This window comes from Bacillus sp. AFS015802 (assembly GCF_002561455.1).
Taxonomy (GTDB): domain Bacteria; phylum Bacillota; class Bacilli; order Bacillales; family Bacillaceae_B; genus Rossellomorea.
This window is the reverse complement of record NZ_NTUP01000070.1, coordinates 1-115,343: the sequence shown is the minus strand read 5'-3', so window position 1 is coordinate 115,343 and position 115,343 is coordinate 1. Positions and strand designations below refer to the sequence as shown.

The window sequence follows — 115,343 nt, the reverse complement described above, 5'->3', positions numbered from 1 at the left end:
GATCGAATAGTTTCTTTACTCCGGGATGTTCCCCGTCCGTCGTTCCATAGACAAGAAGGGCTTCTTTATATTTGTCAGGTTCGTAGATATCCTCCACATCGATAATCCCGTATGTTTCTCCTTCATAGACAAGCCGGCTCCTTTTCCCTATCTGCACAAAACCAGCCTGCTCCCTGTCGATGGGCAGAGTGATGGGAATGCTCCATACACATCCGCTCTCAAGCCGTAATGATTCCACCACGGTCTGATAATCCCTTTTGGTCAAGAATCCTTCTAAGGGACTGTAAGCACCGATTGCAATCAGTTCCAGATCACTCAATGCGATTTCGTCCAATGGTATTTCCTGCTGAATATCCTCATAGGATTCTTGAGGCAAGTAAGATTGAATAAGCACTCCTCCGTGTGGCTGTAAACTCATGTAAAATATCCTCCTTAACATATTTAAATAATCGGAATTAAAATCAAATTCCACCTCCATCTTCATGGACAGACCGTCTTTCCTCGTTAATGACCCTCATCAGGGACAGCGCACCTACTGTGGAAATAATGACGCTAATCGGTACGACAATTGAGTACAGATCACTATCGATCAACAGTTTGACCAAAAAGTATGAAATACTGAGTGAAATCAATGGGGAGACCACCCAGATTTTGACGATTTTTTTGACGATTTTCTTTTGCAGCATGTGCTTGCCGTTTTTAGCTACACCCAAACCAATGATGGATGAGGACGTAACCTGTGTCAGAGGGATCGGCAATCCATACAGAGAGCTCAAGATGACGAGGAAGGCTCCTGTTGAGGAAATGACAATTCCTTCTGCCTTTGAGTATTGCGTAATTTTCTTGCCGTTTGTTTCGACTACTTTCTTTCCCAGTAAAACAGCTCCGAGTGCAACAAATGCACCACCAATCAAGATTCCACGCGAAGGTGATATCAGCCCTGCCCCGACCAAAGGACCAACGGCATTGGCAACATTATTCATCCCTGCTGAGAAAGCTTCAAAGAATCCAGCGATGATCAACAGATAAGCAAGCCACTGTTTATCAAAATGAAACCCCCGCTTTTCAAGCTGGACCAAACCTAATCCGGCAAGGCAGGTCACGAAAAAGGCGATGACAGGGACGATAACCCAGAAAGACATGATCGTAATAAGTGATTTTACATACAGAACCTGATAGGCTACCCCGACTCCTACCACGGCTCCTACCGTGACCTCACTCGTAGACAGCGGAATCCCGATCACATTCGCCAGAAATAGTGAAATCGTTGCAGATAACAAAATAATGAGTACAATTTTGATCGACAAAAGATTTTGCGGGATGATCCCTGAACTGATTGTCTTGACAACTTCTCCACCACCGAGAACCGCACCGCTCAAAACACCTGCAGCACAAATCCACAATGCAGTCCTGATATTCCTGATCGCTCCCGCTCCGTATGCAACCCCCATTGATGCTGCCGCTCCACTGGCACCAATGTTCATGGCGAAGAACAAGCTGATGATAAGGGCAGAGATTTCAAGCAAAGCTTATCCCCCGTCCCCATGCAGGCCGCATTCTGTCTTCCCTTTTCCTTTCCATCTTCCGGAGCGGAGATCATTGATGTCGAGGGACGGTGAGGTACAATGGAAACAGCCTATACTCGGATAACCCTGATCGTGAAGGGTGTTATATGATAGATTATGTTTATGGACGTATCGCCAAATCTCCTTCCAGGTCCAGTGAATCAACGGACATATCTTGACAGATTGAAATTTTTCATCTTTATTAATGAATTCAATGTGTTGCCTTGTAGGGGATTGTTCTCTCCTTAATCCAGATATCCAGGCATTTCCCTCCGATAATGTTTCTTTAAGCGGATCCAGCTTACGTATTTGACAGCATTGGTTCGGGTTGGTTTCCCATAATTTATCCCCATAGGCTTCAGCCTGCTCCTCAAGGGTCAGTACAGGCTTTTTCATATGGATGGTCAACCCTGGATAAGTCTCCTTCACTTTCTCAATGATTTCATACGTTTCTTTGAAATGAACCCCTGTATCAAGGAACACGATGGTCGCCTGCGGCTGTACCTTGGATATGAGATCGATGAGCACAATGCCTTCAATCCCGAAACTGCACGCATATACCACACTTTCACCATAATGATCATATGTCCATTTCAGAACGTTCAACGCCCCTTTGTAGACCGGATCCACTTCAAAGTCCAAGGTTGGCTTTTTCCAAGTCCGATACGTTAACATAGGACACTCCTTTCCCTGATGCTTATCCAAAGAAAAAGAGGCGGTAACAGAAAATACAGGGAATCCCTATATTTTTGCTACGCGCCTCTAGTTTGTCTAGTCAGCTTATTTGATTCGTACTTTTTCATTTTTCTCTAATTGAATGACTTTGCCGTCTTGAACGACAATGGTGATCGAACCATAATTCATGGATTCAAGCATGGACTGGATTTTCTCTGCCACTGCCTCAAACTGTGCCTGTTGACCTTTTTCTCTTGTCACACGATTCCCCCAATTTTCGTCTTATCCAGTTCATTCAAAAAGAAAAAACAACCTTCCATTTTGGAAAGTTGTTCAGGTAAGGATACCTTATCTTCCAAAATGGATAAACATTTTGCTGGAATTAGCACCTTACAATACGTAGGTTGCTGGGCTTCACAGGGCCAGATCCCTCCACCACTCTGGATAAGAGTTATTAATTTTAATATTCTAAATAATATCACATTCCCGAAAGAAGTCAACCCGACTTTTTCGATCGGATTTATGTCTTTTGACTTATTTTTCTTTCAACGTCCGATCTCTTTATGTTTATTCGATGGAAATTGGATTTAAAACACTATTTTGAGAAAGCACGATTTCGTTCACAGCTGACTATTTCCTCAATGATCCATTAGCTCAAAAACGACTTTCCCCACTATCACATTTTTTTCAATCTGATTGACTGCAGTGATATTAAAATGAAGAAGGTTATCCTGTTTATCCAGCATTTCTGCCCGTAAGGTAATCACATCATTCAACATGACCATCCCTTTAAACCGTACGGAGTAATCCTTGATAAAACCTTCTGCATAATGGGGACTGAACAGTTTTGATACATTGCCCATCGTCCACATACCGTGGGCGATGATTCCTGGCAGACCCAACTTCTGTGCTTCATCATCGATCGTGTGAATAGGATTATAATCCCCCGATGCCCCGGCATATTTGATCAAGTCGATCCTCGATACCGGGTCTAACTCGACAGGAGGAAGTGAAACTCCTGCATGAAGTGACCGTAGTGTTGTTGTCATTTACTCAACCTCTTTCTAACAGCTTCTGTAATAATGACAATGGCTTCGGAAGTGAAAATCCTTTTGCCCTCGACATCTTCACCCACATCTTCTATAACAAGGAACCCCAGTGTCCCTCCTGAACCGTTTCGCTCATAATAATCTTTAATTTCCGTGTAACAGTGGATGGTTTCACCAACACTCAAAGGCCTTTCATACTGAAACGACTGTTCACCGTGAATCAATCCCACGTTTGGTAAATGAAAGCCTTCGATTGTACCGTACTCCAACACTCTTGGAAAAGTGGGAGGAGCGATGTTTCCACCAAATCTCGAGCGCTTCCCGGCATCTTTATCCATATAGATGGGATGGGGGTCACCAATGGCTTCTGCAAACTTACGAACGGCACCTCTTTCCACACAGTTCTCAACGGGAGCCGAACGTTTTCCGATAAATGACTGAAACATATCTTTCACCCCTTTTAGTCTTTCGGCCCTCCTGCTACATAAAGGACCTGTCCATTGACGAATGAAGACTTTTCATCTGCAAAAAAGGCCACTGCGTTCGCAATATCTTCAGGCAGTCCGCTTCTTCCCACAGGGATTCCCTTCAGGCTCGCCTCTACCAATTGCTCAAATGTAATCCCTATTCGTTTCGCCGTCTCTTTCGTCATCTCGGTTTCGATGAATCCGGGTGCTACCGCATTGGTCGTGATTCCAAATGGTCCGAGCTCAATGGCAAGGGTTTTCGTAAGCCCCTGAAGACCCGCTTTTGCTGTAGCATAATTGGCCTGGCCACGGTTCCCGAGTGCAGAAGTGGAAGAAATATTGATGATCCGACCATACTTTTGTTTCACCATATACTTCTGTGCTGCCTTCGCTACATTAAATGAACCCTTCAAATGTACATCCATGACGGTCTGCCAATCATTCTCGGTCATTTTAAATAGCAGATTATCCCTGATGACGCCTGCATTATTGACGACAATGTCAAGGGAACCAAAAGATTCATACACTTCCTTCATCGCATTATCCACTTCCTGTGATTCTACGACATTGGCCACTTTTGTATACAATTCATACTGCTTAAGTTCATCACCCGCTTCATTCAACGCCTCTTCATTCACGTCGATGATGGCCACCTTTGCTCCTTCTTCAGCCAGGAGCCCCGCGATCGCTCTGCCGATCCCTCTGCTTCCACCCGTCACCATTGCCACTTTTCCTCTGAATCGTTCTCCCATTCCTTTTGCCTCCTTGTAAAATTATACAAATTGCCCCAGTTTCACATGCCCTTTTAATAAATTTCTTGAAATGATCAGTTTTTGGATTTCATCGGTTCCATCATATATGCGCCATAACCTTGCCTCACGATACCAGCGCTCTATGGGAAGTTCCCTTGTGTAGCCCATCCCCCCGTGAATTTGCAGGACACGGTCGACCACCCGATTTCCCATATTGGATCCGTAGAGTTTTGCCATGGATGCTACATGGCGGTTGTCTTCTCCCTGATCGAGAGTGAAGGCTGCATTTAACACGAGCCAGCGGGCAGCTTCAATCTCCACGGCAGAGTCGGCAATCTGCCATTGAATTGCCTGCCGGTCGGCGATAGGTTTTCCAAAGGTCTCCCGTTCTTTCGAATAGTCGATGGCCATTTGAAGAAGGCGTTCTGCTGCGCCCACCGCCTGGGCACCTACGATCCATCGTGCGAATCCGATCCATTCCAAGCCCAGATCATAGCCCCCATCGATTTCACCAAGGATGTTCTCTTCAGGAACCCTTACATCGTCAAAAATAAGGCTCGCCGGTCCCCATTCACCCATCGTATGGATATATTCGGATTTCCAGCCCATACTTCGATCGGCAATGAAGCAGGTGACGCCTTCTCTCCCGGTACGACGATGTTTTTCTTTATCCGTGACGGCCATGACCATGACAAAATCTGCTTCGTTTCCACCCGTAATGAACGTTTTCTCTCCATTTAAGATCCATTCGTTTCCGTCTTTCACGGCTGTGGTCCGGATATTACGGGTATCAGATCCCGCTCCTGGTTCAGTCATGGCAAAACACGATTTCTTTTCTCCATTAATAGTGGGGATCAAGTAGTTTTTCTTCTGTTCCTCGTTGGCGTAATAAAGTATGTTATCGGCATAGCCTCCAAAGGAGAATGGAACAAAGGTCTTGGAGATTTCCATATAGACGATCGCCATCATCATTTGACCGAGATCTGCCCCTCCGTATTCCTCCGGAGTATTGATGCCCCAGAATCCGGCATCCTTCGCCTTCATTTGCAGCTCTTTCCTTTTTTCTGGAGAGAGGCTCGGCTTTCCCTCCCTTTCATTTCGGAGCACTTCATTTTCTAAAGGGATCAATTCTTTCTCTACAAATCGGCGGATGGTCTTCTGGATCATCCTTTGTTCATCTGATAAGCGTAAGTTCATCATTCTTCCCCCTTTTATTATAAAATCATGGTTGCAGGATCACTTTTCCCACTGTTTGTCTTCCCTGCATGAGGGAATGAACCTTACCCGCTTCTTCCAATGGAAATACGTGTCCGACTGTGACCTTTAAATCACCGCTCGCCACATAATGAAAGATCTCATGCAATGTTTTCTGGGTCAATTCGGAATCCCTCATCAAAGGAGGAAGAAAAAATCCGGTAACCGACTGATTCCTTGCCATTAGAGAGGATGGATAGAATCTGCTTTGCTCGCCGCTCGCGACACCGTAAATGATGAGCCTTCCAAAGTCGGCGAGGCATTTTAACGTTTTGTAAAAGACGTCACCACCTGCCATCTCCAATGCAAGATCCACACCTTTTCCTCTTGTCGCATCCAATACTTTTTTCTCCCATTCTTCCTCTGTATAGTTGACCAGTACATCTGCCCCCATATCTTCTGCAAGGCGTAGTTTTTCTTCTGTGCTGGCAGTGGCAATCACTTTACCGGCACCGAATCGTTTTGCGAGCTGAACGGCAAGGAGCCCTACACCACCTGCCGCAGCATGAATCAGGACCGTCTCACCCCGCTCGAGTCTCCCAAGCGTTTTCAAAATATGATACGCACTCAATCCCTGTACAGGGATTGCGGCCGCTTCCTTGAAGTCCAAGCCATAGGGAAGGGGGATGATGGATCGTTCATCTGTCACGGCATATTCTGCATACCCACCTGAATCCATCATCGCTACAACCCGATCTCCTTTTTTGACCTTTGTCACACCATCGCCAACTTCGGTTACAATCCCGGCTACTTCTGCACCAGGAATGTATGGAAGAGGTGTTTTAACCACGTATTGTCCTTCGCGCCGGGCCGTATCCGCATAATTGACAGCAGAGGCATGCACTTTAATCAATACTTCTCTCCCTCGGGGTGAAGGGATGTCAATGTCCACATTCTTCAACACATCGGGACCACCGAACTCCTTGAATTGGACCGCTTTCATCGATACTCCTCCTAATTCCCCGAAAAGGATGGGGATCTTTTTTCTTTAAACGCTGAAACTCCTTCTGCATGATCTTCCGTTGAAATCATCAACGTTTGAGTGATTCTTTCCTGTTCCAGTATTTCATCCAGGGTCGTGGTGAATGAACGATCAATCATTTTTTTCATCATTCCGTAGGCTTTGCTCGGACCCGAAGATAATGTAGCAGCCAGCTCATCTGTTTTTTCTTCCAAACTATCAGCCGCCACCAGTCTATTAATCACCCCTAATTCATACATTCTCCTGGCTGACACAGGTTCTCCAGTAAAGAAGAACTCCTTTGCAAGATGAGGACCGATCAACCGTGGGAGAAAATACGAACCCCCTCCATCAGAAATGAGCCCTACTTTAGAAAAGCTCAGTGCAAATTGACTGGTTTCTGTGGCAATGATTAAATCACAGGCCAGTGCTAAATTAAATCCGGCACCTGCGGCGAAACCATGGACGGCGGCAATGACCGGCTTCTCTATTGTTTTGATGGCTTTGATACATGAATTCAGAATTCCGATATGTTCATAGACTTGGGCAGACGTTGCTCTTCCCATCGTTTTCACGTCGCCACCGGCAGAGAATGACCTTCCCGCTCCGCGGATCACGATCGCCCTGATCTCTTGATCCCGTCCAGCCTCTTCCAACGCTTCTATCAATCCCGTAAGCATGAACTCATCAAAAGAATTCAAGCTGTCTGGTCGATTTAAGGTTACATTCAACACCCGGTCATTCTTTTCGACTAATAGTGATTGCATCCTATTCATCCCCTTATATTTTTTCCCTGAAATCAAATGCTGCCTGATTACCCAGGGTAATTAAAGACGCGGCAAACCGATCGAACCCCGAAAAACGGGCATCATTTGTCTGCCCCATCTTAAAACGGTAATAAATTTGCTGCACAATAACCGCGAGCTTAAAGTAGGCAAAAGACAAGTAGAAATGAATGTGGTTCACGTCCCTGCCGCTTTTATTAGCATAATCTTCGATAAACTCTCTTCTGCTGTAAAAACCGTCCATGATGGTAACCGGAGGCTTTCCGAGGCCGTATTTCAACAATTCAGGGTCATCTTGCTGGATCCAATACCCCATAGCGACTCCCAAATCTGCAAGGGGATCTCCGACGGTCGCCATCTCCCAATCGAATAATCCCACCATGGATGTCAGGTCTTCAGAAAACATACTATTGTTTAATTTAAAGTCATAATGAATGATCGTGGACTCAGCATTTTCCGGAACGTTTTTGATCAGCCACTGTGTCAGATGATCTACTTCACGAATCTCGCTTGTCTTGGAACGTTCATAGCGATTGATCCACCCGTGAACCTGTCTCTCCATAAAGTGTTCGGGTCTGCTGATTTCGTGTAATGAGGTTTTGGTATGATCAATGGAATGAAGCTCAACCAATCTTGAAACCATTTCTTCCGAGATTCTCTTGCATACATCAGGTGTCACATCCAGATGTGGGGGAAATGATGTATCGAATACTTCCCCCCTTTTTCGTTCCATGATGAAGAAGGGGCTTCCGACTATCCCTTCATCTTCAGAGAATACATAGGGTTTTGGTGTAACGTCGAATAAAGGGTGGATCTCTGAAAGGATCCTGAATTCCCTTTTCATATCATGTGCCTTTGGTGCGACGGGCCCTAATGGGGGGCGCCTCAAAACCCCTTCCCATTTTCCCATTGAAAGCAAATACGTTAGATTTGAGTGACCTGCAGAAAACTGTTTAATACTCAACTTTTCTTGTTGCAGATCAGGGAAATGCTCAACCAGGAAGTCATGTAATTTGCTTTCATTTAATTCTTCTCCTTTTCTGACTGAAACCGTTTCATTTTCCATCCGCACGGTCATTTTACCCCTCCTAGATTCAAGAATATTCAGTTTTCTCAAAACGTAAATGAGTGTTTAACTGGTTTTTTAACAGGTCAGGGATTGCTTTGCTGCGTTGTTCCTGAAAGTCAAAATACACAATGACCGCGTTTCCCCTTGCGATCAGTTGATGAGTTTCCGCACACAGGATATCATGGTCTAACTGAAAACTCTTGGATCCGATTTTGGAAACATAGGTGGTGATCACAAGTTCTTGATTGAAATAACCCTGTGATACGAAGTCACATTTGGTGGAAGCCAGGATAAACCGCCAATCCTTCACGTCCATATCGAATCCGATGGTTTGAAAGAATTTAATTCGCGCTTCCTCTAAATAGACAAAGTAAGTGGTATTGTTGATATGCCCCAGTGCATCTGTTTCGCAGAACCTGCTCTTTACGGTGATAGAATCCATATATCCGCCTTCTTTCATCATAAATACTAACCAGTCGGTATGTTAAGAGAAGAGGATAGCACTAACCGCTTCTCCCCTCTATTCTGTTTCAATTCCTTTTAAGACCATATCGACAAATGTTCCTGCTATTTCTTTATCCGTTTTCGCCCCACCAGGCTTATACCATTGATAGCTCCAGTTCATCATGCCGAGTATTCCAAAGGCTACAACGGAAACGTCAAAGTCGCTTCGGAAATCTCCGGACTCTCTTCCTTCTTTCAGGAGCTTTTCAATATTATAGCGGTACATATCCCGTTTGGGTTCGATTTGGTCCAAGCTTTCATCGCTTAAGTGTCTCATCTCCCTGAAAAAGACTTTGGCACTGGCTCCCTGTTCTTTGATGTCCACGATGGAAAGATGAATGATGTCAAAAAGTTTCTCACGGAAAGATTTACTGTCATCTTCCAGGATTCTTTCCTGCTTGGACAATAAGCCATCTATATATCTCACATGAATTTCCTTTAAAAGCTCTTCTTTACTCGAAAAATAATAGTAGAATGTTCCTTTTGTTACCCCGATGGATTCGACGATATCCTGAATGGACGTGACGGTAAAGCCTTTTTGATCGAATAAACGTACTGCTTGTTCTGTCATTTTTTCTTTCATATGAAGTCCCCTCAATCTGCAAATATCACCTGAATTATATCACATTTTCCCGGAGGGCCCTCCTTAAAATCTTGCCTACACTCGTCTTTGGAAGTTCATCCCGGAATTCAATGATCCTTGGGACTTTGAATGAAGATATATTCTCCTGACAGAACCTGATCAATTCCTGTTCTGACACCTTTTCCCCAGCCTTTAAGACAATCACGGCTTTCACGGTTTCTCCCCGATAGGAGTCAGGGACCCCGATCACAACCGCTTCCTGTACTAAGGGATGTTCATAAATCACTTCTTCCACTTCCCGGGGATACACGTTATATCCTGAAGCAATGATCATATCTTTCTTTCGATCCACGATCGATACATACCCTTCATCATCCATCCGGGCAATATCCCCTGTGTATAGCCATCCATCACGAAGGGCGTGGGCGGTTTCTTCAGGTAAATTCCAGTATCCCTTCATGACTTGGGGACCTTTGATGATCAGCTCTCCAATATCTCCTGGAGGTACTTCCTTCATACCCGTCGCTAAGTCCACTACCTTATAATCTGTAGACGGGAGGCCGATTCCCACAGTCCCGGGCTTTCTTTCTGCGAAGGCGGGATTACAGTGGGTCGTCGGGGAGGCTTCGGATAAACCATACCCTTCCAATATCTTTGCCCCTGTTTTCTTCTCGAACTGGTTTAATAGTTCAACAGGCATGGGGGCACTGCCGCTGTTACAAAGCTTGATTGAATGAATTCCATACTCTTCAGCAGAGGGGTGATTCGTAATCGCCACATACATGGTCGGAACTCCAGGGAACAAAGTGGGTTTCTCTCTTTTAATGGTTAATAATACTTCTGAGAGCTCAAACCGTGGCAGCAGGATCATTTCATTTGCAGAATAGATGGAAAGATTCATGCATGAATTCATTCCAAATACATGAAAGAAGGGAATCACACTCAAACTTCTTTCTTTCCCTGTCTGAATGCTTTCTTTAAAAAAGAGCTGACTTTGCATGACATTTGAAAGGATATTGCTATGTGTGAGCATCACACCCTTGGACACGCCTGTTGTTCCACCTGTATATTGAAGGACGGCCACATCTTCTGGGTGTATTGATATGTCAGAATTGCTTCCATCTCCCACCTTTAGAAACTCTTCAAATGTATAGTCAGAGAAAGGATTTTCCCCTTGAAAACTGACGACAATGATCGTTTTCACCTTTGTTTCCTTTTGAATGGATTGAATCATTGGATAAAAGCGGTCCAATACAACGATAGTCTCCGCCCCGGAGTCATTTAGTAAATGTATGAGTTCCCTTTCCACAGACATTGGATTCACCTGCGTAACAATCCCGCCAATGGTAAGGATCCCATAATAAGAAATGACATAATGGGGACAGTTAGGGAGCATGATGGCCACCCGATCTCCTTTCTTCGCCCCGATATGCTGGAGGGACGAGGAAAACAATGTAACGGCATCTTGAAGGTCACTATATGTCATGCGCTTCTGATAGAAACTAATACATGGGTAATCAGGGTAACTTGACACGGTTTGTTGAAGCATTTGGGGTATTGAGAAATCAATTGCTGGGATATCAGTGTCGAACGATTCAGGATAATGAACGTGCCAGGATTTAGATGTCACAAAATCATTCCTTCCGTTTTGATTATTCAGCTGCCACTGTATGGTTCTAATAGATCAATCCACCACCATCAACAGATAACGTGGAACCGGTGATAAAGGAGGCATCATCCGATGCCAGGAACAAGATCGCTGATGCCACTTCATACGGGTTTCCAATCCTCCTGAGGGCATTCGATCGAGAAATCACCGACCATTTCCTTTCATCCTGTTTCCACCCCTCAATGATGTTTGTATCGATGACTCCAGGAGCTACAGCATTTACCCGTATACGATCTTTTCCGTACTCCAATGCGGCATTTTGCGTCAACAATACCACTCCGCCTTTTGCCGCATTATAAGCTGATACGTATTTTCTCCCCTTTAAACCCAGAAGACTCGAAACGTTCACGATGACCCCGCCCTTTTTCATCAGTTCCGGTACGCTATATTTCATGCCAAGGAATATGCTCTTTAAGTTGGTATCAAGGACATCATCCCATTCCGTTTCTTCCAAATCGACACTCCTGACTTCCGACTGCCCGATTCCGGCATTGTTAACGAGGATATCCAAACTTCCGAAATGCTCGACCGTTTTATGTACGAGCTCTTGCATGCTTTCACTGTCTCTGACATTCGTCCTTACATACAATGCATGGCCATTCTTTTCCCTGATGAGTCTTACCGTTTCCTCCCCCCTCGATTCATCCAGATCTGCCACGACGACTGACGCCCCTTCTTCAGAAAATCTTAAAGCGGTCGCACGTCCTATTCCACCGCCTCCTCCAGTGATGATTGAAACCCTTCCCGATAGCCTCATATTCAATCACTCTCTCTTCCTAGCTCTCTACCGGAGAGGCTTTTTGATATTTTTTCAGTTCTAATTTTGCGAGTTGGGCACGATGTACTTCATCAGGACCGTCGGCAAGACGTAATGTACGGGCATTCGCCCATTGTGCGGCCATTGAATGATCCCCTGATACCCCGGCAGCCCCAAATCCCTGAATGGCCCGGTCTATCACTCGTAACGCCATGGAAGGGGCCACTACCTTTATCATCGCGATTTCCTGTTTGGCCATTTTATTCCCGAGGGTATCCATCATGTAAGCGGCTTTCATGGTCAGAAGGCGTGCCTGCTCGATTTCAATACGTGAATCAGCGATCCATTCCATGACGACCCCCTGACTTGAGAGCGTCTTTCCGAATGCTTCCCTGTTTTGAACACGCTTACATAAATCTTCAAGTGCCCTTTCCGCTGCACCGATCAAACGCATGCAATGATGGATCCTGCCTGGTCCTAATCGGCCTTGCGCAATGGCAAAACCTTTCCCTTCCGCCCAGATCATATTTTCCACAGGCACCCGCACATCGGTAAAGGTGATTTCCCCGTGACCATGAGGAGCATGATCGTATCCAAAGACAGGCAGCATCCGTTCGATTTTCACACCCTCCGCGTCCAAAGGGACGATGATCATCGATTGCTGGTCATGTCGTCTTGCATCAGGGTCTGTTTTCCCCATTAAGATGGAGAAGCTGCACCTGGGATCCCCAGCGCCGGAAGACCACCATTTCCTGGCATTGATGACGTATTCATCCCCGTCCCGAACGATGCTTGCCTTGATATTTGTGGCATCTGATGAAGCGACTTCCGGCTCCGTCATCGAGAAACAGGAGCGGATCTCACCATTTAGGAGGGGGATCAGGTAACGCTCCTTTTGGGCAGGGGTGCCATAACGCTCCAACACTTCCATATTGCCTGTATCCGGTGCGTTGCAGTTGAATACTTCCGGACCGATCAATGACCTGCCCATGATTTCGCAAAGCGGTGCATATTCCACATTACTTAATCCAGCCCCATACTCACTATCCGGTAGAAATAAATTCCATAACCCTTGTTTCCTTGCTTCGGTTTTTAATTCTTCCATGATGGGCGGAACTGAACTCCAGCGGCTGTTTTGCCTGTTTAATTGCTGTTCGTAAAGTGATTCATTCGGGTATACGAACTCTTCCATGAAACGGGAGAGTTTATTTTGATATTCTTGTACTTTTGGAGAATAGGAGAACTCCATGACATCCACCCTTCCTTATTAAAAATAATCTGATTACATCGCTGATGAGCCGCCATCCACTACAAGAACCGAACCCGTTACAAAATCAGATGCACGGGAAGCAAGGAAAAGAGCCGCTCCCTTTAGATCATCTTCGCTGCCGAATCGATTTAACGGCGTGCCTTCTAAAATGGCTTCTCCTGCGTGGGAGAGGATTCCCTTCGACATCTTTGTCGGAAAGAAGCCTGGTGCGATTGCGTTAACATGGATTCCACGTGATCCCCATTTCACGGCAAGGTCCTTGGTGAAATTGATGACCGCTGCTTTACTTGTGCTATAGCCGATGGCATCCATATACCTTGGGTCCGTTCCTTGAAGCCCTGCTACAGAAGCGATGTTGATGATTTTTCCTGACTGTTGTTCTAACATCAGCTTTCCAACGGTTTGTGACATAATAAAGGTTCCATTCACATTTACGTTCATGACTTTATGCCACGCCTCAAGGGGCATTTCTTCTGCAGGTGCCCCCCACGAAGCTCCGCTGTTATTCACCAGGATGTCTATGCGGCCAAACACTTTTTCGGTTTCATCCACAACCTTCGCGACGTCTTCCGGATCCGTGACATCACACTGAAATGAAAGAGCTTGAACGCCCAAACCCTCTAAATCCTTTTTGACTTCATCACATGCTTCTACATTTCTCGAACAGACAACAACATTTGCCCCTGCTTCCGCAAAACCGGTCGCGATCTGCTTTCCAAGACCCCTGCCGCCACCAGTCACCAGTGCCACCTTACCGGATAAATCAAACAATTCTTTTACATGCATTTTCCTGCCTCCCTATGTCATACAGTCATTCACACACCAAAGATACTAACCGGTCGGTATGTTACTTCTATAGTAAATAATATAGTCTGAATTTTCAATCATAAACTCTTAAAAAGAAAAAATTATCCATTTAAAAAACCGGCTCATTGGAGGATGAGCCGGCCTGACATTTAAGCTTCAGCTTCAATCATTTCTTTATTATAGGTCTCCGTATCCAGTTCTCCCGTTACCTTACTCGTGATGATACCCGAAGTCATTGCACCACTCACATTAACGGCTGTCCTGCCCATGTCGATTAACGGTTCGATTGAAATCAAAAGACCCGCTAACGCCACCGGAAGATCCATGGCAGAGAGGACGAGGATAGCGGCAAAGGTAGCACCACCGCCAACTCCGGCAACACCGAAGGAACTGATGGCAACGACGACAATGAGCGTGAAAATAAATGAAGGAGTAAATGGATTGATGCCAACCGTCGGTGCGATCATGACGGCAAGCATGGCCGGGTACACACCGGCACATCCATTTTGCCTGATGGATAATCCGAAAGATCCCGAAAAGTTGGCAATCCCTTCTGATACACCCAGTTTATTCTTCTGGGTTTGAATGTTAAGTGGGAGTGTCCCGGCACTAGACCTGGACGTAAAGGCAAAAGCCAATACGGGAAGTACTTTTTTCACGTATGTGACCGGATTCAGTCCCGTAAGCGTCAATAGTATCAAATGGATCAAGAACATGATGATAAGGGCGATATAGGACGCACCTACAAATTCACCCAGTTTCATGATGGCATCGAAATCACTCAGAGCGACTGTTTTCGCCATGATGGCAAGCACACCGAATGGCGTCAACCTCAATACGAGAGTCACGATTCTCATCACGACTGCATAGATGGACTCCACGATTTTTTTGAAGAAATCCGCCGCATCTGGTTCCTTACGCTGAACCCCTAAATAGGCGACACCGATGAAGGCTGCAAAGATCACAACAGCTATGGTCGACGTGGCTCTTTCTCCGGTCAAATCAAGGAAAGGATTCTGAGGCAGGAGCTCCAGGATTTTCTGAGGGTAGCTTTGACCTTCTAAAGCCGCTGCCCGCTCCTCCAGTTGAATACCTCTTGCTGCTTCTGCATTTCCTTGATCGATTTGGATGGCTTCCAAATCGAATGCCGCGGTTGTTGCGATTCCCACTGCAGCCGCCACAGCAGTCGTACCGACAAGCAATCCGATGATCAATACAGAAATTTTCCCTAGATTAGAAGATCGTTTCAATTTTGTAAAAGCCGATAATATCGACACAAACACGAGGGGCATGACAATCATTTGAAGCAGCTTAATATAACCCGTTCCGACAATATTGAACCATTCAATCGATTGGGTGACATTTTCATCTCCTGCCTCATACACCCACTGTAAACCGAGACCAAAAACAATTCCCAGTCCGAGCGCGGCAAACACCCGTTTTGAAAACGAAACATTTTTTCTTTGCATATGAAATAGTACACCAATGAGAACAAGAAACACCAAAATGTTCAACAAAACAAACCAGACATTCATTCAAAACCCTCCCTCTTATCGTTGATGGTGATACAAGTTAGACCGGGGTCTACTGTATAGTATGATTGGGGAGGGCAAGATATGTTGCTTTGTCCGATAAAAGTTCATCTACATCGATTGTAAAAGACTATCCTGGACCGATTGAAAAAGCGAACGAGTTTGTTCTGGTCGTTTCGAAATCGCTGAGACGACCGCTACACCATCTGCACCTGCTTCCATTACCTCATGGACATTCCCGGAATGGATCCCACCAATCCCGACCAAGGGGAGATGGATTCCCTTTGCCCTTATGGATTCAATCACCTTGGGTCCTTTAACGATTCTACAATCAATCTTTGTTGTCGTATAAAACATCGGGCCGACCCCCAGATAATCCGCACCTGACTCTAATGCGAGCCTGGCTTCCTCAACATTATGGGCTGACACGCCAAGAAATTTATGCCCGATTTTTTCACGGACTCCCTCAACGGATTCGTCTTCTTGCCCTATATGTACACCATCTGCGTCCAATAACAAGGCTAGCTCCACATCGTCATTGATGATGAAGGGAACACTGTACTTTTGGCATAAATGCTGGAGTTCAAGGGCCAGCTCCATCATGGGCTTTCCTTTCAAACAAGAACCCCCCTTCTCACGAAATTGATACATGGTAATTCCGCCTGAGAGTGCCTCTTCCAATACTCGGGCAGGGGATCTTTCACAATTTTGACTGCCCATCACGAAATATAGCTTTAAGCATTTTTTAAGATTCATATTTTCACCCCTTCATGGTAGGCCCAATGATTCGTTGGCCCGTGTCCACTCCCGATCCCGAGTGAATGTGAGATGGCAGCTGTGATAAATTCCTTGGCAGTCTGGACTGAGTCAAAGACGGTGTTCCCTTTTGCCAATTCTGCCGTAATGACCGCAGAGAATGTACAACCTGTTCCATGGGTATGGGGTGTAGAGACTCTTGGACTCGTAAACTCATAAAATTCTTTACCGTCATAAAGTATGTCAGTGGCATATGATGATTGCGATTGTGACTGGTGACCGCCTTTAATGATCACATGTTTTGCCCCCATCATGTATAGGTCTTCCGCAGCTTTCCGGCAATCATCTACATTCCGTATCTCTCTTTTCGTTAAAGCTTCTGCTTCAGGAATATTGGGCGTGATGACGTAAGCAACCGGAATCAGGCGATTGATCAATGTTTCTATGGAATTGTCTTCTAATAAAGAAGCTCCCCCTTTCGCAATCATAACAGGATCCACTATAAGCTTCTCCCATCCAGAGGAGTTGGCGAAATCGGCAACAGAAGCAATGATCTCATCATTCACTAACATTCCGGTTTTTACGGCTTGGGGAGGTAAATCTTCCGCTACGGAAGTCAATTGTTCCAAGACTACTGATGCCGACAATGGATATACAGCCTGCACCCCTTTTGTATTTTGAGCTGTAACGGCTGTAATGGCAGACATCCCATAGACATGACACTCTTGAAACGTTTTTAGATCTGCCTGAATGCCGGCTCCCCCACCGCTATCCGACCCTGCAATCGTCAACGCTTTATGCACCATCTGTGTTCACTCCTCCTTCACCCAAAATAACGATGATAAACTGATTTTGCTTCCTTAATTTCTTTCGTTCCATGAACAAGCGCCCGTCCATCATAAAATAAGACTATTTGGAGGGAATCGACTTTGAATCGGATCAAATAAGGATTCTTTTCCACCTGCTTGCCTTGGTTCTCAAGTGTTCTTGAAATGTCCAAGAGATCCATGGACTCCCTTGATAAAGGCCGTATTTGCACGGAATCCCGTCCACATAGGACGGCCGTTTTGGTTTGGTTCTCATATCGAAGACTTGGGTACGTCCGATGAGTGCCGCATGATAGACATTCCTCTCTTTTCAACTTCCTCACATCCAGTGAAGTATGTTCATTTTTCCATAAATCGAAAGAGACGACCTTATGACTGAGAGATTCATAGTCTTCCACCAAAATCTTTAGGGCCTCTGTCGTTTGATGGGCAACCACCTGTGAGACGGCTGGACTGATGATTCCTGCCGTATCACAGGTCAATCCCCCCAGCGGCACTTCTTCGATTAAACAGTGAAGACACGGTGTGACATCGGGAAGAATCGTGAATGAAATCCCATAGCTCCCTACACATGCTCCATAGATCCAGGGGATGGAACGTTTGTGGGATACATCATTCATGATCATCCTCGTTTCAAAATTGTCTGTAGCGTCGATGATCAAGTCCACACCCAGGGCCAAGTTCAATAACTCTTCAGGCATGATATCCAGAATATGTGCTTCAATATCAACCGTTGAATTGATTTCTTCCAGTCTCTTTTTGGCAGCTATTGCCTTCGGGAGCCGGCTTCTTGCATCTTGTTCATTGTAGAGCTGCTGTCGTTGCAGATTGCTCCATTCGACGTAATCACGGTCCACGATCGTCAGCTTTCCAATGCCGGCGCGAACAAGGACTTCCGCGTTCGCCGTTCCTAAAGCTCCTGCGCCGATGACCAGCACATGCTTATCCTTTATTCTTTCCTGGCCAACTCTTCCAATAGGTGAAAATAAGATTTGTCTTGAATATCTCTCCTCATTCAAACACTCATCCCCTCCATCGGACTGCTGGCTGAAGCATAGCGCTTTCGTGGAATTCTTCCGGCTTCATATCCAAAACGGCCACCTTCGATCGCAAGCCTCATGGCATTGGCCATCTTGACGGGATCTTTCGCTTGTGATACCGCCGTGTTCAACAACACAGCATCCGCACCAAGCTCCATAGCATAAGCAGCATCAGCGGGGGATCCGATTCCGGCATCCACGATGACCGGTACCTTTGCCTGCTCAATGATGAAACGAAGGTTTACGGGGTTCACAATACCCTGCCCCGACCCGATCGGGGATGCACCGGGCATAATGGCATGTGCACCCAGCTCTTCCAACTTTCTCGCAAGAACTACATCATCGGAAGTATATGGGAGTACCGTAAATCCTCCTTTGATCAATTCTTCCGTTGCCTTCAGAGTTTCGATTGGATCGGGCAGTAATGTCTTATCACATCCGATGACTTCCACCTTAATCATGTCACAAAGTCCCGACGCCCTGGCTAACTGTGCATGCCTCACCGCTTCGCACGCAGTTTTTGCGCCAGCCGTGTTCGGTAATAACGAATAGCTCTCCAAGTCGAGTTTTTCCAAGAAGTTTGGTTGATTGGGCTCGAATATATTCATTCTCCTTACCGTGAACGTAAGAATTTCTGCTCCAGAAACCTCGACCGCTTCCTTCTGTATATCAAAATCAGGATACTTCCCTGTCCCTAACAAGAATCTCGAATGAAATGAATGGTTTCCGATTTTCAACATATCAACCGCCTCCTACAAATTGGACCAGTTCAATGGTATCTCCATTAGCAACTGTGACCTTTTCATGTTCGTTTGTTCGTAAAATGATGTGATTATGTTCAACCATAACCGTTCGATTCTTCAGTTTGAAATGGTGTACAAGATCATCTATCGTCATGACATTGTCTGGCACGGTAACCAGCTGTCCATTTATCTTTACTTCCACTTTCTAAAACTCCCCCCGTGTGAATGTAGTAATTGGTTCTCTTCGCCTTCCAACAGGTCAGCCATCATGACCCCTGTGATGGGAGCAAGGAGAATACCATTCCGGTAGTGGCCCGTTGCGACGGAAAGCCCTTCCCACTTTTCAATCCTTCCAATGATGGGAAGTCCTCCTTGTGTTTGTGGCCGTATACCTGACCAGGCTTGTTCCCACTCAGCATGGATCAAGTCTGGTAAAAGATCTGTAGCTTTCTTCATTAAACTCATCAACCCGCTTACGGAAATGGTTTCATCAAAGGTATGAGGGTGTTCTGTTGCTCCAATTAGAAATCGCCCTCCCGCCTTTGGAACAATGTAGCATCCTTCAGTGAAAATGGTCCTCTCCACCAATTTCCGGGAATATTTCACCGAAAAGCATTCCCCTTTTACCGGAAAAGCGTGAAGAGTCACACCGATCCTCTGCATTAGAGATTGACTCCAAGCACCGCCGGCAACGACTATTTCAGAAGCATAATAGGGACCGAGGGATGTGTTGACTCCCGTTATCCTGCTTCCTTCAACGATGAAGTCATAGACATCCGTATACTCCTTGACTTCAGCGCCTAATCTGACTGACGCAAGCCCCAACGCGTTTGTAAGCTTTAGGGCCGAGACGTTCCCATCACGTGGAATGAACAAACCGCCTGTCGCCTTCTTAGAGAGAAGGGGTTCGAAGGCTGAGAGTTTTGGAGAGGGTAGCCATTCGACCCCTTCATCCTGATCCATTTCCGAAGCAGCACTTAATAAATTCTGTTCCTCTTCCTCTGTCCTTGCTACTTTGACCATCCCATTTTCCATATATTCAATATCCATACCTGCTACTTCTATTAATTCCTGTGCAAGATCAGGGTACATATTCCTGCTGTTCTGAGCCAGGCGATAGAGGGGGCTTCCCCCGTTCAGCTCCGTATGAACCCCTAGCATTCCCGCTGCAGCTTTTGAAGCTCTGGATGCCAATTGTTTCTTCTCGATCAGCAATCCTTTTTTTCCTCTTTTGGAAAGCTGATACAGAATGGAGCAGCCGATCACACCTCCACCTACGATCAATACATCATATTGTTTCGCCAAGCTGTTTCCCCTCCTTATGGATTGCCTGATAATAAGCCCGTGCTGCTTCAAGAGGGTCTTCTGCAAGAAAGATACCTGATAATACCGCGATACCCTTAACACCGGTTCTCACAATATCTGCAACTCGCCCTGGTGTCATACCCCCGATGGCGATAACCGGAAGTGGAATGCTCAAAACGATTTCTTCCAAATTGACAATCCCAGTGCCTTTCTTCCCTGGTTTCGACGTTGTTTCATAAACATTCCCGTATAGAAGAAAATCTGCTCCTTCTTCACATGCCAATCGTGCTTCTTGCATGCTGTGCACGGATGACCCGATTTTCAAAGTTGGAAAACGTTCCTTCACAAGACTTACAGGAGCACTATGATGTGAAAGCTGGACTCCTCTCGCGTGTTTCATATAAGCGATGTCTGCACGGTCATTGATGCACAGCTTCCTTAACGGAATACCGGCAGCTGTTAATTCATCAACGGTTTTAATCAATTCCGCACCTGTCCAGCTTTTTTCACGAATATGAAGCATATCGAGATAGGGGTGAATGGTTTTCGAGATGTTGACCAATTCTTCCCTTGATTGCTGACCAGTGGAAATGACGTGTAGTCGTCTTCTGTTTTCAATTTCCATAGCGAACATCTCCCGTCGGAAATAGTGGTAGATAATTAGAAAGGACGTAACTAACGAAAATCATGAGTATGATGCTCCCGATAAAATAGCCATCAAATTTCGAAAATCCGACTTTGTAGAAATAGGTTCTCTCCCCATCACCTTCAAATCCTTTTGTTTCCATGGCAACTGCAATTCTGTGAGCCCTCCTGATACTTTGTGCCAGTAAGGGGACGGAATAGGACGGAATGTTATGCAATCGTTTCTTAAAGCCCTGTCGTTCACGGGTGCCCCTTACTCTCAAGGCATTCCGAATGGTAGTGAATTCTTCCATCATGATGGGGATCAGCCTTATACCGGCCATAAAACTATAAGCATACTTCGGCTTAAGACCCAATTGCTGCATAAGTGAATAAAACAGCAGGACAGGTCTCGTCGTAAGAGCAATTAAGAGGCCTAATATAGCGAATAAGAATGCCCTCAATCCTATATGAATTCCTCTATAAAAACTCTCCTCTGTCACTTGGATCATCCCCCAGGTAAGCCACGTCGTCTCTCCTTTCCCAAACATGATCATCGAGGATGCCGTGGAGAGAAAGACAAGGAAAAATGGCTGGACCATCAATAGCACTAACCTCCTAGAATATCCAGAGAACCACCACAAATAGAGGAAAGCGAACAACGTCAAATACACAAGCCAGTTCAGGTAATGAACGAATAGTAAAAATAGAAAAAGTGTGATCATCACGATCAATTTCATACTCGGGTTAATGTGATGGAGCCATGTGTGTTTATGAACGATTTCCATATTCATAATGCTTCACTCCTCTCTGCTTCTACATCCACATCTTGAACCAATCTTCCTTTTTCAATGGTCCATATCCTGGTTGCGAAGTGTCGGATGATTCTAATATCGTGAGTCACCATCAATATGGTGACGCCTTCACGCTGTAACTCCTGAAGCATCTCGATCAGTTCGAATGTATGATGAGCGTCCTGTCCGAAGGTTGGTTCATCCAATAACAGAATCTCCTTTTTGGGAACGATGGATGCTGCTACACTCAACCTGCGTTTTTGACCCACGGATAACGAATAAGGATGATGTTGCTTAAATGAACGAAGGTTAAATCGTTCAAGCAGCTCATAAACCTTTCTCTCCACAATCTCTTCATTCAAGTTCTTTAACCGGTAACTATAGGCTGCTTCGTCATAAACGGAATGGGTGACAAACTGTAATTCGGGATTTTGAAAAACGAACGCACACTCTTTGGGAACCTTTTTCCCTTTCACCTGTAGTCCGTTTAATTCGTACGTCCCGCTTGTATAAATGAATTTCATTAGACTGTGCAGTAGCGTTGACTTCCCTGCACCATTCCTGCCTGTAATGGCAATCCATTCCCCTTTACGAATCGAACCATGAGGAAGATGAATCTTCTCTTTTTTTTTGAATATAGCCTTTGAAGTCCTCCATTCTTGCAATCACGGGTCCGAACGAGGGAATCTCCCTCATTTGACGGGATGAAAGATACTCCTCCCACGCTCCCGGGTACCAGACACCCAAGTTCTTCAACATATCTTTGTAATGGTTCAGGATCCACTCTTTCGCTCCATCCGCCATAATGGTTCCATTTGAATCGAAAAGAATGATTCGATCGATCATGTTAAGAACGTGATCAAGTTTATGCTCTACGATCACCAGGGTTTTATCTAAACAGATCTCTTTGATTGTTTTCCAGACAGACTTTGTACTTCCCTCATCCAATAATGAAGTCGGTTCGTCCAGGAACAAAGTATCGGGTCTCATGGCAAGCGCAGAAGCAATGGCCAATTTCTGCTTCATGCCCCCTGATAATGTTGAGATTTTCGTATGGGGATCCTCAAGTTCCAGTCCCACCTCCGATAGCAGCCGTCGTATTTCTCGTTTCATCTCTTCACGGGGAGTCTGCAAATTCTCCAGCACGAAGGCCAATTCTTCATCCACGAAGGGCATACAAAATTGCGAGTCCGGATCTTGAAATACATAGCCAGAAGAATCAGATACCTCCAATATTGAGGCTCTCATGGGAACATCCACAGATCGGGGGATCACCCCTGATAAAACGTGGAGAAGGGTTGATTTACCACATCCTGATGGCCCCAATAGCAATACTTTCTCCCCTTCATTGATTGACAGGCTGACATCATTAAACAGCTTTTTTTCCGATCCTGGAAATGTAAGTCGAAGGTTTTCGACATGCATAAGCATCACCCCTTTACTGGTTCAATACATCGTAATCATCCTGACTTGCACGTCTGACTAGACTTGTGACTCCGGTTTTCTCGAGGGCCATGACCAAATAAAAAGAACCTGCACCTGCGATGACAATGGACCCCAGTAATCTCGCAACCACAAATAATAACAAATTCCAAAAAACCAAATCCCCCATATACCCTTTCATGTAATCCATGAAGATGGAGCCACATGCTGACCCGACCGCTGCAAAACATATAATCGAAAGATCATAGCGTCTATATTTCGTCACGAAGAAAATCAATTCTGCCATTAACCCTTGAATGACTCCGAATAAAAGGACCTCGAGTCCCCATTCAGAGCCCATGAGGAACTCTCCAGAAGAAGCGGCGATTTCGGCTAAAAGGGCGACGCCCGGTTTACGGATGATCAAGAATGCTACTGTGGCAGCCATGAACCACATTCCATAGATGAATTGATCCGCATGCAAGCCGATTGGTTTTAACAAGTTATAAATTGGCCCCCAAAGCTTATAGATGACACCGAACATGATGGAAATGACCACCGTCACTAAAATGTCTGTCAGTTTTAATTTAGACATGTTGTTCACTCATTTCTTTACCTGCACCCAGTGCATGGTGAAACGGCCATTTTTCAAGGGTGTAAGCCATCTCCCAAAACTGCCATTCGTAAATGCTGCTCAAAATGAAATTTTCCTTCATTCTTTCTTTATCACATTCGGTCATGGTCTCTGCCAATTCATCAAGCCGATGGATCTGTTCTTCAACTATCTCTTTGAACCACTCCCCACCGTATGCCTTAATCCATTCCTGATAAACAGGCTCTTCCGGTGTGCATGATTTCAAGCGTTCCCCTATCTCATAATAAAGCCAGTAGCATGGGAGGATCGCTGCCAGGATATCGGCCAGTCCCCCATATCGCGCGGAACGATACATATGTGACGTATAGGCATAGGCTGTAGGGGCTGGTTTAAAATTATTTCTTTCTTCTTCCGTGATGCCTAATCTCTTGGAGAAATTTTCATGAAGTGAAAGCTCTGCTTCATTGGTCCCTACAGCGTGCGATGCCATTCGTGATGTCGTATGTAAGTCCAATGCTTTTGCCGCACCAAGTGCCTGCACCTTCGAGAAATGTGAAAGGTAATAGGCATCTTGCAAGAGGTAGTACTTGAACTTCTCGATAGGGAGCGTTCCATCCCCGATCCCTTTGACGAAAGGGTGAGAGAAGCTCGCGTCCCAAATGTCATTGACTTCGTTTCGTAACACTGATGAAAATGTCATGATTTCCTGCTCCTTTTCCAGACGACCCGAAATGGGCAACAAAAAAAGCCACTTTCCATTATGCATACAGCATACAGAAAGTGGCTTGAGATCAGAATGATAGTATTGTATTCTTTGCGACCGTCAAACACCACTTCCCTCCGCTGGTCTCAACCAGATCAGGTTCAAAGGGTCTTAAAGTCACACTTTAATCTCAGCCTTTTCGAAGGCACCCCTAGTGGATCGTCTTATGAAATTTTGTTTTCGATGCTATCGTATCATGATTCATTGAGTTGTCAACATAAAAAAACAATACCATCATTCTTAATCGGATTCCATATGGCTGTCGAACTCAATGACAGCAAAAGGTCATGCAAGTTAAATGTTATGATATATTTTTTTATTAAAAATTTCGTCTGTTCGTTTCTACATCCCGATCAAATCCAAATAAACATTCAATATCATGCAAAATTATAAAAAAGAGGGACGGACCTTCAAAAAGGTCCGTCCCTCTTTTTATTTAAACCATCCTTTTTCTTTGGATTGTGTGATGGCTTCGATTCGGTTTTTCACTTCCAGCTTGTCGAGTATGGTGGAGATATAGTTCCTGACCGTACCTGTTTTAAGCTTTAGTTCATCGGCGATTTCCTTAGTGTTCTTTCCATCGGCAACGAGCTCGAGTACTTCTTTTTCACGGTCTGTGAGTGGATTTTCTTCGCTGTAGACATCATCCATCAGCTCCGGTGCATAGATACGCTTACCATCCATCACAAGCCGGATAGAGTTCGCCAGTTCCTCACTTGGACTGTCCTTCAACAAATACCCTTTCACGCCACCCTTTAATGCCCGCTGAAAGTAGCCTGATCTGGCAAAGGTGGTAAGGATGATCACCTTACAATCTTCCCCTTTTAATTCCTCTGCCGCTTCAAGTCCTGTCTTTTCAGGCATTTCAATATCCATGATACAAATATCCGGCTTCAATTCATGAACGAGGGAAATGGCTTCTTCTCCATTGCCTGCTTTTCCTACCACTTCCATATCATCCTCAAGGCTCAGTAGAGACCCCAATGCGCCCAACAGCATCCGCTGATCTTCCGCAATCACAATTCGAATCATTCCATTCCCTCCCTGTCTGTCTGCTTGATTACTTTCGGAACCCGCATGATCAAGGTGGTACCATCCACCGAAACGATGTCAAGGCTCCCGTTGACAAATTCCAACCGCTCTCTCATCCCGATCAAACCACTGCCTTTGGACTGAGTATAGTCACTCCCGATCCCCACACCATCATCATTCACCACAATCGTCACTTCTTTATCGGATTCTTCAAAGATGAGTTCGCAGTAAGAGGCCTTGCTATGCTTAACCACATTCGTGACAGCCTCTTTTAGGCACATGCTTAAAATATTCTCCATGAAGAGTGATGATTGAGGGAGGGAAATGTCTTCACTCATGCGGAATTCGATTTCAGCCGCCTTTAAAAGCTGCTTGATCCGGACAATCTCATCCTTCAAACGGATTCCCCTCATCTGGGAAACCATCGTTCTTACCTCACTCAAAGCGGTTCTCGCCGTTTGCTGAACATCCTTTAATTCATGTCGTGCCTGTTCTGGATCTTTATACACCAATTTCCTGGCCAGATCACTTTTCAAACCGATCAGAGATAGCTTCTGTCCCAGCGTATCATGAAGATCCCGAGCAATCCTCTGCCGTTCCTCCTGCTTGACAAGGTCCGAAATGCGCTTGTTTGCATCTTCCAGCTGGTCTTCAAGCTGTACTTGTTTGTTCCGATTATAGATATTGAAGGGCAGAAGGATGACGCTGATCCAGATGATCAGGATGAATGGAAATTGAGACAGGAACAATTCATCCTGCAGAACGAAGTTATAGTTGATGGAAGCAGTCGTCAGTACAAGATGGATGATATAAAGGGTCAAAAAAGCAACCCGATTTTTTATATTCCCATTGTAGTAAGCAATGTAAAAAGCGAAATAGATGAAATTAAACTGAATGGTCATGGTGATGGAAATCGCAATCAATATCGATGTCCATAAATACACCGGCCAATCCTTCGAAATAAAAGCAAAACGTAAAGAGATAAAAAAAGCGATGGTCAAAGAGATCCCGACGGCAATTTCAATCGTTGAAGAAGACTGAAAGATAAAGTAAAAGGGCAGGATGCTGATGATGCTCCATATGTATGGTGATATCCCTGAGCCTCTTTGGATATTGATTATTTTTTTCGGCATTTGCATGCTGAATACCTCTTTTGCTTTCAAAATTTTGACTATGTCTCCTATATTATTACATAGATGAACCTGATTTTCATATGTAGACCATGAGAAATTGTATACCTTTAACGGCTCTGTAATCAGTGACTAGTATTTCCGATTTTGAATTCTTTTTTGCTTCTCCATGACCTCATAGGATTTGTGAATGATGTCTGTTAAGACATCACCTTTGTAGATTCTTCCAATTTTTGTATTCTGTTGATAATATTCTACGATTTCATCCAATTTCTCTGACGTTTCTCTATCAACCCTTACATTAAGCTGCATTTTTCCTTGATCTGACAAGGTTCGCACCCCTTTCCTATCATGATGATATCATCTGCTATCACTTTGTTATCACTAGTATATCAAATGCTACAAGTGATATATACAGTTCAAATGTCATATTAAACTAAAACATTATGCCGCATTTTTGCTCTTAAAGAAGCGAGAGTGGTTGATTTCCACTCCAGGTGCTCGCTTTCCGCGGGGCGTGAGTTGAGCACCTTCCGCTCCAATCAACTTTCAAAGTATCACCAGGGACTTGTTAGATTGCATATGTGAATAATCGGCTTCAGAAACAACATCACTCTTTGCGGATAGCTCCTAAATCTATGGATACCGAAAAAAACCCGGGCACATACGGCCCAGGCTGTTCAAACCACATTTAATTGTTTTCGATCATGACTTCCACCGGCTTGATATCCATTTCCACACCTAGGAATGAATAATCATCCTTGTTTCCATCCTTATATCCCCAGAACCCCTCTGTTCCGCTTCCTTTTCTAAATGTAAGTTCAAACCCTTCCTTCTCGGAAAAGCTGTAACTCTTTACCTCATCCTGCCGAGCGTTATCTAAGAGACTGTAGCTCAAATAGTTTGTAAGTGTCGCGTGCGGTGTCAATACTCCCATATGAGGCGCTGTGCTAGAATTATAGTATTCATAGCCTTTTGTCGACATTTTGTGGTCGCTGATTGAGAATTCTTTCGATTCTACATTGTATTGATCACCTGATGTGATCCACGATAAACGGATATCTTTATACGCATGAGTAGATGGTGACAGATCTGACTGACTTAAATCCACTAGTGATACACCACCTCTTCCTTTTACTTCAACCGTCTTGGATGCGTTATCCACGATCAGTGCGGTGTCCTCATCGATTCCATAAGATAACTCATTTTCATTTCCATAGACTGCTGTCGTTGCAATCAGCCGGCCCAGTCGTGCTTTTTTATCAAAGTGCTGGTCAACGATGCCATATGGGAAGAATCCAAGCCCCTTCTCAAGGTACCCTGGTCCGCCTTCTTGCTGGGACATACCATCATAGTTTTCCGTAAACCCCTTTGATAGTGTGTCGTAGCTTCCACCGCCTGCAATCATCACATCACTCATGATGGCGGCTCCGGCACTTGTACCACCCAGGACCGCTCCATTTCGGTAAATTTCCCACATACTGCTGAGCGCCTGTGATTTCGTTCCGTCTTCGTTCAATAAAGATTGTGTGATATTCGTTTGATCGCCTCCCACAAACCAGATCCCATCATACTCCAGGATGCGTTTTGCAAGACCAGGGTCATTCTTATTGTCCATCCAATCTTTTTCATTTTCTTCCGTCCCTTTAAAGTCATGATTGGATATAGGAAGAATATCGATGTTTTCCGCCGGTACGCCATATGAGGTCAAATCCTCTTTAAAGGCATGTGAGGACTTCAAACTGGAACTTGCTGCCGGGACGATCCCGATTTTTCCATTTTCACCGGCACGTTTAATGAATGCGTTATAAACCTCTTCATTGCTGCTGCCTAAAGCCCCACCGACGATCACCAAGCTTCCTTTTGTTTCAGGATCAAAAGAACTCTCGGGAACGTCGAGCGTAGATTCCTTAAAGTCTTGTTTCAGCCGATCTTTCCCACTAAAGTTGACTTTCACAGGAGATACATCCATTTTCACATGCAGGATGGAGTAGGAATCTTTTTGACCATCCTGATAACCCCAGTAGCCATTCGTTTCATCCGTTTGTTTGAATATAAGCTCAAAACCATTTCCTTTACTATCATAAAGATAGCTGGATACTTCTTCTACCGCTTCATTGTCTACCAACGAATAAGAAAGATAGTGCGGCAATGTCCCGTAAGACGATAAGACCCCGGTGGCCGGAAGAGGTTTAAAGTTGTAATATTCATAGTCCTTTGTTTCAAGCTTATCCTCAGCTATGGTGAATTCTTTCGTTTTCACCTGTAGCTCATCACCCGGTGAGAGATAACTGATATCAAGATCACGGATCCCGTTTTCGGTTGTAGTTGAGCCTGAAGTATCTACAATGGTCACATTGGTTCTACCCAATACGGAAATGGTCCCTTCCTGATTGTTCACAACCATCGCCGTATCCTCATCGATTCCATAGGCTAAATCATCAGCTGTTTTGTAACGTAACGCCGTGGCGGCTAACCTGCCGAGGCGGGAGCGTTCATTGAAATGTTGATCGACAATCCCCCATTGAAAGAATCCCAGTCCCTTCTCAATATAGACTGGTGCATATTCATCTTCAGGATTAGATACGTCCTCTGTTGTAAATTCCTGACGGAGGCCCCCTAAGCTGTCTCCACCCGTTATCATCACGTCACTCATGATGGCGGCTCCGGCGCTTGTCCCGCCAAGTACGGCACCTTTCCTGTAAATACCCCATATTTCTTCCAGAGCTTTTGTTCTTTCCCCATTCTCTTTCATCAATGTATCGGTGATTTTCAGCTGGTCACCACCGACAAACCAAATGCCTGTGAGTTTTTTTATCCTTTTGGTGATGTGATGATTTTCAGCGTTTTTCTTCCATTCACTTTCATCCTCTTCTGTCCCTTCGAAATCATGAGAAGAAAAAGGAAGGATTTCTATGGATTTTTCATCCACTCCATATGACATCAAATCTTCTTTGAATTGAACGGAAGATTTCATAGAACCTGAAGCGGAGGGAATGATCCCTATCTTGGCTTTCTTCTTTCCTCCGGATAATTCAATGAACTTTTCATACACATCCGAGTTACTGCTCCCTAATGCCCCGCCGACAATCACCAGGTTCCCTTTAATGTTCTTTTCATTCTTTTTGGCCATGATTCCAGTAGTAGCCATACTGCCGATCACTGCCAAAACAGTCAATACAACGATTCCTCTTTTCAATTTTCCCCAATAACCAATCATCAACCATTCTCCCTTCCATTCACTCTTTCATAAAGTTAACATGCAAATTCCATGCCAACTCTGAAATCTCTGAATTATCAGTCATAAACACAAGAATGGGTTCTAATTGGACCTTTCTGGCCACCCAGACTTTTACCCAATAATAAAAAAGCATCAACCCCTTTCTTCAGAAATGAAGGGGATGATGCTTTCGAATCACTTTACGCAATATGTTCCACGCAGTAGGCAAGGAGGAGTCTCTCTTCGTCTTCTTCCAATTCAAAGTCCAGGAAGGACTCCGTGTTTCTTTCAATAATCGCAGATTGTACGAGCCTTGCTCCATTCTCGTCCCGAACAAAAATGGCTTTTATATAAATACCCTGTTCTGAATACAGTTCATCATCCTCGGGTACTTCGATATCAAGAATCACTTCATAACGATCTCCACTTAAGATACCTGTAGGATCTTTCAGTTCTTCAGCATGGTGCTTGGTAATATTCATTCATCTAACTTCCTTTCAATGTGAAACATGTTTCTTTCATTCTCTTATTATACACCTAACTTTACTCATTTAAAAACGTATTCAGTATCTGCATTAAAAAGGATATGAATAGGCTTCCTTCTAAAACTTCGCTATAATACAGATAGAGTCATCGTGTAAGGAGAGATATGAAGTGAACTCTAAAGAAATGCAAGAAAAAATCATCCGAAATTATCAGAAGGACGAACATATGATGATCCTTGTGTTTGCACAATGGTGTGTGAATCATGACCTGGATCCCGCTGAACTTTATCGAAGGGCCTACCCTCATCAAGGAAAGAATCCTGCACTGCAGCAAGGAATCGACTTGACCGTTTCCAAAGAAGAATCCGAAGAAATTCCAGACGCCACATTACTCGGTGTCCTGTCCCTATTCGGAAATGATGACCTGGCCCATGTGGTGACAGAAGAAATCAATGAGCGCACCACAAAAAATAAGTAAAAAGCCAGAGAGGGACGGACCTTCACCAAGGTCCGTCCCTCTTTGTTTCTTCACATGAAGTCAAAATAATAACGAATGATATGAAAGAAGATGGGCGAAGTATATGCTAAGCTGTCCACGCGATTGAGGTAGCTCTCTTTTAAGGCGGCAAATCTTTCTTGGTCACCGATGAGGAGATCCCGTTTCAATACTGAGATCGTCAAGCTGCCTACAAATCCGCTGACGGCGATGATCAGCCCTGAAAGGATCCCGAATTTCAAATCAAGAGGTGTTAAGAATGGGTAGATGAAATAGGATACTCCTGTGGTAACGAGGATCGCTGCAAAGAAACCTTCCCAGGTAAGGGCGGGATTAGCTGTCGGGACCACCTTTCGCTTTCCAATGTAGATGGACACCACAAACTGAACGATATCATTCACTTGAGTTAGCACGACCAGGTAAAGGACAAGATTTGCACCAAATTCAGGATTTGCAACCTGATAATAAGCGAGGTGACTCAAACCAAATACCATGAGCATAAGCCCCCATTGAGTAGAGCTTACGGATCGAAGGAAGCCCAATGTACCCTTTCCCAGCAGCCTGGGCAGAGGTAAAAGTAAAAATACGTATACAGGAATAAACACAATGAACATCCCATACCATCCAATATATATCCAGTAAAACTGAATCGGAATCGATAAATAAGCCCATAAAAAAATTCGCCGGTCGGCTTTTCGGGTTTTCATCATCGAGAAATATTCCTTGAGGGAAAAGAAACAGAGAACCATTAAAGATAACATGGATACAACAGGATTGAACAAGGTGGCCAAACAAAAGACCACAAACATTCCCCACCACGTTTTAACCCTCAGGGAAATCCTTGAAAAGTCTCTCTCCTTCTGATTTCTCTTAATCTGCAAAAATAAGACATTCACAACGAGCAATCCTATAAAAATAATGCATAAAGTCCAAATGGCTGATTCCATATTCATCCCCCTCATCAAATGACCGTATTCAAGTGATTCATTTATTGTATAATTAAGCATATGGGAAATTCTACTACTTTAAAAGAGGGAATGAGATATGCAGGGGAAATATATTTATATTTTACTGACAGATACGGGAACACTGTTTACAAAGTCCATCAAGAAATATACGAAAGCACCTTACAATCACGCGTCGATCTCGTTTGACCGTGAACTGAATGAGCTATACAGTTTTGGACGCAAACACCCCAGCAACCCGATAAATGGAGGATTCGTGAAAGAGGATATCTTTCAAGGAACATACAGCAAATACCCCCAAACTACGTGTGTGATCTATCAATTGGAAGTAACCGGCCGTCATATCGAAAAGATGAAGCGTGTATTGAATGTATTTAAAAGAAGTCGAAATAAATTTCTCTACAATCTTTTGGGGGTGTTCGGGGTATCGATGAATGAGCCTGTTGAATTCAGCAACTCCTATTTTTGTTCTCAGTTTGTAGCAGAAGTCCTTCAACGCTCCGGCATCAAACTATGGGATAAGCTGCCCGCCTTGATCACCCCGGAGGATTTCAGGAAGCATCCCCAACTGCACCTTTTGTATGAAGGGAAATTATTCGACTATGAGCCGGTCAAACGGAAAAAGGCAAAATAAAATCCCCCTTCGAAATCGTTCATTCAAAAGGGGGATCTCCCATTCAGTTCTCATCAATATGTTTCAGGAGATTAAAAAGGAACTCATAAATAAGACCGTAAACCTCAAGCATCAGAAGTCCTTCATGAAAATCGGCATGATCATTCAAAGTGAAATTCAAATCCCATAACCCATCTTCCCCATTAAACAAAAGATCAAAAGAGGAATCATCTTGAAGGACCTCTTCCAGGTACCCTTCAATCTGACTACGATATTTCTTTTGGAGCTTTAATCCAAGCATGGCATCATAGGTACCGAACACGTCGTCCACTTCCACAGAAACAGCTTCCACTCCAATGACGGAAAACCATTCAGATTCAAGGTAAACGAACTCATTTTTGTGTTCTTTCAGGTATGCGATTGGCTTATTAAGAAATTCGACAGTTTCTTGATTGATAAGTTCTTCCGTTTCTTTGTCACAACGCTCGATGTACGCATTCTGAAATCGCGAATCGCCTTTCGCGGGGGTCACGTCCTCTGCATGGAGTATTCCGTGCTTCAACGCGTACTCTCTCTCCAGCTCATACAAAGGAACGGTTCCCTTGGATTCTTTTGTTTCTTCTATGAATTGCTGCAATTTTTTCCTCAACATACTTTTCCCTCCATGAACATTTCCTTTTCTACTTCTTGTATGGACTACTCTAACTGTAAGTATACCGGACAGTGATCGCTGCCCAGGACAGGAGAATGAATTTCCGCACTTTTTATTGCTGGGGATAAACGAATGGAGACAATAAAGTAGTCGATCCTCCAGCCAATATTCCGTTCACGCACCTTATTCATATAAGACCACCAGCTGAATGCATCGTCCTCTTCAGGATGTAAAAATCGAAAGCTGTCGACGAACCCCTCTTGGAGCAGCAGCGTCATTTTCTCCCGCTCTTCATCCGTAAAACCTGAATTTCCCCTGTTTGATTGATCATTTTTCAGATCAATCTCAGTATGGGCCACGTTTAAGTCCCCACAAAGAATAACCGGTTTATGGAGATTCAATTCAACGAGATACACTCTTAATGTATCCTCCCACTCCAGGCGTTCTTCAATCCTTGAAAGATCCCTTTTTGAATTCGGAGTATAGACATTCACCAAATAAAACGAATCAAATTCGCATGTAATGATTCTCCCCTCTGACTCGACCTGTCCTTCTTTGAATCCATAAAAGACAGCCAAAGGTTTCTTTTTAGTGAAGACCGCGGTACCTGAATATCCCTTTCGCTGGGCGTAGTTCCAATATTGGTGGTATCCATCCAGATCCAGTGAAATCTGGCCTTCTTGAAGCTTTGTCTCTTGAAGACAAAAAATATCTGCACCCACTTCATAAAAGTAATCTAAAAAACCTTTTTTCACACATGCCCTAATTCCATTTACGTTCCATGATACCAGCTTCATAGTAATCTACTTAACTCCTTTTCGCACATCATTTCTCCTTATTATCCTACCATAAAATCAATGGTTATCACTCATTATACTAATATAACAATAGCAAAACGCATTTATTATATTAATATAACTACTATCCTTACCGGAAATTTTTGCACTATAAAAACCATGCCTAAGCATGGTTTTATCGGTTATTTACTTAATCGGACGTCGGTTTTGTCAACCAGATAAAAACGCAATGACATTAAATCATCGCGTTCCCGAGTTTACTCTGTTAACTACTTTTTTATAAACGTATTTATTTCCTGAAAGATTTCTTCTCTTATCGTATCCACCTTTGAAAAGTCCATTGCTCTTATATAGATGGCTTCAAGTTGTTCGCGAAGTGATTTCGCTTCTTTCAGATAGGAGATGGCTTCTTTCATTTTATCCTTATAGGCTTTGGTCGTCCGTTCTATCTCCACAGCGTATTTTTCATCTGTCCCTTGAGTGATACATCTTTCATACATATCGATGATTTCATCGGATTGCCGCTCAGGAAAATATTCATGTGGCGAAGTGCTGTCGAAAATGGCGATTCCTTTTTCTCTGATAATCAACATATCCAGACTATTCGGATCAAATCCACAATGATAAACCTCTACATCATAGCCTTTCTCTTCACCGGCAGAAGCAATTTTCTTTAACATCGTTGATTTTCCGGATCCCGCACGGCCTTTTATAAAGTAGCGCTTATCTACATCCTCTGTTAAATTCTGAATGTAATCAACTGCCCCATCAGGAGTCGCCGCACCCAAGAAACGATGTTTGATTGTGGAGGATTTAGAAAGGCTCTTATCTTCAAAAAAGTGTGAAATTAACTCATTAGTCAATTCATTCGCTTTGGTGAAGTCCATATTGGAAATGTAGATGTCTTCTATGTCGTCATGGGCACTCAGAGATGCCGCAAATGTATCGTAAGCCTTCTGAAAGAGGGCGGAAATTTGATCGTTTAAGCGAAGAATGTCTTCCTTATGATCGGACAGCTCTTCCCGGTCCCATGCCACTCCCAGATTCACATACTCTTCAATGACACCGGGTGCTTTAGGTTCTATAATATGAGGAGCCGTACCGTCCACAATCCCCACACCGAACTCAGGGAGGAGAACACCTTCGATGGATTGATTATCGGAAGCACAATGCAGATAGTCCACCTCTATCCCTTTTTCATGGAAGCGTTCCCCAATTGACTTCATCAGGGAGGATTTCCCCGTCCCTGGACCGCCTTTTAGTATATATAGCCTTTCCAGACCCGCTAACACCGAATCATATAGACTGTAAAAACCTTTGGCCGTGTTGCCTCCAGCATAATAATGTCGAATCTTTCCTGTCACGGAATCACCCTTTCACATCGTTTAATTAAACATATGTCTCGGGACCTGAATAGGTGAATACCCAAAATAAATCTGTCAACTCTTGAACTTTAAAAAAGCACTTCCACGAATGGAAATGCTTTTTATATTCTCTATCAGTCGTCTCCGTTCAGGAAATCCCCGATTCCACCAAGTATGCTTCCCTCACCGGTGGAACGGCCGCCACCTGGAGCATTTGCATAGATTCTTTCCGCCAGACGACTGAAAGGAAGGGATTGAATCCATACGGTACCCGGACCACGAACGGTAGCAAAAAATAACCCCTCCCCACCAAGGAAGGCGGATTTGATTTTGCCAACATATTCGATATTGTAGTCTACCTCTTTTGTCATGGCTACCAGACAACCCGTATCCACCCGTAATACTTCCCCCGGCTGAAGCTCTCTTCTATAAATGGTTCCCCCTGCATGAAGAAAGGCCAAGCCGTCTCCCTCAAGCTTCTGCATGATGAATCCTTCCCCACCAAAGAAGCCTGTTCCTAATTTCTTTTGAAAATCGATCCCTACAGACACACCTTTTGCTGCACAGAGAAAAGCATCTTTTTGACAAATCACTTTTCCGCCCAATTCACTTAAATCAACAGGGATGATCTTTCCCGGATAAGGAGCTGCGAATGATACATGCTTTTTACCCATGCCTTCATTTGTGAATACGGTCATGAATAAGCTTTCGCCTGTCAGTATGCGTTTCCCCGCTCCCACAAGCTTGCCAAGAAAGCCTCCTGTACCGCTTCCCTTTGCTCCGTCCCCAAAGATCGTTTCCATCCCGATACCATCTTCCATCATCATCATACCACCGGCTTCGGCCACTGCGCTTTCACCAGGATCCAACTCTATTTCGACAAACTGCATATCATCCCCGTGCAATTTGTATTCGATTTCATGTGAATTCATTCCCTTTTCCTCCTCCATTTACAAGCATCATTACCTATTCTTCATGGAGAAGGCATATCCCTTCTTCAAACCCATTTTCAAAATAGTAAGATTTCAAAACCAAAATCCCCTCCGCTAAAATGCTCCGCGAAGGGGAAAACTTCCTTATGGTCTCGGAATATTCTTACCATAAAATATTTCATCCATTTCCATTTTTACTTTGTCTGTAATCTCATCCACTTCATCCTCTTCCAGCCTGTCCTTTGTATAACCAAATAAATAGTTATTTAAATCAAATTCCTTCAACTTGCATTTTGTGTGAAAAATATTTTGGGGATAAACATTCACATCGATCATATCGTATTCATCTTTGATTTCCTCCGGGATATAATTCTGAATGGAATTGATATCGTGGTCGATGAAAAGTTTTCTTCCGTTAATATCCCTTGTAAATCCCCTCACCCGATAATCCATGGTCATGATGTCCGTGTCGAAGGAATGAATCAAATAGTTCAATGCTTTAAGGGGGGAAATTTCCCCGCATGTGGACACATCGATATCGGCCCTGAATGTAGAAATCCCTTCATGTGGATGATATTCAGGGTACGTATGGACCGTGATATGACTTTTATCCAGATGCATTGTCACACCGGATGGCAAAGGACCGGGCGATTCATCAAAATGCTCCGTCGGCACCTCGACAATCGGACCTTCCGATACCAGGATCGTCACACTCGCCCCCTGGGGAACGTAGTCCTGCTTCGAAATATTCAGGACATGGGCCCCGATAATATCCGAAACATGTGTAAGGATCTTCGTCAATCGATCGGCGTTGTATTGCTCATCAATGTACTCAATATATGCTTCACGTTCTTCCCGGGTCTTTGTATAACAGATATCATACATATTAAAACTTAATGATTTCGTTAAATTATTGAACTCATGCAGTTGGATCCGTTCTTCGTGAGATAATTTCATTTTGCATTTCCCCTTATATGTAATAGTTGTTAGTATGCCTTATTCATTTATCTTACCCAGAGCCAACCATACTAAAACAGCCAAATGAGGTTGAAGATCGTGTAGAATGGGTACTGAACAAAGTGAGTAAGCCTTTCTTTTTTACTTCATTAATTTTTTGGATACAATGGAAGGTAGAATGGAGTGTTAGCATTTGAGACGATTATTTTTTCTTATCATGATCATTGTGATTGCCTATATATCCAAGCCCGCTTGGGAAGAGAAAGTGGAAGCGACAGGTTTCGATTCTGTCCTTTCTAAAATTGAAGAAATGAAGAACAATCCTAAAGTACAGGATGCCTTTGATCAAATCTACCAGGAAGTGAATCTTCTTCTGATAAAACTGGACGATTCTTTCCGGGATCTCGAAAAACCCTCTGAAGCAAATGAAGAGGAACCTGTAGAGAAGCCGACCTTGACTGTACCCAGTGAGCAAATGTTCTCAATCTATAATATCGAACTCGGGGATTCCAAAGAAAGTGTGGAAAAAGAGCTCGGTGAAGCCAAAAGAAAGTCCAGTAATGAATATGGTGTTTCGTGGTATGCCTATCATGAAAATTATCGCAATTTCTTAATGGTCTCCTATGATCAAAACCAACAGGTGAACGGCCTGTTCACGAATCAGGATCTCCTATCCTCCGATTCAGGGATTAAAATGGGTGTCTCCAAAGAAACGGTACAGAGTGAACTTGGCAAGCCATTAACAAATATCCGGAAAGGACTCACGTTATATCAGCTGCAAAATAACGGAGAACAGGATGTTTACCAAGTCGACGGCAGCTACGTGACCATCTTCTATGATAAGCATGAAAATGACACCGTCACGGCCATTCAGATCATCAGCGAAAATCTCGAAGCAAATAAGAAAAACTTCTATTCGGATGCAAGTCCCGAACTAAAGGAAGGGTTTGAATTCCAGCTTTTTGACCTGACCAATGCCACCCGTGTCGAAAAAGGACTGAACGTTCTATCGTGGGATAGTCAAGTAAGGGACACGGCGAGGAAACACAGTTTGGATATGGCGGAACAGGATTACTTCAGTCACACTAATCTTGATGGGCAGTCCCCCTTTGATCGCATGGAAGAAGATCAGATAGCCTTTCGCACGGCCGGTGAAAACCTTGCGTACGGTCAGTTAAGTTCCATCTTCGCCCACGAAGGACTGATGAATTCCAAAGGTCACAGAGAAAACATCCTGCAGACACACTACGAGCATTTAGGGATAGGGGTCGCCTTCAACGAAAAATCCCAGCCATATTATACCGAGAACTTCTATAGTAATTAAACCTAATGCCGAAGCGACTATGCCCTTAGCCGCTGGAGCTGTATGAAATAAAAAAGCAAGCGGATCACATTTTCCCGCTTGCTTTTTTCATTATTTTAAAGAGTTGTCGATTGGATTATGACTTCGTCGATGGTATCTCGCATCCATTCTCGTCACAGGCCATCCCTTCCGTTCCAAGGGGCTTGAGAAGAGACGTCTTCGCTTCCTCTTCCCACACTTTTTGGATCGAACTTAAAAATACATCACTTGGCTGTGCACCTGAAATCGCATACTTACGATTGAGTACGAAGAATGGCACACCTTGGACACCGATCTGTCCCGCTTCAGCTTCATCGTTTCGAACCTCTTGAGAAAAATCACTTCCATTCAGGACGTCCTTCACTTCCTCTTCTTCTAACCCGGCTTGTTTCGCTAATTCGACTAGAGTATCCCGGTCACCAATATGTTTAGACAGGGTAAAGTGAGCATACAGCAGGATTTCAGTCATACTTGCTTCTTTCCCTTTCGTTTTCGCATACTTCGTCAGGCGATGAGCATCAAACGTATTAGTCGGAACACTGGTATCAAAGCGGAAATCAAGCCCCACGGCCGCCGCTTGCTGGCTCATACTATCCGTCATGTTTTGAGCTTGCTCGAGAGATGTCCCATACTTTTTCGAAAGGAGTTCCTGAATACTATATTCCGTATTGACGGGAGCGCCCGGATCCAGTTCAAAGCTTTTGTATTCTATTTCAACCTTATCTCTATGGGGGAAAGCCTCCAATGCCTTTTCTAAACGGCGTTTTCCTATATAACAGAATGGACATACATAATCTGACCAGACTTCAATCTTCATTCTTAACACCTCTATCATCGTTTTTAATTCATACATGATCGTATCATAGAACCTGCCTTCTTACTCAGGATTTGCTCATGAATCAATGATGGGGAGGCTTTCTCCTTGTTCTTCTTTTTACTCTCGCTGCATGACATCGATCACAAATTGGAAACCCAAAGTTCGGTGGAAGCTTCTTACCACATTGTCGGCATGTATGGGTTAAACTCGTGACCTCTGTCCTGAGACTTTCGTGAACGCCTTCTGCAATTTCACCCCGGACCCTTTCCCAGTAATAGGCTTCCGTCTGCCTGCCCAAGCGGTATAAAAACAAGAGATGAAGTCCGACAGCCTTATACGACACTTCTTTTTGCTCAAGATTTTTATTCTTCAGTTCAGGTTCCGGCAGTTCTTCACCGCTTACAATAGCATGCATGCACTCGAGCCACTGCTCTGTCAACTGCGCTTCCTTCTTCGAGAAAGGGAGGTGGAGGAATCCGTAAAGGTCATTAAGGGAAAGCTTTGCTTCAATATCTGTTCCGCGGATTAATTCATAAAGCTCCCTTTCTTCAAAAAGTGTCGCTTTTTCAGTTCCAAAAGGACTTTTGAACTTGTCCCATAAGTAGAAGAACGTGTCCATATCATGGTAATACGATTGAAAGCGGTCGAACACTCCACTGGTGGGAGCGATGGCAAACGTCTCAAGTGGTTGGTCAGGCTGCTCAAGGAGCTGTCTCATCACTTTGATATCCTTCGTAAAAGCTACTTTCCCCTGGTTGTACATCCCTTTTCGCCCCGCACGACCCGCAATCTGCTTTACCTCCTGACTCGTCAGCCTTCTCCTTCTCGTACCATCAAATTTATCCGTTTCAAGAAAGACAATCCTGCGTATCGGTAAGTTCAACCCCATCCCGATGGCATCGGTCGCAACGATGACATCCGTTTTCCCCCCAAGGAACTGCATCATCTGCTTTTTCCTCGTTTCAGGAGGCATGCTTCCATAGATCATGCTGACTTTATGTCCGTTATTTTGCAATCTTGAAGCGGTATCCAACACCTTTTTCCTTGAAAAACAAACAACGGCATCCCCTCTTTTAGCATGTCTCAACTGAAATTCTTTCGCCTCTACCTCAAGGGGGGTGTCCCTTTTATAATGATGGATTTCGACGTTCCCGTCCCCGACTAATCCCAACAGAAGTTCCCGGACATTTTCACTTCCTATAATATGAACTTCCTTTGCCCTTGCTTTAGTAATGGCACGATACCAGGAAAACCCCCTATCCTGATCGGCAAGCATCTGGGATTCATCGATGACCATCACTTCATATTCATCTTTTTCACGAAACATTTCTACAGTTGATGACACATGATTGGCCAACGGTACTTCTTTTTCTTCTTCCCCCGTTTTCAGGTTGCATGGTACGCCTTCTGCATTCAATGTATCGAATACTTCCAGGGCAAGGAGGCGAAGAGGTGCCAAGTACATGCCGCTTTCGGCTTCTTTCATACGGCTGATCGCCTGATGGGTTTTCCCTGTATTGGTTTCACCGATATGAAGGATATAGTGAATATCACCTCTGAACGAGGGGCTATACTCACGTCCGAAGATGTCTTCCAATATTCGTTCTTCTTCTTCCTGCTTCCGTTTTAATTCAGCTAATTCAGCCGCTTTTCTTTCCTCCCGCTTCTCGAGATCTTTTCCATAAATCGAAAGGTGAATGTCGGCATCAAAAGGAATTTCTATCAGTCTTTGTAAATCGTCCATGTCTTCCTGCTGGATCATCTTGAAAAAAGTGGACTTTAACGTCAGGAGGAAATGATGACTGAGTCTGCTTAGTCTTTCTTCAGAAAGTTCCTGACCGAATATATTTTCATAACCAGCCTTTAATTCTTCGGGCATGTGTTGAAAGAGCGAGCGATAGACGATCTGCTCGGTGTGGTAAAAGACAAATCGTTCATAGGGATAGAAAAAAGTTTCATATTCCCATACATGCCCATCCCAATGTTCGCTCTTTTTGTGGATCGAGCCGGTGAATTCCGTCAGAAAGTCAGAAACAGTTGTGAAGGAACCCATGATAAAACGGCCTTCTTCTTCTAATTTCTCCTCCAGCATATACGGCTCAAGAGGTCTGTATTTTGTTTTCGTTCCGATATCGCTTATACATTTATCAGCGAATAAAAAACGCAACTCTACATACCAGTGATCCTTAAGCTTGTCCATTTGATCCTGAATAAAGGAGAGGAGCTGTTTTTGGATGTCTTTCTGAAGAACAGCCTTCTTTTTTTCTTCTTTTTTCTTCAGATATTCTTCTCGGACCCGTTGATGCTTCTCCTTCCAATCTTGTTCAGAAATTGGATTTTCATTTAGCCAGTTTAAGATATGGAATGGTTGAAACTCCCTGATTTCATTTCGGTACAACTTATTGATCAACTTTTTATCGGTACCTTCAATATCGTATCCTTTCTCACGCAAAAAGGCTTTCTTATGACTGCGAAGGACATCGTTTGTTACTTTATTCAGCCAGATATTCAGCCAGATTTGATGAAAAAAAGCGCTTCTTTCTGTCAAATATTCTTGAAATGACGGGCATTTTTCGTGTTTCTCAAGAAAGAGTCTCACATCTTCCTCTATTTTACGTTTCGTTTCCTCTATGGCTTCTTCTCGAAGTATGTGAAGCTTTTGCATGATATAACTCCTTTTACGTTGTACAGATTCATTTTTTAGGTATGCTTTAGTGTATGTAGTTCTTTTCCATCTAACAATTCTTCTTACTCAAATAAATCATTATAACACACGTGCCCTATCTTCCTGAATGGATACATGATGATTACGCTCCCCCTCTTTCGATTGCTTTTCCAACAGCCATCGTCAATTCTTTTGTGAGCTCTGCAATCATATTGTCAAAGGTGGTTTGAAGGAGCTTTGCCAGTGGACTGGTGGATTCAATCGATAAGCTTCCTGTCATTCTTGTAAGGGCACCGTCCAGTTCTTCTGCTTTAAAAAATCCTGCTCCTGTGAACCTTTGATTAATGCCATTTAATGTGAACCTCACTTCTGATGGTTCATTCCAATCTGTAATCAAAACCTTCACATGAATCTTTTTCTTCACCATGCCGTAATGGACATGGAACTCCCACGTCGATTGACGATCAGAGTGCATAACATGCTCCTTGTATCCCGGAACAAGAGGTGCCCATGCGTCCATATTACGAATAAACGTCCATACATCTGATCGTGATCCACAGACATTCATCTGATATATCCCATTTCCCATTAGAGTACCTCCTGCCTTGGAATACAGGTGGTCACCCCGATCCACCGGTATTTCAATTTTCATGCCAGCCTGCCGCACATCGGTGAATACTATGAATGGGATTGGAGTATTATGACTGATGAATGGAATAAATAAAGAGGCATCGATGATTCGAAGCCTCTCTGGGGTTATAGGACGTTCTTGACTATATGGATCACTTCATGAAGTTCTTTCGCTTCATAATCCGGTACGACCTGTTGAGGCGTTTGCCCCCGGCGATTAATCCAGATCGTGGTGATGCCCATATTGGAAGCTCCCAGTATATCGGTATTTAAGTTATCCCCGACCATGATCACTTCTTCCTTTTGAAGCTGCAGCCTCTCGAGGGCATGTTCGAACATGGCACGATCCGGCTTTCCTTTACCGACTTCGCCTGAGATGATGACTTCTTGAAAATAAGGAAGGAGTTCAGGTGTTTTATCAAGCTTGGTGTTCTGCAGATGAGGGGAGCCGTTCGTCAATAACAACAGTTGATACTTCCCATTCAACTCCTGTAACACCCGGAATGTATCTTCATATACGTAAGGCCTTTGGTTTCTTTCCTGACGAAATTTCTCCGATAATTCTTCACCGAGTACGGAATCCTGGATACCTAACGTTTGTAAGCCGATGGTCCAAGCTTTTTTACGATAAGCTGGAACGATTTCTTTCAATTTCAGGAAGCGCTCATCATGATCATCCAGAAAATCCCCCCACAGTCCTTCAAAGGGATTGATCCCGATATTCTGCGTGAACTCATATGTATCGTAGCTGGCATACAGCTCCCTGGCAGCTTCCCGGACACTTGACTCAAGTGCTTTTGGATCAGTACCCGCTTTCGAATATGCATAGTTGCATGTAGCTTTGAAGGCTTCTTCAATACTTTTGGAATCCCATAATAATGTGTCATCTAAATCAAACAGAATGGCTTTGATCATGTACATCTCTCCCTTTACAAAATTCAGCTTATAGATTAGATTACTAGCTATTTGTCATTTAGTAAATAAGGATAATAAAATCATATTACACGTTATTTTTAGCACGATTAGGGAATATAACAAAAAACAGCGTCTAAAGAGGTGAAATGGATATGTGGATTGTATATGCAAGTATTGCCTTAGTCGTCATTGCCCTGATTATGTTGGGTACAGCATTAATGAAGACACTCAAAACAACCCGTCCGATTGTGAATGAAATGAATCAAACGGTAGCCAACATTCAATCGAGGATGGATAACATTTCTTCAGAAGCATCACAGCTTCAAGAAACCCAGGGAGAGATCCAAGGGGATATCCAATATAAAAAGACGACCATCACAAGCACGATTGATGAAGTAAAGCGAACACCGGATGTACTAAAAGAATTTTTCAGAAGTATGAAGAAGTAAAACCCTCTCACCTTGCCTTTTGCAGGGTGATTTTTTTCATGAAATCAGTATACATAATAAAATTATAGTTAATATAATTCCCTTTCCTTCCTCCCCCTTCTGAATCATGGTACAATCGACTAAATCACGACCGTGGAGGAGACGCTATGAAAAAGTGGGCATTTGTTTCAGATTTCGATGGCACCATCTCTAAAAAGGACTTCTATCACCTTGTCCTGGAGAAATACTTTAAAGAAGGAGAGGCCTTATTAATAAAATGGAAGGCCGGGGAGTTGAAAGACATTGATTTCTTGCGTACAGTCTTTTCGTCGATTCATCAAGACGAAAGGCAAATCATTGAGGATATACATTCCCTCGAAATCGATGAGCACGTCACTTCCTTCATCCGCAGGGTTCAGGCTCAAGGAGGAGATTTCTACATCCTAAGTGCAGGGACGGACTATTATATCCACCATGTCCTTCAAAGACACGGCATCAAAGATGTAAAAGTATACTCGAATGAAGGCTATTATGAAGAAAAGAATGTACATATGAATCTCAACCCCGAGCACCCTCATTACTCAGAGCGGTATGGAATCGACAAGTCCAAAGTGATCATCGACATGAAAAAAGAGTATGAGACGATTTATTTTGCCGGTGATAGCGAGCCGGACAGCCACCCGGCTAAAGCAGCGGATGTAACCTTTGCCATGAAGGCATTGCAGGGCATTCTTCATGCACAAGGAACTCCTTTTGTTGCAGTGAATGATTTTCATGACATCGACCGTTACTTAACAGATGCAGGTATACTGAAATAAATCGTTTTGCACATTTGAGTCATGCATGATACACTTATCTTGCCTCTCCCGAACATTCGCTTGTTGCGGGACACTTAACCATGTACGGACGGGAGGGGCCTCGATACATAATGACAATGACTGAATTCCATAACGGGATTCGGTCTTTTTTTGTATTTTTCGTGAAAAATAAAAAAGCCAGCCCCCGATTGGGAACTGACTTGAGATACTAAGGTTAGGAGCCACATTTGCCGTAATTTGATATAAGAAAGTTTTAAACCACCACTCCTCAAAGTGGGTGTTTGCAGAAGGTTTCCTGTCGTCCTCAGATCGTGGAGGCTTGACATTCCAACTTCGATGTAAAACTCCCTATTACAGTTTAAAGGTTAAAACTTCGTTATGATTACGTACAACGCAGCCTGTATTAGTATAATACAACATCACTTGAATTATTTCAACTGTTGTTTTCTTCAAAGAGAAATGCTTCCTAAAGAAAGATGAAAACGAACAAAGGTCCGTCCCTCAACAATTATGCGTCGAATACTTCGACTTTCTCCATTACGTCGCCGTTTTTCATTGATTTGGCGATCTCGATTCCTGAAGTCACTTTACCAAAGACTGTATGGACTCCGTTCAGGTGAGGCTGTGGCTCATGTACGATGAAGAATTGGCTGCCTCCTGTATCTTTACCTGCATGGGCCATGGATAAAGAGCCTTCTTCATGCTTATGAGGATTTCCTTCTGTTTCACACTTGATTGTGTAACCAGGACCACCCATACCATTCCCATTCGGGCACCCGCCTTGACTTACGAAGCCAGGGATAACACGGTGAAAGCTTAACCCGTTGTAGAATCCTTCATTTGCTAATTTTTCAAAGTTTGCTACTGTTCCAGGTGCTTCATTCGGAAATAAATTAAATTCAATTTTTTCACCTGTCTGAAATTGTATGTATCCTTTTTTCGCCATTGTTAACAGCTCCTTTTTAATATAGGTCATTCAATATAATATCATTGAAATTTTCTCGTGTCACTTTAAAGGTTGTATTGCTCCCTATCCTTCTTCCCAATTTTTTTAAACTTATCCATACAGGTTGTCATTAAGCCCCCCTCGTGATGAATAAGCTTTATAGAAGTCATTTATCATTATAGGGAGTGGACGATATGATCGAAAACTTATTAAGCGGCATTTCCATTGATCCACAAGTCACCGTGCTCGTTCCTGTACTATGGGTGCTCGGGTATGCACTGAAGAGGACGCCTCATATTCAGGATTGGCTGATCATCTGGATCCTTTTACTGGTAGGTGTCGGTGCAAGCGGCTGGACATTGGGGTTTGATTTTAACGGAATCGCTAACGGATTTATCGCAACAGGGGCTGCCATCACTACTCATCAATCTGTGAAACAGACGTTTTTCGCCCGGGTGAATGATCGTAATAAAAGAGACAAGAAGAAATAGGGATAAAAAGGGACTGGTTCATAGGTATCTGATTGACAGCTTCCTTGACCAGTCCTTTTGATATGCCCCTATTTTGCTAACACTTCTATAAATTCCCTCATATAGTCAGGAAGATCAGGTGGTCGGCGGCTGGAAACAATGTGACCATCGGTAACGACCGGTTCATTCATCCATATTGCCCCTGCATTTTCCATATCATCCTTTATTCCAGGTGTACTTGTAACCTTTACTCCCTGAAGAATCTTGGCGGAAATCAATACCCATCCGGCATGGCAGATTTGCCCGATCGGTTTCTTACGTTCATCCATGTCCTTCACCATAGAGATCACTTCATCATAACGACGGAGTTTATCAGGGGACCAGCCTCCCGGAACCAGGATGGCATCGTAATCTTCCGGATTAATGTCTTTAAACGCAAATTCAGAAACAATCGGTACTCCGTATTTCCCGATATATTCCTCGTTCGCATGTTCTCCAACAATATGTACAGTCGCGCCTTCTTCCCGTAAACGCAGGACAGGGTACCACAACTCCAAATCTTCGAAATCCGCACTGACTAATTGAATGACTTTTTTACCAACTAACTTCAATGCAATTCCTCCTTCCTTATCTATATACATTGTCTAAGTTAAAAGCAGATATTGCAACCGATAACCTTAATTATAGGGACTATACTTCTTAATCGCTTTAATGATTGTTTTCGTTTGGAAATAAGACACAATGAAGGCAGTTACGGTCATGATAGTTCCAAAAGTATATATAAGTTTAGAAAATTGCTTGAATGAATTTTTTTTCAAGAGATTCACCCTACCTTTAGAAAAATTTAGAAATCTTCCCCTATTATTCCCATTTTGAAGAGAAGTATGATTGGTATGGACAAGCCTTTCTATCATATAACAACGAGCAGCGTCATATCCTGATAATACTTTACCTGAAAGGGGTGAGCTGATGTATTACCCATCCTACTCTTCGATGAACCGGGACATGAATGGCGAAACGTGTTCATTGCCTTTTTGTGCTCAAACAAGTGATCGTGCCCCTCTCTTTATCGCGGAGGCTTACGATAACGTTCAGAAGAAGATAAACACCGTCAATTTAGAGGCATATAGGGGGAAATGGGTCATTTTATTTTTTTATTCCAGCGATTTCACCTTCGTGTGACCGACTGAATTGGCAGCGGTCGCTGCTATTTACCCTAAAATCCAGGCATTACAAACTGAAGTTCTTGGAATAAGTACAGATAGTGTTTACGCCCATAAAGTGTTTACGGAAGTATCCCCTTCTGCATCCAAGGTTCCATTTCCATTGGTGAGTGACCGAAATCATCAAATAAGTAGAGCGTATCGAGTATTGAATGAACAGGCAGGAGCAACCTTTCGAGCCACCATTATCATCGATCCGGAAGGGATCATCTCTTCAAAAATGATCTACCCGCCTGAAGTGGGAAGAAATGCCTATGAAATAACAAGGATACTGGAGGGTATCCAATATGCAAAGAAGACGGGGACAGGGGTTCCTGCCAATTGGCTGCCGAGCCAATCCGGAATTCAAAAGAACCCTGACTTTATCGGAAAAATATAAAAAAACGTCCCGGTCATCGGGACGTTTCATATCATTTTTCCAATAATTTAATCAGTGCTTGGGTACCACTGTTCTCTTCACCTTGAGCGGCGAGCTCCTCATATAAGGAAAGGGCTAACTCCAACCCGGGGGTCCTTAGTTCCATTTTTTCAGCTGAATCAAGGGCAATCTTCAAATCCTTGATAAAATGCTTCACATAAAACCCTGGAGCATAATCTTCTTCCATCATCCGCGGAACCAGATTACTCAGGGACCAACTCCCTGCTGCCCCGGATGTAATGCTTTTCAGCACATTTTCCGGATTCAGTCCCGAATTTTTCGCGTAAAGCAGGGCTTCACTGACCCCCATCATGTTCGAGGCAATGGTAATCTGGTTGCACATTTTTGTATGCTGCCCCGCTCCTGCTTTTCCTTGATAAACGACATTCGAACCAAGAAGTTCCAAGACGGGTTTGGCCCGTTCAAACGTTTCCTCTTCCCCTCCTGCCATAATGGAAAGCCGCGCTTCCCTGGCTCCGATGTCCCCTCCCGAAACGGGAGCGTCCAAAGTGGATATTCCTTTCTCCCTACCTGCTTTAAAGATGGCCTCTGCTAATGCCGGAGAAGAAGTTGTCATATCAATGGCTATGGAACCCTGTTTCAAATGTTGCAGAATCCCTTGCTCCCCAAGGTATATTTGCTCTACATCCGAAGGGTACCCAAGGATGGTAATAACGATATCCGAAGCTTCAGCCACTTCCTTCGGTGTATCTGCCCATTTTGCACCGCTATGTATCAATTCTGATGCTTTTTCTTTCGTACGATTGTAGACAACCATGGGAAAACCTGCCTTTAAGATATGACCGGCCATACTTTTACCCATAACCCCTGTGCCAATAAATCCAATGACCGTTTCTTTCGTTACGTTCTTCATTCCATACATCCTCTCTTGGTTAATCTTCTATGTTTATTTTCATCCAGAATGTAAGGTTTGTCCACTCCTTCCTACTATTGAAATCCTTGTTCATGTTTAAATTCATGTCCGTCGGGAAAACAAAGACCATAGTAATCAAACGAACCAATAGAATGGAGGAGAAGAAATGAAAGTGAATAAAACCTTACTTGTCGGTGCAACCGTTACGGCTGGTTCACTCGGATGGATCCTGTCATCGAAAGAAAAGCGTAATCAACTGCACAATGTAAAAGAGGGATTGGTGACGAAATTCAAAAAGAGAAGAAAAGAAGATCTTCCCGTTGAAAAAGGCGGACACCCGGATCCTTCAAATATTGAAGACAATTCCATGGTAAGTGAAGGTGCCATGACATCCGTTCAATACTACAACGAGCAAAAACAAGATTAAAAAAACTGAACGCAAGGATTGCTCTCCTTGCGTTCAGTTTTTTCTAATTTAGGGAGAAAAAATAAACAGTGACAAACAAAAGAACGATGGTAGCCACCACAGTCATCATCTTAATGAAGGCGTCGGCTGATACAAATGTCTGTGTGTTAATATGTTTCCTGGTACGATAATAATTCATGGTGGATCCTATAATGATGGCTAAGCCGATGAAGATGGAAACAGCACTTATGCCCGCAGCGATTCGGTCTTGAAAGGGATCACCTTGAAGGGAATTAAAATGTAAACTTGTCGTTAAAAATCCAATTCCAATGATGGCAATGGCTGTACGGATCCACGCCAAAAACGTCCGTTCATTTGCCAGGTGCTGCTGAATATATTTTGATTCATTTGTTTCTTTCATGATGGATCACTTCCTTGGTTCTTCCATTGCAGGCCAACATCCCAATCGGTTTTGGTATGTTGGCCCTGTTGCTGCTGTCCTAATGGAAACTTCATAGGGTGCCTTAAGACCGGCTGATTGAACTCACACCAATCAGCGAACGGCGCATCGGTTTGGACCTGTTTCCATTTCACGTTTTTCTTCTTCTTCAGGATTGATTTTACCCATGTTCGTTTCACGGATTTTCTCGTAGCTATTAGGTTGTGGAGGAAGGTTTTCTGTGACTGTCTTTCTGAATTCCTCTTCATCATCGATATTTAAACCATGATTTTCTTTATACAAATCACTTAAAAGATGGGATATTGAACCATCTTCATTCATTTCATCTATAGTCATAAAGTGTGCCGGAAGGACGATTAAATCATCCGGCAGATTTTTGTATCTGGAATACAATGTTTCTCTCAAGTCCCCTACCCAGTCTTCAGCTTTGCCCGCTAAGTCAGGTCTTCCAATCGAATCGATGAATAGAATATCCCCCGTCAATAAATAGTGTTGATCTACGATGAACGACGTGCTGCCGATTGTATGACCAGGCGAGTAGACAGCTTCGATCACCGTATCCCCCACCTTGATATCTGTGTCATCATTCACTTCTTCATAGGTGTACTGAACTTCTTCAGCATCTTTCGTTGGCAAATAATACGTTGCATCAAATTCCTGGCTTAAAGATCGTCCACCGGTAATGTGATCCGCATGGAGATGAGTATCAAGTACCGCCTTAACGGATAGTTCATGATCTTGAATGAACTTCTTATAAGGTCCGACGAGACGGCTTGGGTCAATGAAGGCAACCTCTCCGCCAGATACGATGGCGTAAGATAAGCACCCTTTCCCAATTCGTACGAATTGATAAAGTTCGCCACCTGCCAGGTCCCCGATCTTAACAGGCTCAAGATATTCACTCCATGCCTGCATGCCCCCTTCAACAGAATAAATATTATCCATTCCTGCATCCGTTAGCATCTCTGCCGTTTTAGTCGAAGAGTTCCCTTTGGCGCAAATGACATAAATGGCTTCATCGTCCGGTAATATGGATTGAACCGATTCCAGATGATCTTTCAACTCAGAAAAGGGTTTGTTAATGATCTTAACGTTTTTCCCTTCTACTTTCCAATCGTCAAAGGCTTCTTGGGGACGAACATCCAGAATGAACATTCTGTCTCCATTCATGATTTTTTGTGTAAGCTCTTTGGCTGTTACATTCTTAACTGTCATAACATACAATCCTCCCTTATATTTATTGTTGTTTCATCGTTTATACAATATCCTACATTTCATTTTTTAAACCTGACGGGGTATATAAATTGTGAGATCGAAATATAAAGTCTAAACAAACGTTATTCGACTTCCCCTTCCCAAGCAAGCATCCCGCCTTCCATATTTATAACATGATACCCATGATAATCAAGAAACTTAACGGCCCGGCTACTTCTCCCTCCTGATTGACAGACGACGATATACTCTTTCTTCTTCTCTAATTCATTCATACGAAATTCCAGAAGCCCCAACGGAATATGAATACTGGTCGGGATTTTCCCATTCCGTACCTCAGCTGCCTCACGGACATCGATGATATTGACTTGTTCTCCAACCGATAATCGGCGTTGTACTTCATTGCTCATAATTGTTTCCATTCATGATCACTCTCTTTCAGTATGTTTTAAAGAAATTAATGAGACCAGGAATTCATTCCTCCCTTAACATTCGTTAAAGAGGTGAATCCTTTCTTTTCCAGGAGTTTACATGCATTGGCGCTTCTCATTCCACTTTGGCAGATGACAATGACTTCCTTTTCTTTGGATAATGTGTGAGCGCTTTGTTGTAAGGATTGTAATGGCATATTTTTAAATTGTTTAATGTGATTTTGCTTGAATTCTCCTGGTGTACGCACATCAATAAACTGCTTGTTCTTATCGCCGAGCATTGATTTTAATTCCACTGTAGAAATTTGCTTACTATTTTTACCTGGTTTCTTCAACATGACATATAGAAAAATAAGTACAGCTAAAACAATGAATCCGAGAAATTCCAATTTAAGCACCTCAACTTTTTTTATAAAATCGTGAATGTCACCCATTCACTATCTACCCCTTATAATATACCCATATAGGTATAATGTCAACAATATAATACACTTAGAGGACTTCTTGTATTTAAAAAAACCGACTCAATACGTAGAGTCGGTTTGGTTTATTTAAAGATAATAATAGTATCGTTTATGCGGGCCTTTAAATGGGGTGTTCACGATCTGTCCCCCGAGAAACCCTAATCCGAGACCGATTAATCCTGCACCGATGGGATTTATTCCATACCCATAACCACCAGGAGGCACATAAGGTGGCGGACCGTAACCCGCCTGGGGGAATCCCGTGGGTGGATATGGATATCCCTGAGGACCGTACATTTGTGGACTGGCGTATGGCCCCTGATTATACGGTGACCCCCCACTCCCTCCCCATGGACCGTAACCCTGTGGCCCACTTTGGACATTCATGTCATTCCCAAGGTTCGGCAATGACCCTGAATTAAATAGGTTCATTAAATTCTTTGTGTTTATGGTGCTCCTCTCATACATGTTCGTCACTCCTCTTTATTAGCCTATTATGAAAAGGAAAAAGGGGAAGGGCAAATGTCCCAGTTGATGTAAATGTAGAGGACAACGACATCCGTTTAAGATCATTTTTTACCTTGCTGGTTTCCATGATAGAATAGTGAAGGATAATAAACGGGGAAAATCGTAAATCTCACAAAAAATTCACTATTTTTATTTATAATGGATTCTGATGCAACTTCTTATATCAAAAGGCAGGGAGTAATGATGATGAAACAATGGAATGTACTCATTGTGGACGATGAAGCGGAAATGAGACAGCTGATCAAGCTGTATTTAAACAGGGAGCATTATTTCTGTATAGAAGCTGAGAACGGATTGGTTGCTCTTGATCAACTGAATAAAACACATGTCGATCTGATGATCGTGGATATCATGATGCCATTTATGGACGGTTTCCAATTACTTGAAGAGGTTAGGGAGAAAAGTCAAATCCCTTTCATTTTCCTTTCTGCCAAAGGCGATGATCTGGACAAGATAAAGGGGCTAAAACTCGGAAGCGATGATTATATGGTCAAACCGTTCAACGCTGAAGAACTTGCAGCACGCATCGAAACCATCCTGAGAAGGTCATACGGCATACAAACGACTCACCGCTCCATGGTCGAAAAATTTGGTCCTGTTTCATTTAACCTGGCATCGAGGACCGTGTCAGTCGGAGAGCTTTCACCCCGTTTAACATTAAAGGAATATGAGCTTTTCTTATTCCTTGCCCGCAATCAGGGACGGGTGTATAAAAGGGATCAGCTTCTTGATCAAGTATGGGGAAGAGACTACGAGGGCAGTGACCGGACGGTTGACACACATATTAAAACATTAAGGCTGAAATTAAAGAATTACGGTCACTTGATTGAAACGGTCTGGGGACTCGGCTATAAATACGAGGGATCCGTTTGAAAAACATAAACCTTACTCTTAATAAGAAAGTATCGCTCCTATTATTGAGCAGCCTTTTTTTAACGATTGTCTTTTCGTTTCTTTTCATTCATTTTCTCTACAAGGATCTGTATATAGGGACCGTGAAGGAATCCCTTCTTTACCAGGGACAGAGGACAGCAGCCCACTACCATTATGGGGATGTCAGCGGGAATGTCAAAGACAAGATCCTTTGGTATAACGTCATCTCTCCCTATGAGGTAACGGTGGTTGAAAAGCTGGATGATTTAGGAAAGAGCTTTCCTTTCCTTATTGATCAGGAGCCCTTGATCAATCCAACAGACAAAAAAGAATTGGCTAGTGGGAATCATGTCATGAAAGAAGGATATGTGAATGAGTTCAATCGAAATGTCATGGGAGCCATCTTCCCTCTGATGAATGAAGATAAGCTCATGGGATATTTGTTCATTTACATCCCTCTCGCTGAAATGACGGAAGTCTTCAGCAAGGGGATCCCCATCTTGATACTGGCAGGAGTCATGTTTTATTTCGTGCTTTTCTTATCATTCAGTCTTCCCTGGACTCCTTGTTCAAGCCGGTCAGGGAAATGCAAAGATTCTCCAATAAAGTGGCCAATGGGAATTTTACGGAGCGTCTTAACGTCACCACCCGGGATGAAATGGCTGAGCTTGCACTGACCTTTAACAGTATGGTCGACTCTTTGGAGCATCAAGAGGAACGAAAAAGGCAATTCCTTTCGAATGTAGCCCACGAACTACGGACTCCCCTCACCTACATAGGGGGGTATGCTAAAGCTTTGACTGACAGGGTTCAAACAAATCCTGAAGAAATAGAAAAAAGCTTACATCTGATCCAAAAAGAATCGATACGTATGCAAAAATTAATTTCCGAGCTCCTTGAATTGAATAAGCTGGAAGATACTTCATTTTCATTGGATATTGAACCAATGGTCCTTTCTCAATTCATAATGGACTCTTTAACACTCGTACGCCCTCTTGCACGGTCGAAACAGATTGACATTCACCATACTTTGAACGAGGACTCGATCATTAACGGGGACCCCAACCGGGTGATGCAGGTATTTTACAACATTTTAGACAACGCATTAAAATATTCCCCTGAGGTAAGTACCATTTCCATCGCTTCTTATGAAAAAGATGGCAAGGCTGTTGTGAAGATCCAAGATGAAGGAATCGGGATACCCTCCGGATCCCAATCACAAATAGGTGAACGATTTTTCAGGTCGGATCTCTCAAGAACCAGAAATACAGGGGGATATGGTCTCGGTCTGTCCATTGCCAAAGAAATCATGCATAAGCACAATGGAACCTTGTCTTTTGAAAGTGAGGAAGGCATCGGAACAACGGTGTATCTCTCGTTTCCATTACTTGAAATATAAAAGACTGAGTCGGCTGACTCAGTCTTTTATATTATCCGAACAGATTTTTGATGGATTTAAAGAAATTTGCGATGGCCTCTAATAATCCGCTAAAGAAATCCGAGACTTTCTGTCCGAACCCCTCATCGTTCACAATATCCTTGATCGTCGTTTGAATATCCTTTGTTAAATCATCGAGTTGCTGTTGAACATTATCAAAATTAATATCAAGTGAGCGCATTTTTTCAAATAGATCAATCAGTAATTGACGATCCTCTGGACTTAATTCAATGTTCAAGCTTTGAAGTTTATCTTCGACGATTTTCTCGACTTCCTCTTTCGTCGCCGGGTCTTGCTCGGCAATTTCCTTTTTGATTTCGGTCAACAATTTACTGATTTCTTCCTTATCGACACCTGCTTCCTTCGCAAGTTCGGTTGCCACGGATAACTCCTCATTCGCCACTTCCATTCGGACGGTATCAAGCTTCTCTCCACTGACATCATACGCTTTATAAATACCGACTAATGCAGAATGACCGCTTACCTTCACTGGAGAAGCAACATCCACGACCGCATTTTCGACTCCCGCTGTCAAAAGAGCATTGGAGTACATTGAATTGGTTACTTCCGTGATGTTCTCCGGTGTCACGATATTGACCTTTAACCCTTCCCCTTTATCTTTACGAGTGATCATGGCAGAAGAGAACATTCGTGCGTTCCGGTTCTCACCTTCAATATATTTGACAAGGTCCTCACCTGTTGCAGTAAACTCCTCCACTTCCGTTCCTTCGTCCATTCCCAATTGCTTTTGAACCTCTTTTTTCTGCTGGCTGGAAAGTGTTTCTCCATATACAACGATAGGCAGTCCGAATTTTTCATTAATGCTTGCTTTATCATTATCTGCAGCTGATGCAGGCTGAATACCGCTTACCATCAATGAACATAGTAAAACGATTCCAATAAGCTTTTTCATTTGAATTCTCCCTTTTTTTCATGATGGATAGATGTTAGAACACATTCATTCATCCATTGTACTAGTCTCATTGAATATGTTCATCCATCTAGAGTCTTATTTCTATCTATTATATAGACGAAAGGGAATCTCAGAAAGTTACAAGATTATTTGATACAAGACAAAAAATGCTTAGTTCTTTGTATCATGACTCTTCCCGTTTCAAGAAGTGTCATGATGATCAGAACTAAGCATCATACTTTATAAGATATCAATCCAGATTTTAATAGCTGTTCCCAAAATTAATACTGCTAAAATCATCTGAAGAATCTTGGTATTCATTTTCTTTCCCGCCATTGCTCCAAGCGGAGAGGCTATTAAGCTTGCTACCACCATAATCATCGCTGGTAAATAATCCACTTGCCCCGTCGAGATCTTTCCTACTGTAGATCCGATGGAAGAAATCAGTGTAATGGCAAGAGAGGAAGCAATCGTCATCCGTGTCGGTATCTTAAGGACGACTAGCATAATAGGAACCAATAGGAATGCTCCCGCCGCCCCCACAATACCTGCACCGACTCCAACGATGAGAGCAAGTATAGCCGACAGCCATTTATTAAAGGTTACATCCTCCAATTTCACATCGTCTATCCCTTTTTTGGGAATGAACATCATGATGGCTGCAATGAGGGCCAGGATTCCGTAAACGATGTTAATTCCCGCTTCACTCATGAATTTAGAGCCATAACCACCAACGAAACTACCGATTAATATACTTACCCCCATATACGTAATGAGTGTTTTATTCAGGTAGCCCCCTTTGCGGTAGGCCAATACTCCGCCAAGCGTGGCAAAAAACACTTGAACGGCACTGATGCCTGAGACCTCATGAGCGGTAAATGAAGCTACTCCCAGCAAAGGTGGAATATACAGGAGCATCGGGTATTTAATGATACTTCCTCCGATTCCCACCATCCCTGATACATAGGAGCCGACAAAGCCGATTAAAAAGATTGTAATGATAAATGCCAAATCCATTGTGAGCCCTCCTCTTCTTGTAAAATGGGAACCGGCTATGCTGGTTCCCATCCGGAAATGATTTCTAAACTACTCGTTTATTATCTTACAGCACAACGATTTGGTCCGATTTCCATCTCACGCTGCTTTTCTTCATCGGGAGTGACTTTCCCCATGTTTGTTTCACGTATTTCCTGGTAAGCATTTGGTTGAGGAGGCAGGTTTTCAGAAACAAGCTTTCTGAACTCTTCTTCACTTTCAATGTTCAAACCGTGGTTCTTGGCATATAATGTCCCAAGCTTCTCACCTACAGAACCGTCTTCATTTAATTCATCAATGATCATAAAGTGAGCCGGTAAAACGGTAAGCTCCATGGAAAGGTCTTTATAACGTTTGTATAGACTTTCTCTCAAGTCCCCCACCCAATCTTCTGCTTTTCCGGCAAGATCCGGTCGACCGATACTGTCGACAAAAAGAATGTCACCTGATAACAGATATTTTTCATCAATCACGAAGGAGGTAGAACCGATTGTATGACCTGGTGAATACAGGGCTGAAATCTCGATGGTTGTATTTCCAATGACGACTTGGTTTCCGTCTTCAAGTGCCGCATAGTCAAATGTCACCTCTTCAGCGTCTTTAGGAGGTAACCAATAAGTCGCTTTCGTTGATGCTGCAATCGTACGTCCACCGGAAATATGATCGGCATGCAAATGCGTATCAAAAACGTTTGTGATCGTTACATCCTTTTCTTTTGCGAAATCGATGAATACATCAGCCATACGGGTAGCATCCACGATTGCGGCTTCGCCGTTTGATACCACCATATAGGATAGACAGCCTTTACCTAAACGCACAAACTGATAAAGCTCTCCCCCATTTGATAAGTCACCCACTTTGACAGGCGCTAAATGCTCACTCCATGCCTTCATTCCGCCTTCAAGATAAGAAACATCCTTCCCTTCATCTGAAAGCATTTCTGCTACCATAATCGAGGACCCTTCTTTTGCACAGACGACAAGAATATCTTTATCCTCAGGAAGTTGATCCATGATTTCTTCAACCCCATCTAAAAGGTCGAAATAAGGAATATTCAAGTATTCAAATCTCTCCCCTTCGATTTTCCACTCTTCAAAGGCATCCGCATTACGAACGTCCAAAATGAATAATTCTTCTCTTTTCATTACTTTTTGTGCCACTTCTTTTGAATTCATTGCTTTAACAGTCATCCATTATCCCTCCTGAAATAAATGAATTATTTAATATCCGATTCTACGTCAGCCGTCCAATCACTCATGCCGGGAACGACATTGATTACATTCTTAAACCCTTTCTCAGCTAATAATTGGGCTGCCATGTCGCTTCTGTTTCCTGTTCGGCAAACAACATATATGTCTTTGTCTTCATTCAATTCACTCATACGGGTTTCAAGTTCGCCTAGTGGAATGGATATTGCACCGGGGATATGTTTGAAAGCATATTCCGCCTTTTCACGAACATCCAGTACAACCATATTTTCGTCGCCCAGCTTACTTGCTAATGTTCCATTGTCTGTCACAGAGTCATGCTTACGCTCAACAGCTTCTTCACCACTTGATTTACGGACGAAGTGCTTGAGGACGTCCCCTTCTTCGATTGTGCCGAGATATTCATGACCTGAACTCTTTGCCCAAGCTTGAAGATCTGCCTTAGATCCTTTGTCTGTTGCCTGGATTTCAATCACATGACCTGCTTCCATATCCTTCATGGCTTTTTTGGTTTTTACGATCGGCATTGGACAAGCGAGTCCCTTTGCATCTAATACGAAATTTGATTCAATACTATTCATATGATTCATTACCTCCAATTACCTCATAGGGTATATTTACGAGCAAAAAAAATTTAGATGAATAAGTTCACGTTTCCATTTTCAGCATCCGCTAAATACGCAGCTACTCCCGCATATTCAATTTCTTCCAATAATTCGTCTTTGTGTAAACCTAATAAATCCATTGTCATGGTACAAGCAACCAGTTTGATGTCCTGCTCTCTTGCCATATCAATTAAATCAGGTAAAGGCATGGCATTGTGCTTCTTCATAACACCCTTGATCATTTTGGGACCCATGCCCATGAAGTTCATGTTTGACAATCCCATTTTATCTGCGCCACGAGGCATCATTTTCCCAAACATTTTCTCCATAAATCCTTTTTTCATAGGTACCATCTCTTCTTTTCTTAGTGCATTCAATCCCCAGAATGTATGGAAAATCGTTACGTCATGATCGTAAGCTGCAGCCCCATTTGCAATGATATAAGCTGCCATCGCTTTATCGTAATCTCCGCTAAAGAGAATGATATTGGTTGTTTTTCTTTCTGACATTGTATCTCCTCCTGTTGTTTACTCCAGGGGGTATATTCCCCCTCAAAAAAAATTAACCCTTTTTAATCCAAAATGTAAATACATCATTTTCTTCATTTGACTCGAGCAATTCATGCCCAGTGGATTTAGCCCATGCTGTCAGGTCACTCTTTGCACCCTTATCCGTTGTTTGAACCTCCAGAATTTGACCGGATTCAATTTCTTTGATGGCCTTTCGAGTTTTCACGATCGGCATTGGACAAGCTAACCCTTTTGCATCTAATACTTTATCTGCGTTCATTAATAATTCCTCCTAAAATAATGTTTTAAAATACCTATAAGGGTATATTATATGATATAAAAAAAGTTGTCAACCCTTTTTCTTATCGACTCTTCACTAATAAATTCACTGCTTCTTTTACAAGGTCTTCAGTACTTTCACCAGTCTCTTGTGAATCCCGTACGCACTCAACAAGATTCATGCTAACAATTAAGCCTACGGAACGGTCAAGAGCTGTTTTGGCTGCGGAAAGTTGCGTAATAACGTCTTTACAATCTTCGCCTTGCTCCATCATTCTAACAATTCCCCGGAGCTGCCCTTCAACTCGTTTGATCCGATTCTTAATTTGTGCATTGTATTCCATCCAGACACCTCCTGCTTACTTGTTGTTTTCTTGCTACATCCACCATAATATACCCTACAAGGTATATAGTCAAGGGGGTATTCAAACTTTTTTTCAAACTAACATAAAAAGACCGATCAGCGATCAGTCTTTTCGTGCATTGATAATCTGACTAAATCAGAAAGAATGTGGTTTGTCTTTTCGCCATATATTCCAGCCGATTCTGAATGAAGGCGACAGGTTCTTCTAAATAGATGGGGATGATCTGATTCCATTCAGGAATGTATTGTTTGATATTAAACTCCATGGCATAGCAGGTATTGGCTGTTAGAGGCAGATCTCCTCTGATGGGAATATCGGCTTGTTGATCGTATAAGCCGATCAACGCACCTGCTTCATGACAGTGATTCCCTAATGGATGGGAATAGAGCATCGCATCGATTTCTTCCTCTCTTGCCATTTTCATCGCTCCTTGAAACACTTCATTTCCAGTTCTCCCGACTTTCATTTCCTCGGTTATGATATCCTCGAACCTTAAAGCGGTTTGCAGCGCGGATTGAAGACCCTCAGGAGCTTCCTCCTCGCCTGGATGGAGGACATAGGCAAGCTGTTGGGTATCGGTTGTCAGACCGAGATAAAGAATACCGAAATCCAAATGAACGATATCGCCAAAACGAATAATTTCACCTTCTATCCGGTCCATATCAGAGCCTTTTCTTTGCAAATCGACCGTAGGATAAAAAGATGTTTCCATACCTGTATCCAGGACACGCTGCCGTATCCAATCCACAACATCTTCAGTCGTAGTGATTCCCGGATGGATCACGGCGCTTGATAACGCTTCTTCCGCAATCATTCTACCAAGCTCTGCAATCGTCGGGTAAGCCACTAGTTCCTTGGGTGATCTGATGGAGAGCCAATCCACAATCACATGTTGGGCAGATACGAATTTATGTGAGTGCTCGTCTAATAGCATCCTTAAATGTTGGTAGTAGGAATGACTCAATCCATCTGCAGCAGCGAATGTCGATGAATAATTCAATGCAATGGTATCAGGGTTATGTGCCTCGACAAGGCGTTTAAGACATTCCCATTGATCACACTCTTCAGGATTCCAGGCTCTTTCATAAAACGGTTCAAAATTAGGATTGGGATGCAGCACCCACTTTTTGAGGTGCTGGCCAAGATCTAAATAGAACACGAGGATCGTCAATCTTCTCGACCCGTCTACTGATGCTGGATAAAGACTCTTCAGGACAGGATCTTCATTATATTCTCTGCCGACTGTGATCCACATGTCTACATTGTGTTTTTTCATTATGGAAGGTAAAAGTGTGTTCAGTCGATGAAACAGCCAACGATTCTGTGTTTCTTCCCTTTTCTTTAAGGGGAGAATGGCAGGTAGATATTTTTTCTCACTTTTCATTTGGACTACTCCCTCACTATATTGTTTTTTTTTACACTTTCGACAAAATCACACATTTTCCCTTCCGAAATTGAAAATGACCATTGAAGAAGTTCTCCAATGATCATTCATACTGTCTATGTATACCCTTTTACTCGTAGACTTCCTCCCCTTCGAATATTGCTTTCTGAAGATAATCTGCAAATTTTTCAAGATGAGAAAGAGAACAGATATCCTCTTCTAATAGAGGGACTCTGTATAAAGCTTGTTCTGTGAACTTCTCCTGCATCAGGTGCAAATAAACTTTTTCCTGATCTCTTCTTTTTTGCAAAAAATCCCCATCGGCTTGCTTTGGAAGGATTTTATTAATGACCAGCCCCCCAATAGACAGTGAATGTCCTGACATCAATTCAATCGCTTTCTCTGTTTCAAGGATCGGCAGCCTTTCGGGTATGAGGACAAAGATAAAGCCAGTCTTCTTTCGATCAAGCATTACCCCTCTTACTTTTGAAAATTTTTCACGGCGTTTTTGAAGGATATCGTAAATCGGATCCTCAACCGGCTCACCATCATTCAAAAGCTGAGAGTAATTCTTGTTTGTCTTCTTCCTTCTTTCAAGCATGCCATCCATCCATACTCCCATTAATTCCGGAAGAGATAATAGTCGAATCGTGTGACCGGTGGGGGCAGTGTCAAAAATGATTTTATCGAAATCATTGTCTTCTTCAAGGATGATTGAAACGATCCGATCAAAAAGGGCTGCCTCTTCTGCCCCTGGTGCAGAGGCGGCCATGTCGATTTGCCGGTGGACTTCATTTACCATATTGGACTTTACCATTCCTTTAAGATTCCCTTTTACTCCGTTGATGTATAGACGTGTTTCTGCATCAGGATCGATTTCGATCCCCCATAAATTTTTCAGTAACGGTGTCTTGTATCCATTGACTTCCTGATGAAATATATCCCCCAGATTATGAGCGGGATCTGTCGAGATAATCAACGTTTTCATTCCCATCCTGGCAAACATGACAGCCAGTGCCGAGGCAGTCGTCGATTTCCCGACTCCCCCTTTTCCTCCTATAAATAAAATGGATTGCTCCAATAATTCATCCATGTCTTTCTCCCTCCTTTCGCTTTAACAGCATCTGATCCCATCAAGGGGGGATTGTTCCATCCCCATTCTCAAGTGCCAGTCATGAAATTTTTCTATCATATATGGATAAAGTTCCAGTGTGTAATAAAATACGGGATTAGGTATTCCCAACATATCCGAGTAGAGAAGCAATAAGAATAAATCCTCCTCGTCCCTTAACTCCCTGGCAATCTCCGTTTTGTGGGGAAGACGGATCATGTCATCATATAGCTCTATTATCCTTTTGAACCTTTCCCTCAAGCTTGCATTCATGCGGAAATCCTCCATTCCTCTATAATGTAATAAAAAGGGGACCCGACGTAAGGTCCCCCTCTTTCATGATTATGCTGAGAACTGTGAAGGGCCATCTCCCTTTTTAGACAGGGAAGACGCCGCTGTGATGAGAATCCACAAAGTGAATATCAAGATAATGCTTCCAAAGATAAATAAAAGCATATTCCCATCCGATTCTCCGGCTCCTGACCATTCAAACACAACTTGATGAATCATGGCCCAAAGCGTCATAAACATGAGGAATACCATCGGGATCAAGGTAGCCAGATAATTCCGCCCCTGCCGCTTCAGCCATATGGTAATCAGCAGTAAACTGATGCCTGCAAGCAGCTGGTTCGATGTCCCGAACAATGGCCAAAGGAGATACCCCCCCGAGCCAAAGCCTTTAGGACCTTGAGGCAAAAGTGTCAAAGCTGCGCTTGATACCACTGCGATCGATGTCGCAATGTGAGCATTGGTTAAGGAATGTACTTTGTACTCCTCCCCCAATTCAGAAATGATATACCTCATGAGGCGAACAGATGAATCCAATGTGGTGGCAGCAAAGCTTACGATAATGACGGAAACAATCGTCGCCGCAATATCTGCCGGGATCCCCACTCCTGTGGCAAGTTGTCCTGCCCCTTTAATGAACACCCCTAAACCCGCTCCACTTGCTGCAGCAAATCCGCTGTATGTCGCTTTGAATTCTTCAGCACTCGGGAAAAATGTGATACAGGCAATGATGGCAATCAATGCGAGTGCCCCTTCCCCTACCGCTCCTAAGTAACCAACAAAGCGGGCATCCGTTTCCTTATTCAACTGCTTTGACGATGTCCCGGATGAAACCAGCCCATGAAAACCGGAAATCGCACCACACGCAATCGTGATAAATAATAATGGGAACCAGGATACATCGGCAGATCCATTGGTCATGGGAGCCGTGATTTCAGGATTTGTGAACAATAGTCCAAGATAGAGTAAACCAAGTCCTACAATCAATTGATGTGAATTGATATAATCACGCGGCTGTAACAGCTTCCATACGGGGAGAATGGATGCGATGTAAACGTAAATCATCAATATCACAATCCACACAAAGAAAGCCATACTCGTTGAGCTTAACCCAAATAATGACGATGTGTCCTGTCCCCCGAAATAGCGGACCAGGTCGATTTGCATGAATTCAACCCGGCTTGCGATGACAGCCGATGCATACATCACGCCAAGGGCCACGATCGAAGGCAATAACATGCTTCCATTACGCTTATAGACGGAATATCCGATCCATACCGCCAACGGAATCTGGATAAAGACAGATAAGACACTCGCCGGAAACGTGATGAATAAATTCGCAATGACCCATGCGAAAACCGCATTGACCATTAAGACAAGAATTAAAATGATGAATAGAAAAAGTACTTTTGCCCTCTTCCCTATCAGCTTATTCGCTAAAGAACCGACGGATTGTCCTTTATTTCGGACCGAAAGAACAAGGGTACCGAAATCATGGACGCCTGCCGCGAATACAGTACCTAAAATCACCCAAAGAAAAGCCGGAAGCCATCCCCAATACACTGCAATAGCCGGTCCTACGATTGGGGCAGCCCCGGCAACAGATGTAAAATGGTGACCCCATAGGACGAATTTATTCGTTGGTACGAAGTCGACACCATCTTTATACTGGTGGGCAGGTGTCACATAATTCGGATCGAGCTTGTACACTCTTTCCGCAATAAGTGTAGAATAATATCTATAACCTATTAAAAATACAATACCTCCTATGACCGCTAACCAAATTCCTCCCATCAAATTCCTCCCTCATCATTTAATACGCACACAATTAATTTCTGAATTTTTTGAATGTATACGCTTACTACATTTTACATTGGGTTTTTATGGATTTCAATAAGAACTTAGTACTTTTATTTTCGATTCCAATATCCCCGGAACTAGTAAAATCCAACAGAAAAGGGCCGATTCACTTCGTGAATCGGCCCTTTTCAAGGAAATCATCGGACCACTATACTGTCCTCATCTGTCGGGTCAACAGCTTGAGGAATATCGACCGTCGTCCTTAGTATGGTTTGTTCTGAATCAGTGGTTTTTGGATGTCCTGCATCAGTTGGAAATTCAAATGGTATCCGTTTTTCCTCACCGGCCCTTATTGTCCCAATCTTGTCTAATGTAATCGTGTCCAAATCTTTTTCGTGATAAGAAAAATCGCTATCCTTTTTATCTTCTTCATACTTAAGGAGAAGTAATAATTGAACTTCATTCACCGGCTGATCGGCCATCCCACCCATCAAGACGACCTCCCCCCTGATATGATCCCCCGGTGAAATCTCGGGTGTATGCACAACAGTATCTACTTTGACATGACCTATCCCGATACTCGACAAAAATTTATTTAACATCGATCAAACCCCCTCGTTCTATTACTTGTTATACTATCAATTTCTTCTCTAATCCGTCCACTCTTACATATTCTGCTAACATTTCGCGAAGAATATGAGAGAATCTTCGGAAAGGAGGGAACATATATGAAAAAAATGGTGGTATCAATCGCAGCCGTCCTCATCATCTGCCTTAGTTTCAGTACTTTTGCTTCTGCAGAAGGTCAAGGACAAACGCCTGAGCAACAAGTGAAGCTGACAGAACAACAAAAAGCAGAGCTTGGTAAATTGCACGAACAAATGTATTTGACTAAGAAAGAACTGGTAAAGAAATATGTAGAGTTCGGTGTCTTTTCCAAAGAACAAGGCGACAAAGTACTGAAGATGATGGAAGAAAAACATCAAAAGCTGAAAGAAAATGGCTACATGATGAGATGGCAACCACATCCTCATCATGGAAAGCAGCTCGATCACAAGGAATAATCAAAAAGGGCGAGTTTTGCCCTTTCAAGCTATCAATGGGCGTCCTGGCTAAAAATTCTCCCTTAGTAAACGGGAAACCTCCTGCACGTCATCCATCGTTACATCATAATGAGTGGTGAAACGTACAAGGGTAGGTCCAAAGGTCACCGCCAATATCCCTCTCTTCTCCAAATCCTCTACAAATTCTGCTGCCTTCATCCCTGTGCCGGTTACATCGGCCACTACGATATTAGTATCCACTTGATTGATGACCGCGATACCTTTACTTTCCAGAATCGATTCCTTCAGTACTTTTGCTTTCTCATGATCTTCCTTTAATCGTTCCCTCATGGTGGTCAAAGCGATCAATCCCGGAGCGGCAACGATGCCGGTTTGTCTCATTCCCCCTCCCAATCGTTTCCTCCATTTTCGAGCCCGTCCAATAAAGCTTTGACCACCTGCGATGATGGAACCAACTGGAGCGCCCAAGCCTTTAGATAAACATATTTGAACGGTATCGCAATGATCCGTGAACTCCCTGACATCTCTGCCACTGGCAGCAACGGCATTAAAGAGCCGCGCTCCGTCAACATGGACAGGAATGGAGTGTTCCTTGGCGATGGAATGGATGGCGCGCATATTCTCGGGGGAGACAATCGCCCCCCCGGCACGGTTATGTGTATTTTCCAGACAAATCAAGCCCGTTTCCGGAAAATGCTGATCCTCCCCGCGAATGGCATCTTCTACATCCTTAGGATCCATCTCGCCATCTTTTCCTGTGATGGTACGTGTTTGAACACCTGCCAGAGCCGCAACTGCACCTGATTCATAGTAAAAAATATGCGAATTCGTTTCTAATAGAATTTCATTTCCCGGTCGCGTGTGGGTCAATACGGCAATTTGGTTACCCTGCGTACCGCTGGTGACAAATAACGCCTCCTCCTTGCCAAGGATTCGTGCCGCTTCCTTTTCGAGCCTTTGGACGGTCGGGTCTTCACCATACACATCATCCCCTACTTCTGCCTCATAAGCTGCCCTTCTCATTTCCTCTGTTGGTTTTGTTACCGTATCACTTCGCAAGTCAATCATCATGGGAATCCTCCTCTAAACATTCACTGAATTCATTATAACAAAGGAATCACAACCGTGGAGGTTTCAGATAGAATGCAACGGTAGTGAACAAAACACCCTACCAAATGCCTACTAAAAATTATAATTATAGGAATATTCTAAACTTTCCAGATATATTTATGTTACTATTTTATTAATCTGATCCGCAGGTCAGAGTCTAATGCCCTGTCAGAGGAGAAGGTTCAAATGACGATCGGTTCTAAAATCCGTTTTCACAGAATCAAACGAAAACTCACACAAGAAGATTTATCTAAAGGCATCATTTCGGTATCCTACCTTTCCAAGCTGGAAAACAATCAGGTGACCCCTTCAAATGACGTCATACAATTGCTTTGTGAACGATTGGGTGTGAATCAGCCACTTGAGCGCCCGGATCATTTGAATAAGCTTCTCGAGAAATGGAATCATGCATTGCTTTGGAATAAGTCGGAGGAAGCACAGTCCATTCACCAAATCATCCGAAGAGATCTTGAACAGACAGATGAACTAATGGCCCATTTATTTTACAGGATTCTCTGCTTCCGCGTTCAGTTATTAGAGGGCAATCTTGCCGAAGGTTTGAAGCACATGCTGCATATCCAATCGAATTATAAGGAACTTACCGACACGCTGAAATTTTACTATCACAAGTATAAAGGGAATTATTATTACCTGATTGAAGAATACGAAAGAGCCAAAGGAGAATTGAAAGAAGCCGAAACTTATTATGTGCTTGGTAATGTGGTGAACGAAGAAGAAAGAGCGGATTTATTTTATCTATTCAGCTTAGTCCTCACACGTTTAAATATGTATCGTTTAGCCATTTATTACGGTGAAAAATCCCTTTCGATCTTCCAGGGGGTATATTATCAAAAAAGGTGCGCCGAGGTACATTTACTATTGGGCATTTGCTACAGGAGGATCCGCTATAGCGAGGAGGCCTTGAAGCATTATGAATGGGCCAATTTTATTGCTCACACCATTCAGTATACCTCCTTACATTCAAAGGTAGAGCAAAATCTCGGATATCTTAAATCCTTTATGAATAAGAGTGAAGAGGCCATCCAGCATTATTTGAGAAGCATCGAATTAAAAGGGTCCGACGAAGAAGGCAGACTCTATTCAATCCTCTCCCTGGTCAAGGAATATTATAAATTGAATCAGTTTCATGATGTTCAATTCTGGTTACCTAAAGGGTTGGAGCTATGTTCAAAAGAAAGGTACCCTGAAAAATTCTATCAGTTATCATACTACCAATTTGCTTTAAAAGAATTCCCTAATGGATTTGAGAAGTTCATGAAGGAGTATGCCCTCCCCTTCTTCAAAAAAAACGGCTCTCTTCTATTATATGCTGAGTATTCTAAATTCCTTGGACACTATTACCAGGGGGTTAGAAAATATAAATTGGCTGCTTTTCATCTAAATGAAGCCAATGTGATTTATGAAGGAATGCTGACTTTATAGGGAGGTGAAAATAGATGAAAAAAGTGAAAAAATTATTGATCATCACCAGTCTTACCGCTATGGCCCTTGCCGGTGTGGTCGTAACGAATTCCAATGAAGAAGAATTCCCACCGTTCTCAAGTAAACTGTAATCTTGCACTGGACCGGCCTTTTATAGGACCGGTCCTTTTTCTACTCAGGCTGATCCCTTCCTTAATGGGGTATATCCACAAGAAACCTTAATGGCGATTCAATTCAAGTGTTGATTTCATGTTACGACGGTTGTTTTCATTCATCACTCTCCAGGATCGGTACGAAATTATTCAATGAAATTTTCTGACAAAAGAGATATAGTTAATATTGAATACATATTTAAGGAGGATTACAAGTGAATCAACATTTCGAGAAAAACTTAGAAAGATATGCAGACCTGATTGTACAGGTCGGATTGAATCTGCAAAAGGGTCAGGAGCTGGTGATTTCAGCACCCGTCACGGCGTACGAGTTCGTTCGCCTGGTTACCGGGAAAGCATATGAAGCAGGTGCGCTGAATGTGTTAACGGATTTCTATGATGATGAGCTGAAAAAGATCCGCCTGGAGAGTTCTTCAGACGATGGTTTGAAAGCGTTTCCCGGATGGAAAGCAAAGGGATACATTGAAATGGCAGAAAATAATGTCGCATTATTAAATCTGGCTGCCCCCAATCCATCTCTTTTAAGAGATGCTGATCCAACTCGCGTCGCAATGTTGAACAGGACCTCGGCTGAAGCGATGAAGGACTTTTCAGCTTATATCGGTGGAGGCAAGATCAGCTGGTTGATCGCTGCCATTCCGACTATGGAATGGGCTCAAACGGTTTTCCCCGAGTTGTCTCAAGAAGATGCATTTAATAAACTATGGGAGAACATTTTTTATACAACACGGACGGATCAGGAAAATACCGTCGAATTATGGGAAACTCATATCAATGAACTGAATAAAAACGCAAAGCGCTTAAATGAAGGAAACTATAAAAAACTTCATTATAAGGGACCGGGAACGGATCTGACCATTGAATTCCATCCTAGGACCAAGTGGATCAGTGCAGAGTTCACCAATGATAAGGGGGTTCCATTCGTACCGAATCTCCCAACGGAAGAAGTGTTTTCCATACCGGTTAAACATGGCGTTAATGGTGTGGTGACAAGTACAAAGCCCCTTAATTATAGCGGCACTCTTATCAAGGATTTTTCGTTAACCTTCAAAGAGGGTAAAGTGGTGGAATTCACGGCTGAAGAAGGATATGAAACCTTGAAGAATCTGCTCGAGACGGATGAAGGCGCATCCTATTTAGGTGAGGTCGCACTGGTGCCCCATGATTCCCCTATTTCCAACACGAACATCATTTTCAATAACACCCTCTTTGATGAAAATGCATCCTGTCACATCGCACTGGGCAGAGCGCTGACTGTGTGTGTAAAAGACGGAAGGTCATTGACGGCTGAAGAGCTTGAGGAAATAGGTTTTAACGAAAGCATGGTCCATGTTGATTTCATGATCGGTTCATCTGAATTGGATATTGACGGTGAGAAAGAAGACGGTACGATTGAACCGATCTTCAAGTCCGGTGATTGGGTTTAATTTTTGATATTCTTGGCAAACTAACGCGGAAGGCTTAAATGACACATTTAAGCCTTTTTCTTATGGAAAGCGTCCATCCTTATGAAATATAGAAATATAGTACCATTAGTGGTAAAACTTACATATAATATGACAAATAAATTTCTTTTTTAACATATTCAATACTTCACGAATCCCTTACAATAGAGGTATACCTTTTTAAAGGAGCGATTTTCTTGTCAGTAAAGTCTAAACGATCATTTTTCTGGAGTGGCCTCTTCATCGTCGCCTTCTTCACTTTATATACGATATTTCGCACAACCAACGTGCAGTCCAGTGAAAAGCCTTTAACCACCGAGGAGAAATACCCCACCGTATTCGTGCACGGATATAAAGGTACATATAATTCTTTCAGAACGATGCTGGACCGTTTTGAGAATAGGCATGGCTGGGGTCAAAAAACGTTGGAAATCTCAGTGGCTTCATCAGGCAGTGTCACGTACAAAGGGGCACTACCTAAAAACCCGACCTCGCCTCCCCTTGTGCAAGTCATCTTTGAAGACAACCGTGCTTCCTTGGATAAACAAGCGATTTGGCTGGAAAATGCCATGAAGCTATTGCATCATCAATACGATGTCCCATCCGTCAATATCGTGGCACATTCCATGGGTGGCCTTGCGGCGACGAAATATCTCGAGAATACAAGTGAGTCCTCTTTTGTCCCGGAAACCCATAAATTCATTACGATCGCTACGCCTTTTCAGGGTGTCACGAAGGAATCGTATGATCAAATCAATACCGGTGCAGCGGTCATTGATTTAAAACCTGAATCACACGCATTAGAGGAATTGTACATTAATCGTCATCTCATCCCATCTGAAATGAAGGTCTTGTCGATTGCAGGGTCGGGTGATGATGTCGTAAACGTCCTAAGTGCCACAGGAAGCCAATCACTTTTCGAAAAAAATCCTTTTCAGACCAAAGTAGTGTATGATCCATCGATTTCTCATAGCGGGCTGCATGAGACGATTAAAGTGGACCGCCTCGTGGGCGATTTTCTGTGGAGTAAATGAACGAATAAGGCCTTCCCTCTTCCGATCGCTTCGTAAGGGGGATTTTTTTATGCGGTTGCAGAAACTTCCTTTACGTTCTATACTACACAAGACTAGACCAACAGGTTAGGATGAGTAGAATGACAAAAGAAAAAGTCGTGCAAGCAAACCCCAAATACATACAACAATTTCAGAAAGGGTTTCCTCTCTTAAATAAAGAAAATGTCTCTGCAGTGGGTAATATGCAGGAAGGTGACATTCTTAAGCTGGTTGACACCCAGGGTCGCTTTATCGCGAGAGGGTACTGCGGGATCCAGAATAAAGGACTCGGCTGGCTCCTGAGCTGGAAAGAACACGAAGAGATCGATCAGGAGTTCATCCATAAAAAAATACAAGCTGCCATCAATCAACGCCTTCACTTCTTCTATAGTGAAGATACTACTGCATTCAGGGTATTTAATGGAGAAGGAGATGGATTCGGCGGAATTACCATTGACTACTTTGATGGATATTATCTCATTCAATGGTACTCAAAAGGGGCCTATTCTTTTCATGAAGAAGTAATGGAATCCTTACGGGAATTGACAGATTATAAGGGAATATACCAGAAAAAACGGTTTGCCCAGGAAGGAAAATACGTCGATGATGATGATTTCGTAGAAGGTACCCGCCCTTCATTCCCTATCCTCGTAAAAGAAAATGGCGTGCAATTCGCCATTTATTTAAATGATGGTGCCATGGTGGGTGTATTTCTTGATCAACGCGAAGTCAGGAAACGCATTAGGGAAGCGTACTCAGAAGGCAAGCGGGTATTGAATACATTCTCCTACACCGGGGCCTTTTCTGTATTTGCAGCTCTCGGTGGCGCAGCCCACACCACAAGTGTAGACCTCGCTAACCGCAGCTTAAGCAAAACGATTGAACAGTTCAGCATAAACGGGATTGATTATGAAGCTCAAAACATCATTGTTGAAGATGTCTTTAAATACTTCAAATATGCCGTTAAGAAAGAACTTTCATTCGATTTAGTGATATTGGATCCACCAAGTTTTGCCCGGTCAAAAAAGCATACATTCAGTGCCGCCAAAGATTATAAAGACCTGTTGAAAGAAGCCATTGCCATCACCGAAAAAAATGGGACCATCGTGGCTTCCACAAATTGCAGTACCTTTAATATGAAGAAATTCAAAAGCTTTATCGAAACAGCCTTCAACGAAACCAATGGGAAATATAAAATACTCGAAGAATACACTCTTCCCGAAGATTTCAAAACCCTCAGTCAATACAAGCAGGGCGATTACTTAAAAGTCGCCTTTATCCGGAAATTATAATGGTTAGGGACGGACCTTATTCATGGTCCGTCCCTCCCATTCCAGACAAATGACAGAATACTCTGTCATTATTTCCTCGGAAACCGCAAGAAGCGACATAATTACCGAATGACTGGTGAAAAATATCGAAAAAGGAGGATTCATGATGAAAAAAGCTGTTTTTCTTGATCGTGATGGTGTTATTAATGAGGTAAAAACCAACAGAGTCAGGTTCGTCAACCGGCCAGATCAATTTTATTTCCTGAAGGGAGTTCCGGAAGCCACCAAAGCCTTATCCCAGTCCGGCTTCCTTCTTTTTGTCGTTACGAATCAAGGTGGCGTTGGTTTAGGCTATCTTTCCCATGATGAGCTCCACTCCATCCACGATTACATGGTGAAGGAAATTGAGAAAGCAGGCGGAATCATTCAGGAAGTATCCTGCTGCACTCATAAGCCCCATGCTGGATGTACATGCAGAAAGCCTGAGCCCGGGATGCTTCTCGGACTGGCGGAGAAATACGACATTGATCTCGGGTCTTCCTTTATGGTCGGTGATCGAGATGTAGATATAGAAGCAGGACACAAAGCTGGCTGCACGACTATCTTACTTAACGACAGCTCTTCTTCAACATATAACGCTGATTACATATTTCCTGATTTATTGACCGCATCAGAATTCATCATCAACAACAGTAATGCGTAAGGTGTAATGCGCTGCTCACTCCGAACATTTAGTTATTGCACATGATCAGTTCACCAATTAAACTAAATAAGTGATTCATTTTTCTCATATGAAGTCATGGAAATAACATAAATTCGTATTTGGCAGTTTCAATAAAGGAGTGTGATGAGATGAATCTGATTGGTAAAGGAATTACCCTTTTCCATAAGTGGATCATAGTGGTATGGTTCATTGCAGCTGGTTTTTTGGGATATTTCGCTACTGATTTACCTTCCATATTAGGTGGAGATGGTTTCAGGACGGATGGGCAATTCGAAATGGTGAATGAGGAATTGACCGCGACGTTCGATTTTCCGGAATCATCTATCCTTTTACTCATGGAAAAGCAGGATTCCCAATCTGCCAAAGAGTTCGATACAACCATTAAAGAAACCCTTGAAAAAGTGGAAAACCTGGACGTTACTTCTTCTATCCAGTCACCACTCGAAGATCAAAAATTAATGAGTGATGACGTGGCTTACGCGGTTTTATCTTTTGATCAATCCGATGTTTCAAGCGAGACAAAAAAAATAGAAAAACTTATTAAAGAGAATCCCGGGCAATCATTAACGGGGGCTCCCATTATTAGTTCCGATATTAACAAGGCCAGTCAGGATGATTTAAAACGTGCGGAACTGATCGGTTTACCTTTCGCCCTGCTTGTCCTCCTATTCGCATTCGGCTCGGTTATTGCTTCGGTCGTTCCCGTTGTCATTGGTCTTATAACGGTTGTAACGGCCTTTGGTATCCTCGCCTTGATCGGAGGCAGCATGGATCTCTCTGTTTTCTTATTGAATGTGGTCCCTATGATCGGTCTTGCATTGAGCATTGACTTTTCACTTCTTTTCATCAATCGCTATCGTGAAGAATTGTCTACAAGATCGATCCCGGAAGCGATCCAAACCACGATCAACACAGCAGGAAGATCGATCATTTTTTCTGCGGTCTGTGTATTTATCGGTTTAGGAGCAATGATGCTAATTGAAATCGATATCTTCCAGACCATCGCCATTGGAGGAATGGTTGTCGTCATGCTTGCAGTTGTGTCTGCCCTTTCCCTTCTCCCATCGGTTCTCTTGCTTCTAGGCAATTCCATAAATAAATGGATGTTGATTAAACAGAAGAAGAATGCCCGCGGGAAATGGAGGGTATTTGCCGGGTTTGTCATGAAAAGACCCGTGACTCTGGCACTCCTCGCACTGATTGTTTTAGTGATCGGTATCTTGCCTGTTCAGTCTATGAAACTTGCTATTCCTGATAAGGAAGCTTTACCTACTGCTTTCGAATCCCGTCAGGCCATGGACACCATTCAAAAGGAGTTCAAGACAGATGAAGGCAGTACGGTGTATGTGATTGCAGAACGGGAAGATAGCTGGACCACCAAAGAAGGGCTCGAAGATCTGAATGAAATCATTTCGGAAATACAGGTGGAATCCGCTGTTACATCGGTGGATTCCATCTTCGGAGCCACCAATATCGACTCTCCGGAGAAATTATCAGGTGCCCTTCAACAGCCGGAATCAAAGAAGAAGCTGGAACCTGCCTTGAATACATTCATTCAAGGAGACAAGGCACTGATTCCTGTGCACTTGTCCTTGGATTCATCCTCACCCGAAGCTAAGGAATTGATGAATGATTGGAGTCAAAAAGAATGGACCCGCCCCCTTCTCTTTGGAGGACAGGCAAAATTCAATCAGGAAATATTTGATGAAATCTATCAGAAAATAGGACTATGCCTGTTCATTATTTTAGGCTCAACCTATCTAATTTTGATGGTGGCCTTCCGCTCCGTCATCATTCCTTTGAAAGCCATATTGATGAATATCATCAGTCTGACATCGACGTTCGGAATTTTAGTCTGGATTTTTCAGGGTGGTCATTTCGGAATTCCCGAATCTGATATTGCCCTAGTGCTCCCTGTATTGGTATTCAGCCTTGTTTTCGGCCTTAGTATGGACTATGAGGTTTTCCTCATCTCAAGGATTCATGAAATATACCAAGAAACGGGAGACAATACACGTTCTACGATTGAAGGTCTTACTTCAACAAGTAAAATCATCACTTCTGCCGCACTTATCATGATTGTCATAACGGGTGCCTTCGCCTTTACAGGTGTGATGCCCGTTAAACAAATAGGGGTTGGGATAGCCATTGCCATTTTCATAGATGCAACCATCGTCCGGATGATACTGGTTCCCTCTTTAATGAAGCTCCTTGGCGACTGGAACTGGTGGATGCCTTTTACAAAGAAGGGAAAACAGGAGATGAAAGCAGAGAAGGCCTCTTAGCCAGAGGTTCTGAACTTTTTTATGGATCATGAAAATAAAACCAAATTATCTTTAAAAGCACCCTGATGCTGCAACAAATATCAGGGTGTTTATTTATGGGCGCTGTCCGTTTTATCGTTTTCAAAATAGGGAATTCTATGGTAAAGTACTATGGAACCAGCACGAACGGGAGGTATTCGATGAACCAGCAGGAGTTACTGCAAATTATACGGGGTCACTACCCCTTTGATGTACTGTCTGTGGAACAGCTGGATTATATTATTTCCGGTTCTGCATACACGACCTTCAAGAAGGGGGAATTTCTCTTTCATGAAGATGAAACGGTTGAAGAACTGGATATCTACTTTCTCGTTTCAGGCCTTGCGAAAAATGTCCTGCATCGTTCAAGTGGAAAGCAGTATTCGCTTCGATTCTATTACCCGGGTGACTTGATCGGGATCATGATCATGCTCACGAGCGGTCAGATGACCTTTTCAGTACAGGCGATTGAGGATTGTACGGTCTTCCGGATCCAGAAAGACCGGATCTTGGAAATCATGACCAAAAACAATGATTTTTCAAAAATCATTTTTGAAAGCATCGGCAATCGTATGAAGACCCTGTACGATGAAATAAAAGTAAAATCAGCCACTGAAACCGATGATGAAAACATCAGCCTGTTTCGGACAAAGGTACATACCCTTATGGATAGCCCTGCTTTCATCGATGGGGATGCAACCATTGTGGAAGCAGCTGCAAAGATGAAGGAAAAGGATACTTATGGATTAGTGGTGGTGGACCAGGAAAAAAAAATGCTCGGCATCCTGACACAACGGGAAATTCTGTCCTATATTACAAAACCAAGTATCTCTGAAAAGGTAAGGGACTGGATGAAGGAAAAGCCTTTCTGGATCAGGGATGAGTCTTTCGCTTATGAAGCGCTGTCCTACTTCAAGCATGAAGAAGTGGATTTCGTCCCCATTATCCGCAACGATGTTGTCGTGGGGATTCTCACCAGTACTTCTTTCCTCAATATACAGGATTCCAATTATCTTGATCTTTCTTATAAGATTCAAAAGGCCGTATCGAATGATGACTTGGTGGAACTTGCTACGGTGAAGAGCGCTACGTTTCAACAGTTCATTCAAGACCTTCTTGCACAAGACAGCTTTGGTTTCGATGTTTGCGAAGTGATTTCGAACTATAACGACCGCCTTCACCGGAAGATCATTCAATTAAGTGAAAGAGAGATGAGGCAGGAAGGGTTCGGATCAGCCCCCATCAATTATTGCTTCATTGTGATGGGCAGCCAGGGACGCAGTGAGCAGGGTTTCCATACAGACCAGGATAATGGGATCATCCTCGATGATTATAACCATTTATCCGACCTGAACAAAGTAGACCAATACTTTCAGGCCTTCACCGAAAAATTGAATTTAAAGCTTGCGGCATGCGGTTTCCCGGAGTGTACAGGGGGAATCATGGCAAAGGAGCAAAAATGGAAGCGGTCCTATACGGATTGGAAAAAGGCGATCGATGCGTGGCTTCATGAAATGGATGCCCAGGAAATCCAGAACATCACGATGTTTTATGACTTCCGTCCGATTTACGGGGACTATTCCATTGCAGAGGAGATAAGGGATTACCTGGCGGAAAAGTCGAAACGATCCCTTAATATGCAGCAACTCTTACGAAAAGATGCCCTTCGCTTCAAGCTTCCCGTCGGCCCATTGGGTCGGGTGAATCTGAAACCGAAAAATCATTTATTCAACATCAAGAAATCGGGGCTCTTGCAAATCGTCAATATGATCCGGATCCACTCGGTTAAGTATGGAATTAAAGAAGTGAATACCATCAAACGGGTACAGGCATTGAAAAAATTACAGGCCTTCCATCCAAGGGATGCAGAGAATGTGAAAACGGCCATGCACATCCTTCTTTCCTTGAGGACAAAACAGAATCTCCTTGAACTCAGTGAGGGTAAACCTCTAAGTAACGACATCGATGTCCGTACGCTCTCGAAAGAGGATCGTCAAAAATTAAAAGAATCCATCCAAATTGCCAATCGACTACAGCAGGTGATGGAAATCAGTTTTAACAGGAACCGGGTGGTTTAATGAATGATATAGGTATAAATGTTGGCTACCGGATACTTAAATATTATTTGTGGCAGCAATTTTTCTTTCGCTACCAAGTCAAACGTGAAAAGGAAAAGCTATCCTACCATAAACTATCCCGTGCCCTTAAACAGTTTGAAGAAGAAAAACCAACCCTTCAAAAGAAACATTTATTCCAATGTACCTTTACAATCTTCGACCTGGAGACCACCGGTTTTTTTCCGGAAGTCGGAGATGAAATCATTTCCATAGGAGCAGTGAAAGTCAAGGAAGGTAAAGTTCAAAAAGACGACACCTTCTATCAGGTAATCGACCCGCTTCAGACAGTCTCGAGGGAGACGAAACGGTTCACAGGTCTGAGGCGCAAAGACTTTTTAAATGGTGTGACGCTACCGATAGGATTGGAGCGTTTTCTGGAATACAGCAAAGGGACGATCCTGGTCGCTCACCCTGCAAGCTTTGATATTAATTTTCTTCAGAAAAGGATCTATAAGTGGGAGCTGCCTTCCTTCGACCCTGAATTTATCGATTCCTTTTCCCTGGCCAATGGATTACTTGAAAGGGATGACTGCTATTTGGACGTCCTTGTGGATAAATTTAATATCCAGGATCGAACCCGTCATCACGCTTTAAATGATGCGATAATGACGGCCGAGATCTTTGAGAAACTCTTAAAAATCTGTTATCAAAATGAAGTTCATACCATCCGTGGATTACACGAATTCCTGCTCCAGGAATCGGGATGATCCACGGGTGGAATGTAATAAAGCCGCATGAGGGGGCCCTCATGCGGCTTTTTGACTATATATTATCGGATTTGTCCGGTTCCATGCATCATATATTTGACTGTCGTTAGTGCCGGAAGCCCCATTGGCCCTCTTGCGTGCAATTTTTGAGTTGAGATCCCAATTTCGGCACCGAATCCTAATGCTCCGCCATCCGTGAAACGTGTGGAAGCATTATGATAAAGTGCGGCGGCATCCACGAGCATCATGAATTTTTTCGCTGTAGCATTATTTTCGGTCACAATGGCTTCTGAATGCTTGGTTCCATATTGTTCAATATGTTCAACCGCTTCATCCATCGTAGAGACAACTTTAACGGCTATATCAAGACTTAAATATTCGTTCGCCCAGTCCTCTTCACCTGCAAGCTTGGCATCTGCAATCGCCTCTACCACTTTTTCATCTCCATGAATGGAAACATGATGCTCTTTCAATTTTTCAACAAAGGCATCTTTATTCTCATTGAACCAATCCTCATGAAGGATGACGGTTTCAGCAGCGTTACATACAGCCGGTCGATCCGTTTTGGCATTAATGATGATGTTCAATGCCTTTTCTGGTTCAGCTTCCCTGTCGATATAAATGTGACAGTTCCCTACACCGGTCTCAAGGACAGGGACCGTTGCATTATTGACTACGGCATTGATCAAGGCACCGCCACCGCGTGGAATCAATACATCAATATGCTCTTTCATGGTAAATAATTCGCTTGTTGCCGCGCGGTCAGTCGTATTGATGAATTGTACGGCATCTTTTGGAATATCGGTTAGTTCCAATGCTTCATGCATGACATCCACAATAGCTTTGTTCGATGTGATGGCGTTCGAACCACCCTTCAGGATGATAGCATTACCGGATTTCAAAGCTAGCCCAGTAGCATCCACTGTCACATTTGGGCGTGCTTCATAGATCATTCCGATGACGCCAAGCGGTACGGTCACTTTTTGAACTTGAAGCTGATTTTCCAATGTCCAATCTGAAACCACTTTGCCAGTCGGATCCTCAAGGTCAGCTACTTGACGAAGACCGTTAGCAAAGTCTTCAATGCGTTCTTTTGAAAGTGATAAGCGATCCATAAACGCAGCTTCGAAACCTTTTTCCCTGCCTCTTTCAAGGTCTTTTTCGTTTTGAGTCAGAATGGATTCATAATTCGCATCTAAATGATCGGCAAGGATATGAAGTGCTTTATTTTTTTGTTCCGTAGTCAGCATGCTTAACGTTTTAGAAGCTTTCTTTGCCAGTATCGCTTGTTTTTTTACATCGGTTTTTTCTACAGTTAAAGTCATCAAATACCTCCTGATTATTTTGAAAAGCTTTCTTTCTCAGTAAACATTTTCGATTGATATAATGATTTATTTAACAGGGAGGGAAAAGAACCCCCTCCCACTTACACTCCTACAGGAATGGGTACTTCTACATGACATACAAGGTGGTCGATTTCTACTGCGATTTCATCGGCTTTGATGTCTGCAGGGTTTTTCAGTTGGCCTGATCGATAATTGACCATTCCAAGTCCAATTTCTTCATTGCGATTGTCCAGGATGCGAACAACTGCACCCTTATCAAATCTGCCTTTCACCGTGTAGATATCATCGATGGTTAAGCTTTCCTTCTGCTCTAAGATACGGTCTTTCGCACCGGCATCAATGGTGATTTCACCTTCCGGACCTGAATTGAATGCGATCCACTGCTTTTTGGAATCGAGATTGACGGAATCTTCCGTCGATTCAAAATAGGTTCCTTTAGCCGTACGCTGGACTGCGTCATAAATGATGTTTGCATGTCCCGATTTACCGAGGAATGCTGGGATCCCTGAAGCCATTGTAATTTTGAATGCATCGATTTTAGATCTCATGCCGCCGGTACCGACCGAGCTTCCCGGTTCTCCAGCCATGTCTTCAATATCTTTTGTGATTTCAGTGACACTCTCAAGTAGTTCAGCATCGGGATTTTTTCGTGGATCTGAATCGTACAGTCCATCGATGTCTGATAGGATGATGAGTTGATCGGCATCAACCAATGCTGCAACTTTAGCAGAGAGAGTATCATTATCTCCAAATTTCAAACGGTCGATTGTCACTGTATCATTTTCATTCACAATAGGAATGATTCCTCTTTCAAGCAGGACATTTATCGTGTTACGGGCATTGTTGTATCGGTCTTCATCTGAGAAGTCACTACGAGTGATCAAAATTTGAGAAGCCACGTATCCGTTTGAAATTAACAGATCAGAGTACGCTTCTATTAATAGCCCTTGACCAATTGCTGCTGCAGCCTGCTTCTCAGGCAGCGAACTCGGTCGTGTCAAGCAACCTAATTTACGGTATCCTGCAGCGACGGCTCCTGATGAAACAAGCAATACTTCATGGCCGTCATCCTTTAAGCGGACAACCTCATCCACAAGGCGCTCAAGCTTCCTGCGACTCATTTCTCCATGTAAGCTTGTCAATGAACTACTTCCGATCTTAATGACGATACGTTTCTTATCTTGGGACATTCAATCACTCCTAGTAATAAGGTCCATCCCTTGCCCCTCTTTCTATATGCAGGGACGGACCTGGATTTCTTGTTCGGTTGGTAACATTATTTATATGAGGTGGTTGATGTTGGTTGTTAGATTAGTTCGTAACCAATTGTTTGGACTGTAAGGTTGAGCTGATTTCTTTCGAACGCTTTTCTGCTCCCTTTACAGCTTCTGAGATGGCCTTACCACCGCCGAATTGTGCTAAAGCATCAAGTCCTGCAGCCGTAGTACCGTTTGGGGATGTAACATTTTCTCTGAGTTGTGTTGGTGACTCTTCTCGCTCCAGCATCATTTTGGCTGCGCCGAAAATGGTTTGAGCGCCGATCTTACGCGCCAATGAAGGATCAAGTCCTGCTTCAGCACCGGTCTTTTCAATATGTTCCATTAAATAATAGAAGTAAGCTGGACCGCTTCCGGCAATTCCGGTGAAAATATCCATCTGACTTTCTTCAATGACAAATACTTCTCCAATGCTTGATAATAATTCCTCTGCATCAGCCATGTCTTCTCTTGAAGTGAATCTTCCGGCACTGATTGCCGTTGCAGATTCCTTTAACATACTTGACGTATTCGGCATGACACGGATGACAGGCTGACCTGCAGGCAGCTGTTCTTCCATATGAGAAGTGGTGATTCCTGCCAGCACCGACATGATCACCGTATCGTTCCTTACTAAATGATTGATGGAATCTAATGCCTTATCGATATCCTTAGGCTTCATGGCCAGAATGAGGATATCGATCTCTCCGAAAGGAAGATCATCTTTTGTTAAAGCAGTGATATCATATTTAGCTTTCATTTCCTGAAGTCTGCCGTAATTGCTTCGATTGGAAACAATGATTTGTTCAGCTGGGATCTTTCCACTTTGTACAGTTCCTGAAATCATTGCTTCAGCCATATTTCCTGCACCTAAAAAAGCAATCGTCTTATTTTTCAACAATCATATCCACTCCCGTTCTTATTTTATATCAAGTTTTTCAAAAACACATTTTTTGTTTTTAATCGTTCATTTACTATAAAGTTTAAGTTTGATGTTTGATTGTAAATGTTATTTCATGTCGCCAAAACCCTTGATTGGCGTGTGTTTTGTTCACAACGTTTATTATCGTAACATGCTGATGAATGATATCAAGGGCAATAAAGGAAGTAGTAAGGAATTAGCCGAAATAGCTAGTGGAAGCGTTATCATACCCATTTATGTTGTTCAGATTCCTTCTGAAGGCTCTAAATTGGCTGAGAAAGCGTATAATCAGAATTTTTACTTTTGGCATTCTATTCGTAAACGACTCGATTTTTGTTTAGAAGCCTTTAAGACCAGTTCTGAGGTCGCTTCGACCAACTCCCTCCTTTAAAGCAAAAAAATCCCGTTAAGCCTTATAGCCTTAACGGGATTTTAAGATTTATTCAGTTCCAGCTTCGTCTGAGCTTTTCCCACTCAGGAAGTCTTTTAATGCTTGAATATTTTCTTCGAAGTCAATTTCGAGAACGGAACCGACTCCGCTATAACTTCCATTTGTATATGAGCCGTTAACTGGCAAGGTGAGCTTGTCCATGTCACTGCTGTTGCTCAGAAGAACATCTTTCGCGATGGAAATTTGATCAAGTTTACTCATATTCGTTTGGATATATGGCTGAATGGATCCTGCCATTTTCGGAAGCTTTGTTACACCACCAATGGATAGGACTTCATCTTTAAGAGCTGTAATCACCTTTTGCTGTCTTTCAACTCTTCCAAAATCACCATTTTCATCATGACGGAATCTTGCATAACCGAGTAATTCCTTCCCGTTCAGGTTCTGGACACCGGGCTCGAGGGAAACACCGATATTTTCTGACATGGCTTTCTCAACATCCATTTCGATCCCCTCTGGTGCAAGGATATCAACGGACTGTTCAAAACCTTTAAAATCCACAATCATATAGTACTGAATATCCAAATCAAAGTTCTGTTTAATCGTCTTTCTAAGCAATTCAGGTCCGCCTAAGTAAAATGCGGTATTCAGCTTATAATTTTGATACCCCGGGATTTCTACATATATATCTCTCATAAATGAAACAAGTTTGGTTTCATTCGTTTTGGGATCGATTTGTGCGAGCATCATCGTGTCGGTCCTTGATTTCTCCTCGCCCCTGCTATCGACTCCCAATAACAGTATGTTAACCTTCCCGTTTTCATCTTTTACACCGTTGAATTTATAATCTTCCTGCATCTGGTCATCACCAGCCATTTTATACCCGCTGTAAAACTGAAAAGCAGCATAACCGAGCAAACTAAAAATAAGGAGTAATAATACCAAAATCACTTTTCTTCCGCGTTTTTTCTTTTTGGTCTTTCGATCTAACCGTGACTCCATTTCTTCACCTACTTTTATGACATTCATGAATAACCGATGATAGTATGAAATAGTACTCTATACAATGGAGATTGACAATCGCAGAATACTGGATAAACTAACACTTTTCTCCATACCAGCCCGCCTGAAAATATATTTTACCACAAATAGCCGTAAAAGTATTGAGTTGTTGCTGTCAATTAAAATGAATAGATTGGTAGAATCCCTCAGTAAGGTTCTTTATAACGGTTTCTTCTTCTGGTTTATATGTAATGATGAATGAAGTTGCCGGCCCGCTGGATTTTTCTAAATCATGCAATGAATGAACTTCTCCCTTTCTCAATGGCCTTCCTGTTAGCAGAGAGAGCTCGTGACGAACACCTTTCGATCCCACCGGCAAAATGTCGATGATGGAAGGATGATGGATACACTTATTAAATAAATTCAATGGGGCGATGGATGATTCATGGCCCATTACTTCATCACCCACTAAAGGTGTCCCGATAAGAGCATATGAAAGATTGTCTCGAGATAGTTGCAGCGGCTTCTTTTTTCTGATTCCGATACACGTTAATCCGAGTGCAGACTGGTTGAGAATGATATTGGATTCAGAACTACCGGTTATCGAAATATCATCTATACCCAGTTCACACAATCCCGTTCGTACACCCTGGCAATACTTTTCCCACACGGTATCATCCGTGAAGTTTAATAATTGAACAGCTTTGAGACGGGCACCGACTGCTAAACACTCCATCACTGCCACTCGAAAGCTGTAATACCCTACAATCTCAGGATCAACCTTGACAACGTCAGCGGTTTTCCGTCCAATCCCACCGCTGCAGTCAGACGCAATAATCAGTTCATCTTCTTCAGAAATGGAGATCGACAAAACATCCCGGTGTTGGATCATCCCGTTTCCCCCTCTCGTAATCTGGAAGCAAGAGTTGGATACAGAAAGTGTGCAATCGTTAAATTTATGAAGCTTCCTATCAATAAAGAAGGAACAATGGCTTTGTAGAAAGAAGAACTCAGGATAAAAATGAATGGCACAGCTGCCAGAACACCGTTTCCAATAAAAAAGAGGATTGCTGCCAATACACGTTTCCCTTTTGAAAACACATATCCAAAAAGCCATGCAAAGAGAGCCATTTCAACTGTGATGAGAAGATGGAGCGGTCCGAGGGGAAATCCAGCATAAAGGCTTGAAAGTAAATGTCCACCTCCTGCAACAAGCGCCCCTTTCCTGCCATCGTATAAGGAAGCGACTAATAGTGCAGGCATACTGTCCAAGGCGACTGTCCCGATGACCGCCGGAATCTTCACCAATCCACCGATTGCAGAAAAAGCAAGAAATAAGGATAATAATAAAAGCGTCTTCAGGTTACTTTTCATTCTTCTTCTGCACTTTACCGGTTGAGAATACGTTAGCACTCCGGATGTATTCGACATCTTTTACATTACTGCGATGATTGATTACACGTGCCAATGCAAAAAAATAGTCCGATAAGCGATTGATGTATTGTAAGGTGACAACAGGGAATTCCTCATCGGTCTTTGAAAGGGATACCATACACCTTTCTGCCCTTCTGGCAACAGTCCTTGCAACATGTATACTTGCAGAGGCTTTCACACCACCCGGCAGGATGAATTTTTCAAGAGGAGGAGCTTCTTTGGTCAACCGATCAATCTTTTCTTCCAAAGAATGCACGGAATCAATCTGAAGCTTACTCTTTCTTTTCGTTGAGACATTGGACAAATCTCCACCGCAATCAAACAGTTCATGCTGGATGTTCATAAGCTCCTTTACTAAATCCTCAAAACCCTCATGCTCCATCTCAGAAATTGCCTGCCCCACGAAACTATTTACCTCATCCAATGTCCCGTATGCTTCAACACGAATATCATCCTTGTCGACCCTGCCACCAATTAAGCTTGTCCGTCCCTTGTCTCCGGTTCTTGTATAAAGTTGCATAAAATCCCCTCTCCTTTACCCTTTTAATGATGTTGCCAAGCCGTACCAGACCAGCCATACTCTTTGAGAAATTTCTGCAAGGTCCTGATAAACCCACCCTGTCATATCTCTCCACTCCCTGGATGCTTGATCCACCGGAACAATTCCTTTTCCTATTTCCGAACCAATCCAGATTACTTTTCGTTCGGGATTTTCTTCTTCCCACTCTTTTAATGACTGCATCCTGCGTTTAAACGCCGACCTAACGTCAGCATCTCGGTGCAAAAGGGCTGCGCGAATCGCATATTCAAGTCCCTCCAATACAACGTTTGGCAATGACGTGTGGATTTCTTCCACACCTTCATTAAACAACGGAACCCACTCTGTGTCGCTATTCTGTAAACGAAAATGATTTCTTACCCATCTTGCCTTCCCGTTAAAGGCACCGCCCGTAATGAAGTACACACTTGATCCCTCCAATCCTCTTCTGTTTCCCAAATCAATTCGTACCCGGTTCCGTGGCTGACTTTCCACTCCCAAAAGGTTCTAGGATCATTTCCTGGAGACAAAGAAGTCAATAGATGGCGAATGACTCCTCCGTGGGTGATGACCGCATAACGCTTCCCATTAAGCTCATCGATTTGTGCTTTGATCTGCTCCCAGGCAACATCCACCCGTTTTCTAAATGCGTTCATCCCTTCTCCACCTGGAGGAGATATGGTTGGATTGGTTAACCAATCCTGATAAACTCCATCACCCTTCAAGGTCTCGAAGGTCAAACCCTCCCACTTTCCAAAGTGTAATTCTCTCAAAAGTGGAGACGATTTAATCGGGACACCAGGAAACAAAAAATGGGAGGATTCCACACATCGGTTAAGATCGCTTGAAAAACACCCCTCGTACTGCCTAAAGAATGGCCTTCGTCTTTGAAGGATATCGATTCCACCCTTCGATAAACTTGGGTTCGTCCAGCCGATATACTTCCCCCTCTCGTTTTCCTCCGTTAGACCATGTCGAATAAAACCAATAACCATATAGTCATCCATAATACCCACTCCACCCCTTCCACACTGGCTCCTACCGTATCCCCGGTCATGCCTCCAAACCATTTGATGGTATTTAAATGAACGACCAAGAAAAATCCAAATGTGACTATAGTGAAAATGACATAGAGAGATAACCCATTCAGATAAATGCTTGACACTACTCCTACGAGCAATACATAACCAAGCAGCCAAATAAGCTCATGTACGGTTAGGTGCTTACTGAAACCAAACCCCATACCTGATTCCTGCGCAGGTGTAATCAGAATAAGACTTGCTCCCATGAGCACACGACTGAAAAAGGGAATCCACAAAAGCATGATGCTGATCATGGCAAAATCAGTGTAGTGTATGGTTTCATAAATAAACACAAAACGGGAAGAAAGCATAACCAAAAGAGATAAAACGGCAAATGCACCAATCCGGGGATCTTTCATAATGTCTAGCCGTTTAGTTTTATCCCTGTAAGAAAAATAGGCGTCACTTGCATCCATATAACCGTCCAAATGAAGTCCGCCGGTCAGGAGGAAGGGCATTACCCAAATATAAAATGATAACGCCAATGGACTCAAAGGCGTAAAAGAATCCAGCAGCACATATCCACCCCAAAGGAGCATGCCTATAAACAAACCCAGTATTGGAAATGAGCGGACCATCCACTTGATTTCATCTTTTTCCACTGAGAATTGTTTGCGTACAGGAAGAGTGGTGAAAAACTGTACATTCATGAGAAAACCCTTTAATCCCATCATGTCAGTGTCATTCCCTTCTTTACCACAGGAATACCTGATGTCATGTCAATCGCTATGGAGGACTTTTCGATCAGTCTTCTATGTAACGCCCCCAGAGTCCGCTGAAATTGGAGTATTTCTCCTGATTTCAATGAAATGTCGTACAATAGTTGTTGCTTACCACAAGTAATACTTGTGCTTTCTCCATTAAGAGAATGATAGATTGAAAGATTTCATCCTCTATTCCCGCGGAGCTTCCCGTTTCCATCCCGAACATCTCATTTGTCAGGAGAGTCGTCAGACAATCTAACAGGACGATGGAGTTAGATGATATAGAGTCTATGATGCCCTTGATAGCCCCCGGGCGTTCAATCGTCACCCAATCTAAGGAAGAAGCCTGCCGATCCAGTCGGTGTTTGGTAATCCTTTCTTCCATTTCATGATCGGTATCCACTCCGCATGCCAGATAAATCAAGGGCTCATTCGTCGTTTTCAGGTCTGCCGCCAGTCTTTCAGCATAGGAGCTTTTACCGCTCCTAACCCCTCCTGTTATGAACACTAATCTTCCCATGAAACCCCTCAGCCTCTTTTCTAAAGGAGGCTTATAACCCTCCCTCTTTTTTCTCCATGTAGAGTTGTATGGCTTTTTTCGTCACTTCATAAACACCACGACCAATCAACTTCCCTATTGGAGTGACCGGTCCTGCAAAGGGCTCGAGTTTGCCCTTTTGACTGGAGGCAATCAGAATGCTGTCTGTAGGCGTTCCCGTTGCGAGACTTCCATTTCGCCTGTCCCTTACTTCCATGTCATGCAGCGCCTTTACCTTTGCTTCGGTGGATGTCACGATTGCTTCAATATATGCTTCATCGGATAAATTTCCATTGATGAATACCCAGGTGTTTATCGTACCCGGTTTTGAATGTATATCATATTGATAGCTTGTTGATACATCCATGGCATTCCCGACACCGGCGGTCACCATGATGAAAACCGATCTCCCATCACTTTCAAATCGTTCACATATCATATTTGTCAAATCAAGGGCCGTCATCATCCCGACAGATAATGAAGGGTCGAGTTCTTTATGAACGAGATACTCCCTCATATCTTCCTGATAATCCCGGCTATCATAATCAATAGGTACCCTGCGATTGATAAAGTCCGAGTACCAGCCGATTCCTGCCCCTATAATGCCTGAAGACATACATTTTAATGGGAATGGTGAATTGAAGTGGATGCATTCTTCGCTCGAGTTGATGTACCTTTCATCTAAAATAAGGTTCTCGGTCCGTCTTTCTTCAGGTACAATCACCATCTGGGGTTTGGCCACCAACGGATGAGCCTGCTTCTGAACCTTTGTATGATACACTTCTTCTATATGTTTCTCTTTCAAGACCTCTTCAGGGTGGTGAAGAAGCTTTGTTTTCCCTTTATCTAACAGAAGCAGACGGTCACAGTAAAGGCTCGCTAAATTCAGATCATGGAAAATGGCTACCACCGTTAATGTTTCGTTGATCGTTTGAGATTTAATTAGATCCAATAAGGACTTCTGATAGGAAAGGTCCAGATGATTGGTAGGTTCATCCAGAAGTAAAATTTTTGGTTCCTGCGCAAGGGCCTGTGCCAGGAACACCCTTTGACGCTCCCCGCCTGACAATTCATGCAGATAGCGGTTCTCCAGTGGGGCTATTCCCGTTTGCTCCATCACTTTCCCTACCACTTCCATATCCCTTTCAGTCGCACCCTTAAAGAAACCTTTTTGATGAGCATATCGTCCAAGCATCACCGTTTCCCTCACTTCATAAGAGAAGCTTTCGGTGGAAATCTGAGGCAATACTGCGATATGTGTTGCCAATTCCCTCGAAGAAAATTGATGAAGCGGTCTTCCCTTTAATGAAATGGCTCCATCCATTAAAGGGAGAAGGCCAGTCATCGCTTTAAACAACGTTGTCTTACCGCTTCCATTCGGCCCGAGTATCCCAAAGAATTCTCCTTCTTCTATATGAAAATTCATGTCTTCAATGATGGTATGATCGTCATACCCTACTGACACACCGTTTACATCGATCATGATGAAAGCCCCCTTTTCTTTAAGAGAATATAAGCAAACATCGGTGCACCGATCAGGGCTGTGATCACTCCTATCGGAAGCTCAGTCGGAGCGATGATCGTTCTTGAGAGCAAATCTGCAAGAACGAGGAATCCACCTCCTACAATGATCGATAAAGGAAGTAAATGCTTATGATCGTGCCCTGCGATTCGGCGTAAAAAATGAGGGATGACCAGTCCGACAAATCCAATCGTACCAGACACGGCAACGGCTGCCCCCGTCAGGATACTTCCGGCAATCAGTATGACGAGCTTTCTCTTATGTACCGAGATACCAATATGACGGGCTTGCTCTTCGCCGAAGCTCATTCCATTCAATTCCTTGCTGTTTAGAAGGAGCAACACTACCCCCACAAGGAAAAAAGGCAGGATAATGGCGACGTAATCCCATCCTCTCATGGATACGCTTCCAAGGAGCCAGCCGATGATCTGTCTTAATTCCTCACCTGTGAGGGCGATCATCAAAGAAATCAACGAGCCTAAAAATGAGCTGAAGATGATTCCCGTCAATATAATGGTTTCTACCTTCATGGTCCTTTCCACCTTTTGTGCGAACCACAATACGAGGAGTACGGTGATAATCGAACAAATAATACTGAAAAAGGGAAGCGTAAACTTCCCAATAAACGGAATGCTCACATGAAAAAACAATGTGATGACTGCCCCGACCGATGCTCCAGAGGACACTCCCAATGTATATGGATCAGCCAACGGATTGCGCAATAACCCTTGAAAAGAAGCTCCGGCAATGGCCAGGGAGCTCCCGACCAACAGGGCTAACACTACTCTTGGCAATCTGATGGTATAAACGATGTTCGTATACATGGGATCGATGGTTTCGGGTAATTGAAAACCGAACCATTTAGACCCGACAATATATATAATATCCAATAATGGAATCGAAATCGTTCCAATTGATATACCTGCAAGTAGGGCAGTTACTAAAAATAGTCCCGCCAATCCGTACATGATCCCTATTTTACTCTGCAAATACCTCCGGATAGATCGACTTTGCAATTTCCTCTACTCCTTCAACCAATCTTGGGCCTGTGCGTGTGACTAAATCTGAATGGACATCGTATACTTCCCCATTTTTTACAGCACTCACATCTTTCCAGCCTTCTCTTCCCATTACCTGTTCTTTAGGGTTTTCACTGTAATATCCATACGTTGTGATAATCACGTCCGGGTTTGCTGAAATGACGGCTTCCTGATTTACCTGCACCCAGCCTTCTTGGTCACTCATGACGTTTTCAGCATTGACCATTGACAGCATCTGATCGATGAATGTATTTTTTCCAGTTGAATAAATATCAGGTGATGGTGAGACCTCAACATAGACGCGTTTCTTTTCTGATACTTCTCCTGCTTTTTCCTGAATGGATTTCAAATCCGATTTCATGTCAGAAACGATGCTCGCTGCCTGATCCTTTTTACCGACAAGAGTGCCTATATCATTAATCGTGCCGTATACCTCTTCAAAGCTTTTAGCATCGTGGACGATGAAGACGTTGAGCCCTGCATCCCTCAGCTGATTCAAGCCTTCTTCTGCAGATTTAGCGGTCGATTCATGGGCAAGGACAAGGTCAGGATTCAAACCGACAATTTTCTCGACGTTAAACTCCATACCACCGATCTTTTCTTTGTCCGCCGCTTCTTCAGGATAGTTATCAAAATCAGAGACACCGACGATTTCCTTGTTTAACCCAAGCTCAAATAGGATTTCAGTATTGCTTGGAATTAATGAAACAATATGCTTTGGCTTTTCTTCCAAGGTCACTTTATGATCCAGTGCATCCTTCAAAGACAACGGAAACCCGGATTGATCCCCGCTTACCTCTGCATGTTCTTTTTTCTGGTCATCATTACTCGTTCCGCATGCTGACAAAAACCCGACAGCAAGTAATAATGCAAGTATTGCCTTCAATGTGTGCTTCATTTCCTTCTTCCCCCTGTGTTTTTAACATTTTGTCAGACAAAAAAACATCTCCAGTGGACTAGAGATGTTGTGTAAGATGCATATAAATAGGCTTTCATACCGTAAACCATGCACATTACACCCTTCTATCCGCGTAGATTTGGTGCGTGAAAAATCAGGCAGGTCTCCTGGCTCATGATCATTGTTTGCTGACACCTTCCCATGCATTCGTGCACAGTGGTATGTATTCAGCTCACTACCATTTACAGTGGCGGGACCGCGTTGGAATTACACCAACTTCCCTATTAAGAAGCTAAGAAGAATCGTGACTTCCGCTTCACCTGATCTCATGACATATGTAATTATTCCGTTCAAAAGAATTATACACAAATTCCGATGGATAGGAAATGAATTTTGAAGAAATTGTTGAATTTTGAAGAAAATACTCACGTGGGGAATAGATTGCCCTCATTCCAGCAAGTTAAATCGATTGTCGCTTTGTTTCTTTCGTGGTAGAATCTTTTCAGCTATTGCTTTACTGCTTTAGAGAAGCATATTTGGTTACAGGAGGTTTTCTAAATGAATGAAAAAAGAGAAATCGCTACCTTTGCCGGTGGCTGTTTTTGGTGCATGGTAAAGCCTTTCGATGAACTGCCGGGAATCATCGATATCGTATCGGGATACTCCGGCGGTCATCTGGAGAATCCCTCTTATGAGGATATTAAGGCAGGTAACAGCGGACATTATGAAGTGGTTCAAATCACCTTCGACCCGGCCCTCTTTCCTTACGAAAAGCTATTGGAGCTATACTGGCCACAGATCGACCCCACTGATGACGGTGGGCAATTCCATGACCGCGGTGACCAATATCGTACAGCTATTTTCTATCATAATGACCATCAACAACAATTAGCTGAACAAACGAAGAAACAAATAGAGGCAAGCGGGCGATTCAAGAAACCGATCGTCACCAGAATCCTTCCTGCCAAAACGTTTTATCCTGCAGAAGACTACCATCAAAAATTCTATAAAAAGAATCCGGATGAGTACAAGCAGGACCGTGCAAAATCAGGCCGTGATGAATTCATCGATGATCATTGGCGAAAATAAATAACGGCATGAAATAATCTCCTTTCGCCAAACTAATGGTAGAAAGGAGTTTTTATATGAAGAAAAACGAGAAACAAAATGATGATAGAGAGCAGGTTGTGGGATATGAAGGTCCGGGGAAAGTCGTCAATTTCTTTGATCCCTATCCCGATGAAGATGAAGCAAACGTAAATAACTCGGATACGGTCGATTCTCATTCGTCGGAATGGAAATGACAAAAAGGTGAAGGCTCCTTACACTCGGGCCTTCACCTTTTTTTCAACCGGTAAGTATGTCCAGATTCGATATGATCCCTTACGTTTGTGACGCCCATCTTCTCCAATTTATCCAGCACTTCCATCCACGATAAGAATCCTTGTACTGCGCTCCTCCAGATGTATCAAGGTATCACAGTTTAATAAAATGGTTAAAATGGCGATACAACACAATTTTGTATAAGAAGGTGAAAATATGTATGTAGGGTTAATAACCTTGATTCTGACCGTTTTCCTCTTTACCAGGATTCCGACCGTAAAGAAATCCATTCATGTAAGGAATAGTTATCTGGTCAAAAAATGTTCGATCATCATCCCTGCAAGGAATGAAGAAAAAACAATAGGGAAGCTGCTGTCAAGCATCCAAGGACAATTCATACAGCCATTGGAAGTCATCGTGGTAAACGATTCCTCATCGGACCTGACGAAGGATATAGCTGAAAATGCAGGCGCAAAAGTGATTGATGCTCCCCCCCTTCCGAACGGCTGGAATGGTAAATCGTGGGCCTGCTGGCATGGAGCGAAAGAATCCAAAGGGGAATTCTTATTGTTCGTGGACAGTGACACATGGTTTGAGCAGGCAGGACTCCTAAGAATCTGCGAAACGTATAAAGTGCAACAGTGTCAAGGAGTGCTGAGCATCCATCCTTTTCATAAGATGGAAACTGGCTATGAAACTCTTTCCATGATGTTTCACTTGATCGTGTTCGCATCGACCAGTATCACCCATCTCTTTTCATGGCCGTGCAAACCTTCAGGCGGCTTTGGTCAATTCTTTTTCTGTTCAAGGGAGGTTTATGAGCGGATTGGAGGGCACAAGGCCATCAAGGGGGCAATGGTGGAGCATTTTGCCTTGAGTCAACAAGCTAAGAGATGCGTGGAAGCGGTAGAAGCGGTAAGTGGCAAGGATGCCATCTCTATTAGGATGTATGGGGAAGGTCTTGGCGATTTATTCCGAGGATGGTCAAAAAGCTTTGCTTCGGGAGCTAAGTCGACCAATATCCTCCTTCTGGGATTTGCGTCTTTATGGATTGCTTCCCTCACTTCCCTGGTCTTCCAATTACCAGGCATGATATGGGCCAATCCCTTTCTATTCACGGTTGAATACTGCCTTATTGGAGTTTACCTCTATTTGATCGTGAGAAGGATCGGCAATTTCAGCTTCTTCGAAACGCTCCTGTTTCCCGTTCATATCCTTTTTTTCCTGGTGACTTTTCTCCATTCTTTACTGAACACCTTTGTCAGGAAAAATACCATGTGGAAAGATCGTTACGTCTTTATAGAGAAAGGAAAGGATGAAAAGATGAAATAATCTTTTTGTTCAATATTTTCACATCGTTACCGTACACTAGGATATCTCTTATTTAACCTCAGCGTTCTCTCATGCCCGCTGCAAAAGCTTCATCCTTCTTATTTCTGTTAAAATGTGAGTTGGATGGGAGCTTATATGCATTTTTAAGAATGATAAGAATCTTGCATAAATTTATACCAAAAAGTACATTTTAAAAAATAAGAACCGAGGAAGTCCTCCACAATGATAAGCCGTTAATCCCTTGATTTGCTCGGTTCCCTCCCCTTTGTCTTATCCCTCGTGCATAAATAAGAATCGAACGTCAGTATCGAAATGTCCGGTTATCTTCCGAATGGAAATATCCACTCCCTCTATCCAACCCTGAAAGTCTATCTTTACTCCTTCTGCACTTTCACCGAATCCGATTAAGCATTGCAAAGTTTCACAATCAAATACACACGTATGAATGGTCCCCGCCCATGAGTCATACGCCTTCTTGAAAATGGGGCTGTCACCATCATTAAATAATTTAAGTGCCCTTTCCATGGTCAATCTCTCTTTTTGCCCGGATTGCAGCACACTCAGCCTTTTCAGAGAATCCTTTAAATAATGACGATTATCTTTTTTCATATGATTCATTTGAAAATGGTTGGTACAACTAAGTGTTGATGAATGGTAAACCCCAATGCCTCTCGGAGACGCCTCCACCACAGCTGCCTTTCCATTTCGATCATACAAAGAATAGTTAAAACTATGGCGGTGAGGGAGCTTGCGCAGAACATCAATGGCCTCGTCAGAATCCTTGCATGTATCGAGGATGATCCGGGCGATTGTCGTACATATGAACCCTTCTCCGGGCTTTAATCGATTCACAAAATGAAAACCTAATGCCAAACCTTTTTCATTCAACCCGTCAATCCGTCCGATCCCTCTGCCGGAGAACCCTACAGAAGCATATCCTCCTGAAGGCTTCACGAGTAAAAGCCTGCCCTCATACGTTTTGGGGTGATAATCATAATTCCTTACATAAAGACCATCTTTGGCTAGAGATGAACAACCGGACTCTATCCACTCCTGCTGAAAGCCTGAATATTCATGAACGGTTTCCTCCATGGACCATTGTAATCCTTCTGACAAACCCTTTAATTCCTCCCACAAGCCGGGTGCAAACTGAAGAAATAATCTCTTCGCTTCTATGATATCCACATTGTAGTCCCGCAGTGACCTCCTCCGGCGCTTCAGATGATGGTTGTAGAGGGCTGATTTCCGAAGTTCTCGTCCTAATTGAAGGCCGATCTCATAATAAGTCCCTCTTGACTGCAAGACATCTAATACAACTTTTTTCATTCATCCATATCCCTTTCTGCATCCTGAATATAATGTCGAATAAATAACTTCTCCCCCTCTACCCTGTTATGCTACACTTAAATCATCAAATTGTAGGAGGAAATATCATGCAAAAAACGCTAACACTTTCACGAATTCAAGAAGGAGTGAACGTTCTGAGTTTGTAACGAATAGGAAACGGCGCTCCTTCTTCCAGAGTATAAAAAATTTCAGGAAGCAGGAGACATTTTATGATGAAACAAACGCTCGCATCCCATAATATCCGGATGCTATTTTGGATTTCTTTTTTTGGTACAATCAGTTTTCTTCAACCCGTATTAACATTATTCTATTTTGAAAGAGGGTTAACCTCCTCCGAAATATTGATTGTTCTGATGTTTTGGAGCGGGGCCGTATTACTGGGAGAGGTTCCAACTGGAATTTTTGCAGACCGCTTCGGGGCAAAATATTCTTTTTTACTCGGATCCCTTCTTAAGTTCCTTAGCATCGTTCTTCTTTTGTTTGCCTACGAACCTTGGATGTTTTTCCTGTACAGCTTCATCAACGGGTTCAGTGTGACCTTTTTCTCTGGGGCAGATGAAGCATTAATCTATGATTCACTCAAGGAGTCAAATGAAGAAAATCGAATGGATCATGCGATGGGAAAAATCCAGTCAGCTTCTTTCATTAGTATGCTGATTGCCGTTTTGGTCGGTTCATACTTAGCAAAGGATTTAGCTGATCATCAATTCACCCTGCTCATTATTCTGGGCTTGGTCTTTCATCTGATAGAATTATTCCTGATTCTGGGTGTCAAACAGCCTGTTGCTGATTCGTTCCAGAAAGAAAATCCATTCTCTCAAATTAAGAGTGGTCTCAAAGTCATACGGCAGGCACCACAGTTATTGCTGATGTTTCTGAATGTGACATTGGTGTTCATCCCGGCCGGTGCCGTTTATCAATACTTTGATCAGCCGCTTCTAAAGGATGCAGGGGTTCCGGTATACCTGATTGGCGTCTTTTATGCCGTTTCAGCCATCCTGGGCTATATAGCTTCGAATTCAATCGGCTGGATGACGGCACGCTTTTCCCGGGTATTGCTGATGAACCTATCTGGATTAACGGCCGTAGTCGGATTACTTCTTTCAGGTTTGTTCGGTTCCTCGTTATGGATCGTTTTAGGCGCATTCTTTGTGTTAAGACTTGTAAGGGCTATCCGCTATCCCATCTACTCCCAATTAAGTAATGATTTGATTCCTTCGGGGATCAGGGCGACGACGATTTCATTGCTCTCCATAGTGGATTCGTGTTTGGATCTTGTCGTGTTCGGATTATTATCCACCATCGCTTTGAAAGGTTATTCCACTGTACTCATTGGATGCTCCTTCATCGCATTATTGGGAACCTTGTTGCCGATTACATCGGTGAACACAAAAAAAGCAAATCTGAAAGTCGAACAAGACAGTCTTCTTTAAATGTAAACAAAGAGTGCTGACAATGCGTCAGCACTCTTTTGTTATGAATTATTTCTTTAAGTACGTCCAGCCTTCCTCCTGATACACCTGATCTTCTTTCATCAGTTTACCCAGGGCGCGTTTAAAGGACGCCTTACTCATATTGAAACGGTCCTTGATTTCGTCCGGCTGACTTTTATCCCAAAAAGGAATGGCACCATTTCGTGTTGCCAGGTACTCAAGAATGACCTTCGCATCATCCTGCATTTTATCCTGCTTTAAAGGTAAGAATGAAACATTCAAGTTCCCGTCATCCTTCACGTCGATGACTCTCCCTTCAACAAGTTCCCCGAGTCTTGGCTCTTGCTTTCGTTCATTCATGTGAACGAAGCAGCGATACCCTTGCTCAGATAAGAAAAAGGTCCCGACTCGGAGCAGTCGATACACTCGTCCCTGCACGTTCGCATTCATCATTTCAGTGGATGCTCTTCTGGAAATCTGCTCAATGATATTTTCAGTTGCCAATCTTCCGTAAAGACGGTCTTGCTTATCCCGATTCAAGGTTAGAAACAGCTGGTCACCGGGATTTGGCCAAAGCTCCAGAAACTTCGGAAGATCATCCGATGAGACCAGAATATCCTTAGGAAGTCCAATATTAACAAAGACACCTAAATCTTCCCGTTTGTCCACAACTTCTGCCCAACCGTATGCACCGACCTGTACCTTAGGGATACGCATAGTCGCTGTCAGACGAACGTCCTTGTCATGATAAAGAAATACTTTGACCGTATCTCCTTCTTGAATCTCTTCTGTTATTTCAGAGTGATGCAGCAATACACGATCCTCATCATTCGTTAAAAAGAAACCATATGGTACTTCATGATCAACGAATAAATCCACTACCGTACCCGGCTTTAAAGACGACATTGTTTTATTTCCTCCTATATCAATTAACGTATTAACTTAAGTTCTCTCTACTCAACATTTGTATTCACTAAATATAGCTTTTTTCACTAGTGATGTATAGTGGTATGGCGTTTTTTAAAATAAATCATCAATTTAGAAAATAATGAATTCACGAACTTTTACTGGTCCCATTGACCTGATGATAGTGAGTTGTTATGATTCTTCTAATTCAATTATAACAAAAAACACATGCACCTTGTATAAGTTCAAGAATATGGCTTGAACGTTTCTACCAGCTACCTTAAATGGCTTGTCTACAAGATAGAGTAATGACTTTGGAATTATTTTATCCTGTGGATCACACCCTGGTTGAACTTTGCACCAGGGTTTTTTTATTTTTATCTACTTGGAGGGTTACGTATGAAAACATTCTTTCAATTTGCTGAAAGAGGGACAACATATAGAAGAGAAACGCTGGCGGGGGTCACGACCTTCCTCTCAATGGCCTATATTCTTGTTGTGAATCCCATCATCCTCAGTCAGGCTGGAATGGATAAAGGGGCTTTATTTACAGCTACCGCTCTGTCAGCGATTGTCGGTTCCCTTTTAATCGGGCTCCTTGCAAACTTCCCGATCGGTATCGCGCCCAGCATGGGTCTTAACTCTTTCTTTACCTTTTCAGTATGTATCGGAATGGGAGTTCCCTGGGAGATTGCCCTGACGGGAGTATTTATTGCAGGCATCATCTTTATGATTTTAAGTGTCATGAAAATCCGGGAGAAAATCATCAATGTCATCCCCCAGGATTTGAAGTTTGCAATTGCGGGCGGCATCGGCTTCTTCGTTGCCTTTATAGGATTTAAAAATGCTGGTTTGGTTGTTTCAAACCCAGAAACATTTGTTTCGATCGGTAACCTTTCTTCTCCCACCACACTACTTGCTGTGTTCGGATTTATCATTACATTGATGATGTTGGTGAAGGGAATCAGAGGCGGGATATTCTACGGGATGGTTGCAACCACGATCATCGGGATGATCGGAGGGAAGATCGACGTACCTCACTCCGTTATCGGGAAGGTCCCAAGTCTTGAACCGACATTCGGAGTTGTATTCACCCATTTAGGTGATATTTTCACTGTTGAAATCATGGCGGTTATCTTTACCTTCCTATTTGTCGCTTTCTTTGATACAGCAGGCGCTTTGATAGCCGTTGCCAGTCAAGCAGGAATTATGAAGGATAATCAGATTCCTAATGCAGGAAGGGCCCTCCTTGCTGACTCGGCTTCTGGTGTGGCAGGGGCGATATTCGGGACTTCTACGACAGCATCTTTTGTGGAATCTTCTGCCGGGGTGGCCGTTGGAGGAAGAACTGGATTCACGTCTGTCGTGATCGCATTTTGTTTCTCGATCGCCTTGTTCTTTTCTCCCATCTTATCGGTTATCACCCCTGAGGTGACGGCACCGGCACTTATCATTGTAGGTGCTCTGATGGCTACAGAAGTAAGACATATCAATTGGAATCGTCTTGAAGTGGTCATTCCTTCGTTTGTGACCATCATTATGATGCCTTTGACGTTCAGTGTCGCAACCGGTATCGCATTGGGGTTCATTCTTTATCCATTTGCGATGATTTCGCTGAAAAAGTGGAAAGAAGTTCATCCAATCATGTACATCCTTTGTGGACTATTCATTATTTACTTCGCATTTTCTTAATGGAACAACATAAAAGAGGTGATGGCCGTTGTGTAACAGTGGCCATCACCTCTTTTTGCCTTTTTTACTTATGAAAGCTTCTTACTGTTTCGTCTGAAGGAAGGAAGAATGTCATCATTCCGAGTAAAGGAAGGAAGCTGCATAGTACCATCACGAATCGGATGGTGAAAAGGTCTGCCAATCCACCGAATATGACAGCCCCCACTGCACCCATTCCGAACGCCAACCCCACGGTCAGACCAGACACCATCCCAATCTTACTTGGCAACAGCTCTTGGGCATAGACCACGATGACACTGAAGCTTGACGATAAAATAAACCCGATACAGAAAATAAACGGGTAGACAATGCTCAAAGGTAAATAAGGTAAGGCAAGGGTCAGAGGGGCAGCTCCGATCATGGAAAAGAAAATGATGTTCCTCTTCCCAAAACGATCGGCCATCGGGCCACCCAGGAATGTTCCTATGACTCCCGCAAACATAAATACGAATATGTAAGCCTGCGCTTTTTTGATGGAGAGACCGTAGTCCTCGATCAAATAAAACTGATAATAATTCGAAAGCCCCGCTCCATACCACGACCTCGCGAATACGAGGAATACGACCAATACCATTGCCCATTTTATTTTCTGATCGATTGGAGCCTTTTTAACGTGAATGCTCTTCCTGCTCCTGCTCTTTTCAGTAAAATGTAATTGGTCTGAATACCAATTGGATACCCGGAACAAGACAACCACACCGAGAACGGCTGCAATGGTAAACCAAAGGGCGCCCTTTTGACCAAAAGGGACAAACACAAAGGCGGTAATCAACGGGGCAAGTGCCTGACCGGTATTCCCACCCACCTGATAGATCGATTGGGCCAGTCCCCTGCGATTTCCAGCTGCCATATAAGCAACCCTCGAGCCTTCCGGATGAAAGATGGCGGAACCAAATCCGATAAATAATACGGAAACGATGAGCCATAAGAAATGACCCGATAAAGCAAAACCGATCAGTCCTGCTAAACTGGACAACATTCCCAAGGGCAGTAAATACGGCTTTGAACGGATATCCGCATAATAACCGAAAACCGGTTGTAATAAAGATGAGGTCATGTTGAGTGAGAAGGCAATCCAGCCGATTTGCATATAGCTCAACTCCAATGATTTCTCGATGATTGGAAACATTGCCGGTACGACAGCCTGCAGGGTATCATTAATGAAATGACCTGAACTGATCGCTAATAGAATCCCGTAAATTGTAGGGTTCACTGCTGTTTTTACAGCTGTTTGTGCCACGTCCACCCCTCCCTCCTTTTATTTCGCCACTCTAAATAGTATACTGAAAAATCCATCTATTTCCTATGGGCAAATAAAAAAAGCCGAAACAAAGTTCGACTTTTCTTAAATAAAATTATCCTCTGTTCGGGAATACGCGTTTCACCATATCCGCTATTTCCTCACCAAATCCTTCAATCGGTTTTCCATTTCGTGCTTTATCGGCATACCCTCTCATGCGGTCTACGAAATCTGGATTAGTGGACACATACACATTATTGATGCTTCCATTTTGGCTTTTCACTTGATCTGAGATTTTCTTTTCCAATTCTTTAGAAACGTTTCCATTCTTGTTATCTTCAAGTACAGCAGCGACATATGCATTTTGATCAGTCGTCAGAACATAAGCACTTTTCACTTCTTTGAGATCCGCAACTTTATTTGCTTCTTGATCGGCAAGTGAGTAATTCTCTCTCATCATCCCGTCATTCACATAATCCCTGTTTGCCTGGTCATTCTTGTAGTTTACTCTTTCCAGATTACGGTTGTTCATCTGCTGGCCTTCTTCATTCATATTATTGCTTGTCCCACAGCCTGCCGCAGTGAGCATGAACATAAATCCTATAGTGGAAATCAACAGATATTTTTTCATTTCTTTGCCTCCTAAATTTTATTCAATCTTACTATCCCCACAGTTACTTAAAACTATTCAATCATCAGTGTTTAATCCAATACACAAATGGGGAAAACTCGAATGTACATATCTTTGGAGGTGATCTTGATGTTTCAGGCGGCTTTATGGGGAGGAGCAGCCAGTCTGTCCTTATTAATCGGGGCTTTCATGGGAATATTTCTTCATATACCTAAAAAGGTTGTCGCATATATCATGGCTTTGGGGACGGGACTCATCATCGGGTCGGCCACCTTTGATCTCTTAAGTGAGGCGGAGGGCAAAGCGGATCTGTTGTATCTTATATCCATGTTCCTACTAGGTGCCCTCATCTTTACATTATTTGAAATATTCATATCTAAAAAAGGCGGAAGCGAAAGAAAGCGTTCGAAGAAAAATCCCCATGGCCACTCTGGATTAGCCATTTATGTCGGTACCATCATGGATGCCATCCCGGAGTCCATCATCATTGGTGTCAGCTTTATCGAAAGCCAATCCATGCAGTGGGTATTCATCATCGCTATCTTCATCAGCAACCTGCCTGAATCATTATCGAGCAGTATCGGATTAAAGCTGGATCAATATAGCACAAAGAAAATTCTTTACCTGTGGGGAAGTGTGGTCATTCTTTCTTCGCTAAGCTCCATGCTTGGGTATGTCTTTTTACAAAATGCCCCTGAAAGCACTTCTTACATAATCGGAGCGTTCGGGGCCGGCGGGTTACTGGCCATGGTCTCTTCCACGATGATGCCGGAAGCGTATGAGGAAGGAGGGCCCATTGTCGGTTTCCTTTCTTCCTTAGGGATCATTCTTTCCTTTATTTTGACCCATATGTCCTGAATTTTTTTGGGAAAGCATGAAGAAATCCGAAGAAAAAGAGGCTGGGACATAACTAGATCTATACACTCTAAAGACGAACAATTAGATCACGTGTTATACCGCTGTTGATTTCCGTGCAATACTTCGCTTTCCTCGGGCGGAAGGCGAGCCTCCTCGTCGCTAACGCTCCTGCGGGGTCNNAACCCTTTTGTCCCAGCCTCTTTCTTTTTACTCTTCGTGATTGATGGTCAACCCTTCTACAAATCGTTTCCCCATGAGCTTATTCTTCTTCCGATTTTCTTTGGAGTTAAAGATAATATCGAAGTCATACTCATCCGGATACAACTCCTTGGCAGATACATACAGACTGAGTCGTTTATGATTCACGGTTCTCTTCTCCCCTTTGATTTGTACCGTGTAATCCCCTGTATCGTCAGGACCATCATATACAATCCCAAATTCTCCTTCAGGGGAGATTTTGACATTATCTCCTCTTACGAAGGATTTAATGGCCCTGTTTTCTTTCAGACTTTTCTTATGCTCCCTTTTTTTGTGCTTGTTTACGATGACCTGCTTCTCCATTTCCTTTTTCAAATGATAGTCGACTTCGCCCAGGCTGTATGTTTTTTTCTCCCTATAGGTGATTTCATGGGCTTTCTCAATGATCTCCGGATGCATCCCCAGCTGCAAGGCAATGGAGAATGCCTGACTTTCTCCTCCTTTGCCGACGATAAGCTTATACGTTGGCTGCAGAGTGTCGATGTTGAATTCCATACTGCCATTCATAAAGCCATCATGCTCTTCTGCGAAATGTTTGATTTCACTATAGTGGGTAGTGGCAAGGATAGTGGCTCCCTTTTCGTATAATTGATTCAAAATGGCTGTAGCGAGACCCATTCCTTCCAAAGGATCTGTACCGGAGCCGAGCTCATCCAATAGAACGAGGGACCGATCGTTAGTATCCTTTAAAATGTCAATTATATTTTTTATATGGGAACTGAATGTACTTAAGTTCTGCTGAAGGCTCTGACCATCCCCGATATCCAGAAGGATTTGCTGGTACAAGCTGATTTCACTGCCTTCACCTGCGGGAATGTGAAGACCGCATTGGGTCATGAGGGTGAGAAGCCCAACCGTTTTGATGGTGACGGTCTTCCCTCCCGTATTGGGGCCGGTGATGACCAATGCATGAAATCCTTCCCCCATCTTGATGGATAGTGGGACTGCCTGTTTCCCTAACAGCGGATGAACGGCATTGATCAAGTGTATTCGATGATCTTCATTCAAAATTGCCTTCACTCCGTCATAAGAGCGGCTATATTTCGCTTTGGCAAACAATACATCGTAATGGACCATGGTTTCGATCGCGAGTTTTAATTGCGGCTCGTATGTTTGAACCATTCCCGTCAATGTCCATAGAACATTTTCGACTTCACGATCTTCTTCTAGTTTAAAAGTGAGAAGCTGATCCTGCTGTGTGCTTAACTCCTCCGGTTCGATATAAAGGGTTGAACCGGAGGCTGAAGAATCCAAGACCGCCCCTTTCATCTTCCCCCTGAATTCTTTCTTGATCGGGATGACATATCTGCCGTTTCGTTGACTCACGATCGATTCTTGAAGGAAAGATTTGTATTTTGCCGATTTTACGATCGATTGTATTTTATCCTTTAACCGATCCTCCTGAATTCCCAGTTGCTTTCGTATCCTCAATAACTCTTTACTCGCATAATCATCCACTCTGCCATTTCGAATGCATCGATTGATTTCCTCTCCTAGATCAGGAATGTCTTCGATGGAATAAACGTATGATGAAACCCTCGGTGCGAGCCACTGTTTATCCTCCATGTATTTCTTAAGTTTTTTACATGCATCCAGAAAATAATATAAGCCTGTGAGCTGATCGGGTCTAAGCGGCACTCCTTTATTCAGATTCGCCATGATGTTTTCTACCCCGTCTAAAGCATGAATCGGCACACTGGCACTTTTCTCTAATATGCGTACGGCTTCCGTCACCTCATCCAGGCGCATGTCAATCTGGCGGATATTGGTGGACGGCTGTAAGTTCAATAATTCCTTTTTTCCTTCTTCCGTCAGGGCAAATCCCATCAGTTCTTCTTTCACTGAGTTGAATTCCAGTGTTTGAAACGTTTTTTCATTCATTGTATTTTCCTCCATATAAACAAAAATAGACCACAACGAACAATGTCCATTGTGGTCTTCCCTCACTCGTATACAATCCCCCCCATCATTTAATGCCCGTCGGTACGCAAACAGGTAAATCCTTCAACTCCAAACGGTTGAAAAGACGACGTGACTTGCGGAATTGCGCACAAAAAGAGCTGTGCACAAAGACACAGCTCTCCTGATAAAAGGTTGAGTATGCTATGACCATTGTTCTTAACTACATTTTGAAGGTATAGCTAAATAAGCTTGATCAACAGCCTGTTTTAAAAGGCCATTGCCTGCAAAATGTCCGTATTCATTTCACGGTTAGTTAAGAACGACACCTAACATATAACATACTCCCTTTGTATACACTATTTAAATTCAATTTTAGTTTACGATGGATTCCCTTCTTTTGTCAATAGGTTATTGTAATGACCGTTTATATTGGAACCTTTTCCACTGAAAGCGGATGAAGCACCCGATGCAGAATCCTGCAAGAGCGACGGATGCAGCGAGAAAGACCATTCCTGAGAACAGATAGTATCCTGTGCTCCACCCCGCCAGTGCACTAATGATTGCAGCACCTAAGCAGCTCACCGCAATGATATTATTGAACTGCTGCTGGTCAGCGTCTTCCGGTGGATAAGAGGAAGGTTCTTTCTTTAAAAATAACTTCCCTGCCTTTATAACGGGATTGTATTTAAATAATAAAGCCGACATCCCCACTATGAAGGGAAGCAGTAAGAAATACTCTATTTGAAAAACCCATGAAATGGCAACGGTTGAAACGATGAACCATTGATTTAGTTGAACTAATGGTCTTGGTATTGAATTGGTTGTAGCTGAACCCATTTTAATTCATACCTTTCTGATTGGAATTAGTGTAATTATAGTGTATGGGATGCAGCTGAAAAAATCAAAAGAAAAAACCGAAAACGGCAGCCCATTTTTGGCTGTTTTCGGTTTTCTTCTTTATAAGTTAAGAACAGTCTGCTCTTCGGCCTCATTTCGTTAACTCATATCTTTTTTGTAACTCCTCAGGAGCCATCTTCACCATGAGCTGAAGGATAAAGGTAAACACAGCCAGATCATCGACAATCCCCAATAAGAGAAATACATCCGGAATCAAATCCAGGGGCAGCCAGAAATAGAATGCAACCAACCCCACCGATAATCCTTTCTTCACAAACGAAACATCCCCCGACCGAAAAAAATCCACCAAAAAAGGGACCGACCTCCGAACATTAAAAAGAAACCTCACCCGCTTCACGAACCTTACCATACCTCATCACCTGTCTGTTTTTTTATAACGTTATCATAGCACACAAAACCACGGAAAGAATCTGCTATTACTTAGCATCGTTTTTTGGCTCATTCGAGGGAAACGGACGTTTCCCTCGCCTTTCAGCTCTGCTGAAAGGTCCCCAAGAGACATAGAGGCCCTGGCACAAATGCATTTGTGCCAGGGCCTCTATGTCTCTTGGGGAAATGATCCAAAAATCACTCCCATATAGAGCAATTCCACTATAAATTTCTATACTGATGTCGTTTTCCCACTCCTCTCCTAACCCCCTGATGAATGTCCAAGGTATACCTCTTCCTTATGTAAATACCCGGTAAATTTATCACTGTTCCTGCCAACACTCTATCTTTTTAGCATACTCGCGTGTTATAATCTTTTAGATTGAGTATTAGGAGGTATATCACATATGATTCAGGTATCAGATGTAAGCTTACGTTTTGGGGATAGAAAATTATTCGAAGACGTGAATATAAAGTTCAATCCAGGGAATTGCTACGGACTTATCGGAGCAAACGGTGCTGGTAAATCAACATTTTTAAAGATTCTTTCAGGAGAAATCGAAGCGCAGACCGGCCATGTTTCCATGGGATCCGGTGAACGCCTTGCTGTCTTAAAGCAGGATCACTTTGAATATGAAGAATATGAAGTGCTGAAAGTCGTCATTATGGGACATACCCGTTTATATGAAGTCATGCAGGAAAAAGATGCCATCTACATGAAAGAAGATTTCTCAGACGAAGACGGTATGAGAGCGGCAGAATTAGAAGGTGAATTCGCCGAGCTTAACGGTTGGGAAGCTGAATCCGAAGCTGCCATCTTACTAAAAGGCTTGGGAATCAACGAAGATCTCCACACGAAACAAATGTCCGAACTGACCGGTGGAGAAAAAGTAAAAGTACTATTGGCACAAGCACTGTTCGGCAAGCCGGATGTTCTTTTACTGGATGAGCCTACCAACCACTTGGACATCCAGGCGATTCAGTGGTTAGAAGACTTCTTGATCAATTTTGAGAACACAGTCATCGTTGTATCCCATGACCGTCACTTCTTAAACAAAGTGTGTACACATATTGCCGACCTTGATTTCGGAAAAATCCAAGTCTACGTCGGAAACTACGACTTCTGGTATGAGTCAAGCCAATTAGCACTGAAAATGGCTCAGGATCAGAATAAAAAGAAAGAAGAAAAAATCAAAGAGCTTCAGGCCTTCGTTGCCAGATTTAGTGCGAATGCTTCTAAATCGAAACAAGCGACTTCACGGAAAAAATCGTTAGAGAAAATTTCCTTGGATGACATCAAGCCAAGCTCACGTCGTTATCCGTATGTGCAATTCAAACCGGAACGTGAAATCGGAAACGATGTCCTGCGTGTTGAAGGTCTTTCAAAAACAGTTGATGGAGTAAAGGTCTTAAACAATGTTTCCTTCATCCTCAATAAAGAAGATAAAATCGCCCTGGTCGGAGCGAATGAAATTGCCAAGACGACTCTTTTCAAAATACTTGCAGGTGAAATGGAACCGGACAGCGGTACGTTCAAATGGGGAGTGACGACATCCCAAGCCTATTTCCCGAATGAAAACTCCAAGTATTTCGAAGGAAATGAACCTTCCCTTGTGGATTGGTTACGTCAATACTCACCGGAAGATGAAAGTGAAACATTCCTTCGCGGATTCTTAGGCCGTATGCTCTTCTCCGGGGAAGAAGTATTGAAGAAGCCGAGTGTTCTATCCGGTGGAGAAAAAGTCCGCTGTATGTTATCCAAAATGATGCTGAGCGGATCAAATGTTCTTCTTTTGGATGAACCTACGAACCACTTGGATTTGGAATCCATCACGGCATTGAATAATGGGTTGATCAATTTCAAGGGTGCCATGATTTTCGCATCCCATGACCATCAATTCATTCAAACAATCGCCAATCGTATTATCGAGATCACTGAAGAAGGTGTCATCGATAAAGAAACAACATATGATGAATTCCTGGAAATGAAAGCTGCAATGAAAGCTTAATACTGACAAGAAAAAGCAGGCTGCCTGACGGGCGCCTGCTTTTTTTCATTTTTTACTCATACTGTCCGTGTTTAACCAAGTATCCTTTAATTTGGAAATAGCTTATATGTTTCGGCAATTCTTCTTTGATAGGTTTCAGGAGGTCCGTCCCTGCTTTCGAGACCGCCTCTTCAATCAGAGCTTCTTCTTCTTCTGTAAATAGGATGGTCCAGTCGTCCGTAACGCCTTCCTGATAAGAACGGATGATGTGATTTTCTATCGTTGCCGTGGTCATCCCCCGCTCTTTGGCAATGGCTTTTACATCCATGTTATTGTTAAACAGCTCATAACTGATTAAATGGGACGCTGTATCGGATTGACTCGTCTTCCGTGGTCGGGAAGGCTTGACGACCTCGACTTCATGTTCAGGATTCTCAAGTGAGAAAGCGGAGATTTCTTTTATGAAGATTTCCCCATACCGATTCAGCTTGTTTTCACCGACTCCGCTTACCTGCATGAATTCCTCTGATGTTTTCGGCTTCTTTACACACATGTCCTGAAGTGACTTATCAGAGAAAATAACGAAAGGTGGTACTCCTTCTGAATCCGCAATCGACTTACGGAGTGTCCGCAATGCCTGGAACAATCCATCTTCTTTAGGAATGATGGCTGTAACTGTAGGCTGTACCTTTCTCGTTACGCTTCTTTCCCCCATCAATACCTCTTTACCTTTGGAGGAAACCCTGAGGATAGGAAAGCTCCCTCCCTCTACTTGAATGACCCCCTCTGAAATCAGATAATCGATGAACAGGCCGACTTCCTTCTGGGAATGTTCTTTCATCAATCCATATGTGGATAACCGGTCGAATCCCCAATCCAGGATTTTTTTATTCTTGGAACCCGTTAGTACACCGCTGATGAGTGAGGTCCCGAACCTTTCATTCATTCGCATCATGCAGGATAAAACCATTTGTGCTTCTCTCGTTACATCCTCAGATTCCCTATCATCCAGGCAGTTGCTGCAATGGCCGCATGCTTCGTCTATCTGTTCACCGAAATACGCTAAGATATAGTTCTGCAGACACGCTTCTGTATGGACAAAATCAATCATATCCCGCAGTTTCTGCATCTCATTATCGTGCAGCTCCTGATTGACGATGTTCTGGTCGATGATGTACCTCTGAGTTTGAATATCCTGAGGTGAAAATAATAAGATACATTCACTGTCCACTCCATCACGGCCGGCCCTGCCCGCTTCCTGATAATATCCCTCCATATTCTTGGGGATTTGATAATGAATACAAAAGCGGACGTTCGATTTATTGATCCCCATCCCGAATGCATTGGTCGCAATCATGATCGTGATGGAATCATTCAGGAAGGCTTCCTGCTGCTCCTGTCTTACGCCATCAGACAAACCGCCATGATATTTTCCGACGGAGAAACCTTTTTTCTCAAGATGCATAAATAGATTTTCGACTTCCTTGCGTGTAGCACAGTAAATAATGCCGGAATGCTGATGATTCTTCTTTACATACCTTTCCACCCATCGCTTTCGGTCTTCCCCCTTCACCACCTGGAAGAATAAGTTCGTCCTCTGAAACCCAGTTAACACCTTATATTGATCAGGAATATGTAAGTGATGAAGGATATCCTCCTGAACTTGAGGGGTAGCGGTTGCTGTGAGAGCCAGGATAGTGGGGTTTGAATGCAGCTGGTTCACTGCCTTGTAGATGCCTAGATAGCTCGGTCTGAAATCATGGCCCCATTGGGATAAACAGTGTGCTTCATCCACAGCTACAAGGGGGATGGGCAATGTATTGAGAAAACGGACGAATCCAAATGATTCCAATCTCTCAGGAGCGATATAAACGAGCTTGTATTCCCCTAAAGAAATCTCTTCCATTCTATTCTCTACTTCACTGGTCGATAATGTACTATTAATATAGGTAGCCGGGATCCCTTGGTGTATTAATGAATCCACCTGGTCTTTCATAAGGGATATGAGAGGGGAAATTACAAGGGTTACGCCATCAAGCATCAGTGCGGGGATTTGGTAACACAGAGACTTCCCCCCACCCGTCGGCATAATACCGACCGTGTTTTTCCCGTCTAATATGTATTGAATAATGCGTTCCTGACCGTCCCTGAATTCATCATAACCAAAGTACTGCTTTAATACCTGTTTTGCTTCTGCGATCACGAGCTTCCCTCCAAAAATAACATTCTTATCCCTATATTTTATTAAAGATAAGTGGACGTGCCAATAGGAAGTCTATAAGTTTCCAGAAAAAAAGCCCCCTGCACCTAGTGGGGGCTTCGACATTTACTTATACCGAATAAACCTTCTTACCATCATGCCAGGTTTCTACCACCCTGATGTTGTGCAGATCATCACTTGCAACTTCCAAAGGATGTCGATCCAGCAAGATGAAGTCGGCGCGTTCCCCTGGGGAGATGGTTCCTGAATTATGAGGTTCATTTAATTCGATAAGGGTCGGCATGGATGTGTATCCACGATATGCCTCATTTACCGTCAGCTTCTCCTGAGGCTGCCATCCTCCTTCAGGTCTACCGGTGAGATCGGTCCTGTTGACGGCAGCAAACATACCTTCGAACGGATCGATGGAGCCGATAGGCAAGTCAGAGCTTAATGTGTAAGGGACATCATGATTGATGATGCTCTTAAACGCATCACAATAGGGAGCCAGATCTTCACCGACCCATTTCTCCTTTTGATCCCATTCCCCCATTAAGAAAGAAGGCTGGGTTTCAATGGTGGGTTTGATTTTTCCCAGACGGTACAGTAAGTCCTCACCTAATGTCTGGGCATGAATAATCCTGTGGTGATAGGTATCGGTCCGGGCCTCTTCCTGTTCCAGTGCCGTAATGGCCTGTTCTACGGCTTTATCACCGATGGCATGCATGGCCACCTGCATTCGATTTTCGCTTGCCAGCCTGATCAGGTCATTCAACTCTTCTTGGGAATAAATCAACGTACCGGTCGTATCGGGCTGGTCCTTATACGGAATCCTCATGGCAGAAGTATGAAGGCGCTGAGTCCCATCCAGGAAGATTTTCACGGCGCCTACCTTGACATGATCGCTCCCTTCACCCGTGCGGTGGGGATGACGTTCAAGAAAATCCTGCAGGTGTTCTTTTTTAAAGATATAATGATGCAAATAGACCCTTAGTGGCAACTCTCCTTCTTTCTCCAACCCGCTATAGGCCGTCCATAGCCGGTCATACGACCCGATGAAATTCAAGTCATCCGTGTGTATGGTTGTGATTCCGTGTTTAAGCATGTGGGGAATCCCCTGTTTGATCGCCTCCTTGGCATCATCGGAACTTCGGCCACGGAAGTGATGCTTGATGTAGTGAACGGCACTGTCTTTAAACCGCCCTGTCCATTCCCCTTTATCATCTGTTTCTTTAAAAGCATCAGGAATGTCCTTAAATTCATCTTCTTCCTTAAGTAAATCGAGCACTTTATGATTCACGACGCATTCATGACCGTCCTGATGAAGAAAAAACATGTACGTATGTAAATGCAGTTCATCCAGGTCCTTTCCTGTCAGTAGCTCTTGTCGATCTTTAAAGTTGCCATCATTCAGACCCCTTCCAACAACCCAGTCCCCTTCTTCCATTTCAGGGTAATATTCAAGCACTTCCTTTTTCATTTCTTCCCAGCTTTCTACATGCCTGAGATCCAATTCTCTCTTCATTAATCCAAACCGTAAAAAGTGCATATGTGAGTCATGAAATGCAGGGGACAGCACCCTTTCCATCCCATCGATTTCATCTTCCGTTCCTTGCTTCTCTCCTTCAATAATGTCCCCGATCCTTCCATCCTCGATCGTTACATTGTATTTCTTAGTTGGATCAGTATACCCCAAGCCGTCATACAATCGTACATTTGATAACTTCAATGGACCTTCCTCCTTCAAGTTGGTTATGTTTCTCTTTACCTCTATCTGACTTGATTAAACATAAAAAAACTGTACATGCGCATTCACACCCATGTACAGTCCCTTCACTTCATCAGAACCATTTCACTGTTTTTTCTTCTTTATTTTCGTCAACAGACTTAGACAGCTTCCAAAAGCCGTCCCATACTGTTTCTTTACGATCGGTTTCAGTGGAAGTATTTTTTACTTCTTTCTCTTTCTTGGACATGATGCTCCCTCCTTTAATACATAAATACATTACATACTATTCAATTGTAAAAAAAGAGTTTAAACATTTTTTTATTTATGGATTCAAGAGGAAAGAAAAAAAGAACCAATCAGGGGATTGGTTCTTTGTGATCCATCAGGATGATTTCATTGTAGGATGGGGATTATCCACCACTTGCAACACCTTGGTTGAAGTCACCATATCTTCTTTACATAGCGGACACTTAGGTGTATCTTCACTTTTAAAGTTATCTCTCATCCAGCCCTTACAATCTTCAGCGGAACAAGCCCAAATCTTTGTTTCCTCTGTCTTGATTTCTTCCTCAACTTGATTTCTACGACCAAAAGCCATTGAACGTCCTCCTTTAAGGTAAGTAGGATTTCCTTGCTATGCTTTCTAACAGGAAAATGATGAATGTGGTAATGTATGCTGCAGATAGTATGTGGTCAGTAATATTTCGTTAAATAATCGGATTAAATGCATCGATTACTACCATTATATCATACTTGACTCCATTTTAATATATCAACGCCGAAGTAAGGTGATTATGTAAAGGAGGAGGAGAAAAAAAGTTATTTTTTCTGTTTACTCCGGGATGATGGCACCTTCACTCCACCTGGCATTTCCTGACTCGTCGTACCTTGTCCTTCTACTTGAGAAGAACCAAGAACTGCTTTTGATGCATCCTTTTTCTTATTACTCATCTGATTCACCTCCATCCCTACCTTTTCCAACATTCATGCTTTTTATGTATACCGTTTCAAAAAAACGTTTAACCCTGCATCTTCATGAGTAAGAAGCGACTACATGGGAAGTCTAATCAATAAATTAAGGTTTAGGGTGTTGAAATCTGTGTTCAAACGAAGAGAAGTCAAGAAGGATATAGACCTGGGGTCCCCCCACAGCTTTGATATTGAGACCTTTCACAAGGAATTGCTTTCTTTAGTAAGCAATAGTGAAGATTTAGTATTCAGGACCATCACGAAAGATGGTCAGAAAATCGCTGTCGCTTACTTTGAAGACCTGGTTAATGCAACTTCCATGCAGGATAGCATCATTCGGCCACTTGAAGAATCCATCGAAGAGCTAAACCATCAACGAATCAAAGATACGATCAATATTGCCAAGCTTACAACAACCAATACCATCACTGACGTAGTAGATAATCTTGTCAACGGGACCGCCTATATCTTTAAGGAAGGTGATACTCACGGGGTATTGGCGGATGTAGCGGATAAGGGCACCAGGGCTTTGGAGAAAGCGGAAACGGAATCTTTGGTATTCGGACCGAAAATTTCATTCACCGAATCCATCACAAAGAATCTGAATCTGATCCGGTCGAACATCAACGATCCAAAATTATGCGTTGAGACTTTTATGATCGGATCAAGAACGAAGAAAAAGGTTCAAATGGTGTATATAAAGGATATTGCAGAGGAAGAGAACGTCAATACCTTCAGACAGCGCATTACAGAAATTGAAGTGGACAGCATCATAGATTCAACGGTACTTGCTCAAATGATCGAAGATAACTCATATACCTTTTTCCCACAGTTCATCACGACTGAGCTTCCGGACCGATGCACCATCACCCTTCTTCACGGAAAGATCGCCTTACTGGTGGATCGAAGCCCTACGGCGATTATCGGTCCATCCACCTTTATGAATTTCTTTGAATCGACAGAAGATATTTATATGAGATGGAACATGGGATCGTTCCTTCGATTAATCCGCTTTGTAGCCATCTTTTTTTCTATCCTTTTGACTCCTGCATATGTAGCTGTTTTAACGTACCATTATGAAGTCATTCCTTCCGCTCTTTTGGTATCACTGGGACAGTCACGATCAAATGTCCCCTTTCCCCCTGTATTCGAAGCACTATTATTGGAGTTTATCATTGAACTGTTAAGAGAAGCAGGAGCGAGACTCCCTACAAAGGTAGGTCAGACGATGGGGATCGTGGGAGGGATAGTCATCGGACAGGCTTCGGTCCAAGCTGGATTCACCAGCAACATCCTGATCATCATCATTGCGATCTCTGCACTTGGTTCGTTCACTGCGCCAAGTTACGCGATAGGGACTGCCGTAAGGATCATCCGTTTCCCGATCATTCTCATGGCAGGATTATATGGCGGGGTAGGAATCATGTTTTGCTTTTGCTTTCTACTCATTCATCTACTGAAAATCACAACACTGGGTAGACCCTATTTATCCCCCATCTATCCATTCAGATTTTCAGATTTGAAGTACAGTTTATTTCGACTTCCATATCAGTTTTTAGTCAAGCGCCCGATATCCAATCATCCCATCGATGAGGGACGCATTCCCATGAAGAAAGCAAAAATAAAAAAAGACGTTGACGAGTAAAGGGTGAAATATGTGGAGATCAATGTGAATCCGAAAGAACGGTTGATGTTTAACGCTTTTTTGATCATGTTTATTATACATACAGCCCAAACCGGGGTGGGAATAGCCGGACTACCACGCATCATTTACATGGAAGCCAATAGGGATGCATGGATCTCTGTGATTCTATCTGGGATATTGGTTTCATTCGTTCTATTCTTGATGGTGAAAATGCTTGAAACTTATAATAGTGCCGACCTGTATGGCATCCATATGGATGTGTATGGAAAATGGATCAGCAAAGCTTTTAATATACTCTATATCGGATATTACCTGAGTGTCACCTACGTGATACTGATGAATTATATCGAGATGGTCCAAGCGTGGATATTCCCGAAAATTCCAACATGGCTCTTGATGGGTCTGTTGCTGTTCTTAATGGTTTATGGAGTGTTGGGAGGGATCAGGGTAGTAGTCGGAATCGCATTTTTCGGTCTTATCCTGGCTTTCTGGCTTTTATTCATGATCTATACCCCTATTAAATTCATGGACTTCAACCACCTCCAACCCGTCTTGACCTCTTCGCCAAAAGAAATCATGATGGGCGTTTATAAAACGAGTTTTACCATCATCGGCTTTGATTTGGTGTTATTCGTCTACCCTTACATTAAAGAAAAGAAAAAAGTATTTAAATACGCGCTCATCGGAGCAGGCTATTCAACCTTTTTGTTCACAGTTGTGACCATTGTGAGCATTGGTTTTTTCTCTGAGGATGCTCTTTTAAAGACCATATGGCCGGTGCTGTCCATGTTCAAGATCTTGAGGATTCCGAATCTTGAGCGTTTCGAATTTATCGCCGTCTCATTTTGGATGTTAGTCATCCTTCCTAATATTTGCTTGTATTTCTGGGTAGCATCAAGGGGAATGAAGAGAGTTTTTGATTTTTCACAGAAGAAATCCATTTATCTCTTCGCATCACTGCTTTGGATATTATCTTTATTCGTTAATGACCGTCTATTGATGAATACCATTACGGATAAGGTCGGGACCACAAGCTTTATCCTCTCATTCATATATCCCAGTTGCCTTTTTATCCTGGTCAAGTCAAAACAATTTGTTAAAAAGAAAAAGGGTGTGGATGCATGAAAAAAGTTGTCTTACTCCTTATGGTCTCTTTCTCCTCCTTTTTCTTAAGCAGCTGCGTGGAGACGAAATATTTAGAAAAGCTCGGCCTGATCACCGCTGTAGGATATGATCAGGCTGAAGACAAAAAAATCACCGGAACGTTGGTCCTCTATCAGTTCAATCCTGCCATGGAGGATGTTGAAAAAGTTCTGACAAGCACGTCAAAGACAAGTAAAGGAATCCGATTATCACAAAATCTAGAATCGGATCACAAGCTTGTGTCCGGACAGTTGAGGATTGTTGTGTACGGAAGAGATCTTGCTGAGAAGGGGATCTCTCACTTAGTGGATACGCTCGAACGAGATTCCTCAATCGGGAATATGGTGTATTTAACCATTGCCGATACGACGGCAGAAGAAGTCCTGACGTACCAAATGGAAGAAAAACCTTCAAATAGGGGGACCTACTTATACAATTTAGTCAGGCAAAACGTAGAAGCAGAAATGCTTGTTTCTCCCACCTTGCAGGAATTCATCACGGATTACGGAAGCGTCGGTAAAGATCCCATCCTCCCCTTGTTGACCGCAGCAAATGGCAAGGTCGGGGTAGACGGTTTCGCTTTATTTACAAGGGATGAGTTCGTTAAAGAATTAAAAAGAGACAAGATTTTCTTCATTCGTTCTTTAATGGAAGATTACAACGCCGGAAGTGTCGAGGTGGAACTGCCATTAGAGAAGTTCAAGCCCTACTTATCAAGCCTGCATTCAGGTCCGGAAAACGACCGGGTGTATATTATGATCGATAGTATAAAATCATCTCATACGATCAAAGCAGAAAATAAAGAGAAACCTTCTTTCAGGGTGGAATTGGACCTTAAGTCCAGATTACTTGAAATGTCAGAAGAAATGAAGCTGTCTGAACCTGAAGCCCTTCGATTCCTTGAAGACGAGATAGGGAAATATATTGAAAAGAACATAAGGGATACCCTCCAGATGCTAAAGGAGGAAGGAACAGATCCGATTGGCTTTGGAACCGAATACAAAAGTGTAAGGGGCCACCAGGATTTAACAAGGAAAGAGTGGGACAAGTTATACAAGGAAGCCACATTTGAAGTGAAAGTGAATAACAATATCATTCGAACCGGTGTCATAGAATAAAAACGGAAATGAGGCTGGGACATAACTAAATCTATACACTCTAAAGACGAACAATTAGATCACGTGTTATACCGCTGTTGATTTCCGTGCAAGACTTCGCTTTCCTCGGGCGGAAGGCGAGCCTCCTCACAGCTTTCGCTCCTGCGGGGTCTCAC

General features: G+C 43.1%; 120 protein-coding genes, 1 other RNA gene, 1 pseudogene and 4 riboswitches (1 of these 126 running past the window's edge). Of the genes and pseudogenes, 31 read left to right on the top strand and 91 right to left on the bottom strand.

What is annotated here, in order from left to right; translation table 11 throughout:
• The 34 genes and pseudogenes from sat to CN378_RS21395 all read right to left on the bottom strand — a co-directional run.
• Positions 1-418: the 5' portion of a sulfate adenylyltransferase gene (gene sat / locus CN378_RS21560; RefSeq protein ID WP_098354547.1), read on the bottom strand. The gene continues 719 nt to the left of window position 1, outside the view; the window shows 418 of its 1,137 coding nt (coding positions 1-418); the start codon lies at positions 416-418; its stop codon lies off the left edge, out of view.
• Positions 419-461: 43 nt separating this feature from the next.
• Entirely contained in the window at positions 462-1,484 is a 1,023-nt protein-coding gene (locus CN378_RS21555) for a sulfate permease (protein ID WP_098354588.1), read from the bottom strand.
• Positions 1,485-1,529: 45 nt separating this feature from the next.
• Positions 1,530-2,240, bottom strand: a complete 711-nt coding sequence (locus tag CN378_RS21550) for a phosphoadenylyl-sulfate reductase (protein WP_098354546.1) — start codon at positions 2,238-2,240, stop codon at positions 1,530-1,532.
• Positions 2,241-2,345: 105 nt separating this feature from the next.
• Positions 2,346-2,501, bottom strand: a complete 156-nt coding sequence (locus tag CN378_RS21545) for a YezD family protein (protein WP_257141233.1) — start codon at positions 2,499-2,501, stop codon at positions 2,346-2,348.
• A gap of 84 nt (positions 2,502-2,585) precedes the next feature.
• Positions 2,586-2,691: riboswitch (SAM riboswitch) on the bottom strand.
• A gap of 187 nt (positions 2,692-2,878) precedes the next feature.
• A complete protein-coding gene (locus CN378_RS21540; RefSeq protein WP_098354545.1) occupies positions 2,879-3,289 on the bottom strand; it encodes a MaoC/PaaZ C-terminal domain-containing protein in 411 nt (136 codons plus the stop codon).
• Positions 3,286-3,735: a MaoC family dehydratase N-terminal domain-containing protein gene (locus tag CN378_RS21535; protein WP_098354544.1), complete on the bottom strand. Its 450-nt coding sequence runs from the start codon at positions 3,733-3,735 to the stop codon at positions 3,286-3,288. The genes CN378_RS21540 and CN378_RS21535 overlap by 4 nt, the downstream gene beginning before the upstream one ends.
• A 14-nt stretch (positions 3,736-3,749) precedes the next feature.
• Complete coding sequence (fabG, locus tag CN378_RS21530) at positions 3,750-4,508, bottom strand: 3-oxoacyl-ACP reductase FabG (protein ID WP_098354543.1); 759 nt, start codon at positions 4,506-4,508, stop codon at positions 3,750-3,752.
• Between the two features lie 21 nt (positions 4,509-4,529).
• Positions 4,530-5,705 carry an acyl-CoA dehydrogenase family protein gene (locus CN378_RS21525; RefSeq protein ID WP_098354542.1) on the bottom strand — a complete coding sequence of 392 codons (1,176 nt, stop codon included), beginning with the start codon at positions 5,703-5,705 and terminating at the stop codon, positions 4,530-4,532.
• A gap of 25 nt (positions 5,706-5,730) precedes the next feature.
• Entirely contained in the window at positions 5,731-6,705 is a 975-nt protein-coding gene (locus CN378_RS21520) for a quinone oxidoreductase family protein (RefSeq protein WP_098354541.1), read from the bottom strand.
• Between the two features lie 11 nt (positions 6,706-6,716).
• Positions 6,717-7,490: an enoyl-CoA hydratase/isomerase family protein gene (locus CN378_RS21515; protein WP_257141232.1), complete on the bottom strand. Its 774-nt coding sequence runs from the start codon at positions 7,488-7,490 to the stop codon at positions 6,717-6,719.
• A 13-nt stretch (positions 7,491-7,503) separates the two neighbouring features.
• A complete protein-coding gene (locus CN378_RS21510; RefSeq protein ID WP_098354540.1) occupies positions 7,504-8,586 on the bottom strand; it encodes a phosphotransferase family protein in 1,083 nt (360 codons plus the stop codon).
• A gap of 16 nt (positions 8,587-8,602) precedes the next feature.
• On the bottom strand, positions 8,603-9,019 hold the full coding sequence (locus tag CN378_RS21505) for an acyl-CoA thioesterase (protein WP_098354539.1): 417 nt from the start codon (positions 9,017-9,019) through the stop codon (positions 8,603-8,605).
• Between the two features lie 78 nt (positions 9,020-9,097).
• Positions 9,098-9,664, bottom strand: coding sequence for a TetR/AcrR family transcriptional regulator (locus CN378_RS21500; protein ID WP_098354538.1), 567 nt, complete (start codon positions 9,662-9,664; stop codon positions 9,098-9,100).
• A 34-nt stretch (positions 9,665-9,698) separates the two neighbouring features.
• Positions 9,699-11,294: a long-chain-fatty-acid--CoA ligase gene (locus tag CN378_RS21495; protein WP_257141231.1), complete on the bottom strand. Its 1,596-nt coding sequence runs from the start codon at positions 11,292-11,294 to the stop codon at positions 9,699-9,701.
• 46 nt (positions 11,295-11,340) lie between these two features.
• Positions 11,341-12,090 (bottom strand): SDR family NAD(P)-dependent oxidoreductase, encoded by a 750-nt coding sequence (locus CN378_RS21490; RefSeq protein ID WP_098354584.1) that lies wholly within the window; start codon positions 12,088-12,090, stop codon positions 11,341-11,343.
• Between the two features lie 19 nt (positions 12,091-12,109).
• Positions 12,110-13,339 carry an acyl-CoA dehydrogenase family protein gene (locus CN378_RS21485; protein WP_098354537.1) on the bottom strand — a complete coding sequence of 410 codons (1,230 nt, stop codon included), beginning with the start codon at positions 13,337-13,339 and terminating at the stop codon, positions 12,110-12,112.
• Positions 13,340-13,372: 33 nt separating this feature from the next.
• Complete coding sequence (locus tag CN378_RS21480; protein WP_098354536.1) at positions 13,373-14,146, bottom strand: SDR family oxidoreductase; 774 nt, start codon at positions 14,144-14,146, stop codon at positions 13,373-13,375.
• Positions 14,147-14,316: 170 nt separating this feature from the next.
• Positions 14,317-15,702 (bottom strand): L-cystine transporter, encoded by a 1,386-nt coding sequence (locus CN378_RS21475; RefSeq protein WP_098354535.1) that lies wholly within the window; start codon positions 15,700-15,702, stop codon positions 14,317-14,319.
• A 108-nt stretch (positions 15,703-15,810) separates the two neighbouring features.
• Positions 15,811-16,455: a thiamine phosphate synthase gene (gene thiE, locus CN378_RS21470; protein ID WP_098354534.1), complete on the bottom strand. Its 645-nt coding sequence runs from the start codon at positions 16,453-16,455 to the stop codon at positions 15,811-15,813.
• Entirely contained in the window at positions 16,452-17,261 is an 810-nt protein-coding gene (gene thiD / locus CN378_RS21465; RefSeq protein ID WP_098354533.1) for a bifunctional hydroxymethylpyrimidine kinase/phosphomethylpyrimidine kinase, read from the bottom strand. Before thiD ends, thiE begins: the two co-directional genes overlap by 4 nt.
• A 17-nt stretch (positions 17,262-17,278) precedes the next feature.
• Positions 17,279-18,301, bottom strand: coding sequence for a thiazole biosynthesis adenylyltransferase ThiF (locus tag CN378_RS21460; RefSeq protein ID WP_098354532.1), 1,023 nt, complete (start codon positions 18,299-18,301; stop codon positions 17,279-17,281).
• Entirely contained in the window at positions 18,298-19,062 is a 765-nt protein-coding gene (locus tag CN378_RS21455; RefSeq protein WP_098354531.1) for a thiazole synthase, read from the bottom strand. The genes CN378_RS21460 and CN378_RS21455 overlap by 4 nt, the downstream gene beginning before the upstream one ends.
• Before the next feature lies 1 nt (position 19,063).
• Positions 19,064-19,267 carry a sulfur carrier protein ThiS gene (thiS, locus tag CN378_RS21450; protein ID WP_098354530.1) on the bottom strand — a complete coding sequence of 68 codons (204 nt, stop codon included), beginning with the start codon at positions 19,265-19,267 and terminating at the stop codon, positions 19,064-19,066.
• Positions 19,258-20,370: a glycine oxidase ThiO gene (thiO, locus tag CN378_RS21445; RefSeq protein ID WP_098354529.1), complete on the bottom strand. Its 1,113-nt coding sequence runs from the start codon at positions 20,368-20,370 to the stop codon at positions 19,258-19,260. Before thiO ends, thiS begins: the two co-directional genes overlap by 10 nt.
• Positions 20,354-20,995 (bottom strand): thiamine phosphate synthase, encoded by a 642-nt coding sequence (locus tag CN378_RS21440; protein WP_179885020.1) that lies wholly within the window; start codon positions 20,993-20,995, stop codon positions 20,354-20,356. Before CN378_RS21440 ends, thiO begins: the two co-directional genes overlap by 17 nt.
• Positions 20,985-21,788, bottom strand: coding sequence for an energy-coupling factor transporter transmembrane component T family protein (locus CN378_RS21435; protein ID WP_098354527.1), 804 nt, complete (start codon positions 21,786-21,788; stop codon positions 20,985-20,987). Before CN378_RS21435 ends, CN378_RS21440 begins: the two co-directional genes overlap by 11 nt.
• A pseudogene (locus CN378_RS21430) lies at positions 21,785-23,219 on the bottom strand (ABC transporter ATP-binding protein). Before CN378_RS21430 ends, CN378_RS21435 begins: the two are co-directional and overlap by 4 nt.
• Before the next feature lie 7 nt (positions 23,220-23,226).
• Positions 23,227-23,805 carry an ECF transporter S component gene (locus CN378_RS21425; protein WP_098354526.1) on the bottom strand — a complete coding sequence of 193 codons (579 nt, stop codon included), beginning with the start codon at positions 23,803-23,805 and terminating at the stop codon, positions 23,227-23,229.
• Positions 23,798-24,505, bottom strand: coding sequence for a thiaminase II (gene tenA / locus CN378_RS21420; RefSeq protein ID WP_098354583.1), 708 nt, complete (start codon positions 24,503-24,505; stop codon positions 23,798-23,800). The genes CN378_RS21425 and tenA overlap by 8 nt, the downstream gene beginning before the upstream one ends.
• Before the next feature lie 118 nt (positions 24,506-24,623).
• Positions 24,624-24,731: riboswitch (TPP riboswitch) on the bottom strand.
• Positions 24,732-25,000: 269 nt separating this feature from the next.
• Positions 25,001-25,600 (bottom strand): response regulator transcription factor, encoded by a 600-nt coding sequence (locus tag CN378_RS21415; protein ID WP_098354525.1) that lies wholly within the window; start codon positions 25,598-25,600, stop codon positions 25,001-25,003.
• A complete protein-coding gene (locus CN378_RS21410) occupies positions 25,597-26,733 on the bottom strand; it encodes a sensor histidine kinase (RefSeq protein ID WP_098354582.1) in 1,137 nt (378 codons plus the stop codon). Before CN378_RS21410 ends, CN378_RS21415 begins: the two co-directional genes overlap by 4 nt.
• 129 nt (positions 26,734-26,862) lie before the next feature.
• Entirely contained in the window at positions 26,863-27,060 is a 198-nt protein-coding gene (locus tag CN378_RS21405; RefSeq protein WP_098354524.1) for a hypothetical protein, read from the bottom strand.
• A gap of 361 nt (positions 27,061-27,421) precedes the next feature.
• Positions 27,422-29,950 (bottom strand): cyanophycinase, encoded by a 2,529-nt coding sequence (locus CN378_RS21400; RefSeq protein WP_098354523.1) that lies wholly within the window; start codon positions 29,948-29,950, stop codon positions 27,422-27,424.
• Positions 29,951-30,150: 200 nt separating this feature from the next.
• Entirely contained in the window at positions 30,151-30,432 is a 282-nt protein-coding gene (locus tag CN378_RS21395) for a DUF6509 family protein (RefSeq protein WP_098354522.1), read from the bottom strand.
• A gap of 172 nt (positions 30,433-30,604) precedes the next feature.
• Between CN378_RS21395 and CN378_RS21390 the strand changes: the two genes are divergently transcribed.
• Positions 30,605-30,913: a hypothetical protein gene (locus CN378_RS21390; RefSeq protein ID WP_098354521.1), complete on the top strand. Its 309-nt coding sequence runs from the start codon at positions 30,605-30,607 to the stop codon at positions 30,911-30,913.
• Between the two features lie 50 nt (positions 30,914-30,963).
• On the opposite strand, the gene CN378_RS21385 is transcribed toward CN378_RS21390, so the two are convergent.
• Positions 30,964-31,878, bottom strand: a complete 915-nt coding sequence (locus CN378_RS21385) for a phosphatidate cytidylyltransferase (protein WP_098354520.1) — start codon at positions 31,876-31,878, stop codon at positions 30,964-30,966.
• A 97-nt stretch (positions 31,879-31,975) separates the two neighbouring features.
• Here CN378_RS21385 and CN378_RS21380 point away from each other — a divergent pair, with 97 nt between their 5' ends.
• Positions 31,976-32,530, top strand: coding sequence for a hypothetical protein (locus CN378_RS21380; RefSeq protein ID WP_098354519.1), 555 nt, complete (start codon positions 31,976-31,978; stop codon positions 32,528-32,530).
• A 43-nt stretch (positions 32,531-32,573) separates the two neighbouring features.
• Here the strand turns inward: CN378_RS21380 and CN378_RS21375 are convergent, their stop codons facing one another.
• The 5 genes from CN378_RS21375 to speD form a co-directional block, all read right to left on the bottom strand.
• Positions 32,574-33,161, bottom strand: a complete 588-nt coding sequence (locus CN378_RS21375; RefSeq protein ID WP_098354518.1) for a branched-chain amino acid aminotransferase — start codon at positions 33,159-33,161, stop codon at positions 32,574-32,576.
• 44 nt (positions 33,162-33,205) lie between these two features.
• Positions 33,206-33,958 carry an exodeoxyribonuclease III gene (locus tag CN378_RS21370; RefSeq protein WP_098354517.1) on the bottom strand — a complete coding sequence of 251 codons (753 nt, stop codon included), beginning with the start codon at positions 33,956-33,958 and terminating at the stop codon, positions 33,206-33,208.
• A gap of 269 nt (positions 33,959-34,227) precedes the next feature.
• Entirely contained in the window at positions 34,228-35,322 is a 1,095-nt protein-coding gene (locus CN378_RS21365; protein ID WP_098354516.1) for a PRK06851 family protein, read from the bottom strand.
• 134 nt (positions 35,323-35,456) lie between these two features.
• On the bottom strand, positions 35,457-36,254 hold the full coding sequence (locus CN378_RS21360) for a TIGR00266 family protein (protein ID WP_034759112.1): 798 nt from the start codon (positions 36,252-36,254) through the stop codon (positions 35,457-35,459).
• Between the two features lie 144 nt (positions 36,255-36,398).
• On the bottom strand, positions 36,399-37,211 hold the full coding sequence (speD, locus tag CN378_RS21355; RefSeq protein ID WP_098354515.1) for an adenosylmethionine decarboxylase: 813 nt from the start codon (positions 37,209-37,211) through the stop codon (positions 36,399-36,401).
• A 193-nt stretch (positions 37,212-37,404) separates the two neighbouring features.
• On the opposite strand from speD, the gene CN378_RS21350 reads away from it, so the two are divergent.
• Entirely contained in the window at positions 37,405-38,535 is a 1,131-nt protein-coding gene (locus CN378_RS21350) for a CAP domain-containing protein (protein WP_257141230.1), read from the top strand.
• A 115-nt stretch (positions 38,536-38,650) separates the two neighbouring features.
• Here CN378_RS21350 and CN378_RS21345 read toward each other — a convergent pair whose 3' ends face one another.
• The 4 genes from CN378_RS21345 to CN378_RS21330 form a co-directional block, all read right to left on the bottom strand.
• The gene (locus CN378_RS21345; protein WP_098354514.1) at positions 38,651-39,370 is read right to left on the bottom strand and encodes a DsbA family oxidoreductase; all 720 of its coding nucleotides are present in this window, start codon (positions 39,368-39,370) and stop codon (positions 38,651-38,653) included.
• Between the two features lie 82 nt (positions 39,371-39,452).
• Positions 39,453-42,035, bottom strand: a complete 2,583-nt coding sequence (locus CN378_RS21340) for a helicase-related protein (protein WP_098354513.1) — start codon at positions 42,033-42,035, stop codon at positions 39,453-39,455.
• Between the two features lie 142 nt (positions 42,036-42,177).
• Positions 42,178-42,624, bottom strand: a complete 447-nt coding sequence (locus tag CN378_RS21335; protein WP_098354512.1) for an SRPBCC family protein — start codon at positions 42,622-42,624, stop codon at positions 42,178-42,180.
• A gap of 167 nt (positions 42,625-42,791) precedes the next feature.
• Positions 42,792-43,580 (bottom strand): HAD family hydrolase, encoded by a 789-nt coding sequence (locus CN378_RS21330; RefSeq protein ID WP_098354511.1) that lies wholly within the window; start codon positions 43,578-43,580, stop codon positions 42,792-42,794.
• A 152-nt stretch (positions 43,581-43,732) separates the two neighbouring features.
• On the opposite strand from CN378_RS21330, the gene CN378_RS21325 reads away from it, so the two are divergent.
• Positions 43,733-44,029 carry a DUF948 domain-containing protein gene (locus tag CN378_RS21325; protein ID WP_179885019.1) on the top strand — a complete coding sequence of 99 codons (297 nt, stop codon included), beginning with the start codon at positions 43,733-43,735 and terminating at the stop codon, positions 44,027-44,029.
• Between the two features lie 146 nt (positions 44,030-44,175).
• The gene (locus CN378_RS21320; protein ID WP_098354509.1) at positions 44,176-44,826 is read left to right on the top strand and encodes an MtnX-like HAD-IB family phosphatase; all 651 of its coding nucleotides are present in this window, start codon (positions 44,176-44,178) and stop codon (positions 44,824-44,826) included.
• A gap of 214 nt (positions 44,827-45,040) precedes the next feature.
• On the opposite strand, the gene ssrS is transcribed toward CN378_RS21320, so the two are convergent.
• A non-coding RNA gene (gene ssrS, locus CN378_RS21315) (6S RNA) lies at positions 45,041-45,229 on the bottom strand.
• Between the two features lie 105 nt (positions 45,230-45,334).
• Positions 45,335-45,772 (bottom strand): peptidylprolyl isomerase, encoded by a 438-nt coding sequence (locus tag CN378_RS21310; RefSeq protein WP_098354508.1) that lies wholly within the window; start codon positions 45,770-45,772, stop codon positions 45,335-45,337.
• 194 nt (positions 45,773-45,966) lie between these two features.
• On the opposite strand from CN378_RS21310, the gene CN378_RS21305 reads away from it, so the two are divergent.
• Positions 45,967-46,263, top strand: a complete 297-nt coding sequence (locus CN378_RS21305; protein WP_098354507.1) for a phage holin family protein — start codon at positions 45,967-45,969, stop codon at positions 46,261-46,263.
• 68 nt (positions 46,264-46,331) lie between these two features.
• Here CN378_RS21305 and CN378_RS21300 read toward each other — a convergent pair whose 3' ends face one another.
• Positions 46,332-46,853, bottom strand: a complete 522-nt coding sequence (locus tag CN378_RS21300) for a type 1 glutamine amidotransferase domain-containing protein (RefSeq protein WP_098354506.1) — start codon at positions 46,851-46,853, stop codon at positions 46,332-46,334.
• A gap of 394 nt (positions 46,854-47,247) precedes the next feature.
• Between CN378_RS21300 and CN378_RS21295 the strand changes: the two genes are divergently transcribed.
• On the top strand, positions 47,248-47,844 hold the full coding sequence (locus CN378_RS21295; protein ID WP_098354580.1) for a peroxiredoxin: 597 nt from the start codon (positions 47,248-47,250) through the stop codon (positions 47,842-47,844).
• A gap of 31 nt (positions 47,845-47,875) precedes the next feature.
• On the opposite strand, the gene CN378_RS21290 is transcribed toward CN378_RS21295, so the two are convergent.
• Positions 47,876-48,757 (bottom strand): NAD(P)-dependent oxidoreductase, encoded by an 882-nt coding sequence (locus tag CN378_RS21290; RefSeq protein WP_098354505.1) that lies wholly within the window; start codon positions 48,755-48,757, stop codon positions 47,876-47,878.
• A 166-nt stretch (positions 48,758-48,923) separates the two neighbouring features.
• On the opposite strand from CN378_RS21290, the gene CN378_RS22380 reads away from it, so the two are divergent.
• A complete protein-coding gene (locus tag CN378_RS22380; RefSeq protein WP_142323648.1) occupies positions 48,924-49,184 on the top strand; it encodes a hypothetical protein in 261 nt (86 codons plus the stop codon).
• Between the two features lie 43 nt (positions 49,185-49,227).
• Here CN378_RS22380 and CN378_RS21280 read toward each other — a convergent pair whose 3' ends face one another.
• The 4 genes from CN378_RS21280 to CN378_RS21265 all read right to left on the bottom strand — a co-directional run bounded on the left by CN378_RS21280 (position 49,228) and on the right by CN378_RS21265 (position 51,604).
• A complete protein-coding gene (locus CN378_RS21280) occupies positions 49,228-49,584 on the bottom strand; it encodes a YidH family protein (RefSeq protein ID WP_098354504.1) in 357 nt (118 codons plus the stop codon).
• A gap of 132 nt (positions 49,585-49,716) precedes the next feature.
• Positions 49,717-50,838: an MBL fold metallo-hydrolase gene (locus CN378_RS21275; protein ID WP_179885018.1), complete on the bottom strand. Its 1,122-nt coding sequence runs from the start codon at positions 50,836-50,838 to the stop codon at positions 49,717-49,719.
• Between the two features lie 122 nt (positions 50,839-50,960).
• Positions 50,961-51,257 (bottom strand): rhodanese-like domain-containing protein, encoded by a 297-nt coding sequence (locus CN378_RS21270; RefSeq protein ID WP_098354502.1) that lies wholly within the window; start codon positions 51,255-51,257, stop codon positions 50,961-50,963.
• 35 nt (positions 51,258-51,292) lie between these two features.
• Positions 51,293-51,604 (bottom strand): rhodanese-like domain-containing protein, encoded by a 312-nt coding sequence (locus tag CN378_RS21265; RefSeq protein WP_483295110.1) that lies wholly within the window; start codon positions 51,602-51,604, stop codon positions 51,293-51,295.
• 356 nt (positions 51,605-51,960) lie between these two features.
• Here CN378_RS21265 and CN378_RS22375 point away from each other — a divergent pair, with 356 nt between their 5' ends.
• The 4 genes from CN378_RS22375 (at position 51,961) to CN378_RS21245 (ending at position 54,530) form a co-directional block, all read left to right on the top strand.
• On the top strand, positions 51,961-52,152 hold the full coding sequence (locus CN378_RS22375; protein WP_142323647.1) for a hypothetical protein: 192 nt from the start codon (positions 51,961-51,963) through the stop codon (positions 52,150-52,152).
• A 292-nt stretch (positions 52,153-52,444) separates the two neighbouring features.
• Positions 52,445-53,131 (top strand): response regulator transcription factor, encoded by a 687-nt coding sequence (locus CN378_RS21255; protein WP_218924834.1) that lies wholly within the window; start codon positions 52,445-52,447, stop codon positions 53,129-53,131.
• Positions 53,128-53,808 carry a hypothetical protein gene (locus tag CN378_RS21250; RefSeq protein WP_098354499.1) on the top strand — a complete coding sequence of 227 codons (681 nt, stop codon included), beginning with the start codon at positions 53,128-53,130 and terminating at the stop codon, positions 53,806-53,808. The genes CN378_RS21255 and CN378_RS21250 overlap by 4 nt, the downstream gene beginning before the upstream one ends.
• On the top strand, positions 53,718-54,530 hold the full coding sequence (locus CN378_RS21245; RefSeq protein ID WP_098354498.1) for a sensor histidine kinase: 813 nt from the start codon (positions 53,718-53,720) through the stop codon (positions 54,528-54,530). Before CN378_RS21250 ends, CN378_RS21245 begins: the two co-directional genes overlap by 91 nt.
• Before the next feature lie 31 nt (positions 54,531-54,561).
• On the opposite strand, the gene CN378_RS21240 is transcribed toward CN378_RS21245, so the two are convergent.
• From CN378_RS21240 to CN378_RS21185, 12 genes are all read right to left on the bottom strand, one after another.
• Complete coding sequence (locus tag CN378_RS21240; protein WP_098354497.1) at positions 54,562-55,482, bottom strand: DUF1002 domain-containing protein; 921 nt, start codon at positions 55,480-55,482, stop codon at positions 54,562-54,564.
• A gap of 240 nt (positions 55,483-55,722) precedes the next feature.
• Positions 55,723-56,499 (bottom strand): sulfite exporter TauE/SafE family protein, encoded by a 777-nt coding sequence (locus CN378_RS21235; RefSeq protein WP_098354496.1) that lies wholly within the window; start codon positions 56,497-56,499, stop codon positions 55,723-55,725.
• Positions 56,500-56,579: 80 nt separating this feature from the next.
• Positions 56,580-57,707, bottom strand: coding sequence for an MBL fold metallo-hydrolase (locus CN378_RS21230; RefSeq protein ID WP_098354495.1), 1,128 nt, complete (start codon positions 57,705-57,707; stop codon positions 56,580-56,582).
• Between the two features lie 26 nt (positions 57,708-57,733).
• Entirely contained in the window at positions 57,734-58,306 is a 573-nt protein-coding gene (locus CN378_RS21225) for a sulfurtransferase TusA family protein (protein WP_098354494.1), read from the bottom strand.
• 53 nt (positions 58,307-58,359) lie between these two features.
• A complete protein-coding gene (locus tag CN378_RS21220; RefSeq protein WP_098354493.1) occupies positions 58,360-58,839 on the bottom strand; it encodes a DsrE/DsrF/DrsH-like family protein in 480 nt (159 codons plus the stop codon).
• A 52-nt stretch (positions 58,840-58,891) separates the two neighbouring features.
• The gene (locus CN378_RS21215) at positions 58,892-59,119 is read right to left on the bottom strand and encodes a sulfurtransferase TusA family protein (RefSeq protein WP_098354492.1); all 228 of its coding nucleotides are present in this window, start codon (positions 59,117-59,119) and stop codon (positions 58,892-58,894) included.
• A gap of 82 nt (positions 59,120-59,201) precedes the next feature.
• Positions 59,202-59,462 (bottom strand): metal-sensitive transcriptional regulator, encoded by a 261-nt coding sequence (locus CN378_RS21210; RefSeq protein ID WP_098354491.1) that lies wholly within the window; start codon positions 59,460-59,462, stop codon positions 59,202-59,204.
• Positions 59,463-59,613: 151 nt separating this feature from the next.
• Positions 59,614-60,867: a M24 family metallopeptidase gene (locus CN378_RS21205; protein WP_098354490.1), complete on the bottom strand. Its 1,254-nt coding sequence runs from the start codon at positions 60,865-60,867 to the stop codon at positions 59,614-59,616.
• Between the two features lie 130 nt (positions 60,868-60,997).
• Complete coding sequence (locus CN378_RS21200; RefSeq protein ID WP_098354489.1) at positions 60,998-61,960, bottom strand: ArsA family ATPase; 963 nt, start codon at positions 61,958-61,960, stop codon at positions 60,998-61,000.
• Positions 61,961-61,981: 21 nt separating this feature from the next.
• On the bottom strand, positions 61,982-62,251 hold the full coding sequence (locus CN378_RS21195; RefSeq protein WP_098354488.1) for a cory-CC-star protein: 270 nt from the start codon (positions 62,249-62,251) through the stop codon (positions 61,982-61,984).
• Positions 62,252-62,320: 69 nt separating this feature from the next.
• The gene (locus CN378_RS21190; protein ID WP_098354487.1) at positions 62,321-64,060 is read right to left on the bottom strand and encodes a carbon starvation CstA family protein; all 1,740 of its coding nucleotides are present in this window, start codon (positions 64,058-64,060) and stop codon (positions 62,321-62,323) included.
• Between the two features lie 203 nt (positions 64,061-64,263).
• Positions 64,264-64,668: a sporulation protein gene (locus CN378_RS21185; RefSeq protein WP_098354486.1), complete on the bottom strand. Its 405-nt coding sequence runs from the start codon at positions 64,666-64,668 to the stop codon at positions 64,264-64,266.
• Between the two features lie 126 nt (positions 64,669-64,794).
• On the opposite strand from CN378_RS21185, the gene CN378_RS21180 reads away from it, so the two are divergent.
• Complete coding sequence (locus CN378_RS21180; protein WP_098354485.1) at positions 64,795-65,130, top strand: DUF2680 domain-containing protein; 336 nt, start codon at positions 64,795-64,797, stop codon at positions 65,128-65,130.
• A 48-nt stretch (positions 65,131-65,178) separates the two neighbouring features.
• Here CN378_RS21180 and ltaE read toward each other — a convergent pair whose 3' ends face one another.
• Positions 65,179-66,198, bottom strand: a complete 1,020-nt coding sequence (gene ltaE / locus CN378_RS21175) for a low-specificity L-threonine aldolase (RefSeq protein WP_098354578.1) — start codon at positions 66,196-66,198, stop codon at positions 65,179-65,181.
• A 228-nt stretch (positions 66,199-66,426) separates the two neighbouring features.
• Between ltaE and CN378_RS21170 the strand changes: the two genes are divergently transcribed.
• The 8 genes from CN378_RS21170 to CN378_RS21135 all read left to right on the top strand — a co-directional run bounded on the left by CN378_RS21170 (position 66,427) and on the right by CN378_RS21135 (position 77,475).
• A complete protein-coding gene (locus CN378_RS21170; RefSeq protein WP_098354484.1) occupies positions 66,427-67,683 on the top strand; it encodes a helix-turn-helix transcriptional regulator in 1,257 nt (418 codons plus the stop codon).
• Between the two features lie 367 nt (positions 67,684-68,050).
• Positions 68,051-69,283, top strand: a complete 1,233-nt coding sequence (locus tag CN378_RS21165) for an aminopeptidase (RefSeq protein ID WP_098354483.1) — start codon at positions 68,051-68,053, stop codon at positions 69,281-69,283.
• Between the two features lie 215 nt (positions 69,284-69,498).
• Complete coding sequence (locus CN378_RS21160; RefSeq protein WP_179885017.1) at positions 69,499-70,335, top strand: alpha/beta hydrolase; 837 nt, start codon at positions 69,499-69,501, stop codon at positions 70,333-70,335.
• A 119-nt stretch (positions 70,336-70,454) separates the two neighbouring features.
• A complete protein-coding gene (locus CN378_RS21155) occupies positions 70,455-71,645 on the top strand; it encodes a class I SAM-dependent rRNA methyltransferase (RefSeq protein WP_098354481.1) in 1,191 nt (396 codons plus the stop codon).
• A gap of 145 nt (positions 71,646-71,790) precedes the next feature.
• On the top strand, positions 71,791-72,327 hold the full coding sequence (locus CN378_RS21150; RefSeq protein WP_098354480.1) for a D-glycero-alpha-D-manno-heptose-1,7-bisphosphate 7-phosphatase: 537 nt from the start codon (positions 71,791-71,793) through the stop codon (positions 72,325-72,327).
• 149 nt (positions 72,328-72,476) lie between these two features.
• The gene (locus CN378_RS21145) at positions 72,477-74,633 is read left to right on the top strand and encodes an MMPL family transporter (RefSeq protein ID WP_098354479.1); all 2,157 of its coding nucleotides are present in this window, start codon (positions 72,477-72,479) and stop codon (positions 74,631-74,633) included.
• Between the two features lie 179 nt (positions 74,634-74,812).
• A complete protein-coding gene (locus tag CN378_RS21140; protein ID WP_098354478.1) occupies positions 74,813-76,729 on the top strand; it encodes a DUF294 nucleotidyltransferase-like domain-containing protein in 1,917 nt (638 codons plus the stop codon).
• The gene (locus CN378_RS21135; protein ID WP_098354477.1) at positions 76,729-77,475 is read left to right on the top strand and encodes a 3'-5' exonuclease; all 747 of its coding nucleotides are present in this window, start codon (positions 76,729-76,731) and stop codon (positions 77,473-77,475) included. The genes CN378_RS21140 and CN378_RS21135 overlap by 1 nt, the downstream gene beginning before the upstream one ends.
• A gap of 62 nt (positions 77,476-77,537) precedes the next feature.
• On the opposite strand, the gene CN378_RS21130 is transcribed toward CN378_RS21135, so the two are convergent.
• The 14 genes from CN378_RS21130 to CN378_RS21065 form a co-directional block, all read right to left on the bottom strand.
• Entirely contained in the window at positions 77,538-78,800 is a 1,263-nt protein-coding gene (locus CN378_RS21130) for a glutamate-5-semialdehyde dehydrogenase (RefSeq protein ID WP_098354476.1), read from the bottom strand.
• Positions 78,801-78,901: 101 nt separating this feature from the next.
• A complete protein-coding gene (gene proB, locus CN378_RS21125) occupies positions 78,902-80,011 on the bottom strand; it encodes a glutamate 5-kinase (protein WP_098354475.1) in 1,110 nt (369 codons plus the stop codon).
• A gap of 121 nt (positions 80,012-80,132) precedes the next feature.
• Positions 80,133-80,975 carry a pyrroline-5-carboxylate reductase gene (gene proC, locus CN378_RS21120; protein ID WP_483295109.1) on the bottom strand — a complete coding sequence of 281 codons (843 nt, stop codon included), beginning with the start codon at positions 80,973-80,975 and terminating at the stop codon, positions 80,133-80,135.
• A gap of 463 nt (positions 80,976-81,438) precedes the next feature.
• Positions 81,439-82,392 carry an LCP family protein gene (locus CN378_RS21115; RefSeq protein WP_098354577.1) on the bottom strand — a complete coding sequence of 318 codons (954 nt, stop codon included), beginning with the start codon at positions 82,390-82,392 and terminating at the stop codon, positions 81,439-81,441.
• Positions 82,393-82,567: 175 nt separating this feature from the next.
• Complete coding sequence (locus tag CN378_RS21110; RefSeq protein ID WP_098354473.1) at positions 82,568-83,284, bottom strand: ATP-binding protein; 717 nt, start codon at positions 83,282-83,284, stop codon at positions 82,568-82,570.
• On the bottom strand, positions 83,281-83,766 hold the full coding sequence (locus CN378_RS21105) for an ECF transporter S component (RefSeq protein ID WP_098354472.1): 486 nt from the start codon (positions 83,764-83,766) through the stop codon (positions 83,281-83,283). Before CN378_RS21105 ends, CN378_RS21110 begins: the two co-directional genes overlap by 4 nt.
• Positions 83,756-84,346 (bottom strand): cob(I)yrinic acid a,c-diamide adenosyltransferase, encoded by a 591-nt coding sequence (locus CN378_RS21100; RefSeq protein WP_098354471.1) that lies wholly within the window; start codon positions 84,344-84,346, stop codon positions 83,756-83,758. The genes CN378_RS21105 and CN378_RS21100 overlap by 11 nt, the downstream gene beginning before the upstream one ends.
• Positions 84,347-84,361: 15 nt before the next feature.
• Positions 84,362-84,790, bottom strand: coding sequence for a bifunctional adenosylcobinamide kinase/adenosylcobinamide-phosphate guanylyltransferase (locus tag CN378_RS21095; protein ID WP_179885016.1), 429 nt, complete (start codon positions 84,788-84,790; stop codon positions 84,362-84,364).
• The gene (locus tag CN378_RS21090) at positions 84,742-85,359 is read right to left on the bottom strand and encodes a histidine phosphatase family protein (RefSeq protein WP_257141235.1); all 618 of its coding nucleotides are present in this window, start codon (positions 85,357-85,359) and stop codon (positions 84,742-84,744) included. Before CN378_RS21090 ends, CN378_RS21095 begins: the two co-directional genes overlap by 49 nt.
• Positions 85,329-86,096, bottom strand: coding sequence for an adenosylcobinamide-GDP ribazoletransferase (locus CN378_RS21085; RefSeq protein WP_179885014.1), 768 nt, complete (start codon positions 86,094-86,096; stop codon positions 85,329-85,331). The genes CN378_RS21090 and CN378_RS21085 overlap by 31 nt, the downstream gene beginning before the upstream one ends.
• Before the next feature lie 151 nt (positions 86,097-86,247).
• A complete protein-coding gene (locus CN378_RS21080) occupies positions 86,248-86,670 on the bottom strand; it encodes a bifunctional adenosylcobinamide kinase/adenosylcobinamide-phosphate guanylyltransferase (protein WP_098354467.1) in 423 nt (140 codons plus the stop codon).
• A 31-nt stretch (positions 86,671-86,701) separates the two neighbouring features.
• Entirely contained in the window at positions 86,702-88,171 is a 1,470-nt protein-coding gene (locus tag CN378_RS21075) for an adenosylcobinamide amidohydrolase (RefSeq protein ID WP_098354466.1), read from the bottom strand.
• Positions 88,168-89,226: a FecCD family ABC transporter permease gene (locus tag CN378_RS21070; RefSeq protein WP_098354465.1), complete on the bottom strand. Its 1,059-nt coding sequence runs from the start codon at positions 89,224-89,226 to the stop codon at positions 88,168-88,170. Before CN378_RS21070 ends, CN378_RS21075 begins: the two co-directional genes overlap by 4 nt.
• On the bottom strand, positions 89,189-90,148 hold the full coding sequence (locus CN378_RS21065) for an ABC transporter substrate-binding protein (RefSeq protein ID WP_098354464.1): 960 nt from the start codon (positions 90,146-90,148) through the stop codon (positions 89,189-89,191). The genes CN378_RS21070 and CN378_RS21065 overlap by 38 nt, the downstream gene beginning before the upstream one ends.
• 140 nt (positions 90,149-90,288) lie before the next feature.
• Positions 90,289-90,487, bottom strand: a riboswitch (cobalamin riboswitch).
• A 219-nt stretch (positions 90,488-90,706) separates the two neighbouring features.
• Here CN378_RS21065 and msrA point away from each other — a divergent pair.
• From msrA to CN378_RS21055, 3 genes are all read left to right on the top strand, one after another.
• The gene (gene msrA, locus CN378_RS21060) at positions 90,707-91,237 is read left to right on the top strand and encodes a peptide-methionine (S)-S-oxide reductase MsrA (protein WP_098354463.1); all 531 of its coding nucleotides are present in this window, start codon (positions 90,707-90,709) and stop codon (positions 91,235-91,237) included.
• Between the two features lie 56 nt (positions 91,238-91,293).
• Positions 91,294-91,452 (top strand): hypothetical protein, encoded by a 159-nt coding sequence (locus CN378_RS22775; protein ID WP_179885013.1) that lies wholly within the window; start codon positions 91,294-91,296, stop codon positions 91,450-91,452.
• A gap of 235 nt (positions 91,453-91,687) precedes the next feature.
• Complete coding sequence (locus tag CN378_RS21055; RefSeq protein WP_098354462.1) at positions 91,688-92,803, top strand: glycosyltransferase family 2 protein; 1,116 nt, start codon at positions 91,688-91,690, stop codon at positions 92,801-92,803.
• Between the two features lie 270 nt (positions 92,804-93,073).
• Here CN378_RS21055 and CN378_RS21050 read toward each other — a convergent pair whose 3' ends face one another.
• A complete protein-coding gene (locus CN378_RS21050) occupies positions 93,074-94,129 on the bottom strand; it encodes a C45 family autoproteolytic acyltransferase/hydrolase (RefSeq protein ID WP_098354461.1) in 1,056 nt (351 codons plus the stop codon).
• A gap of 230 nt (positions 94,130-94,359) precedes the next feature.
• Between CN378_RS21050 and CN378_RS21045 the strand changes: the two genes are divergently transcribed.
• Positions 94,360-95,583, top strand: coding sequence for an MFS transporter (locus tag CN378_RS21045; protein WP_179885012.1), 1,224 nt, complete (start codon positions 94,360-94,362; stop codon positions 95,581-95,583).
• Positions 95,584-95,631: 48 nt separating this feature from the next.
• Here CN378_RS21045 and CN378_RS21040 read toward each other — a convergent pair whose 3' ends face one another.
• On the bottom strand, positions 95,632-96,489 hold the full coding sequence (locus CN378_RS21040; RefSeq protein ID WP_098354460.1) for a CvfB family protein: 858 nt from the start codon (positions 96,487-96,489) through the stop codon (positions 95,632-95,634).
• 215 nt (positions 96,490-96,704) lie between these two features.
• Positions 96,705-96,805: riboswitch (purine riboswitch) on the top strand.
• Between the two features lie 83 nt (positions 96,806-96,888).
• On the opposite strand from CN378_RS21040, the gene CN378_RS21035 reads away from it, so the two are divergent.
• On the top strand, positions 96,889-98,181 hold the full coding sequence (locus CN378_RS21035) for an NCS2 family permease (protein ID WP_098354459.1): 1,293 nt from the start codon (positions 96,889-96,891) through the stop codon (positions 98,179-98,181).
• 64 nt (positions 98,182-98,245) lie between these two features.
• Here CN378_RS21035 and CN378_RS21030 read toward each other — a convergent pair whose 3' ends face one another.
• Positions 98,246-99,460: an MFS transporter gene (locus tag CN378_RS21030; protein WP_257141229.1), complete on the bottom strand. Its 1,215-nt coding sequence runs from the start codon at positions 99,458-99,460 to the stop codon at positions 98,246-98,248.
• Positions 99,461-99,575: 115 nt separating this feature from the next.
• Positions 99,576-100,091, bottom strand: a complete 516-nt coding sequence (locus tag CN378_RS21025; RefSeq protein ID WP_098354457.1) for a YhcN/YlaJ family sporulation lipoprotein — start codon at positions 100,089-100,091, stop codon at positions 99,576-99,578.
• Between the two features lie 129 nt (positions 100,092-100,220).
• On the opposite strand from CN378_RS21025, the gene CN378_RS21020 reads away from it, so the two are divergent.
• Positions 100,221-100,949: a ZIP family metal transporter gene (locus tag CN378_RS21020; RefSeq protein ID WP_098354456.1), complete on the top strand. Its 729-nt coding sequence runs from the start codon at positions 100,221-100,223 to the stop codon at positions 100,947-100,949.
• 207 nt (positions 100,950-101,156) lie between these two features.
• Here the strand turns inward: CN378_RS21020 and CN378_RS21015 are convergent, their stop codons facing one another.
• From CN378_RS21015 to CN378_RS21005, 3 genes are all read right to left on the bottom strand, one after another.
• Positions 101,157-103,088 (bottom strand): endonuclease MutS2, encoded by a 1,932-nt coding sequence (locus CN378_RS21015; RefSeq protein WP_098354455.1) that lies wholly within the window; start codon positions 103,086-103,088, stop codon positions 101,157-101,159.
• A gap of 429 nt (positions 103,089-103,517) precedes the next feature.
• Positions 103,518-103,946, bottom strand: a complete 429-nt coding sequence (locus CN378_RS21010) for a DUF4395 domain-containing protein (protein WP_098354454.1) — start codon at positions 103,944-103,946, stop codon at positions 103,518-103,520.
• A 151-nt stretch (positions 103,947-104,097) separates the two neighbouring features.
• Positions 104,098-104,280: a YkvA family protein gene (locus CN378_RS21005; protein WP_306465463.1), complete on the bottom strand. Its 183-nt coding sequence runs from the start codon at positions 104,278-104,280 to the stop codon at positions 104,098-104,100.
• Between the two features lie 523 nt (positions 104,281-104,803).
• Here CN378_RS21005 and CN378_RS21000 point away from each other — a divergent pair.
• Positions 104,804-106,405: an ABC-F family ATP-binding cassette domain-containing protein gene (locus CN378_RS21000; RefSeq protein WP_098354452.1), complete on the top strand. Its 1,602-nt coding sequence runs from the start codon at positions 104,804-104,806 to the stop codon at positions 106,403-106,405.
• 52 nt (positions 106,406-106,457) lie between these two features.
• Here the strand turns inward: CN378_RS21000 and recQ are convergent, their stop codons facing one another.
• The 5 genes from recQ to CN378_RS20980 form a co-directional block, all read right to left on the bottom strand.
• Entirely contained in the window at positions 106,458-108,587 is a 2,130-nt protein-coding gene (recQ, locus tag CN378_RS20995; RefSeq protein ID WP_098354451.1) for a DNA helicase RecQ, read from the bottom strand.
• A gap of 127 nt (positions 108,588-108,714) precedes the next feature.
• A complete protein-coding gene (locus tag CN378_RS20990; protein ID WP_257141228.1) occupies positions 108,715-110,313 on the bottom strand; it encodes an amidohydrolase in 1,599 nt (532 codons plus the stop codon).
• 112 nt (positions 110,314-110,425) lie between these two features.
• Entirely contained in the window at positions 110,426-110,560 is a 135-nt protein-coding gene (locus tag CN378_RS23060) for a hypothetical protein (protein WP_257141227.1), read from the bottom strand.
• Between the two features lie 135 nt (positions 110,561-110,695).
• Positions 110,696-110,911, bottom strand: a complete 216-nt coding sequence (locus tag CN378_RS20985) for a cold-inducible protein YdjO-related protein (RefSeq protein WP_034758928.1) — start codon at positions 110,909-110,911, stop codon at positions 110,696-110,698.
• Positions 110,912-111,132: 221 nt separating this feature from the next.
• Positions 111,133-111,264: a YuzL family protein gene (locus CN378_RS20980; RefSeq protein WP_098354450.1), complete on the bottom strand. Its 132-nt coding sequence runs from the start codon at positions 111,262-111,264 to the stop codon at positions 111,133-111,135.
• A 148-nt stretch (positions 111,265-111,412) separates the two neighbouring features.
• Between CN378_RS20980 and CN378_RS20975 the strand changes: the two genes are divergently transcribed.
• Genes CN378_RS20975 through CN378_RS20965 form a run of 3 tightly spaced genes read left to right on the top strand, consistent with a single transcriptional unit; the run spans position 111,413 to position 115,188 of the window.
• The gene (locus CN378_RS20975; protein WP_483295108.1) at positions 111,413-112,927 is read left to right on the top strand and encodes a spore germination protein; all 1,515 of its coding nucleotides are present in this window, start codon (positions 111,413-111,415) and stop codon (positions 112,925-112,927) included.
• Positions 112,928-112,939: 12 nt separating this feature from the next.
• On the top strand, positions 112,940-114,052 hold the full coding sequence (locus CN378_RS20970) for a GerAB/ArcD/ProY family transporter (RefSeq protein WP_098354448.1): 1,113 nt from the start codon (positions 112,940-112,942) through the stop codon (positions 114,050-114,052).
• Complete coding sequence (locus CN378_RS20965) at positions 114,049-115,188, top strand: Ger(x)C family spore germination protein (protein WP_098354447.1); 1,140 nt, start codon at positions 114,049-114,051, stop codon at positions 115,186-115,188. Before CN378_RS20970 ends, CN378_RS20965 begins: the two co-directional genes overlap by 4 nt.
• Positions 115,189-115,343: the final 155 nt, after the last annotated feature.

Bases quoted from the DNA above. Each gene is read 5' to 3' on its own strand.
- CN378_RS21555 (WP_098354588.1), bottom strand. From the start codon at position 1,484: ATGAACATTGGTGCCAGTGGAGCGGCAGCATCAATGGGGGTTGCATAC.
- CN378_RS21550 (WP_098354546.1), bottom strand. From the start codon at position 2,240: ATGTTAACGTATCGGACTTGGAAAAAGCCAACCTTGGACTTTGAAGTG.
- CN378_RS21540 (WP_098354545.1), bottom strand. From the start codon at position 3,289: ATGACAACAACACTACGGTCACTTCATGCAGGAGTTTCACTTCCTCCT.
- CN378_RS21535 (WP_098354544.1), bottom strand. From the start codon at position 3,735: ATGTTTCAGTCATTTATCGGAAAACGTTCGGCTCCCGTTGAGAACTGT.
- fabG (WP_098354543.1), bottom strand. From the start codon at position 4,508: ATGGGAGAACGATTCAGAGGAAAAGTGGCAATGGTGACGGGTGGAAGC.
- CN378_RS21525 (WP_098354542.1), bottom strand. From the start codon at position 5,705: ATGAACTTACGCTTATCAGATGAACAAAGGATGATCCAGAAGACCATC.
- CN378_RS21520 (WP_098354541.1), bottom strand. From the start codon at position 6,705: ATGAAAGCGGTCCAATTCAAGGAGTTCGGTGGTCCCGATGTGTTGAAG.
- CN378_RS21515 (WP_257141232.1), bottom strand. From the start codon at position 7,490: ATGCAATCACTATTAGTCGAAAAGAATGACCGGGTGTTGAATGTAACC.
- CN378_RS21510 (WP_098354540.1), bottom strand. From the start codon at position 8,586: ATGACCGTGCGGATGGAAAATGAAACGGTTTCAGTCAGAAAAGGAGAA.
- CN378_RS21505 (WP_098354539.1), bottom strand. From the start codon at position 9,019: ATGGATTCTATCACCGTAAAGAGCAGGTTCTGCGAAACAGATGCACTG.
- CN378_RS21500 (WP_098354538.1), bottom strand. From the start codon at position 9,664: ATGAAAGAAAAAATGACAGAACAAGCAGTACGTTTATTCGATCAAAAA.
- CN378_RS21490 (WP_098354584.1), bottom strand. From the start codon at position 12,090: ATGAGGCTATCGGGAAGGGTTTCAATCATCACTGGAGGAGGCGGTGGA.
- CN378_RS21485 (WP_098354537.1), bottom strand. From the start codon at position 13,339: ATGGAGTTCTCCTATTCTCCAAAAGTACAAGAATATCAAAATAAACTC.
- CN378_RS21480 (WP_098354536.1), bottom strand. From the start codon at position 14,146: ATGCATGTAAAAGAATTGTTTGATTTATCCGGTAAGGTGGCACTGGTG.
- CN378_RS21475 (WP_098354535.1), bottom strand. From the start codon at position 15,702: ATGAATGTCTGGTTTGTTTTGTTGAACATTTTGGTGTTTCTTGTTCTC.
- thiE (WP_098354534.1), bottom strand. From the start codon at position 16,455: ATGAATCTTAAAAAATGCTTAAAGCTATATTTCGTGATGGGCAGTCAA.
- thiD (WP_098354533.1), bottom strand. From the start codon at position 17,261: ATGGTGCATAAAGCGTTGACGATTGCAGGGTCGGATAGCGGTGGGGGA.
- CN378_RS21455 (WP_098354531.1), bottom strand. From the start codon at position 19,062: ATGTTGAAAATCGGAAACCATTCATTTCATTCGAGATTCTTGTTAGGG.
- CN378_RS21440 (WP_179885020.1), bottom strand. From the start codon at position 20,995: ATGGAAATTGAAAACAGAAGACGACTACACGTCATTTCCACTGGTCAG.
- CN378_RS21435 (WP_098354527.1), bottom strand. From the start codon at position 21,788: ATGAATATGGAAATCGTTCATAAACACACATGGCTCCATCACATTAAC.
- CN378_RS21425 (WP_098354526.1), bottom strand. From the start codon at position 23,805: ATGTCTAAATTAAAACTGACAGACATTTTAGTGACGGTGGTCATTTCC.
- tenA (WP_098354583.1), bottom strand. From the start codon at position 24,505: ATGACATTTTCATCAGTGTTACGAAACGAAGTCAATGACATTTGGGAC.
- CN378_RS21415 (WP_098354525.1), bottom strand. From the start codon at position 25,600: ATGATTCGAATTGTGATTGCGGAAGATCAGCGGATGCTGTTGGGCGCA.
- CN378_RS21410 (WP_098354582.1), bottom strand. From the start codon at position 26,733: ATGCCGAAAAAAATAATCAATATCCAAAGAGGCTCAGGGATATCACCA.
- CN378_RS21400 (WP_098354523.1), bottom strand. From the start codon at position 29,950: ATGATTGGTTATTGGGGAAAATTGAAAAGAGGAATCGTTGTATTGACT.
- CN378_RS21395 (WP_098354522.1), bottom strand. From the start codon at position 30,432: ATGAATATTACCAAGCACCATGCTGAAGAACTGAAAGATCCTACAGGT.
- CN378_RS21385 (WP_098354520.1), bottom strand. From the start codon at position 31,878: ATGGAATCAGCCATTTGGACTTTATGCATTATTTTTATAGGATTGCTC.
- CN378_RS21380 (WP_098354519.1), top strand. From the start codon at position 31,976: ATGCAGGGGAAATATATTTATATTTTACTGACAGATACGGGAACACTG.
- CN378_RS21375 (WP_098354518.1), bottom strand. From the start codon at position 33,161: ATGTTGAGGAAAAAATTGCAGCAATTCATAGAAGAAACAAAAGAATCC.
- CN378_RS21370 (WP_098354517.1), bottom strand. From the start codon at position 33,958: ATGAAGCTGGTATCATGGAACGTAAATGGAATTAGGGCATGTGTGAAA.
- CN378_RS21360 (WP_034759112.1), bottom strand. From the start codon at position 36,254: ATGAATTCACATGAAATCGAATACAAATTGCACGGGGATGATATGCAG.
- speD (WP_098354515.1), bottom strand. From the start codon at position 37,211: ATGAAATTATCTCACGAAGAACGGATCCAACTGCATGAGTTCAATAAT.
- CN378_RS21345 (WP_098354514.1), bottom strand. From the start codon at position 39,370: ATGAAGATTGAAGTCTGGTCAGATTATGTATGTCCATTCTGTTATATA.
- CN378_RS21340 (WP_098354513.1), bottom strand. From the start codon at position 42,035: ATGCAAAAGCTTCACATACTTCGAGAAGAAGCCATAGAGGAAACGAAA.
- CN378_RS21335 (WP_098354512.1), bottom strand. From the start codon at position 42,624: ATGGGAAATGGGATATATCAGATGAATGTCTGTGGATCACGATCAGAT.
- CN378_RS21330 (WP_098354511.1), bottom strand. From the start codon at position 43,580: ATGATCAAAGCCATTCTGTTTGATTTAGATGACACATTATTATGGGAT.
- CN378_RS21325 (WP_179885019.1), top strand. From the start codon at position 43,733: ATGTGGATTGTATATGCAAGTATTGCCTTAGTCGTCATTGCCCTGATT.
- CN378_RS21320 (WP_098354509.1), top strand. From the start codon at position 44,176: ATGAAAAAGTGGGCATTTGTTTCAGATTTCGATGGCACCATCTCTAAA.
- CN378_RS21310 (WP_098354508.1), bottom strand. From the start codon at position 45,772: ATGGCGAAAAAAGGATACATACAATTTCAGACAGGTGAAAAAATTGAA.
- CN378_RS21305 (WP_098354507.1), top strand. From the start codon at position 45,967: ATGATCGAAAACTTATTAAGCGGCATTTCCATTGATCCACAAGTCACC.
- CN378_RS21290 (WP_098354505.1), bottom strand. From the start codon at position 48,757: ATGAAGAACGTAACGAAAGAAACGGTCATTGGATTTATTGGCACAGGG.
- CN378_RS22380 (WP_142323648.1), top strand. From the start codon at position 48,924: ATGAAAGTGAATAAAACCTTACTTGTCGGTGCAACCGTTACGGCTGGT.
- CN378_RS21280 (WP_098354504.1), bottom strand. From the start codon at position 49,584: ATGAAAGAAACAAATGAATCAAAATATATTCAGCAGCACCTGGCAAAT.
- CN378_RS21275 (WP_179885018.1), bottom strand. From the start codon at position 50,838: ATGACAGTTAAGAATGTAACAGCCAAAGAGCTTACACAAAAAATCATG.
- CN378_RS21270 (WP_098354502.1), bottom strand. From the start codon at position 51,257: ATGGAAACAATTATGAGCAATGAAGTACAACGCCGATTATCGGTTGGA.
- CN378_RS21265 (WP_483295110.1), bottom strand. From the start codon at position 51,604: ATGTTGAAGAAACCAGGTAAAAATAGTAAGCAAATTTCTACAGTGGAA.
- CN378_RS21255 (WP_218924834.1), top strand. From the start codon at position 52,445: ATGAAACAATGGAATGTACTCATTGTGGACGATGAAGCGGAAATGAGA.
- CN378_RS21245 (WP_098354498.1), top strand. From the start codon at position 53,718: ATGCAAAGATTCTCCAATAAAGTGGCCAATGGGAATTTTACGGAGCGT.
- CN378_RS21240 (WP_098354497.1), bottom strand. From the start codon at position 55,482: ATGAAAAAGCTTATTGGAATCGTTTTACTATGTTCATTGATGGTAAGC.
- CN378_RS21235 (WP_098354496.1), bottom strand. From the start codon at position 56,499: ATGGATTTGGCATTTATCATTACAATCTTTTTAATCGGCTTTGTCGGC.
- CN378_RS21230 (WP_098354495.1), bottom strand. From the start codon at position 57,707: ATGACTGTTAAAGCAATGAATTCAAAAGAAGTGGCACAAAAAGTAATG.
- CN378_RS21225 (WP_098354494.1), bottom strand. From the start codon at position 58,306: ATGAATAGTATTGAATCAAATTTCGTATTAGATGCAAAGGGACTCGCT.
- CN378_RS21220 (WP_098354493.1), bottom strand. From the start codon at position 58,839: ATGTCAGAAAGAAAAACAACCAATATCATTCTCTTTAGCGGAGATTAC.
- CN378_RS21215 (WP_098354492.1), bottom strand. From the start codon at position 59,119: ATGAACGCAGATAAAGTATTAGATGCAAAAGGGTTAGCTTGTCCAATG.
- CN378_RS21210 (WP_098354491.1), bottom strand. From the start codon at position 59,462: ATGGAATACAATGCACAAATTAAGAATCGGATCAAACGAGTTGAAGGG.
- CN378_RS21205 (WP_098354490.1), bottom strand. From the start codon at position 60,867: ATGAAAAGTGAGAAAAAATATCTACCTGCCATTCTCCCCTTAAAGAAA.
- CN378_RS21200 (WP_098354489.1), bottom strand. From the start codon at position 61,960: ATGGATGAATTATTGGAGCAATCCATTTTATTTATAGGAGGAAAAGGG.
- CN378_RS21195 (WP_098354488.1), bottom strand. From the start codon at position 62,251: ATGAATGCAAGCTTGAGGGAAAGGTTCAAAAGGATAATAGAGCTATAT.
- CN378_RS21190 (WP_098354487.1), bottom strand. From the start codon at position 64,060: ATGGGAGGAATTTGGTTAGCGGTCATAGGAGGTATTGTATTTTTAATA.
- CN378_RS21185 (WP_098354486.1), bottom strand. From the start codon at position 64,668: ATGTTAAATAAATTTTTGTCGAGTATCGGGATAGGTCATGTCAAAGTA.
- CN378_RS21180 (WP_098354485.1), top strand. From the start codon at position 64,795: ATGAAAAAAATGGTGGTATCAATCGCAGCCGTCCTCATCATCTGCCTT.
- ltaE (WP_098354578.1), bottom strand. From the start codon at position 66,198: ATGATTGACTTGCGAAGTGATACGGTAACAAAACCAACAGAGGAAATG.
- CN378_RS21170 (WP_098354484.1), top strand. From the start codon at position 66,427: ATGACGATCGGTTCTAAAATCCGTTTTCACAGAATCAAACGAAAACTC.
- CN378_RS21155 (WP_098354481.1), top strand. From the start codon at position 70,455: ATGACAAAAGAAAAAGTCGTGCAAGCAAACCCCAAATACATACAACAA.
- CN378_RS21150 (WP_098354480.1), top strand. From the start codon at position 71,791: ATGAAAAAAGCTGTTTTTCTTGATCGTGATGGTGTTATTAATGAGGTA.
- CN378_RS21145 (WP_098354479.1), top strand. From the start codon at position 72,477: ATGAATCTGATTGGTAAAGGAATTACCCTTTTCCATAAGTGGATCATA.
- CN378_RS21140 (WP_098354478.1), top strand. From the start codon at position 74,813: ATGAACCAGCAGGAGTTACTGCAAATTATACGGGGTCACTACCCCTTT.
- CN378_RS21135 (WP_098354477.1), top strand. From the start codon at position 76,729: ATGAATGATATAGGTATAAATGTTGGCTACCGGATACTTAAATATTAT.
- CN378_RS21130 (WP_098354476.1), bottom strand. From the start codon at position 78,800: ATGACTTTAACTGTAGAAAAAACCGATGTAAAAAAACAAGCGATACTG.
- proB (WP_098354475.1), bottom strand. From the start codon at position 80,011: ATGTCCCAAGATAAGAAACGTATCGTCATTAAGATCGGAAGTAGTTCA.
- CN378_RS21115 (WP_098354577.1), bottom strand. From the start codon at position 82,392: ATGGAGTCACGGTTAGATCGAAAGACCAAAAAGAAAAAACGCGGAAGA.
- CN378_RS21110 (WP_098354473.1), bottom strand. From the start codon at position 83,284: ATGATCCAACACCGGGATGTTTTGTCGATCTCCATTTCTGAAGAAGAT.
- CN378_RS21105 (WP_098354472.1), bottom strand. From the start codon at position 83,766: ATGAAAAGTAACCTGAAGACGCTTTTATTATTATCCTTATTTCTTGCT.
- CN378_RS21100 (WP_098354471.1), bottom strand. From the start codon at position 84,346: ATGCAACTTTATACAAGAACCGGAGACAAGGGACGGACAAGCTTAATT.
- CN378_RS21090 (WP_257141235.1), bottom strand. From the start codon at position 85,359: ATGGTTATTGGTTTTATTCGACATGGTCTAACGGAGGAAAACGAGAGG.
- CN378_RS21085 (WP_179885014.1), bottom strand. From the start codon at position 86,096: ATGAATGTACAGTTTTTCACCACTCTTCCTGTACGCAAACAATTCTCA.
- CN378_RS21080 (WP_098354467.1), bottom strand. From the start codon at position 86,670: ATGGGAAGATTAGTGTTCATAACAGGAGGGGTTAGGAGCGGTAAAAGC.
- CN378_RS21075 (WP_098354466.1), bottom strand. From the start codon at position 88,171: ATGATCGATGTAAACGGTGTGTCAGTAGGGTATGACGATCATACCATC.
- CN378_RS21065 (WP_098354464.1), bottom strand. From the start codon at position 90,148: ATGAAGCACACATTGAAGGCAATACTTGCATTATTACTTGCTGTCGGG.
- msrA (WP_098354463.1), top strand. From the start codon at position 90,707: ATGAATGAAAAAAGAGAAATCGCTACCTTTGCCGGTGGCTGTTTTTGG.
- CN378_RS22775 (WP_179885013.1), top strand. From the start codon at position 91,294: ATGAAGAAAAACGAGAAACAAAATGATGATAGAGAGCAGGTTGTGGGA.
- CN378_RS21055 (WP_098354462.1), top strand. From the start codon at position 91,688: ATGTATGTAGGGTTAATAACCTTGATTCTGACCGTTTTCCTCTTTACC.
- CN378_RS21050 (WP_098354461.1), bottom strand. From the start codon at position 94,129: ATGAAAAAAGTTGTATTAGATGTCTTGCAGTCAAGAGGGACTTATTAT.
- CN378_RS21045 (WP_179885012.1), top strand. From the start codon at position 94,360: ATGATGAAACAAACGCTCGCATCCCATAATATCCGGATGCTATTTTGG.
- CN378_RS21040 (WP_098354460.1), bottom strand. From the start codon at position 96,489: ATGTCGTCTTTAAAGCCGGGTACGGTAGTGGATTTATTCGTTGATCAT.
- CN378_RS21035 (WP_098354459.1), top strand. From the start codon at position 96,889: ATGAAAACATTCTTTCAATTTGCTGAAAGAGGGACAACATATAGAAGA.
- CN378_RS21025 (WP_098354457.1), bottom strand. From the start codon at position 100,091: ATGAAAAAATATCTGTTGATTTCCACTATAGGATTTATGTTCATGCTC.
- CN378_RS21020 (WP_098354456.1), top strand. From the start codon at position 100,221: ATGTTTCAGGCGGCTTTATGGGGAGGAGCAGCCAGTCTGTCCTTATTA.
- CN378_RS21015 (WP_098354455.1), bottom strand. From the start codon at position 103,088: ATGAATGAAAAAACGTTTCAAACACTGGAATTCAACTCAGTGAAAGAA.
- CN378_RS21010 (WP_098354454.1), bottom strand. From the start codon at position 103,946: ATGGGTTCAGCTACAACCAATTCAATACCAAGACCATTAGTTCAACTA.
- CN378_RS21000 (WP_098354452.1), top strand. From the start codon at position 104,804: ATGATTCAGGTATCAGATGTAAGCTTACGTTTTGGGGATAGAAAATTA.
- CN378_RS23060 (WP_257141227.1), bottom strand. From the start codon at position 110,560: ATGTCCAAGAAAGAGAAAGAAGTAAAAAATACTTCCACTGAAACCGAT.
- CN378_RS20985 (WP_034758928.1), bottom strand. From the start codon at position 110,911: ATGGCTTTTGGTCGTAGAAATCAAGTTGAGGAAGAAATCAAGACAGAG.
- CN378_RS20980 (WP_098354450.1), bottom strand. From the start codon at position 111,264: ATGAGTAATAAGAAAAAGGATGCATCAAAAGCAGTTCTTGGTTCTTCT.
- CN378_RS20965 (WP_098354447.1), top strand. From the start codon at position 114,049: ATGAAAAAAGTTGTCTTACTCCTTATGGTCTCTTTCTCCTCCTTTTTC.